This window comes from Candidatus Pelagibacter sp. RS40, from assembly GCF_002101295.1.
GTDB lineage: Bacteria > Pseudomonadota > Alphaproteobacteria > Pelagibacterales > Pelagibacteraceae > Pelagibacter.
In genome coordinates this window covers 1,073,357-1,188,699 of record NZ_CP020778.1, presented here as the reverse complement: position 1 = coordinate 1,188,699, position 115,343 = coordinate 1,073,357, and the positions used below count along the sequence as shown (strand labels likewise).

The window sequence follows — 115,343 nt, the reverse complement described above, 5'->3', positions numbered from 1 at the left end:
GCTTTCATAAGAGCATCTTGTTGTTTTGAATTTAATGCATCAAAACTTTTCTTTGACATCAAAATTGGTTCATACATAAACCATAGACCAAATTTTCCTGGAGGTGTTGCACATGAGACCTGTTCATAAATTTTGTAACTTACAAAACTTCCTGAACTAGTGTTAGCACCAGTTAGTACACCGGTTTGAAGACCTGTGTAAATTTCTGATGATGGCATACTCTGAATACCTGCTCCTGCTGCTTCTAACATTTGGTTAAATGCTTTTCCTGCAGCTCTCATTACTTGTCCTTTTGCATCACTTGGATTTTTTATACATTTAGTTTTAGATGCAAATCCACCACCTAACCATGCATCTGAAAGAACCACTACTCCAGCATCATTGATTATTTTTTTAATTTCGGTCATCATTGGACCTTTATTAAATCTTAATGCGTGGTCGTGATTTTTTACTGTTCCCGGCATAAGTGTTGCATCAAATTCTGGATGGAATTTAGAAGCATATGCTAAAGGGAAAGCTGAAATATCTAACTGACCAGTTGTCATGGGTTTCCATTGTTCTTTTGGTTTATAAAGTGATTTAGCAGGATAAATTCTTATATCTAAATCAACATTAGCTTTTTTAACCTCATCTGCAATAATTTGAACCATTTCATGTCTTGGATCGTATGAACCATCTGCTCTTTGTGTGCCAGGCCATTGGTGGCTAGCTTTAAGAGTTACTGCTAAAGCAGATCCGATTAAAGAAAAAGTTAAAATTACTGAAGTGAAAATTAAAGATAATTTTCTTAACATGTTATTTTCTCCTCATTAGTTTAAAAATGTAATTAAATTGAACTTCTTAATAAGAGTCAATATAACCATATGTCATTATATTTATTATGGATGGTCCATTAAAAAATTTATTAGTTGTTGATTTAACAAGGGTTTTGGTAGGTCCTTACTGTACAATGATTTTATCTGATCTTGGAGCGAGAGTTATTAAAATTGAAGCTCCTGAAATTGGAGATGACTCGAGAGGATTTGGTCCTTTCATTGATGATTACTCTGCATATTTTATGTCCTTGAATAGAGGAAAAGAAAGTATCGCTCTTAATTTAAAAAATGAAGACGATAAAAAAATTTTTGAAAAAATTTTGGCAAAAGCAGACATATTAGTTGAAAATTTTAAACCAGGCACTTTAGAAAAATGGGGTTTTGGTTGGAATGAAGTAAGTAAAAAATATCCTAAATTAATTTATGCATCAGCTTCAGGTTTTGGTCAAACAGGTCCGCTTAAAGAATTGCCAGCATATGACATGGTTGTTCAAGGTATGGGTGGATTAATGAGTGTTACTGGACATCCAAATTCAGAACCAACAAGAGTTGGGACGTCAATTGGGGATATTACAGCTGGTTTATTTACGGCAATTGGTATTAATGCAGCTTTGTATGATAGACAAAAAACAGGTAAAGGTGCTTTCATTGATGTATCAATGCTAGATTGTCAAATAGCAATTTTAGAAAATGCTATTGCTAGATATCTTTCAAAAAATGAAATCCCAGAACCAATGGGTTCGAGACATCCATCCATTGCTCCTTTTGAAGCTTTTAAAACAAAGGACAGTTTTTTGATTATTGCAGCTGGTAACGACAAATTATTTAAAAGCTTATGTGAAGTTCTTGAAATACCTAACATTGCAACTGATGAAATGTATAAAACAAACTCTTTAAGATCTCAAAATATTGATAAACTAAAATTTATTATTGAGGATAAACTTCAGCATAAAAATACGGATGAATGGATTAAAGTTATGGAAAACTTAAAAATACCGTGCGGTCCAATTTTTAATATTAAACAAGCTGTAGAAAATCCACAAATTAAAGAGAGAAATATGATTGTAAAATCTTTTCATAAGAAAATTGGAGAGTTTAAATCTGCGGGAAACCCTATAAAAATGTCTACATACAAAGATGAAAAAATAAGAGGAGATATTCCAGATCTTGATGAGCACCGCGATAAAATACTTAAAGAATTTAGTTAACTAATATATAAGCTTTATAATTATGATAGATAAAAGAAAATTTTATATTAACGGTCAATGGGTTTCACCAACTAAACCAAATGATTATGAGGTAATTAATCCTTCAACAGAGGAAGCGTTTGCAACTATATCATTAGGATCAACAGAGGATACTAATGCTGCAGTCTCGGCAGCCAAAAAAGCTTTGATTAGCTGGAGCGAAAGTTCAAAGGATGAAAGATTAAATTTATTAGAAAAATTACTTTCTATTTATAAAAAAAGATATGGAGAGATGGCTGATGCTATATCTATGGAAATGGGGGCCCCAATGGATTGGGCAACAGACGTTCAAACATCAAGTGGACAATCTCATCTTGAAGATTTTATAAAAAGATTAAAAGAATTTAAGTTTGATGAGCAATTTGAACCAAAGTCTAATAATCATATTTGTTATGAACCAATTGGAGTTTGTGGATTAATTACTCCATGGAACTGGCCAATCAATCAAATAGCTTTAAAAGTTGTTCCAGCCTTTGCAACAGGTTGTACAATGATTCATAAACCTTCAGAAATAGCCCCAATGTCAGCAATGTTGTTTGCGGAAATGATTGATGAAGCAGGCTTTCCAGCGGGTGTATTTAATCTTGTTAATGGGGATGGCGCTGGTGTTGGAACGGATATTTCATCACATCCTGATATTGATTTAGTATCTTTCACAGGATCAACAAGGGCAGGTAAATTAATTTTAAAAAATGGAGCTGATACAATCAAAAGAGTGTGCCTAGAATTAGGTGGAAAAGGTGGAAATATTGTTTTTGCAGACTCCTACCCTAACGCTGTGAGAGATGGTATCAGAAACGTAATGAGTAACTCAGGTCAGTCATGTGATGCACCTACAAGAATGCTCGTTGAAAAATCAATATATGAAAGAGCAGTTAAAGAGGCTGTCGAAGAAGCAAATTTGATAAAGGTCGACCATGCTTCAAAAAAAGGAGATCATATAGGTCCTGTTGTATCTAAAATTCAATACAATAAAATAATAAACCTCATTCAAAGTGGAATTGACGAAGGAGCAACTCTTGCAGCAGGTGGACCGGAATTACCTAACGGAATGAACAAAGGCTATTTTATTAAACCAACTATTTTTACCGATGTAACAAATGATATGCGTATTGCAAAAGAAGAAATATTTGGTCCGGTTTTATCTATAATACCTTTTGAGACGGAAGAAGAAGCAATTCAAATTGTAAATGAAACTGAGTATGGATTAGGTAATTATTTACAAACTGAGGATAAAGAAAAAGCAAAAAGAGTTGCCAAGAAGCTTAAGGCTGGAACAATTTATGTAAATGGAAACGGTGCAGACCCTGGTGCTCCATTTGGAGGATATAGACAATCTGGAAATGGACGTGAAGGTGGTGTTTGGGGATTACATGAATTTCTAGAAGTTAAAGCTGTAACTGGTTGGCCAAAATAATATGATTGGCTATGTTATGGTTGGCACAAACAATTTAGATCAGTCTATTAAGTTTTATGATGAATTGTTGGAAGTTTTAGATTTAGAGAGAACTGAAAAAGATGAAGTGTGCGCTGGATATTCTCAAAAAAATAGCAACGGAAAAATAGAATTTTACGTCACAAAACCTTTTAACAAAGAAAAAGCAACAGTTGGTAATGGATCTCAAATTTCATTTCAAACAAGTTCAAGAGAATTGGTTGATAAGTTTCATGATGTTGGGATTAAGTTGGGAGGTGCTAGCGAAGGATCTGGTGGTGAGAGACCCGAAGGCTCTGGAGTTTACTATTCTTACATTCGTGACTTAGATGGAAATAAAATCTGCGCTTTTACAAATAATCAATAATAAATGTCATACAATCTTGTAGAGAAAAAATTAAAAGCTAATGGTGTAGTTATTTTAGATGGTGGAAATGGAGGAGAGTTAGAAAGTTCAGGCGCAAAGATGGATAAAGATCTGTGGGCTGGAAAATGTGCAATAGATGACCCAGATAAAATGCTTCAAGTACATGAAAATTATATTAATGCTGGTGCAGATATCATTACTTCAAATACCTACGCTATTACACCGATATCAATGAAAGAGTACGGATATGATCAATTTACGAAAGCTTGGAATGATGAAAGTGTAAAATTAGCTTTAAAGGCTGCTAACCATTCTAAAAGGGAAATAGCTGTTGCAGGATCAGTTTCAACTTCAGGCAGTTGGGATAAACTATCAGAAGAGGATATTAAACCTGGTTTTAATGAACATTTAAAAATTTTAAAAGAAGCAGGTGTAGACCTAATCATTTTAGAAGCCATGACGTCAAAGGATAGAACTGTTGAAAATATTATTGAGTGCTCAAAAAATGTTAAATTACCTATCTGGCTATCTATTTCTTGTGCAATAAATGAAGACGAAAATATATTAATGCACGGCTATCAAGAAAGTATAACTAATTCAAAAGCAAAATTTTACGATACTTTAGAAAATTCCCTATCTAAATTTAGTAAAATGCATGAAGGACCAATTTTAGTTGCACATTCAGATATCAAAGTTACAGGTGAAGCGGTTAAAATTTTAAAAAGAGTTCACAAAGGGATTGTAGGTGCATATCCAAATAATGGTTACTTTGAAAAACCTCATTGGAAATTAATTAATGATATATCCCCGTCTAAATATTTAGAGGAAGCGAAAAATTGGATATCTAATGGAGCTCAGATTATAGGTGGATGTTGTGGAGTTGGTCCCGATAAAATAAGTGCAATCTCAGTTTTAAAATAAAATTTAAAAAATGAAAAAAGATAAAAAAATAATTAGTGAATTAAATCCTACGCTTAAAATTATAAGAGATAATAAACCAAAATGGTATTTACCAGAAACAAGAAGAGAGGGTTATAGAAATTTACATAAAATTAACAGATATGGTCTACTTCTAAGATCTGATCATGTATTAAAATTAAACCAAAAATATAATGACAAGATAGAAAAAATTCCATCAGTAAATAAAATGATAAATCATAAATATTTTTGCTCATTGTTGGTAGGCAAAGATCAAGACATTCTATATGAAAAATATGCAGATGATTTTAACGAAAATACCCCACAAACAATAATGTCTATCACAAAAATGTTTATTAATTTATTTATTGGAGAACTTGTTGAAAAAAAAATTATTGAATTAAATAAAAAAGTTTCAGAATATTTACCTAATATTGGCTCTGGGTATGCATCTGCAACGATTCAAGATGTTTTAGATATGAATATTCAAAATGCTTATAGCGAAGATTATACAGATCCATATACCTCTTCATTTTTACATGAACCAGTTTGTGGTTGGAGACTACCCGATGATTTAAATTATAAAGTAAGCCAGGAAGAATTTTTAAATTCTATTAAATCTTTGACGGATCAAGATTTAAAAAATACTTCAGATTTATCTCATTACAAATCAGCAAATACAGATGTAATGGGTTTATTAGTTGAAAAAGTAAGTGGAAAAAAACTTAAAGAATGGTTGCTGGAGGCTGTAGAAGCAGCAGGTTTTGAAGATGCCATGTATATGGGGACAGATAGATTTAGCATGCCTTGGATTTCGGGAGGCGGATGTTTAATCTCTAGAGATTTTTTGAGATATGGTCTTCTTTTTTCAAGAAAAGGGCATGGGGTATTGAATAGAAAAATCGGTTCTGAATTTTTCTTAGATGAAACATTAAAAAATAAAGGGACTAAATATATGGAATTATCAAAAAATAAATTTTTAGAGTACTCAAATTCAACAATGAAATGTGGTAATTGGATTGGCCATTCAGGTCTTGGAGGTCAATTTTTGGCAATAAATTTAAATAATGGAGTTGTTGCAAGCTATTTCTCTGTAATTGAAACAGATTCTGGAACTGATGAAAATTATAAGAAAGATATGATTAATATGATGGATGAAATAGTTAATAATAATTTTTAATTAATAATTTTTGTTTATTTTTTCTGCAATTAATATTTTTCTTTGCATTTCTCTTAAAACAGGTTTTTCTATAAGTTTGCCATCAATTACAACCAAGCCTGTATTTGACTCGTTAAATTGATCTACAATTTTTTTTGCATGACTAATTTCTTCTTTTGAAGGTGTAAAAACCTCATTTAAAATTCCTATCTGTTTAGGATGGATAGAGCCTTTGCCTGTAAAACCAAGATTTTTTGCAAGCTCTGCCTCTTTTTTCATTCCATCCATATTTTCTAAATCTAAGTATGGAACATCTATTACATCAACCCCAATACTTGCGCCTGCATGAACTAATTTTGATCTTGCGTATACTAAATTTTCCCATTTATGCTCACATCTAAGCTCAGCTGCCATATCAACACCTCCAAAATACAATGCCACCGTTCTTTTGCTTGCATGGGCAATGTCATAAATACATTCTAAAGCCTCGTTCGTTTCCATTATTACATGAAGGTCTGTATCTAAATTACAATCTGTAAGCAGATCATCGATAAATTTTATTTCATCTGGTGTTTTTACTTTGGGAAGCATTATTGCACCGATGTTTATTTTACTTGAGGCAAAGGCCTCTAAATCTAATAATCCATGTTTTGTTCTTTGACAATTAACTCTTACAACCAGTTCTACATCTTCTTTAATCTTGAGCATTTTTAAAGCGTTAAGTGTGTTATTTCTTGCATCATTCTTATCCTTAAGCGCTATACCATCCTCTAATTCTATACAAACCATGTCGGCCCCAGACTCGATTGCTTTTGGAAACATCTCTGGTTTTAAACCTGGTGTAAATATAAAGCTTCTTCGTACTCTTAGTTTATTTGAACTCATTTAAATTTATAATGGTATAATCTTGTTTATTAATATTTAAAGCTATCATAGTAACTAAATTGACTTCAATAAAAAAATTTAATTTTAAATTTTAAAAAATTTCGAAGTATTGATTAATTTACTCAGATATAGATTGTATAAGTCTTTTTAAATGCTTGTCGTTAACTCCACAACAGCCCCCAACAATTTGAATTTGATCATCTATTAATTCTAAAATTGAGTTTGAAAATTCTTCCTCTGTCATAGTTATTATTGCTTTATGTGTATTAGTGTCAAATTTATGTATTTCAGGATAAAACATGATTGGTCCTTTCCAATTATTCTTCAATATTTTTAAACCACCAATGCTATCTTGAAACCAAGTGTGCATTATTCCATAAACATCACCTCCTAAATTCGTAAGTGATTTTATTATATCATCTAGTAAAATTATTTTATCTTCAGGTAAGTATTTAGGTTGGTCTTTATACTTATTCTCATCATAAATCAGTGATTTTTCTTTCTCTGCTCTAAAATTTCTTCCAATAACGGAATTGTCAAATTTACTATCGCAACAACTCAATCCAACCCATACTGGTAAACCAGTTTCGAGAGCTGCACTTAATAAAATTTTAGAGTGGTCTACATCCAAAAGCATTTCTAGAACCAATAAATCTGCTCCAGATTCTTTTAAAATTTTTGCAGCTTCTTTGTAATTTTCTTCCTCTTTTTTAAAGGTTGGTACAAATTCTGGATTTGGAACAAACTCATTTTCCTTTAGAGGAAAAAAGTTTGATAGGCTACCCGCTACTGCAATTTTATTTTCTTTTCCAGTATTTGATATCGCTTTTCTAGAAAGTTTAACTGAGTCTGAGATAAATTTATGTACTTGATCACCTTTGTTTAAACTTTCCAAATTATGTCTGTTAGTTGCAAATGTATTTGCGGTAATAATATCACAACCAGCATTAATAAAATTTTCATGAACTTTAATTACAATATCTGGTGATGTTAAAGTTGCTAATGCAGAAAATGCAGGGCTCATGTCACCGCCAAGTTTTGCTATTTCAGAACCGTTCCCTCCATCTAAAAATATTTTATTTTTTGATTTTAGCTTTTCTTTGAAAAGCATTTACTATGATTCTTTTGGGGCTAACACTACTGCAAGCACACCCCCCAACACAATCATGGAGCTACCAACAATTTCTCGCCATCCAAACGGTTCATCTGTTAAAATACCAGCAGAAACAACCCCAACAACAATTTCACTCAAATATAGTATTGCACAAAGTCCAGCACCTAGAACTGATGGTGACCACATTATTATTACGCCTGTAGGAATAAAATAAAATACTGAAATAAGAACCAAAAAAGTAAACATAGAGAGAAAAGCCTCTGCAGGTGGTACAGGTCCTAGATAATCTTTTAAAATATAACCAGCGAAAATATTAAATATTGTTCCATAAAAGAAAAAAGAAAATATTACAGGAAATACTCCATCTGTTTTAGTAATTTCCAAACGTATAAGCCCACCACCAAAAAGAACACCTCCTACTAAGGCCAACCAGTCTCCAGCATTTTGGGGTAGTGGTACAATATTAGATTTACTAAAAACAATCCATAAACCACCAAGAGCAAGACCCAATGTTAAAACTCTTTCTAAGCCAGGTCTTTTCTTTAAAAAAATTATTTCAAAAATTGTTGTCCAAACTGGTATCATGTAAAACATGATTAATGCACGCACAACATCTGTTAATAAAAAACTTAAGGCATAACATATAAAACCACTTCCTGTTAAAAGACCAACAAATGGTATTTCTAATCCTGATGAACGACCTTTAAATTTTCTCCACAAAGAAATTGGAGTTAGTAATAATATACCTATAATCATTTGAGAAATAGTTCCCCACCCCCCAGTTAAGCCACCATTTTCTAAATATCTTTGAGGAAGCCAATAAACTCCCCATGATCCAGCTGCTATTGCTAACATAAAAGCTATTTTAAAATGATGTCGATGTCTTACCATTAGTTTAATTTTGGTTTGTAATTTGAATTATTATAAATTTCCTCAAAGATTTTTGCAAAAGCAAATAGTTTTAAGTCGTCTTTATTTTTACCAATAATCTGCATTCCCATTGGTAAACCATTTTCATTAAAACCAACAGGAATAGTTATAGTTGGTAGCTCCAAGAGGCTTGATATAATAAAAACTTCTAGCCATCTATGATATGTATCGAGACTGGTCTCGTTAATTTTACTTGGAAATTGAATACTTTTATCAAAGGGAAACAATTGAGCAGAAGGTAAAGCTAAAAAATCAAATTTATCAAAAATTTTATTAACTTGCTCATTACATCTTTTTTTTTGTTCAAAAGCTAATTTTAAGTTATCAGATTGAATATCTTTACCTTTGTTGTATTCCCAAATTGCTTGAAATGTCATGGAATTTATATCTTTAATACCCATACTTAATGTATCTTGATAAATACTTTTAGATCTAAAGGTGGTCCAGCTGTTCCATAAAGCATCAGTATCTAAGCTTGGCTTTAAATATTCAATTTCAAGATTATTTTTTTCTAAATCTTTTAATTTTTTTTCACATATATCTAAAATGGATTTTTCAATATTATATTTACCATTCATATTAGATAGCCAAACAATCTTTAAATTTGAAAATTCTTTCTCTGAAAACTTTGCATTTCTAAATGAACTATCTAAATCAAACGAAATTTTATCTATTGGATGCCTTCCGGTAATAGCATCAATTAAAAATGTCATATCATTTGGTGTTTTTGCAAAACATCCTGGTGTTGTTAAAATAGGTATATCAAAATTTTGATATGTTCGATCAGCAGCAATCAAACCAGGAGTTGGTCTATATCCATAAATATTTGCATATGCAGCTGGACCTCTACAAGATCCCATTTGATCAGTACCGTCCGCAAATGGAAGTAGCCCAGCTGCAACCGCTGAACTTGCACCACCACTCGATCCTGCTGCAGACTTTTCAAAGTTATAAACATTAGATGTAGGTCCAAAAAGACGGTTAGTAGTATGTCCGCCAACACCTAATTCTGCGGTATTTGTTTTACCAATTATGATTGCTCCATTATCTATTAGTTTGTCTACAAATAGTGAATTTTTCTTAGGGCTATTATTTTTTGATCCTGCATAACCATATGTAGTTTTTAAACCAACAACATCAGAAAGATCTTTGATCGCTATAGGCAAACCATTTAAAATTTTTTTGCTATTTTGTAAATTATCTTTCTGTTCTGCTTCCTTAATTAATAATTCTCTATCTTTTTGTAAAACTATAGCATTAATATCTTTATTAAATTTTTCTATTCTTTCTAAGTAGTAAACTAAGACTTCTTTAATTGAGATTTGTCGGTTATTTATATTTTTTTGAATTTCTTCAACTGATAGATTATCAAGCATTAAAGCTTAACGAGCTTTTTTTATACTTTGTAAAACCATTTCTTTCATTTCTTCAAAAGAGACTTTCTTTGGGTTTTGGCCATACGCTTGATCTTTCATTGCTTTCTCTGCAATTCTTGCTGCACTGTCCTCGGGAACATTTAATTCACTTAAGCTTTTAGGGATTTTAACTCTATCTAACAAATCTTCCATATTTTTAATGAATGCATCAACTGAATGATCTTTATATTGCATTGCTTCAGACATTCTTTGAACTTTTTCCTCCATACCAGGTAAATTGAAACGTAAAACTACGGGTAAAACTATTGCATTAGTTAAACCATGGTGCGTATTGTACTCAGCACCAACCACGTGAGATATAGAATGTACATTACCTAATCCTTTTAAAAATGATATTCCTGCTAAACAAGATCCAACATGCATTCCACCTCTTGCTAAAATACTATCTGGTTGTTCTACGGCAGTTACTAGTGATTTGGATATCAATGATAGACCTTCTAATGCTGCTCCATCACACAGAGGATTAAATCCTGGAACGCAGTATCCTTCAATTGCATGAATTAATGCATCTACACCTGTCCATGCTGTTAGATTAGCGGGTAGTCCTATTGTTAATTCTGGATCAATTAATGCTAATGAAGGTCTCACATCAGGGTGCCACATGCAAAATTTCATTCCCTCTTTTAAATACGTTACCATAGCTGTAATTTCTGTTTCTGCTCCTGTTCCTGCTGTTGTAGGAATAGTTATAATTTTTGGAAATGGGTTATCTTTACTTATTATTGGAGGAGTTAACTCAAACTCAAAATTTCTGAGTGGAACATCATTATTTGCTGTTAAACAAATTAATTTACCTCCATCCATAGCACTTCCACCACCTATAGCTATGATTGCATCATGATTTCCATCTTTAAATTTTTTGCAACCAACTGAAACTTCATCCTCTCTTGGATTAGGGGATATATCGAAAAATAAATCAGATTTTACATTAGAATCAGACAAATAACTTTGTAAATTCGAAATAAATGGCAACTTTGGACTTCCCTTGTCAGTTACTATCAAGGGATTTTTTATATTTAAGTTATTACAAATTGTTCCAATTTCTTTTAAACGTCCGGCTCCGTACGCAATATTGGTTGGGAAAGTCCAATCTTGATTTGATAAGATATCAGATTCATTTAGTTTAAAGTTACTCATTTTATTTGTAAGGTTTATACAATTTTTTAAAAGATTTTAACAATGAAATTATCATCTGAAAAAGTAGATGTGAAGAAAACCTATCTTGCTGTGACTACGATGCTCATGGCTATACTTTGTATAGATTTTTACATGGTTGTGATAAAATTTCTTGGTGATGAATATTCTGTTATTCAACTAGCAGTTTTTAGAAATGCAGCGGGAATTATTCCTTTAATTCTTCTAATAATATTCACGAAAGAATATTTTTCAATTTTTCGAAAAATTGACAAAAAATTTTTAATTTTAAGCTTTTTTAGAGGTTTAGCATTTTTATCAATGAATATATTTGTATTTATTTCTGTAATAAATTTAGAGTTTGCAACAGCAATGACTTTGACATTTTCATCACCATTTTTTATTGTAATTTTATCTATATTTTTTTTAAAAGATAAAGTTGGTAAATATAGATGGTCTGCAATTTTTTTAGGTTTCTTTGGTGTTGTTCTAATTATGAAACCAACCAGTGAGATATTTAGTTTTTATTCAATATTTCCAATTATGACTGCATTTGCATGGGCGATCAGTGTTATAATACTTAAATTTATTCCCGAAGGTCATTCAACTGCAAAAATACAATTATACTCATTAATTTTTAACGTACTGGGTGGACTAGTATTATTTTTTATAACCAGCGGCCATGTTGAAATCAAAAATGTTCAAGACTTTTTTTTAATGACACTAACTGGTATTCTTGGTGGTACAGCTGCTATTTTATTTATTTATTCTTATAGATTAATCTCCGCAAGTAAGATGGCATCATTTGAGTATTTAGGAATACCCTCATCATTTGTATTAGGGTGGATTTTTTTTAATGAAGCGCCTTGGGCTCAACTTTTTCCTGGAGTTATATTAATAATATTAGCAGGTATGATAATTATTTGGAGAGACAAGGTTAATGAGAAAAGTATAAAAGGCAATAAACAGATTAACTAGCAGATCTCATTGATTTCATCACAATAGAACGGTCAATTTCACCTAGCAAGTCTCCAGTTTCAGAGCAAATAACTGGAAATTTTTTATCGGTATCAACAAGTTTATCTATCAAAGTTTCAATTTTAGAATTATCAGGAATGCAGTCTGCTTTAGATGAATAAAGTTTTTTAGTATCATCGCAACAATCTTTTCTCATTACTTTTCCTGCACTTAAAACTTTATACTTTGGAACATCTTCACAAAAATCTTTAACGTATTGGTCTATAGGATTTGCAACTATTTCCTCGGGTGTTCCAACTTGTGAAACTTCTCCGTCTTTCATTATTGCGATATGATCTCCCATTTTAATTGCCTCTAAAAAATCGTGTGTAATAAAAACCATAGTTTTTTGTAGTTTGTCTTGAATTTTAAGTAGTTCATCCTGCATCTCTCTTCTTATTAGTGGATCTAAAGCTGAAAATGGTTCGTCAAAAATTAGAATTTCAGGATCTACAGCAAGTGCTCTAGCCAAACCCACTCTTTGTTGCATTCCACCAGATAACTCTCTTGGGTAGTTATTGTGCCAACCTTCTAATCCTACCATTTTCAATACTTCCATTGACTTATCTAATCTGTCTTGTTTTTTACTTCCTCTAATTTCCAAACCATATCCAATATTTTCAATAACTGTTCGGTGCGGGAATAATCCAAAATGTTGGAATACCATACTCATTTTATTTCTTCTAAGATCTAAAAGTTCACTATTACTCATTTTTGTTACATCGGTATCATCCATTTTAACAGTTCCAGACGTGGGTTCTATTAATCTTGAGATACATCTAACTAAAGTAGATTTTCCACTTCCTGAAAGGCCCATGACAACAAAAGTCTCACCTTTAACAATTGAAAAACTTACATCTTTAACAGCAACAACATGTCCTGTTTTTTCTTGAACCTCTTTTATAGATAGGTTTTTGTCTAAATTTTTGATTATTCTTTTTTCATCTGGTCCGAATAATTTCCAGATATTTGAGCAAGTGATTTTTTGTTCAACAGCCATTTAATTACTAATTGTGAAATAGACAATATTTTACTTTAAAAGTAAAATTATTTATTTAAATTAAATATTTTATGTCTTCTGAACAAACTGTAATTGTTGATAAATCAGGCAGCTCCAAAAGTGTTATCACCTATGTTGCAATAATATTGGTATTTTTAGTTGCGCTATTTTTATCCAGTCAAAGTGAAGGTCCTTCCAAACTTCCTAAAGTTGTAACTGATGAATTTACTTTTACTGCTTGGGTAAATGATGGTGAAGACTATTTAAAAAAAAATTATAGATGGATGACAAAAATTATAGCTGGATACATTAAGTCTGGTTATTACTTTTTAGAGGATTTTTTAATAGATTCTCCATGGCTTTTAGTAGCTTCAATAATATTTTTACCATGTCTGATAGCAGGTGGCTTAAGGTTAGGATTATATTCATTGTTTGTAATTTACTTTTGGGGAGCTGTTGGAATGTGGGATGAGTCACTTCAGACTGTAGCTCTGATGGGCTTATCCGTTTTACTCTGTGTTTTCTTTGGTGTCATTCTTGGTGTTTTATGTTCGCAAAGTGATCGCTTTGATGGTTTTATGAAACCAATACTAGACACGATGCAAGTAATGCCTGCTTTTGTCTATTTATTTCCTGCGTTGTTCTTTTTTGGAATTGGAGGTGCTCCTGCAATTTTAGCAACAATGATTTATGCTATGCCACCTGTAATAAGATTAACGAATTCTGGTATAAGACAAGTTTCAAAAGATACAATAGAGTCCGCAACATCATTTGGATCAAGTAAATTGCAACTACTATTTAAAATAAAAATCCCGTTATCTTTACCAAGTATAATGATGGGAATTAACCAGGTAATTATGATGGCATTAGCTTTAGTTGTTTTAGCTTGCTTTATTGGTGCAGAAGGTATTGGTGGTCAAGTATGGTTAGCTATTAGAAACCTCGATGTTGGTTGGGCAATGGAAGGTGGTTTGTGCATATTATTTATGGCTATAATGTTTGATAGATTTAGTATGTCTTTAACAAAACAAAAAGATATTCTGCCATCAGATGTACAGCCTTTTTATCTTCTACCTCAAAGTTGGGAAAAGTTTCAAGTTGCAAGATTAATTGAAAAACCTATTTTATATTTACATTTTGCAATAAATTTAATCTGTAAGAGTGTTACTAATTTAATAGCTACCTTTGTTAAATATATCTTTTCAATTTTTAATAAAGAGAATGCTGAAGATTTAAGAGAATTTTTAAGCAGAAGATATTATGTCATACCATCTTTTATAGTCTTTATAATTATTTCGTTGGTTGACAGTTATCTAATTTCAATTGGAACTTTCCCAGAAGAATGGAAATTATCAATCAGGCAGCCTATTGCAGATGGAGTTAAGTCATTAACTATAAATCCAGGCTTTATAGCATTTACAAAAGGCTTAAGAGCTTTTGTATATCTTAATTTGTTAAGACCACTTGATACATTCTTAACACATATACCATGGTGGTATACTATGAGTGTATTTGTTGCAATTGGCTATTTTACAGTTAATTTAAGATTTGCAATCATAACTGCTTTGCTTCTTCTATTTATTGGTGCTTGTGGAATTTGGCCACAATCAATGATAACTCTTTCATCAGTTTTAGTTTCTGTTGTCTTATGTTTTGCAATTGGTGTTCCACTTGGAATTATCGCATCTTATAACCAAAGGTTTAAGGAAGTTTTAAATGTTGTGCTAGACGCAATGCAAACACTTCCTTATTTTTGTTATCTGATACCAGTTTTAATGTTTTTTGGTGGAGGAATAGTTTCAGCTGTACTTGCAACTGTTATTTATTCAATTCCTCCAATAATAAGGCTAACTGCACTTGGTTTAACACAAGTATCAGGTACATACTCTGAGGTATCAAGATCTTTTGGAGGAACGCTTCTTCAAACTTTACAAAAAATTAAATTTCCGCTAGCCGTTCCAAGCTTGGTTATTGGATTTAATCAAACAGTTGTAATGGCATTTGCAATGCAAATTGTAACTCCTTTAATTGGTGGTAAGGGATTAGGTTTAGAAGTATTCAATGGATTAGCTAGGTCTGATACTGGAAGAGGATTAGCTGCAGGGATCGGTATAGTTCTTCTTGCTATAATTATTGATCGTATAACTTTAGCTTGGACTAAAAAACAAAGACAAGCACTCGGATTAGAAGCAAATTAGGATGACCAAAGATAAAGGTCTGCCTTTAACAAGTAACCATTGGGGTACTTATAGAGCTAAAGTTAAAAATGGTAAAGTTGAGGAACTTGTTGGTTGGGAGCATGATAAAGATCCATCACCTATCGCACAAGGAATAGTTGATGTTTTAGACGGACCAACACGTATCGATAAGCCAATGGTTAGAAAAAGTTGGCTTGAAAGAGGTCCAGGGGCAAACAATAATTTAAGAGGTGTTGAACCATTTATTGCAGTTAGTTGGGATAAAGCAGAGGAACTTGTAGCAAACGAAATTAATAGAGTAAAAGAAAAACATGGAAACTCCTCAATATTTGGCGGTTCATATGGTTGGGCCAGTGCAGGCAGATTTCATCATGCCCAAAGCCAATTACATAGATTTTTAAATTGTGTTGGTGGATATACTAGATCAAAATTTACATATAGTTTTGCTGCTGCAGAAGCAATGGTTCCACATATTCTTGGGAGTTATCGTGCTTATCTTGATACATGTACTAGTTGGGAGTCTATAAAAAAAAATACAGAAATTTTTATATGTTTTGGGGGAGTTCCAATAAAAAATGGACAAATCTCACAAGGTGGAACAGGTCATCACTATCAAAAAGAAAATTTGATTGAGTCTGCAAAATCAGGCATAGAGTTTATAAATATTAGTCCACTTAAATCTGATTTAATCAACGAGGTAAATGGTGAATGGATTGCAGCAAGACCAAATACAGATACTGCTTTAATGTTAGGACTGGCACACACAATTTACTCAGAAGGACTTTGCGATACTGATTTTTTAAATAAATATACGGAGGGCTTTGATAAATTTTTACCCTACCTTTTAGGAAAAAATGACGGTATTGAAAAAAGTGCCGAATGGGCTTCAGCAATTTGTAATATTTCAGTATCTAAAATTAAAGAGATAGCTACTAAAATTTCAAAAAAAAGAAGTATGATTTCAGTGAGCTGGTCTTTAACTAGACAAGATCACGGTGAACAACCTTTTTGGATGGCTATTATGCTTGCCTCTATGATTGGTCAAATAGGATTACCAGGAGGTGGGTTTGGTTTTGGTTATAGTGCTACAAATTTTATTGGTGGTCAATTCAAAGTTTTACCAGGAGCAGCATTTCCACAAGCAGAAAATGAAATAGAAAATTTTATACCAGTTGCAAGAATTAGTGATCTTTTGCTTAATCCAGGAAAAAAATTTGATTTTAATGGAAAGTCATATGTGTATCCTGATACCAAGATAGTTTACTGGGCAGGTGGAAATCCATTTCATCATCATCAAGATTTAAATAGACTAATAAAAGCTTGGGAAAAACCAGATACGATAATTTCAAACGAATGGTGTTGGAATACACTTGCAAAAAGATCTGATATTGTTTTACCTTGCACTACTCCGTTAGAGAGGACTGACATTATGATGACGCCTAGAGATCCATTTGTTGTATCTATGGATAAAATAATTGAACCATATGGGCAATCTAAAAATGATTTTGAAATATTTGCAAATATTGCAAAAAAAATGGGTATTGAGGAAAAATTTACTGAAGGAAAAAGCCAAGATGATTGGCAAGAATGGATTTATAAACAAACATTTGATAGGGCGGCAGCAGCAAATATTGAAATACCTAAATATGAAAAATTTAGAGAGCAAAAATGGTTTAAAATTAATGATCCAACAGAACCAACAATAATGTTGAAAGATTTCAGAGAAGATCCTAAAAAAAATCCACTTGATACACCTAGTGGTAAAATTGAAATATTTTCAAAAACCGTGGCTGATTTTAATTATGATGATTGTCCAGGACATCCTGTATGGTTTGAGCCTTGTGAATGGCTGGGCAAAGTAAATAAAAAATATCCTCTTCACTTAATATCAAATCAACCGAAAAATAAACTACACAGCCAAATGGATCACGGAAAATATAGTAAGTCATTCAAAATAAATGAAAGAGAGCCTCTGGAAATTAATCCTTTGGATGCAAACAAACGTAATTTAAAAAATGGAGATGTAGTTAGAATGTTTAATGAGAGAGGATCTTGCTTAGCTGGAATAAAAATCACTGATGATGTAATGCAAGGAGTGGTACAAATGAGTACTGGTGCATGGTATGATCCAGAAAATCCTAGCCAATATGGAAGTATGTGTAAGCACGGTAACCCAAATGTGTTAACGCCAGATAAAGGTACATCAAAACTTGGACAAGGTCCTATTGCACATTCTTGTCTTATTGAGATAGAAAAATATAACGATAAAGTCCCAAAATTAACTGCCTTTGATCCACCTACAATTATAAGATCTAACGCAAAAACAAATTAGAGAGATTAAATTGGGAAATCTACAAGAAGAATCTGATCTTAACAAAACTATTAAAATTAGTGCAAGAAGATTTGAAGAATCTCCTTACATTGAAAGAACAGATAGTCCTAAGATGGTTCGTGGAGTTTATGCAGGAAGATATTTTCCAATATCAATAGGAGAAGATGCGATTGAAAAATATTGGCTCCTAAGACAGAAAGCATTAATTTTTGATGTTCCAGAAAAACCAGTAGAGATATCAGGTAAGGATGCAATTCCTTTTTTAGAAAAAATATTAACAAGAAAAATTTCATCTATTAAAGAAGGTAGAGGTTATTACTCATTAGCCTGTACCCCGCAAGGTGGAATTTTTATGGATGGAGTTATTTTCAAATTTAGTGATAATAAATTTTGGTATGTACAAGCTGACGGTCCATTTGAAGATTGGTTATTAGCACACAGTGAAAATTTTGATGTGAAAATATCAGATCCAAAGTCAAGAGTTCTACAAATTCAAGGTCCTGCATCTATTGATATTATGAAAAAAGCATCAAAAGGAGGTATTGATGAAAGCATGCCTTATTTTAGATCAGGTTTTTTTAATCTTGGAGGGCAAGATCTATATGTTTCAAGAACTGGATTTACCAACGAACTAGGGTTTGAAATTTATTCTGATGGTTATAAAACAGATCACTTAGCTCTTTGGGATCATCTTATTGAATGTGGAAAACCTTATGGGATGGAGCTATCGTCCTCTCGTGCAATGACTATAAGAAGAATTGAAGGAGGAATATTTGGAAATTTAACTGATATAGATACATCAATGACACCCTTTGAAGCTGGTTTAGGTTTTTTTGTAAATATGGATAAAGGTGATTTTATTGGAAGAGAAGCGTTATCCAAAAAAAATAAAGGTACATGTTTATTTGGAGTTACTTGTGCAACTGATACTCCTACCTCAGGAAGTAAAGTTATGGAAGGTGATAATATTATAGGTCATATAACTGCGGGTGTCCCCTCACCTACGTTAAAACTTGGAATTGGATATGTAAGATTTTACGAACCTAAAGAATGGCCTGGTAAAAAGTTAAAGTTAAAATTACCTAATGGTAAAATTCATGACTGTAATGTAGTTAAATTACCATTTTTTGATCATGATAAAAAAATAGTTAAAGGCCTGGATAGATCTATTCCGAAGAGAACCTAAATTTAATAATAATTTAGTTATTGAAACAATTGACCACGCTTTTTATGCCTAAAATTACCAAATAATATAACATTATAACTTATTAATGGTTCAATTTTATAAGTTTACATAACTATAATTTTTGAACTAAAATATAACTTTAATTAATTAAATAGAGGAGAAATAATGAAATTATCTAAAACAATTTCAGCCTTGATATTATCTTTTGTTCTTTTAGTTGGAGGTTTAACTCAAGCTAATGCTAAAAGATTGACTGCAGCTGTCGCTGACTGGACAGGTGGAGAGATTACATGTCAAGTTGCTGTAAGTATGTTAGAGGAAGAGCTAGGATACAAAGTCAAAAGAGTTGTATTCCCATCTGGAACAGGTTTATGGGAAGCAATTGCTGCTGGAGAAATTGACTTTGCATGCGAAAGTTGGCCAAGTTATGCTGAGGCTGACACAGTAATGATGAAAGGACCACTTATTTATGATGGTCAAACAATGTTTAATTACGAAGGTGATGGAAGTGTAAAACTTTTAGGTACAACAGGAATAATTGGACTTTCTGATTACTACATCCCGAGATATGCAGCTGAAAGTCTGGGAATTAAAACTTGGAAAGATTTAAATAAACATAAAGATAAATTTGCAACAATCGAAACTGGTGGCAAAGGAAGACTAATTGGTTGTCCTGTAGCTGGTTGGAACTGTCATGACCAAAAAAGATTAGATCTTTTAGGAATTGATTTCCAAGCTGATGAGCTTGGAACAGAAGCTGCTGCGATTGCAGAAGCAGTTGCTGCTTATGAAAGAAAAGAACCATTCTTATTATATCTTTGGGAGCCACATTGGTTTTTTGGAGCATACGACATGGTAGGTGTTCAACTTCCTGCTCATAAAACTTGTGACTCTTTTACAGAGGCGAACAACTGGAAAGATTGTGGAACTGCAGCATGGCCTGCAACTGGTTGGGCTAAAGACTACACGTTCAACTACGGTAACCCTGCTACATTTGCAAAACCAGAACACGCTAAAGCTGCTGAGTTCTTCACTAAAATGAAGTTCGATAATGCAGATCAAGCTGTAATGTTAGTTGAAGTAAAACAAAAGAACAGAGATCTTAAAGAAGTAGTTAAAGAATGGAAAGACGCTAATCCAGGTAAATGGAAAAACTGGATACCAAAATAATTCTTTAATAATTATTAAAAGTTAAATTAAAGGGCTTTGATTAATTTCAAGGCCCTTTTTTTTATTCTTGATTATTTGGGTCTTGCTCGTTTGCTAGAGTTTCTTCTTCTTGCATTTCCTCTAAAGAAGCATCACCACTCTCTTCATTTGTATCGATAGGATCTGAAGTTGGTGCTTCAGTTGAATTTTGTAATTCTTCTAAATCATCTTTTGATACTTGAATTTTTTCTGGAATTTTTCTAGCTCTTTTAGAAGGTAATATTGGAACACCGCTTTTAGATATTTCGCCTTTATATAAATTTTCAAAATCATCACCTATGTCTTCATCTTCTTCTCCTGTATCATCAACTTGTTCTACATGTTTTCTTAATTTATATACTGCAGCTTCAGTTAAATCTGGAACTTTGATTGTTTCTTCGGCAATCTCTCTTAAGGCGATAACTGTATTCTTATCATTGTCTCTTTCTAAAGTAGGTTCTATCCCAGAATTTAGTTGAGTAGCTCTCTCTTTTGCTACTAGCACTAACTCATATGGACTTTCTACTTTATCTATACAATCTTCTACTGTAACTCTAGCCATGGCCGGTTATTTATACCTGGGTCTATAAAAAATCAAGCTATTTTTAGATATATTCAGGATTGAGTTTTTTTCTTACAAAAAAAAGCAAAACTATTGATGAAAATATATAGATTGAGGAAACAATTGCAATTTTCTCAATCGTAAAACCAAAATCAATTAATACACCAAATAATGCTGTTCCAAATGCTGTTGAAAAAACCATCAATGCTGTGGTTAAAGCCTTTATAGAGCCAATGTGTTTTACACCATATAACTCAGCCCATGTGGATGAGCCTAAAACGTTAGCTAATCCATTTGAAATACCAATTAAACCTAAAAATACAAATGCAGTAAATGGAATATCAAAAAAAATAATAACAAATGTTGAAAGTAGCAAAGGTATATTCATAAAAATTAATAATTTTCTGCTAGTAAACTTATCAATTAGGATACCTGATATTAATAATGTAATTACTGACAGTAATGAATAAACCATAAAAGATTGAGCAATAACGTATTCTCCCCATTCCTTGGAAGATGTAATAAATGATTGATAAACAAAAACACCAGTGGCAATCCATGGCATGGCAAGTAAGTTTGAACTTATAATATAAAATCTATAATCCTTAATAACCTCAATTCTTGCCCATTGTTTAATGTCTTTATTCTTAACTTCGTTATTTTCAGCATTTTCTCTTGAATCTAAATTTAGTTCTTTAATTAAAAAGTAAGATGCAATTGGAAGAAAAACTAAAACCAACAATGAAATAAATATCCAAATATTTTGCCAGTTATATAAGGTTAAAAGATATATTATTGTTACAGGTAAAATAAATTCAGCAACTGATAAACCAAACCATCCTATGCTTAAAGCTTTACCTCTAGATTTAGTAAAATATCTTGAGATTGTTGTTGATGCCGTATGTGACATCATCCCTTGACCTGAAAATCGCATTAAAAATATAGCAATGAATAAAAATGCAATTGATGAAATTTTTGAAAAGAAAAAACATGAAAACGATAGAAGAACTGTTACATAAATTGCAAATCTAAATACATTAATATCGTCAATTTTTTTTCCTACCCAAATGAATAAAAAACTACTTAATAATGTTGCGGTTGCATAAATTGATCCAAATTGTCCGTGGGAAATATTTAGATCATCTCTTACACTCGGATTAAATAAACCAATAAAAAAACTCTGTCCAAAACTTGAAAAAAATGTAAAAATAAATCCAAATATAATTACTTTTAAACTTAAGCTTTTAAACATAGAAAATTATGACGTGTAATGTTGCTTTTATTGGTCTGGGTGTCATGGGTTATCCGATGGCAGGTTATATATCAAAAGGTGGTTATAATGTAACTGTTTTTAATAGAACAAAATCAAAAGCAGAAAAATGGATTAAAGATTACAAGGGTAAAATAGCTGAAACACCAGCTGAAGCTGCAAAGGATGCGGAATTTATTTTTACCTGTGTTGGAAATGATAATGATTTAAGAGAAGTGACCTTTGGTGAGAACGGTGCTTTTAAAACTATAAAAGAAGGATCTGTTTATATTGATAACACAACTGCCTCTGCAACAATTGCAAGAGAAATTTATGATTATGCCAAAAAAAATAATTTTGGTGCATTAGATGCGCCTGTGTCAGGAGGTCAGGCTGGTGCAGAGAATGGTGCACTCACTGTTATGATTGGTGGTGATCAATCTGATTTTGAAAAAGCTGAAGACAAAATTGATTGTTACAGTAAAAAAATGAAGTTACTTGGAAAAGCTGGATCTGGTCAACTTGCTAAGATGGTTAATCAAATTTGTATAGCAGGTTTAGTTCAAGGATTGTCTGAAGGTATAAATTTTGGAATGAAAGCTGGTTTAAATATGGAAGATGTAATTGAAGTTATTTCAAAAGGAGCAGCTCAATCGTGGCAAATGGAGAATAGATATAAAACTATGATTGATGATAAATTTGACTTTGGTTTTGCTGTTGATTGGATGAGAAAAGATTTAAAAATTGCAATGGAAGAAGCTAAAAATAATGGTTCTTTATTACCTGTTACAGAGCTAGTAGATAAATATTATGGCGATGTTCAAGAAATGGGTGGAAATCGTTGGGATACTTCTAGCTTAATAAAAAGATTTAGAAAATAAAGTATGCAACCAGCATACTATGAAGACTTAGCAGAAATACAAAATAAGTACTGGTCTATGCTTGAAGATGCAGTAACCAATAGAGGTTCACCTTTTAGAATTCCAGTTTTTATGTGCTCACACAAAGACGATATTGAGGGAAGAATAGTTGTTTTAAGGAAGTCTGACAGAGAAAACAATTTATTGCAATTTCATACTGATTTAAGGTCTCCAAAAGTAAATATACTTAAAAACAATAATAAAGCTTCGTTACTTTTCTATGATAAAGAAGAAAAAATACAATTAAGAGTAAAAGTTGAATGTGAAATAAATAATCAAAATTCAGTGACAGAGGCATCTTGGAAAAAAACCCAACACATTAGTAGAAGATGTTATTTAACTGATAGTCCTCCTGGAACTGTATCCGAAAAACCTACTTCAGGAATGATTTCTAAGTTAGAAGATTTTGATTATACAATGGAACAAAGTGAAGATGGTTATAAAAATTTTACTGTTATCAAATGTTATATAAAATCAATAGAATGGCTATATCTTGCAGCAAAAGGTCATAGAAGAGCTAAATTTGATTTCAAAACAAATAAAAATTCTTGGTTAGTTCCTTAAAAAATCGATTTAGAATATCTCTTCCAATTATCCTGATATCTTTCTGCGTTTTTTGTAATTAATTTTGCTTCTTCTGATGAAACTTGTCTTACGACTTTTCCAGGTGATCCCATTACTAAAGAGTTGTCTGGAATTTCTTTATTTTCAGTTATCAACGCTTTGGATCCTATGATGCAGTTTTTTCCAATTTTTGCATTGTTAAGAACAACAGCACCAATCCCAATTAAACTATTATCATCTATTGTACATCCATGAAGCATAACTAAATGACCAATAGTTACATTTTTTCCAATTTTAAGTGGATAACCTGGGTCAGTATGTAGAACACTTCCGTCTTGAACATTAGATCCCTCTCCTATCAAGATATTTTCTATATCTCCTCTTAAAGTTGCATTGAACCATACACTGCTATTTTTTTCTAAAGTAACATCTCCAATAACCACTGCATTAGGTGCAACCCAATTTTCGCCAGAGTTTTTCGGTTTTTTATCTTCCAAATCGTAAAACATAATTTATATAATATTATATGTCTCTTACAAAAACTCCAATATGTGATTTTGGAAAAAAAGCTGACGACTTTCGTCTAAAATCAACTGAAAACAAAATTGTTTCTTTAAATGAAATAAAAGGTGAAAAAGGTGCTCTCATTATGTTTATTTGTAATCATTGTCCGTATGTAAAGGCAGTCATCAAAGATATTGCTGAAGATTGCAAAAAACTTGAAAATTTTGGAATTAAATCGGTTGCAATATGCTCCAATGATCAAATCAATTATCCAGAGGATTCATTTGAAAATATGATTATATTTAGAAAAAAGCATAATTTTAGTTTTCCATATTTAATCGATGATACGCAAAATGTTGCAAAAAAATATGAAGCTGTGTGTACTCCTGATTTTTTTGGTTATAACGAAAATTTAGAACTTCAATACAGAGGAAGAATAAGAGAATTAAAAGAACTCAAACCTGTAAGAAATGGAGAGAGTGATTTGTATATAGCAATGAAACAAATATCTGAAACAGGCAATGGTCCGAAAGATCAAATACCCAGCATGGGTTGTAATATTAAGTGGTTGAATAATTAATGCATTTAATAATAACGAGAACTTTTCCACCTGATGTTGGTGGAATGCAAAATTTAATGTGGGGTTTAGCTAGATCTTTATCTAAATTTTTTCTGATAAAAGTTTTTGCAGATCATACAAATGGTTTTGAAAAATTTGACAATTCAGTTTCTTTTTCAATTGAAAGAGTGAGTGGTGTTAAGTTATTTAGAAAATATAGAAAATCGTATTTAATAAATGAATATTTAAAACAAAATAATAATGTCCAATGTCTAATTGCAGATCATTGGAAGAGTTTGGAACTAATTCAAACCAATAAAAAAAAGATATGTTTAATACATTCTAAAGAAATTAATCATCCAAAAGACTCAAGATTAAATACAAAAGTATTAAAAGTATTAAATAATGTGGATCATGTAATAGCAAATTCTCATTTTACAAAAGATCTCGCTATCAATCTTGGTATTGAAGAACACAGAATTTTAGTAATTAATCCAGGTGTTGATCCTGTAAAGGAAATACCAAGTAAAGATTTAAAAAAAGCTGATGAAATATTTAAGGGTAAAAAACAAAGACTTATTACTGTTTCAAGATATGATAAACGAAAAAATCACGAAAAAGTAATAATGGCTATCAGAAATCTAAAAGAAGTTTATCCAGATATTGTCTACATATGTATAGGTTATGGTGATGAAGAAGAAAATTTAAAAAAACTTGTAATTGAGCTAAAATTGGAGGATCAAGTAAAATTTTTAAAAGATATTCCTAGTAATTTTAAAAATGCATTAATTTCAAAATCTAATGTATTTATAATGCCATCTATTATTTACAAAAAATCAGTTGAGGGATTTGGTATAGCCTATGTAGAAGCAGCTCAATATGGAATTCCTTCAATTGGAGGAAAAGATGGTGGTGCTTCAGATGCAATTATACATGAAAAAACTGGTTTAATATGTGATGGTAATAATTTGGATGATATTTATTCAAGTATAGATCAAATATTTAAAGAAAATAAATATTTTGAATATGGAAAAGCAGCTTATGAAAATTCTAAAAATTTTCATTGGGATAAGATTATTGAAAGCTATAAACGAATCTTATAAATTTAAAGTATGATAGATAAATTTAACGGAATATTTTACCTAGTTGTATTCGTTGTTCATTTTCTTGGTTACGCTTTTTACGCATATAAATGCATCTTTGCTACTCAATCTTTCTTAGATCAATACGCAATGGATAAAACTGGAGCTATCATGACAAGATTTTTTGGATCATTCTTTCTTGGATCAGTTTTAATGGCTATTTATATTATGTTTATAAGATCTGGAGGTGTTGAAAATACCTGGGGATTTTTTAATTTGATATTTGTACAAAATTTAATGGCATTCTTAATTGGTATTTATGCAATTAAGATAAGTAAATTAGGTCATACAGATAAAACTTCAATTGAAGGTGTAATTGCACCTGGAGTATTAACTATTTTAAGTGCTATTCTTTGTTATGGTTTAGCGGATAAGATTTACACTTAATTTTTTAGGCTAACAACTCCATCATTCTTTCAAATACCTTATCAGCAGATAATTTATTTAAATCATCAACCTGAATTGCTCTAAATTTCTCTCTTTCTATACTTACAAGTTTTGCAGATTTGTGAGGACCAAATAATGCAAGTCCTTTAACACCTAAGTGGGCAGATATATGAGCAGGGCCAGTATCATTAGCAATTACAAATTTACTATCTTTTATTAAAGATGCTAATTGAGAAATATTTAGAGATTTTCCATTATCCAAAATACATTCAGCGTTTATATTTGAAGCTTCTTTTATTTCTTCTGGTCCGGGTGCAACTATTATCTTGTATTCATCTTTAAATTCATTCTTAATTTTGTTTGAAAGTTCATTATAGTACGGCCACCTTTTTATGGTTAAGTGTGGTGAACAAAATGGGAAAAGTAAAATATATTTATTTAAATTGTATTCATTTTTCAGGTTTGCAATATCAGAACAGGCCCATGAAAAATCAGGGTAAAGAGTGTGCTTTGAAACTAAATTACAAGTTTTAATTTGATGATCAAATCGATCTAAAACCGAAAGCTTATCAAATTCTTGTTTTGTTTTTCCCTCTGGCAAAGTTGTTAAAGATGACGACCAAATATCTTTTTTTGAATTTTTAAAAAGGATATTTTTATAAAAGGATGTCCTGTTTGAGTTTTGCAAATCATATATTTTTAAAAAGTTATACTTTTTTAAATCTCTCATTAATGAATATAGGTAAAAAGGATTAAATCTTGATAATCGCTTATCTAAAATTGGCTCTTTAATATATGGATTTTTTCTAAATAGGTCTAAATAAGGTTTTGTTGTCAAAATAAATATATCATCATCTTTATGATTTTCAGAAATATCTTGAATTACACCACTTGCTTGAGCTATATCGCCTAAAGAGCCATGTTTAATAATTAATATATTGGACATATTTGTAACAACTTAACACAGTATAAAAAATTATGAATAAAATACTAGTTGAAGTCTCTGTTGGTGAACTTTTAGATAAAATTTCGATTTTAGAAATTAAAAAAGAAAAAATTAAAGATTCTGAAAAGCTTAAGTTTATAAATGATGAATATAATGTGCTGAAAGATCAATTTAACAAATATGTTAAATCTGATGAAAAGATTGACAAATTGTTTAAATCTCTAAAAGAAATTAATAGTAAACTCTGGGTAATAGAGGATGATAAAAGATTATGTGAAAAAAATTCAGATTTTGGTGAAGAATTTATTAAATTATCAAGAGATGTTCATTTTTTAAATGATGAAAGAGCAAAGATAAAATTAGAAATGAACAATCATACAGGCTCAAAAATTAAAGAAATTAAAGAATATACAAGTTACTAATCTTTTAGTGAGTGATAAGTCATCAATCAAATATATAATAACGTTATCTATTCCTATTTTTTTTGCAAATCTTGCAATTCCACTTGTTGGTATTGTTGATACAGCATTAATGGGAAATTCAGGTAACAAAAGTTTCTTAGCTGCAACAAGTGTAGCTACGAGTTTTTTTTCATTAATTTTTTGGAGTTTTGGTTTTTTAAGAATGGGAACAGTTGGGATTGTAAGTCAATCATATGGAAAAGAAGATTATAAAAGTATTTTAAATTTAATTTTTAGAAATTTATTTTTTGTAATTTTAATATCATTGTTCTTAATAATTTTTAAAGAACAGATTTTTAGTTTATGTTTATTTTTTTTTGATTTATCTAAAGAAACTGAAAGAAACTTTAAGGTTTATTTTAATATTAGAATTTATTCATCAATATTTGAATTAACTATTTATATTATAATTGGTTTATTTATAGGATTACAAAAAACCAAAATATCAAGTTTTGCAATTGGGAGTTTATCAATTTTAAATATTTTAATAAGTACAATATTGGTATTAGAATATGATTTAAATATTAAAGGTGTTGCGTATGGAACTCTATTAGCTACTTTTTTAACCTCCCTTATATTTTTAACTTACAGTTTTCATTTCTTAAAAAGATACACTGAAATTAATTTAAATATTAAAGAAATTTTAAATATTTCTAAAATTAAAATTTTAATTGAAATAAACTTAAATATATTTCTAAGAACAATTTTATTAACTTTTTCTTTCTTTTGGTTTACATACCTAAGTAGTAAAATTGGAGAAGAGTATATAGCTGCTAACACAATTTTAATTAACCTTATATTTCTCTCCGCATTTATCTTAGACTCATATGCTTTTTCAACAGAAGGTATAATTGGATTTTCAGTTGGTAAAAAAAATAAAAAGTTATTTTCAAATACAGTCAAAAACTCATTTATATTGAGCTCATTTACTGGAGCAGTAATTTCTTTTGTTTATTTTTTTGTAAATAACGCATTCATTAATTTTATGACTGATATAGAAAGTGTTAGAAATATTAGTTATCAATTTTCAATTTGGCTGATTTTATTACCTTTTATATCCTCGTTTTGTTATCAATTTGATGGGATCTTTATTGGTGCCTCACAAACTAAAGAGCTTAGAGATGCAATGTTTATTTCAGTGATATTGTATTTATTATCATCTTATTTTTTAGTCCAAAATTTTGGAAATCTGGGTTTGTGGATTTCTTTTACAATATTTTTATTTTTAAGAGCTCTTACTTTAGGATTTTATTTCAAACGTATATATTTAAAATTCTAAGTTTGAAAACCATATTTTTTTTCAAGAAACTTTATTAAATTATGAACGCAAAAGGTCATAAATAAATATATACCTCCAGCAACTATAAATACCTCGATTGGTTTAAAAGTTGTTGAAATAATATATTTTGCAACACCTGTAAGATCCATCAATGTTACTGTACTTGCAAGGGATGTTCCTTTAAGCATTAATATTATTTCATTTCCATAAGCTGGTAATGATTGTTTAATCGCTATAGGTATTTGTATTTTATAAAAAATTACTTTGTTTGGTATACCAAGACTTTTTCCAGCTTCTATTAATCCAGGTTTTATTGTTTGAAAAGCTGATCTTAATATTTCTGATGTGTATGCACCTGTATTTAGTGCAAAGGCAATTATTGCACACCAATATGGTTCTTTAAGTATCACCCATAAAAAAGTAGATCTTAAGTATTCGATTTGTCCAAGTCCAAAATAAATAATAAATATTTGAACCAATAATGGTGTACCTCTAAAAACGTATGAGTATCCATATGCAAATTTATTTATAATTGGATTTTTGTTCATCCTTAAAATTGCAAAAAGCAAACCAATAAACAATCCAAAAAATAAGGATAATGACAAAAGCTTCAGAGTAATTACAGTTGCACTTAATAACTTTGGAAAGCTACCAATCATCAATTCAAAATCCATTTAAAATCCCCTACTATATCTAACTTCAAGTTTATTAATTAATTTCATACTTAAATAAGTAAGTAATAAATATAAAACTGCAGCAAATGAATAAAAGAACAAAGGATCTCTAGTTGATCCAGCAGCGATATAAGATTGCCTCATAATTTCAACTAAACCTGTTACTGAAATTAAAGAGGTATCTTTTAATGTAATTTGCCAAACATTACTTAGATTTGGAATTGCAAGTCTTAACATTTGAGGAAGGATAATTTTATAAAACTGAATATGTTTTTTTATCCCCAAAACTTTTGAAGCTTCAAACTGTCCTTTATCTATTGATTGTATGGCTCCTCTAAATACTTCAGTTGAATATGCGCCTGAAATAATACCTATTGCAAATGAACCTGTAATAAATGCATTAATTTCAATATATTCGTAATAACCAAACATAGAAGCAACAAACATTATTGCTCCACTTCCACCGAAAAAGAAAAGATAAATTACCAATAATTCTGGAACACCTCTAATAACTGTAGTGTAAAAATTACCAATTAAATTTAATGATTTGTGTTTTGATAATTTTAAAGGGGTAAAAATAAGTGCAAAGAAAAATCCAATTAACATAGCTGTTATTGAAACAGCTAAAGTCATTAGGGTTGCATAAAATAACTCATCACCCCAACCAGTTTTGCCAAATGCGAGAAGTTCCATAGATTTTGGCGACTATAATATATAGTCGCCAAATCTGAAATATTTACATAGAAGCGTCGAAACCAAAGTGTTTAATAGCAAGTTTGCTAATAATTCCTTGTTTTCTTGCTTTATCAATCGCTTTGTTGAAATCTTTTAGAAGTTTAGCATCTCTTTTTCCGATAGCATCATCTCCGCCTTGTCTAATTCCAACACCTACTCCATTTCCAAATGCACCGCCTGAAAAAGTAGGTCCAACTAGAACAACAGGTTTGCCAGATTTATCAGCGTAATCAGTAAAAGCAACAGCAGCTGCTAATGCAGCATCACATCTTCCTGATGCTAGATCTAGATTGACTTCGTCTTGTGTTTTGTAAGTTCTTACATTTACAGTTCCTACATCACCTGAATCTAAAAAGTTTTGGTGAATTGTAGCTGTTTGTACACAAACTGTTTTACCAGCTAATGCACCTGTAATTGTTTTAAGAGCTTTTTTAACATCAGATCCACCTAAAGATAAATTTATACCTTCTGGCGTATCCATTCCTTCAAGATCAGATCCTTTCATTACTGCTAAAGAAGCAACTTCATCAGCATAACCTTGCGAAAAAGTAATTGTTTTTTGTCTTTCTGCAGTAATCGACATACCAGCCATGATCGCATCAAATTTTCTCATTAATAGAGCTGGAATCATTCCATCCCAATCCTGTTCAACGATCGTACATTCGGCTTTCATGATTTTGCATAATTCATTTGCAAGCTCAACTTCAAAACCAATAAGGTTTCCAGAAGCATCTTTAGAATTCCAAGGAGGGTAAGCTCCCTCTGTTCCAATTTTAATAGAGTCTGCATTTGAAGAGATAGTTAAGAAAAAGGAAATTAAAATTCCTAATCCTAATGTTTTAAATTTATTCATTTTTCCTCCAAAATAATAAAATTTATTATTTCACAATTATTGATATTTAAAAAGAAAAATTAATGATTTATTGATGACGAAAAGTTCCAAGCACAATCAAAACTTGGGATATAAACTCTTGAAAGTTGTGTATTTCCAAAATTCTCATTAAAAACATTTAACCAACTATCAACTTGTTTTGGTTTTTTATCTTGGCTTCCAACCTGCGCTGTAATAACTCCTTTAGGTTTTAATATTCTCACTAAAGATTCCATATTTTTTGCTGCAAGATCTATACAAAATTGATCATCATTTAAATCAACAAATATTTGATCGTAAGTATCATCTTTAACAGATTTTATACTTTCAAAAGCATCTCCCCATACACACTTTACTGAATTTTTTTCAGTAGCCTTTTCACCTATTTTACTTAAATGTTTATCGCATACATCAACTACCTCAGGATCTAATTCAAACCAATCTATAAAACCAAAGTTTTGTGAAATACATTCTCTTGCAACTCCACCATCTCCTCCACCAATAATTGCAGCTTTTTCTTTTTTAGAGTTCAATTTAAGGCCAGAGTTAACAAATGTTGAGCTGTAAAGATGCTCATCACTTTCAGCTACTTGTATTTCGTTATCAATAAAGAGTGCTTTTCCAAATTGTTCCAAATCAAGAATTTCAATATATTGACCAACTTTAGATTTAAAATTTTCTAAAACTTTATTAACTACATATGCTTTGTTTAAACCAGGTGAGCTATAGTTATCGTGATAAAGATCAATTGTATCTCTATTGAATTCTTTTTTAATTATATTCGTGTGTTGAATTTCTTCTTTAATGATTTTCAATGCAACAGAGGGTGAAACTTTTCCACAAGTAAAGAAATCAAAACTAATTATACCTTTTTCTGGAAAAGTGTGAAAACTTATATGGCTTTCGGCGAGAAGTGCTACAAGTGTAAAGCCTTGAGGTTCAAATTTATATTTTGAAATTTCTAAAACTGTTACTTTTGCAACCTTTGCTATTTTATAAACTAATTTTTCAAAAAAAGCAGGTTCGTACTCTTTATTTGTACCAATTATATCTAAAGTAATGTGTTCTCCTACTTTAGTCATAAATTATCCTCTCTTATAATTTTTAGCCTTTGCCAACACTTTATTCATTTCGACATTTGAAAGAATCTTTGGCTTACCAATCTTGAGTGCCGTTATATACTGCAAAGAGAGATTTTCAACCTCTTCAGCTAATTCAAAAGCTTTGGATAAATTATCATCATATGCAATTTGACCGTGATTTGAAATCAAACATGCTTTTCTATTTTTTAATGCTTTTAAAATATTTACTGAAAGCTTTCTGGTACCATAGGTTGCATAGTTTGCACATTTGATGTCATTTCCACCTGCTAAAGCTACCATATAATGAAAAGCTGGAATTGATTTTTTATGAACTGATAATGCAGTGGCATTAGTTGAATGTGAATGCACTATTGCATTAGCTTCCTCTTTTTTTAAATAAATATCTTGATGAAATTTCCACTCAGAAGATGGTATTCCTAATTTTTTATCAAATTTTCCATTTAAACTTACATAAACAATATCTTTGTTTTTAAGAGATGAATATTTCTTTCCAGAAGGTGTAATAAAAAAACCTTTTTTAAACCTTACTGAGATATTACCAGATCTGAGAGCTGATAATTTTCTGCTATTTAACAACTTTGAAAATTTAATGATTTCTGACTTTAACTTGTTCATTTAAATAATCTTTTAAGTCCATCTTCAGATGCTTCACATATTCCTCGCTCTGTAATTAAAGCAGTAACATATTTTGCTGGTGTTACATCGAAAGCTAAATTTAATGCTTTACTTTTTTTAGGATAAATTTGAATTCCATCGACTTTTTTATCTCCTATAATTCCATCTATATGTGAAAGCTCGTTAGGATCTCTCTCTTCAATTGGAATATCCTCAGAATTTTTTAAATTCCAATCAATTGTTGAGCTAGGTAATGCAACGTAGAAAGGGACATTATTATCTTTTGCTGCAAGTGCTTTAAGGTAGGTTCCGATTTTATTACAGACATCTCCATTGGATAATGTTCTATCAGTGCCAACAATACACATATCGACCTGTCCTCTTTGCATTAAAATTCCTCCAGTATTATCTGCAATAATTGTGTTTGGTATTTCTTCCTCATTAAGTTCGTATGAGGTTAAATTTGCACCTTGATTTCTGGGTCTCGTCTCATCTACCCAAATATGAATTGGAATACCTTTTTTATGTGCATGGTATATTGGAGATGTAGCCGTACCCCAATTAATCGTTGCTAACCACCCGGCATTACAATGTGTTAGTATATTTATAGTGCTTTTTTTTTTATTATAAATTTCCTCTATTAACTTGAGACCATTTTTTCCTATCTCCTCACAAAATGTTTCATCTTCACCACAAATTAACTCGGCTTCTTTTAAAGCAACATCAAATAGATTTTCAGATTTAATCATAGAGATTTTGTTGTTCATTCTATGAACGGCCCATTGAAGATTAATTGCAGTAGGTCTTGCTTTAACTAAATCTTCAGCACTTTTTTTTATAAAATTTAAATCATTATTTTCTTTAATAGCTAAAACAATACCAAATGCTGCTGTGGCTCCAATTAACGGAGCCCCTCTTACCTCCATAACTTTTATTGCATTAATCGCATCATCAACAGTCTCTAAATTTTTAATAATAAATTCATGAGGTAATTTTGTCTGATCAATTATTTTGACATTTTTTGAATTTTGATCAAACCAGATAGTTTTATAATTCTTTCCCTCAATTCTCATTATTTAATACTCTTCCAGCGATATACTTCAGTTTTTTAATTGTTTTTTGGGATCTCTTTTCAGGAGCGGTAATAATTGCAACATCTAAACAATTATTAGTTGGATCATTTGGATCAATGTGATTTTCAAAATTTTTGATCAAATTTTTAATCATATTTTTGGCTTTTGCAGCATTATCTAAAAGAACTTTAATTACCTGTTGGACATCGACATTTTCATGATCTGGATGCCAACAATCATAATCTGTTACCATTGACACAGAGGCATATCTTATTTCAGCTTCTCTTGCGAGTTTTGCTTCGGGCATGTTTGTCATTCCAATCACATCAGCTTTCCATGATCTATATAAGTTAGACTCTGCTAATGTGGAAAATTGTGGGCCCTCCATTACTACATAAATTCCACCTCTTTGATAATTAATATTTTCTGATTTAATTGCTTCCTCACATGCATTCATTAAACCATTTGAAGTTGGATGGGCCATTGATACGTGGGCTACTATTTCATCATCAAAAAAAGTTTTATTTCTTGCAAATGTTCTGTCTATAAATTGATCAACTATTACAAATTTACCTGGAGAATGATCTTCTTTCAAAGATCCTACTGCAGAAATGGATACAATATCTGTAACACCAAGTTGTTTTAATGCATCTATATTGGCTCTAAAATTTATTTTTGATGGGGATATAAAGTGACCTCTTCCGTGACGAGGTAAAAAATATACCTCATTGTTATTATATTTTGTTTTTAAAATTTGATCTGACGGCTTTCCCCAAGCTGTGTCTATACTCAACATTTCCCTATTCTTAAATTCTTCTACGTCATAGAGACCACTTCCACCGATTATAGCTAATTTATTATTTGCCATATTTAAAAAATTAATTATTTAATAGTTATAATTAAGTAATATGGATTTAAAAGAATATATTAGGTCAATACCTGACTATCCTAAAAAAGGCATTTTATTTAGAGACATTACAACTCTGATTAAAAATGAAAAAGCATTTGAAGAGACTGTAAACCAAATAATTGAAAGATCGAAAAAATATAAAGTTGATAAGATAGCTGCTATTGAATCAAGAGGATTTGTTTTTGCTTCTGCAGTTTCATATCTTTTAAAGAAACCATTCATCATGTTACGTAAAAAAAATAAATTACCTGCTGATGTATATTCTGTTAATTTTGAACTTGAATATGGAACAGCAACAATTGAAGTGCATAAAGACTCAATTAATGAAAAAGATAATGTCCTAATAATTGATGATTTAATTGCTACAGGAGGTACTGCAGAAGCTGCAGCAAAGTTAGTTGAAATCTCAAAAGGAAAAGTTGCTGCATTCATCTTTGTAATTAATTTATTTGATCTTGGTGGATGTGAAAAATTAATCAAAAAAAATTATAAAGTTGAAAATTTAATTGAATTTCCTGGTCATTGAATGGTAGCGGGAAGTGGGATCGAACCACTGACCTCGGGCTTATGAGTCCCGCGCTCTAACCAACTGAGCTACCCCGCCATAAATTAAATGTTCTTATACAAATTAAAAAATTATCTTGCAAGTTTTATGAAGATATCACCCATTCCTGATTTTAATTGATCCAATGGAGTGTTATTTCTGAACTCACAAAACTTACCAGTTACTTGGTGTGTATTAATATAATCTAAATCGGTAGATAAGCACGGCCTACTTTCATGTAAGTAACCAATTACTAATTTATTATCTAAGACACTTACTTGTGACTTATCAAGATTATCACCATTACAAAAATAATTCTTATTTACTTGAATAGGAAAATCTTTCTTTCCACACGGATTATCAATTGTTAATACATAAAATTCTTTTTCAATATCCGTAAATTTATATTTCATTTTCTGAGTTTTTGAATATTTCATCAAATCACAGCTACATGGAATACAACATCTATAATATGCTCCACATATTTTCTTTTCCGTCACATTTTCTTTTACGAATACAAATTCAGGTGTCGATTTAGGGCTTATTAATGACCCTGATACTGCACAATATAATTTATTATATTCTACAAAATCCTTGTAAGTAATATCTTTATCTAAAATATATTTAAAAAATTTTGGTCCAGCAGCATTTCTATTTTTGTCAGGAAATATTTTATTCCAATCATTTAATATATCTTGATAGTAGTTTTTTTCTGCTGCATTTAGATTGTTTATTGAAAATAATATCAAAATAAAAAAAGCAAAAAATTTAAAACTATTACTTATTTTCATCTAAATTTGGTCTTAGAAACCCATGTTAGACCAATTTATTTGGTCTTGTTTTTTGCTTTTAAATTTTGAAATTTCCTCTTTAGAAGGTTTTCTAAAAGCAAAAATCAACAATCCTGCTAACAATCCAAAAATTATTGTAAGTGAACACATGGTCATAAGATTTATATAAAAGCGTATTATTATTATTCAATAATTATAGATGGGTACTATTGTCGTACTAATTTTGTTTAACCTCGTAAGTTTTATTCAAATCTTCAATATTTAAAGTACTTTTTGATCCATTAGTCCATTTAATCTCAACTTTAATGTCTTTTTCATTCTCTCTAATTCCATAATGAGCTACTGGTTCCATCTGACAAAGATATCCTGATCCAGCATCAATAGTTTTTGAATGAATTCTTTTATTGCTTTTTAACGTAACTGTTGATCCTCTAGCAGGTGCTCCATATTTATTTAAAGGTTTTATTCTTAAATAATTAAAATCATTAATATCAGCTTTATAAAATGTAATTGGCTGCAACCCTGTTTCACCATGAGATACTAATAATTCTAAAATTCCGTCCCCATCAATATCTGCAACAGCAGCACCAGTTCCCAATCCTAAAGTTTCTAAACCGTTTTTAATTTTAATTTCTTTAAATTTACCATCCTCTAATATCTTAAATAATTTATTTGGCTCTCCAATATTGTTCATAAATATTTCATCATAACCATCATTATCAAAATCTGCTGATATGACAGTTCTTATTTTCGTTGGATTGCTATATGGAGGTTGCGCGATGTCTTTAAACTTGTCACCATCAAGAACATAGGCTCTATGATTTCCATCCCAATTAGATGTCAAAATATCCAGTCTTCCTCTGTAAAGAATATCACTTAAAGCAGTTCCTCTTCCGTTTTCATATCTATCTTCTACCTTGTAATCTTTTGCTACATCAGTAAATGATCCATTAACATTATAATATAAAAAATTATCACCTCTCTCGTTTGCTGCAAAAATATCTGATTGATCCGATAATATATGTCCCGACACTATTGCTCTTCCACCAGTTATTTTATTAAGTCCTAGTTTTGCTGCCTGGTCATTTATTTTGTTGTTAACTTTTTCATAAAACCTTGTGGGGCCTCCATAATTTGCAACATATATACCATATTGACCATTACCCTTTCTATCAACACAAACGACTGATCTTCCAGCTGTTAAATTTAAATCAGCTTTATTTTTTTTTATTTCAAATAAATCTATAAATTTATCTTTATTTAAATCTAAAAGTCTGTCAGAGTAAATTTTATCTCCGCTATAAGTATCAGTATTTAAAAAATAAATTTCTTCATAACCATCTTTGTCAATATCACACGCTGCAACACCAATTGTTCTTCTGCTCGGATCTGTGAATATATCTTCATTTATGATATTAACTATTTTTCCATCTTTATATGTGAGTGCTAAATTTTTAAATCCAAAACCTGTAACAACGAAATCAAATTTATTATCTTTATTTACATCTGTAACTGACACACCGTAACTAAGTCTAAATTCATTGTCTTGAATTTGATCTGTAATATCCAAAAAAAAATCTTTAGTTTGTCCTTTGATAGGAATAATAATTAATAAAATAATTAAAAAATATCTCATATTTGATAATTATAATATCTTTATGAATTTAAAACTGTTTATTTACAATTTGTATATTTAGACGTTTATTTCGATTTAGGATATTATTAACAAGAATTTATCTTAAATTCCTTTTATATTTCCTGGAAATATATTAATTAATATACATATTATTTGAATGAAAATTTTGATTACAGGTAGTGTAGGGTTTATTGGTTTTTCAATTGCACATGGTCTTCTAAAAGCTGGACATACAATTCTTGGTTATGATTCTATTAATAACTATTATGATGTTAAATTGAAACATGAACGAAATAAGATACTAAAAAAATTCAAAAAATATAATTTTGTTAAGGGAGAATTAGAAAACTATAAAAAAGTGAATAATACGGTCATAAATTTTAAACCTGAAATTATACTTCATTTAGCGGCACAAGCAGGAGTTAGGTATAGTTTAATAGCACCAAAAAAATATCTGTCCTCAAATATTAGTGGAACTTTCAATATAATTGAAGCAGCAAGAAATACCAGGGTTAAACACTTACTTATAGCATCAAGTTCATCTGTCTATGGATTAAGTAAAAAAAAAAAATTTAAAGAAATAGATAAAGTAGATGATCAAATAAGTATTTATGCAGCAACAAAAAAATCTACAGAAAGTATAGCTCACGCTTATTCATCCCTTTGGAAAATTCCTATTACAATGTTAAGATTCTTTACAGTATATGGGCCTTGGGGAAGACCTGACATGGCATATTTTAAATTTACACAATCCATCATTAATCAAAAAAAAATAGATGTATATAATAATGGACTTATGTTCAGAGATTTTACTTACATAGATGATGTTGTAAAATCAATTACACTCTTATTAAATAAGTTGCCCAACAATAAAATAAAGAAAAAAATTAAGAATGATTCTATTTCGACTGTTGCTCCTTTTAGAATTGTTAATATTGGTAATCAAAATAAAATTCTTCTTAAAGATTTTATAAATGCTATAGAGAAAGTTCTGAATCTGAAAGCAAAAAAAAATTTTTTACCTATACAAAAAGGTGATGTAAAGGAAACACTTTCAGATAGCAGCCTTCTGTATGAAATTACAAAATATAAACCTAAGATAAATTATGTTGAAGGAATAACTCGTTTCATTAAATGGTATAAAGATTATTACCAAAAATAAATTTATAGTTAATAAGAATTTCAATGCTTTTTTAAGATAATAATTATTTGAATTCTATTCAATAGAATGTATATCTTCCCTTTTGTGAGAATAGAGGAAGAACTAAAACTAGATTATTCAGATGTGCTATTTAGACCGAAAAGAAGCACTCTTCAAAGCCGTAAAGATGTAAATCTTAAAAGAACATATAGATTTAAATACTCAAACAACGAATGGTCTGGGATCCCAATTATTGCTGCTAATATGGATGGTGTTGGTGAATTAGGTATTGCTGAAAAGTTATCAGAGTTTCAAATGATAACTTGCCTCACAAAACAACATGATATTAAAAAAATTAAAGCTTTCAAAAAAATTAAATCAATTCATCCAAATATTGCACTTTCAATTGGTATTAAGAAAGACGATTTTGATAACTTAGACAAAATTTTAAAAGAATATAGTTTTATAAAATTTATTTGTATTGATGTTGCAAATGGATATTCAGAACATTTCTCAAAATTTTTAAAATCAGTTAGAGATAAATATCCAACAAAAACAATTATTGCTGGAAATGTCGTTACAGCTGATATGACACAAGAATTAATATTGTCAGGAGCTGATATAGTTAAAGTTGGAATTGGACCAGGCTCAGTTTGCACAACAAGATTACAAACAGGTGTTGGATACCCTCAACTTAGTGCAGTAATTGAATGTGCTGATGCAGCGCATGGTTTAGGCGCACATATAATTGCTGATGGGGGATGCACCTGTCCAGGAGATGTTGCAAAAGGATTTGGTGGCGGAGCTGACTTTGTAATGTTGGGTGGAATGCTTGCAGGTCACGATGAGGGAAAAGGTAAGTTAGTTAAATCAAATGGATCAAAATATATAGAATTTTATGGCTCGAGTTCTGAAACAGCAAACAAAAAACATTATGGCGGTTTATCAGACTATAGAAGTAGTGAAGGAAGAACTGTAAGAGTAAAATATAGAGGAAAAATAACTGACACAATTAAAGATATATTAGGTGGTGTTAGAAGTAGTTGTACTTATGTCGGTGCCCCCTCTTTAAAACAACTTAGTAAATGTACAACATTTGTAAGAGTTACAAAACAATTTAACGATACTTTTGTTAAATAATTAATTCCTAAAATTTTTTTGATTAAGGGGTTCTTGTAAAATATCTGCTTTATATTTTTTTTTTTCAATTTCTATATAAATATTTTTATCCTTAAGTGTTTCTTTCGTATTTCCAGAGTTTACATATCCAAATGATAAATTTTTATTATAACAAAATGAATAATTTCCTGACGTTGTTCTACCAATAATTTTATCATCTAAATAAATTGGTTCATCATGAAGTAATAAAGGGTGTCCTGGTTGGTTATCTTTTAAAGTAAACATCATCATACGTTTATCTAAAGGTTTATCTTTTATTTTAGACAATGCTTTCTTTCCAATAAAATCTATATTTTTCTTGTAGCTAATCAAAAAACTTAGTCCTGCTTGATATTGATTTTCCTCAGGTGATATATCATGACCCCAATGTAAAAATCCTGTTTCCATGCGCATTGTATCTAATGCATGCATGCCACATAAAGATAAATTAAATTCTTTTCCATTATCAGTAATTAAATTGAAAATTTTCTTTGAATTATTTATATCCATATAAAGTTCAAAACCATATTCACCAACATAAGATAATCTTTGTGCAAAAATATCTATATTATCTATTTGTATTTTTTTAAAAGATGCAAAGTTAATAACATCTCTTGATATATTATCTTTAGTCAGTTTTTTAAGGAGATCCTCACTTTTTGGACCAAATAAACCTAGACATGCTATTTCATCTGTAACATCTTTAAAATCTATATCTTGAGATAAATGTTTTAAAATATGAAATTTATCTCTTTCTCTATTAGCTGCAGAAGTAATTATTCTAAAATATTCTTTATCAAAACAAACAACGGTAAGATCAGTTTCAATACCACCATCTTCATTTAGCATTTGTGTATATGTAGTTTTGCCAGGTTCATTTTTAATGTTGGCGGTACAAAGTTTTTGAAGTTCAAAATGAACATTTTTACCTTTTAAGTCATATTTTGAAAATGCAGTTAGATCAAACAAACCAACGTTTTCTCTTGTATTTTTAGTCTCATACTCAACAGCAGGATACCAGTTTTGATAATTATAAGAGTATTCATATTCTGGTTTCTGTCCATTAAGTGCATACCACATCGGTCTTTCATAGCCTCCTGTTACACCAAAGCATGCACCTGCTTTTTTCATTTCATCATGATATGGGGTTAATTTTTGATCTCTAGAAGTTTTGTGTTGTTTAAATGGCCAATGCATTCCATATAAATCTCCAAGTGTTTCTGTAATTCTCTCTTTAATAAATCCTAACCCTGAATGAAATTTTTGAAATCTTTTTATATCATATGAAAATATATCTTCATTGATATGGCCGTTGATTAACCATTCTGCTGTTACTTTTCCAACACCTCCCCCACTCCCAATTCCAATACTATTTAAACCACAGCATACAAAAAAATTTTTAATTTCAGGAACTTCACCTAAAAGGGTATTTGTATCTGGTGTAAAAGACTCTGGGCCTGAAAAAAACTTTCTAATTCCAGCTGTTTCTAAAACTGGAAATCTTTTAATTGCAGAATTTAAATATGGTTCAAAATGTTCAAAATTTTCTTGAAATTCACCGAAAGAGAATTCCTCAGGAACTACATTTGTCTTATTCCATGCAGGTATTGAATTTCCCTCAAAAATTCCAACTAATATTTTACCTGCATCTTCTTTAATGTAAGTCCTATTATCAAAATCTCTTATCACCGGTAAATTGCTTGAAAGATTTTTTATAGGTTCAGTGATAATATAAAAATGTTCTGCTGGATAAAGAGGGATGCTAACTCCAGCCTTTTCTCCAATTTGTCTAGACCACATACCTGATGCAAGAACTATGTATTCACAATCAATAATTTGATCATTTACTCTAACACCAGAAATTCTACCCTTCTTAGTTAAGATTTCTTTTACAGGTGATTTTTCATAAATTTTAGCACCTTCCATTTTTGCTGCTTTGGCCAGCATATGTGTTACGCCTGATGGATCCGCTGCACCATCTCCAGGCATCAAAATTCCACCTAAAACTTCATCAGTATTTACAATTGGATACTTTTTTTTTATTTGATCTTTATCTAAAATTCGTACATCAACATCATAAAGTTGTGCTGTTGTTGCTTGTCTTTGTAACTCCTGCCACCTACCTTTGTTTTCTGCAATTGAAAGTGCACCATTTAATCTTAAACCTGGTGAGTGATCTACCTTTTTTTCTAGCTCTTTATATAAATCCAGTGTGTATTTTCTAATCTTAGTGATAGCTGCTGAGGGACCTAATTGACTTACTAATCCCGCAGCATGCCAAGTAGTTCCAGATGTTAATTGATCTCTCTCTAGTAAAATTACATCTTTCCAACCAAATTTTGCTAAATGATATAAGCAGGATGTTCCGACAACACCACCACCTATAACAACTACTTTACAACTTTTTGGAAGATTTTTAATCATTTTTAAATTAATTATAATTATAAATGTATAAATCAAGCAACAATATTTTAGTAACAGGTGGAGCTGGATATATCGGAAGCCACATTGTTGAAAAATTAGTTAAAACTAAAAATAGAGTAATAATCTTAGATAATTTAGTAACTGGATATAAAAAATTAATTAATAAAAAAGCTAAATTCATCAAGGCTGATATCAAAAATAAGAAAGATCTAACAAGAATTATAAAAAATAACAAAATTGAATCAATTATTCACCTTGCGGCCTACTTAAATGTAAGTGAAGCAGAAAAGAATAAAAAAAAATATTATAATAATAATGTTATTGGTACAAAAAATCTTATTGAAGCTTGTGGGAATTCATCAGTTAAAAACATAATTTTTTCATCATCATGTGCAGTATATGGTAATGTTAAAGGTGCAGTAGATGAAAATAAAAAACCTAATCCGGGTGGATACTATGGTTATACTAAATTTAAAGGGGAAGAATTAATTAAAAAGTATAAAAAAAAATATAATTATAATTTTGGTATTTTAAGATATTTTAATGTTGCGGGAGCTAGCCTATCTGGAAAAATTGGTGAAATCGAGACTTCGCATGGACACTTAATAAAAAATTTAGCAATTGAGTCTTTAAAGAATAAACCAAAAATTAATATCTTTGGTAATGATTATTTAACAAAAGATGGCACTTGCATTAGAGATTATATACATGTTTCTGATTTAGCTGATATTCATATTAAAGGATTAAAGTATTTAAAAGATAACCAAAAATCATTTATTTTAAACTGTGGGTATGGAAAAGGATATTCTGTTCAACAGATAGTCAATATTTTTAAGAAAATAAAAAAAGGTATTGAGGTTAAGTATCAAAAAAGAAGACCTGGTGATATTGCTCAAGTATTTGCAAATACCTCAAAATTTAAAAAGATTATAATTTGGAGGCCAAAGTATAATGATATTAAATTAATAATACAAAGTGCAATTAAATGGGAAAAAAAATTAAAAACTAATTTTTATCTAAATTTTTAACATATTCTAAGTCTGAAGCTATCATCATTTTTACTAATTTGGAAAAATTAGTTTTAGGTTTCCATTTCAGTTCTCTCTTTGCTTTTTGATAATTTCCCTTAAGAATATTTACCTCAGTAGGTCTAAAAAATTTTTTATCTATAACTATTATAGCTTTATTATTCTCGGTGTTTATTAATTTTTCGTTTAAACCTTTTCCAACCCACTTTGTTTTAAGTTTTAATGCTTTAATCGACTCATTAATAAACTGTTTAATTGAATGATTTTTTCCTGTCGCAATTACATAATCATCTGGCTTTTTTGATTGAAGCATTTTCCACATAGCCTCAACATAATCATCAGCATAGCCCCAATCTCTTTTTGCATAAAGATTTCCTATTTTTAAATTTTTTTGTTTTTTTAACACAATTTTTGATAAGCCAAGAGTAATTTTTCTAGTGATAAATTCTTCTCCGCGAAGTGGGGACTCGTGGTTAAAAAGAATGCCACTTACTGCGTGAAGATTATATGCTTCTCTATAATTTTGAACAGAATAATGAGCAAAAGTCTTTGAAGTGGCATATGGACTTCTTGGGTGAAACAAAGTTTTTTCATCTTGTTTAATACTTTTGCTTTCACCAAACATTTCAGATGTAGACGCTTGATAAAATTTTATTTTATTTTTCTTGTTTCTTATAATTTCTAAAAGATTTAGAGTACCAATAGAATTTACTAAAGAGGTTTCTATTGGGTTTTGAAAAGAACTATAAACAAAAGATTGAGCTGCTAAATTATAAACTTCATCTACTTTGTATTTATCAAATATTCTTATAAGATTATTTATTTCTTTTATATCTGTATCTTCAATAATTACTTTATCATTTATATTTAATTTCTCTAACCTCCAATTAAAACTTCTAGCAGATCTTCTCTCTAAACCAATAACCTTATAATTTTTTTTTAAAAGAAACCTTGCTAGGTAGGCACCATCTTGTCCAGTAATTCCAGTAATTAAAGCAGTTTTTTTTGTCATCAATTATATTTAAGATGTATCTTATGCAAAATTATTTCAAAACTTATAATGTTATTTTTGTATTCAAAATTCATTTTATTTAATAAATAATTAACATTTTAAGGCTTAGTAAATCTATTTAAATTTGAACCCTTTTTAGACATTTCATTTTCAATCCAATTATAAGTTTTTGTTAGTCCATCTTTTAAATTCATTTTATAACTCCAATTAAGGACTTTTTTTATCAATTCATTATTGCTAGATCTTCCTCTAACACCTTTGGGTTTATCTAATTGATAATTTTTATTTAAAGTTTTTACTTTCGAAATATCTTCAATCATTTCAATCATTTGATTTATTGAAACTTGTTCATCGCTTCCTATATTTAAAGGTCCTGAGTAATTTGACTCAAATAATCTTAAAGTTCCTTCAACACATTCGTCAACGTACAAAAAAGTTCTTGTTTGTTTACCATCCCCCCAAACATCTATCGTATCTTTATTTTCTTTCTTGGCTTGAATAATTTTTCTACAAAGAGCAGCTGGTGCTTTTTCTCTACCACCATCGTATGTTCCAAAAGGTCCATAGATATTATGATAGCGTGCTACTCTTACCTCAAGACCATAATCTTCCATAAAGTGCCTGCACATTCTTTCACTAAATAATTTTTCCCATCCGTAACCATCTTCTGGATTTGCTGGGTAAGCATCTTCCTCCTTTAAACCATCAATAAAAACATCTTCTTGTTTCTTTGTATTATAAGCACAAGCACTAGATGAAAAAAAATATTTATGAACTTTACTCTCGTTGCAAGCTATCAAAAGGTTTGTATTTATTAAAACGGACTGCATACATTCAGCTTTATTATTTTCAATAAAACCCATCCCTCCCATATTACATGCCATATTAAAAACGAAATCAATATTTTTAGTTACCTCTCTGCAATTAGATATATCTTTCATATCCATTGCATAATGATTTTTAGCTTCTGAAAAATCTTGGAACCAAAATTCTTTTGGTTTTATATCAGTGGCAACTATAGAATTACCATCTTTTAACAATCGATTTACTAAATGGCCTCCAATAAAGCCGCCGGCACCAACAATTAGTATTTTTTTATTTTTAATCATAAATTAACAAGAAATTGCTGTATCATTAAAATATTTAACAATAATAATACTTACAAAAAATTTTGTTTATATAATAAAAAAATCATTTTAAATATTTGAAAATTGAAGTTCTATTTTTAACATCATAACTTGTTTCGCTTAAAAAAACCATATTCATTCTCTTATCATAAAAATTTATAATTTTTTGATTTTCGTTAAATAAACTATAGTTATTTATCTTGTCAGTTTTATTAAATCCATCAAATCCTATAAGAAAAATTTTTTTTGCATTTATTTCTTTGGCTGCAGCTAAAGATATAGCTAAAGGTGAATTATTAATTTTTTTTGAAAGTAGATTTTTTTTTAATTTAAAAAAGTTTTGATTTTTTTTTGGTAGTAAAGTTTTATCATCTATCAAATTATTAATAATGAATTTATTTTTGTTTAAATAATTCTTATTAATTTTCAATATTTCATTTCCTGTTATGCATGTAACAGATCTTGCAGATAAATTTTTGAATAACTCTGTATTTCTTGAGCTAGAAAAAATTACAAAAAGATTTTTCTTTTCTTTTAGAAATTCTTGAAGATAATTTATTTTTTTTTTAACTGTAATTCCTCCACCAATAATTAAAACTTCTTTTTTTTTAAAATTTAATTTTTTGATAATATTAATTTTTTTTTCCTTTTTTTTAAAAAGATATGATACAATGTCTGTCATATCATATCTTTTAGATTTTATTAATTGCATTGCTTCTGATTGAGGAGAATTTGTAGAACCTGATATCATATAGGGCAAAGTAGCCCCCCATTTTTCCTCATTTCTAATCTCCTCAAACTTATCAACCACATTGCCAATATTTTTGAAGTTTTTAATTTTAATTTTATTCAACCTAATTCCTAAATAAGATAACAGCAATTCAGTTTTTAAGTTTCCAGCCCCTCTTCCCATACCTGTAAAAGTACAGTCTACAAAATCTACTTTATGATCAATTGCCTCAATTGAATTTGAAAGTGCTAGCTCTAAATTATTATGACTATGAAATCCAATTTTTAAATTTTTATCTATTAATTTAATTTTCTTTATAATATTACCTACGTCTCCAGGAATTAATGTTCCGTAAGAGTCAACTAAATACAAAATATCGTAATACTTATTTAATTTAATAACATTTGAAATTATTTTTTTATCTTTAAGAGTTAAATGGACGTACATTAAATTAACCGCTACTGTAAAACCCAGTTTTTTTGTAATCTCTAAGTATTTTTTAATCTTTGACAAGTTTCTTGGGTTAACTGCAAATCTGACTAAATCTACACATGATCTGCAATCTTTTAAATTCAATTCTAATTCTTTTGGTGTTTTCCAATCTTTCAAATCAATCATAATTGAAATCTTTGTTCTATTGCCAATTTTCTTTTTTATGTTTTGTAGTTTTGTTTTTGTAAGAAAATAATATTCACCAAAATAAGATTTTTTTTTTCTATTGCCTCTATAACCTACTTCAACAATATTTATTGGAAGATGTTTGGCTAAATCTAAATAATTATTGACCAAATCATCACTAAAATCCCAACCGGTGTAATATCCTCCATCTCTAAGAGTGCAATCTAGAATTTTCATTTTAATATAATTAATATAAACACAAACATATTATAGTTTTAATTGTAAATTATAAATTAAATAATTTTGACTTTGTAAGCTTTATTTAACTCTTAATCAATTTGATATAGAAAAAATTATAAAACTCCAGAATAAAAATTTCGTGTGTTTTTATTTTGTAATTAAATAAATAGAAGAAGGAAAAAAACCTCTACTTTCATTTATTTCTATACCATTGTAATCTTTTTGGGGTTCATACATTGGAAATATTTCCTTTAGTTCATTTGGATTTTCATAATGTAGATGGCTCATGCAAAACAAAATTTCAATTTTTGAATTGTTAACTAATAATGCTTGTAACATTTGGGTTTCTAACCATTGAAACATTGTATTGTTAGCATCCCTCTGGAAATTATAAGGAAAAAAAATATCATGAATATGAATTATTACACCTGGTTTTAATTTTGGAATTACCTCAAGGTATATTTTAGATACATCGCTTCCAATTTTTAAAGAATGCGTGGAGTCTATAAATAAAAAATCTCCATAAGATAAATCATCAAATATTTTTTCGTCACATTGCTGTAATTTTTTATTTATTAAATGTATATTGGTATTGTTCTTTAAAAATTTTGATGGGTAAGGTTCAATACAAGTAATATTTTTTGCACCAGTTTTCAACATAATAAAAGTAGAAACTCCAGACCCAATTTCAACAATTTTTTTAGGAGAATAATATTTTATAACTCCATAAAGTGCTTGCGCCTCGATAGTTCCATATCCTGGTCCTGCATTTAATTTGATTGCTTCATTATATAAATTACCTTTTTTATACTCTTCTTTAAAAGGCTGTACAATTTTTTTCATATTCGCTAGCTGTTGTTCCAGATTGATTGAAATTCCATCTAAATTTGATTTCTTTTGCCAACTCCTATCTTTATTCAGCTCTAAGATATTTGATACAGGTACATAATAATGGTCTGGCAAAATTATCAATTTAAACCTTAAACCAATTTTAAATATTTTTAATAATAATTTTTTTAATATTTCTTTAATATCTTTTTTAAACATCTTTAAATAAATCTAAAATATTATTAATTATTAAACTTTATATATGAATTTAATATCAAAAAAATTATTAATCTGATTCAAATTCTTTTGTAAAGTCTATTTTAAAGTTTAGTTTTTTTTGAAAAAAACAAAATTACTTATTTTTAATTAATAATTATATTTAAATTTTTGTTTTTTTACGCTCTATGATTGATTATTGTTTAATTATTATTATTTTTAATATGTTTCATCAAAAAAATTAATTTAAAGGCCTTAGTGTATCTTGGTAAAAATACAAACGGGTTAAATATTATTCTAATCAACCAACCTATATAAATTTTATCAAAAAATAACGGTATTCTGGCTTGTTGCCCTGTAAAAAAGGCTATTGCTGCTCCACTACATATAATTGATGGTTTATAATTTAAATTTGTTTTTAAATAACTACCTAATAACTCCTGTGTCCCACCTCCTAAATTTATGATTATGTACTTTGGTTTTCTTTTATTTATAATGTTTAAGAGAACTTTGTCTTCAATAAGATCAGATTGATAAATAGGCGCAATATAATGAAAGAAATTTTTTATGCCAATAGATTTAAGATATTTATTATTGATTATTTTATCTTTATTTGAAGGGTCAATTGACAAAATCATATTTGATGTATTTTTTTGCGATAATAAAAATTCTTTTAAGAATTTTAATCCTGAATACTTTTTAACTTTTATCTTTTTTAAAAAATTTAATAATATACAAAAAAAACCACTATCAAATAAAGCTATATCGGCGTGTTTAAGCGCATTATGATATTTTATATTATTATCAATTTCTTTTAATGCAGGTGCAGCTGGCAAAACTAGCAACCCACCTTTATCAATTAAAAGTTTTATTGATTTAAAATCACCATCAATAAATCTAATTCCAAAAAAAACATATTCTTTCATTTAATTTTCAGTAAAAAAAAGATCTATATTTTTTGAGTTTGGATCATTTTTTTGATCTAATTTGTGCGGTAAGTTTAAGTTATTACCGATCTTAATTGGATTTCGCGCAAACGTTAATTCAATTGCGGTAGGAATATCTCGTTTATCTGGTTTAGAATAATTATTTGCATGAATATGAACTAAATCTAAGTCTATTTCTTCAATAAAATTTGAGATTTTTTCAAGATGTAAATCAACATCATGAAACTCTATGGCTATACCAACTATTAATTTTGAATTTTTAACTAAATCATCGAGAATTCTATATTCTGATCCCTCTATATCAATTTTTAAAAAAAAATTTGAATTTACTTTTGAAAGCACAAGGATTTGATCAAATGTGATTGTCTCATAGTTTAAACCGCCACCTACACCTATTTTTTTTTGTACAAGTAAATTTTCTTTTTTATTGAAAAATTTTTTAAAATTATAAAAATTAAATATAGCGCCTAAAAAATTTTTAAATTCAAATTTGAAAAAATTAAATATAATTTTTTTCAAAAAAAATTTATTTGTCGTAGTAGGGTCAAAAGCAATTATTGGACAATTATTTTTTTTTTTGAAATCATTTTCAAAAGAGAAATCATCAGATATACCAAATGATAAAAGTAATTTAGTTTTTTCTATAGACTCTTTATAAATAAGATATCCTCCATCATTATCTTTTCCTAACCTAACAAGAGCATAATTTGCACTAGGTTTAAAATTTTTAGGTAACATATTTACAATTATTTAGACTGTAAGATAAATTATTATATGTAGAAATTTTTTTTTGTTTTTTACACAAACTTTTACTTTTAACTATTTCTCTATTAATTAAAATGAATTCTTTAGCGTCAATTTTGATTAATCGACCAAGATAATATTCAGCAAACATTGGTATTATTGTTATTGTAGAAATCATTATCAATTTAATTAAAAATTATTTACGAAAATATAATATAATTTAAATTTATGAAAAATACTAATTTTTTAAATTATACAAAATTACAATACAAAAGATTTACGAATAATATAATATCTTTTTTTTCAGTTTTTTCTTTTCAAACATTAATCCAGATTGTTTATCCTCCTGCAATGTTATTTACATGGGGAGTAGAAAATTTTGGTGTTTGGTTATTTTTGTCATCTATTCCAACTACTTTGTCTATTTTTAATATCAATGTTTCGTTTGCATCACGTACAGAGATGTCAGTGAATTTCGAAAAAAAAAAATATATAGAAGTTAACAAAATTTTTTGTAACTCATTTTTTTTAGTTTTATTCAACATGATTATTTTTACACTTTTAAGTTTAGGTATTTTTTTTATTCAAGACTCTAATATCGAAATATTTAGTAATATAGATATTAATAATTTAGATTCTATTTTATTATTAATTATACTTGCATTTTATTTTACAATTTTAGACAACTTTTTTTTTATCGGTGTAACTTATACTGGTAATGTTGCAATATATAATTATATCACTTTGTCCTATGAGGTAATGATTAAAATATTAATACCTTTAAGTGGAATATTTTTTAGTGAACTAATTTATCCAGCAATTATTTTATTAATTATAAATTTTCTTAAAAATTTAACTTTATTTTTTATTTACCGAAATAATAAAAAAAAATTATCACTTATTTTTTCCAATTATGATTTTAAATATATCAAATTTTTATTCAGACTATCCCTAAGTTTCTATTTTCAAAATGTATCAAATATTATAAAAAATAATGGTATTCTAATCCTTAGTGGTTTTTATTTTGGTCCGTCAATAGTAGGTTTAATATCAACTACAAAAACATTATTTTATTATTTGCCTAATAGGTTTTTAGATATATTTAACAGTTCTCTTTATTATGAATATTCAAAATCTTTTGGACAAAAAAAATTTAATCATTTGATATTAATTTTTAAAACCCAAATAAAATTTACTTTATTAATTCTCTTATTTTATATTTTATGTTCTTTAATATTTGGTAAGGAAATATATGGCTTTTGGTTAAATTATGAATACGACTTAACTTTTATGTTATTATTTTTAATTGTAATGGAGTCATTTTTCTTTAATCTATATAATTCTATAGAGGTTTTAATTAAAGCTGTGAATAAATTTTTTAAAACAACTATGATTAGTTTACTTTTTTCTCTAACGACTCTTTTTGCTACTTATATTTTATTTAATATGGATTATTCATTTTATTTTTATTTTTATATTAATCTCATGAGTAGCTTATTTATTTTTGTTTTTGTTTGTTATTTTACTTACCAATATTACAAAAAAATAAAAATAGTTTAGATGATTTTGTTAAAAAAAATCTTTATATTGTGTAAAAGCAAATTATGGATTTATGGTTTAGTAAATGGTGTTGCAGCAAATATTGAACTTTTAAAATTATTTGAATCCATAAAAAAAATTAAAACACTTATAGATGTGGGATCAAATAAAGGTCAATTTATGCTTTTATTGGAAAAATTATTCCCAAATATTAGTATATTTTCATTTGAACCTATTAAAGAAGAAATACAAAAACAAAAAAAATTATTCAGCTTTAAAAAAAAAATTATTTTTTATAATTTTGCAATTGGGAAAAAAAATAGCAAAAAAAATTTTTTTATCACAAAAAGAAAAGATAGTTCATCCTTCTATAAATTTAATAAACCAAATTCTCCAAATCATGATTATAAAATTATAGAACGAAGAGAAATACAAATTTTCAAATTAGATGCTATTTTATCTAACAAAAATTTAGAAAAGCCAATTATACTAAAATTAGATGTTCAGGGATATGAGTTGGAGGTTTTAAAAGGATCATTAAAAATACTTAAAAGAATAAACTATCTTTTAATAGAAGTTTCCAAAAGCAAAATTTATAAAAATCAAGCTACAGAAAAACAAATTATCAATTATTTAAAAAAGAGGAATTTTTTTCCACTCAAATCAACTAAAAATACAAAGATTAATAAAACTAATTTTTTACAGAGAGATATATTGTTTAAAAGAAAAGATAAACTTTAATATGTGCGGTTTAGCTGGTATTATAGGTGAATATAGTTCTGCTGAGAGAGATCTAATGCTCAAATCAATGGAGCATAGAGGTCCCGACAGTCAAAATCTTTTTGTACATAAAAATTTCTGTTTTATGCATGCTTTACTAAAAATAATGGATTTATCTGATAAATCCAAACAACCTATGACAGATGATAACACAGGAAATGTTATAATTTTTAATGGCTCTATTTATAATTACAAAGATCTAAAAAAAGAATTTTTTTCAAATGAAGATTTGAAAAGTAATACTGATACAGAAATTATTTTAAAACTTTACTCAAAGTTTGGTCTAAATTTTACTGATTACATTAAGGGCATGTTTGCAATTGCAATATATGATAAAAATAAAAATAGAATCCTAATTGTTAGAGATAGAGTTGGAATTAAACCATTATTTTATTTTGCCAACTCAAATGTATTTATATTTGCCTCTGAAATCAAAACTTTATTAAAGAACATTCATGTTAAAAAATCTATTGTTTTAGATGAGCATGAAGTAGTAAATTTTATTGCACATCGTCAATTGATTGGATTTAGCAATACTCTAATAAGAAATATTAAAATTCTAGAACCTGGTAATCTTGTAGTTTATGATTTAAATAATAGAAGCTTTAAAATACACAAATACATAAACGAAAAAAAAAATTTATTTAAAAAAAATGATGATGAATTCGAAAAAATCTTTGATAAGTCGGTCAAATATCACACTATAACGGAACATAAAAAAGTTGCCTGTTTATTATCAGGAGGTTTAGATTCTTCATTATTAAGCATTATCCTTAAGAACAATTTAAAAGATAAAGAAATACATACATTTTCATCTATATTAAATAAGCCAAATGTTGAAAATGAAAATATTAAAAAAATAGTTAAAGATTACAAGTTTAAACAGCATTATGTATTTGAAGATGAATTGAATTTTTTTAGTCATCATCAAAAAACAATATACGATCTAGATCAGCCTACACCAGACGCTTCTAGTACTATGCACAATTTTTTATGTAAGAAAGTTTCAGAGGATGGATTCAAAGTTCTGTTTACTGGAAATGGAGGTGATGAAAACTTTTTAGGATACTCTTTGCATGTATATGGTTATTTAGCTGATTTGTTGACTAGGTTTAACTTCATTAAGTTTTTTAAAGAAATAAATAAATTTAAAAAATTCAATCCAACAACAAATTTTTTTTTGCGATCAATTAAAGAAATAATCAATATTAAATTATTGAATAAAAATAAACAATTTCAATTAAAAAAGCGAATTAAACACCTTAATATTGATTGTGATTATAAGGATTTTAATTTCTACAAAAAAATTGATAATAATATTTTGGAAAATATTATCCTAAATTTTAAGTCTCATTGGGGAATGCAATCCTTTTTAGATTATGAAGATAAAAATTCTATGGCATATGGAATTGAATGCAGAGTTCCTTTTTTATATGATGACATAAATCTTTTTGCATCTGAATTATTAAGAGAAAGACATTTTAAAAACGGAACTAAATCTCTATTAAGAAATCATTCTATGATGGCTTTATACTTAAAAAATAAACCTAAATTCGCATTTGCTTCAAACCTATATGGATATATAGATAAAGATTTAAATAAAATGAAAGAGATGATATTTTATGACTTTAAAAATATACCTCTAATTAATAATGAAAAATTAATAAATCTTACAAATAATAAAAAAAATTATGATATTTTTTTTAGAACTTATAGTTATGGTCTTTGGTACAAGAACATGTTTAATAATAATTAATGAAAAAAAGAAAATATCTGCTGAATTCGGCAGGAAAATTTCACCATTTTGAAATAGGAAAAGAATTATATAAAAAAAATCAATTATCAAAAATTATTTCTGGATATCCGTGGTTTAAATTAAAAAAAGAAGGAATTCCAAAAAGATTTGTGGTAGCGCATGGTTTAACAAGAGTTTTAAGAGAACCTATAGCTAAACTCAAATCATTTAAACAAATTGATCATTTCTTAAATATAAATGCACATAAACAAATTGACAAAATTACCTCAAAAATAATCGACAAAGACTATGAAATAGATGTTTTAATTGCCCAATCTAAATGTGGACTTGAATCTGGAAAAAATATTAAAAGCAAAGGCAAGTTTTATGTCTGTGACAGACTTTCAACTCACATAGATTTTCAGAATAATATTTTACAAGAAGAGTATAAAAGTCTTAATTTAGAATATACACCAATAAAGAAATGGTATTTAGATAGAGAAAGAGAAGAGTACGAAGAAGCAGATATGATATTGGTTCCATCTAATTTTAATAAATCAACCTTTGGAGACAAGTTAAATGATAAAGTTAAAGTTATAGAATTTGGTGTTAACAATAAAATTTTTTTTAGAAATGAAAATATAAAAAAAAGTAATACATACTTTGACATATTATTTTTAGCTTCTAAATCTGTAAGAAAAGGTTTGCATTATCTTATTGAAGCTTTTAAAAAATTTAAACATCCTAACAAAAGACTGCATGTTGTTGGGTCAAAAACTTCAGATAATCATTTTTATGAAAAAAAATTACAACAAGAAAATATTATTACTTATGGGCATGTAAATCATTTAAAATTAAATGATCTTATAAATACCTGTCATGCATATGTCCTGCCAAGTATAGAAGAAGGATTTGCTTATACAATATTAGAGGTAGCAGCTGCTGGATGTCCTGTTATAGTAACTGAAAATACTGGAGCTGGTGATTTTGTTAGAAGATCTAATTGTGGATTTGTTGTCCCTATAAGAAGTATTAATTCAATTGTTGATAAATTAACTCTATTAGCAGATAACAAAATTTTGCTAAAAGAACTTTCCTTAAATGCACAAAATTATTCAAAAGAAAATAATTGGGAGAAATATCTTAAAAAATTGGAGTCTTTAATAAATGAAAAATTAATGATTAACTAATGAGATATTTAAAAATATTTGATTGGAAACAAAAACATAATAATATATGAAATATTTATAACAGTTCAATCTTATGAAAAATAAATACTTGTTTATGAAAAAATCATTGAGAACTATGTAATATGTTAAAAAAAAATTTAAATAATACATATTTAGTTAAAGATACAATATATTCCAAAGGTAGTTCGCACGAAGGATATAGTTTTGTTAAATTTTTTTTAAAAAAAAGAAATAATATTAATAGTTTTTTAGATATAGGGTGTGGTAATGGAATATTACAAAAACTTATTAGCAAAAATATTAATTATTTAGGTGTTGACGCCAATGTTGGTATTTATAAAAAAAAAAAATCAAAAAATGTAAAATATTTTAAAGATGCACAAAAAACAGAAGAATATCTCAATAATTTAAAGGCAAAATATGATTGTGTGGCTTTAATGGATGTATTAGAGCACACTGATAGTTTTTTGAAATTATTTAAAATAGCTTTATATAAATCTTCAAAATATGTTTTAGTTGGATTGCCAAATGAGGACTATTTAATTGCTCGCTTAAAATTTTTGTTTGGAAAAGGAATTTTAACCCATGGATTAGAGATGATTAATACAAAACCTGGACACAAACACCAGTGGTTTATTCAATATAAAGTCGCTCTACCCATAATTGAAAATTTTGCAAATAAAAACAAATTTCAACTTTCAGAAAAATTATTTTATATCAATCAACCAAGTAATTTTTTCAAAAGGATTCTATATAAATTAGCAATTTTTTTTATTCCAAAAACAATAATGATGAATAACTTTTGTTTAATTTTCAAGAAAAATTAGTATCTTCTTTGTCTAAAAATTGATCAATACATCTTAAACCAAGCATCATTAAAGTCATTGTTGGATTTGCTCCTCCTCCTGATGGAAACACAGATGTAGATAAAATTTTTAAATTATCAATTGAAAAAACATTCAAATCTTTATCTACAACACCCTCTTCTTTTGTATTGGCCATACGTGTTGATCCACTCGGATGATGAATACCATCAGCATTTTTAATGAATTCTTTAATATCAGATTTTGATTTCATCTTAAAAATTCCATATTCATTTAAATCTGAATTATTCCAAAAATCTTTTAGATAGTCTGCGGCTTTAAAAATATTTTCAGCATCTTTTTCACTTGCCGACCATTCAATAATAGCAATTGGTTGACCAAATAAATCTTTTTCAGTGCGGGATAGAAAAATTTTATTTAAACTTAAAGACTCTTGCTCCATGATTATATATGTTTCAAGTGCAGGGTTTTGAGGAAATAAAAGTCTCTTATTCATTAATCGCCATCTAAGAGCTTTAAATATCCAATTCAAAGATCTGATTATTCCAAAAAAATCTTTTAAAGTTGGAACTTTTTTTCTTTGAATTGATCTAAAAAAATTTCTTAGATTTTCATAACCTCCATCCATGTCCTCAAAAACAACTCTAGCAAAAAAAGGTGGTACGAAATCTCTAATTTTGGTATTTTCTGACATTTGGAACATAATATTTTTCATATTTCTATTTTTTTCAAAGTGATAGCCAAAAATTTTATTTAATTTATCAATATTTTTAGGAATTATATCTGATACGGGTATTGAAATATGATCGCAAAAAAATTTTCCTAGAGATGGTGAAAATTTTGATACACAAAAGTCGTTTTGTTTATCGAGAAGTAACATTAACCTTGTGCTTTCAATTGCACCAGCTGAAATTAAGAAATTTTTAGCTTTAATATTTATACTTGAACCATCTTGGCTCTCAGCAACTATATTATCCAAAGAATTAAGTTTTTTATCAAACTTAGTAACAGTGGAGTTTAGCCAAATTTGAAGATTCTGATTTTCATGAATTGTCGATTTAAAAATATTATATACATTTCTATTTTTAAAAGATGGAAGTTTTGCGTATTTCAAAATAAAGTCATCATTAATATTATTTAAATTATCTTTAAATAAATATGAGCCACTATTTAAATCAAAATATTTTTCAACTTTAATTAAATATTTGTTTATCTCATCAAAGGTTACTGGCCATTTTCCATTTTTAAAATCTTTAATAGAAAAAGGTAACATAGCAGCACCCCATCTTGATGATGTTCCACCTATGCATCTAAACCGTCCAATATTTGAGCTATGATAAATATTTTTTGTATAGATAGTTTTATTAAGTTCATGAGTTTCACTATCTTGAGTCATGTCGCCAGATTCTAATATTAAAACTTTGATACCTTTTTCTGCAAGCAAAGATCCAACAAATAACCCTACGGTTCCAGCACCTATTATACATAAATCAGTTGACTTAATTAATTTTCCTTTGCCAATTAAATTGTTAATCATTTATTTTTAATAAATTTGTGATTTCATATAAATTTTTTTTTTTCGTAGTGCTAAAAATAATTGCACCCTCAGGATTACGGTTAATTACATCTTTAAAAACATTTTTTAATGGTATCTTTGGCTTTCTCTTTCTTAAGGATGAAATATAACCATAAGTTATTTGAAATGGGAGATTATGATTTGAAATAAAATTTGCTTCTTGTAAATCAATACTATCTAGTGTTTGTATTATGTTATGTAATTTTATTTCAGAGTCTAAAAATTTTTTTATTCTCGATGAATTTATAGAGGCTATTCCAAAATGTTTTATCTTGCCGCTTTTAATTAAATTCTCAAAAAAATTTTTCCATTCATCAACCTTTAAAAGATTTATTATTGGTTCATGAATTAATAATATATCAATGTTATCAATTTTCATTTTTTTTAAACTTGTATCAATAGATTTTTTTGCAAAATTAATTGAAAAATCAATATTAGGTTTTGATAATTGTGGGATTATTTTACCAATAGATTTTCTAAATACCATTTCAAGAAAATTATGACTTAGCTTACTTGGTGGATATAGACATACTTTTGTAGTTATAGTTAAACTTTTATTTTTTTTTAATATCTCGCCTAGATTTTCTTCAGCGAGACCAAAACCATAATATGGTGATGTATCAAAGTGAGTAAAACCCAAATCTACTGCACTTTCTAATAATTCTAACCTTTTCTTTTTATTAAATATATTTAATAAGCTTCCTGTTCCAAATATTAATTTAGAACATTCAAAATTTGTATTAGGTATAATAATTTTTTTCATTAAATATTTTTTTTTACGAACAAATTAAAAATGTATCTAGCAAAAATTATGTATAATAAAGTTTGTGGAATAGATCTTAATATCAATGTAAATACATTTGATATGTCAGAAGTTGCCAGCATATTTAATATTCCAAAACTGGTAGTGTAGAAAAATATTAATATATAAGGACTAAATTTTTTTTCACTAGGAAAATAAAAAGAATCAAAAATAATAAAAGAAGGAATAAATATAAAAATTAAAATTAAATAAACATATATATCAAAAATTATATATAGATGAATAAGAACAGATCCTATACTCTTAACACCATACATATTATCTATAATACCGTAAATATAACTAGCTGTAGAGTATTTCAAATAATCACTTTTATTAAAATCTTGTAAAAAAATATTAATGATAGGCTGAGGCGCTATTGATATAATCTGATTAATCTGAAATTGTTTCACCAAATCAATTTGAAATTTAGATAAATTATTCTTAGCAAATATTAGGTTATCATTTACTAACAGGATGTTAATTCTGTTAAATAAACCATGTTTATAATATTCCTCATAAAAAAAAGTTTTTTCTGAAAATTTATTATTATTATTTTTAAAATTATTTTCACTATTAAAAAAAGAATAAATATTTTCTATTGGTGTATTAGTTTTTGCTGAAGATCTTTCATTAACAAAATTTTTTGAAAAATTTTCTAGAAAATTTATTGAAGGAAATAAAAAAATTATAATTATGAAAAATTTTAAAATATTTTTTTTCAATAACTCGCTTTTTTCATCAAAAATAAATATCAGAAAAGAAAACATTATACTCATTGTTAATATATCAAATAGAATGGATCTTACGTTTGTTGATATTGAGATAATACCCATTGCAATAATATAGATGATAAATGAAGTGCTTTGAGATTTATGTATTTTTTTTTTATATAGATATTTTGAAAAAAAAATAACAATTGGAAGATAAATAATAAACTTAAAACCATATATAATATCACCTAACAATGGTGGGCCTGACGAATTTATTTGAAACTCTATTGGTGTATTAAAATCATAAAAAAATAATTTTGATAAAACTGCTATAAAAGATAAAAAATATAAAAATTTTAAATCATGCAGATCATCTAACTTAAATTTTATTAATAATTTACGAAATTTTAATTGTAAAATTTTAGAAATTTTTAGTTTTGTATAAGTAAAATGACTTATAATTACTACGAAATTAAACATTACTAGATTTCCAATAGTTTGGATGGGCTCTCTTAAATGCTCTGTTATAATAGATAGCTCGTATGTTTTTAGATATAATGATCCTCCTAAATTAATAAAATGAGAAAAAAAAATTAATAATAACGATATTGGGTATTTAAAAAAAAAATTATCATTTAGACAATAATTAGTTGTCAATATCATTGAAAAAAAAACAAGAAACACACATATAAAATCTGTTAAATTTACTGAAATATAGGATTGATAAATAAAAGTAACAAACGTTAGAAAAAAAATTATTTTTCTTAATTTTTTAAGATTTACTGTTTGCAAAATGAGTTTTTAAAATTAAATTAATTTTTTATTATTATATGATTAATCGTAGTATGAAAGTATTATTTATTGGTCCAAAATCTGGAAATAGTTATTTACAGTATTTGGCATTAAAAAAGATTAATAAAAAAACTTTTTTGATAGATGATAGAAATATTCTGTCTTATAAAAAAATTACTGAAAAAATATTTTGGCATATTTCTCCATCTATATTTGAAAACTTAATATTTAAAAGAATTATCTCAAAAATTAATACAAAGTATCATTTAATAATAATCAAACCGGGTCACCTAGTTGGAAAAAAACTAATACAGGAACTTAAAAAAAAGACAGAAAAAATAATTTGTATGTGCAATGATAATCCATTTGTATCAAGAGATAAAAATAAGTGGAAATTATTTCATAAAGCAGCACCTTATTATGATCTTATAGCATATCAAGATGTATCAAGGATACATCTTGCAAAAAAAAAAGGTCTAAAAAATAGTTTTCTCAATTTACCTAGTTTTGATAAAAAAACTCATAAAAATTTTCAAATTTCTAAATTCGAAAAAGTTAAATTTAGAAATAATGTGATATTTATTGGAACCTGGTCACCTCAGAAAGGTTTATTTTTATATAAACTAAAAAAACTAGGCCTTGATTTCAAGATTTATGGCGCTCACTGGAATAAAGATAAAAATTATAATTCACTAAAGAATATTATAAAATTAGGTAATGTAAAAAATCCAGATTATTCAAAATTAATTCAAAGCTCTAAAATTGCACTATGTCTTTTTTCAGAGCAAAATTTAGATACTATAACTGCTAGATCTGTTGAAATACCTGCTATAGGTACTTTAATTTGCTCTTTAAGAACCAAGTCAATGTCAAAGATTTTAACCGAAAATAAAGAGGCAATTTATTTTAGATCTCCAGAGGAATGTTTCAAAAAATGCTGTTATTACCTTAATAATCCAATAAAAGCAAAAGATATAGCTAAAAGAGGTAAAATAAAAGTAACAAAAATTTTAAAACTCAATCACGAAAATTTAATGAAACAAGTCATTAAAAGAGTTTTAAATTAGTTTATCTTTATTTATTATTTTTTTATATAATTTGAAAATATTTAAATAGTAATCTTTTTCTCTAAATTTTTTAGATTGTTGAATTGAAATTTTTTTATTCATTTCAAAAAACTTTTTGTTAGAAAAGAGTTTATAAATATGACTTATAATAATTTTTTCATCTTTAAGATTAAAATAATTTTTTTTATGAATAATCTCTTTTAATGATCCATTTTTACTTGTAACAACTGGCAATCCACATTTCATTGCTTCTATACAAGGTAGACCGTATCCCTCATATAAAGATGGAAATAATAATAAATCACAAGATTTATACAATTCTGACATATCTATACGTGATTTAGGGTTTAATTGATGTATCTTACTGTGGCAAATTTCATGAGTTAGGTCTTTAAAATTGCCAATTTTTATTAATATAATATTTTCATTTAAGTTTAATATTTTCTTAAATATCTTTAATGAGAATTCAAAATTTTTATAAAAAACACGATCAAATACAATTATCTTCTTTGGTTTGGGTGGAAGGTTGTATTTTTTAAAAATTTTTAATTTATTAATTCTCTTTAAGTTAAAAATAGATTCTTCAACTGGTGGATATATTACAGATATCTTTTTTGGATCTATTTTTTTATATCTAATTAAATCATTTTTACTTTGTTGGCTTATTGAAATAATATGATCATATTTATTAATAAATGATAATGAAAATTTTAATAAAAAATTATTTATTTTTAATTTTTTTTCAAAAAGAATTGGAATTAAATCGTTAAAAGTAATTATTTTAAATTTTGCATTTAAAAAATAAAATAAATGACAATAACCGTGATCAATTATATGAGCTATATCAGCATGTCTAATCCTAATTACCTGGAGTGGATAGGAAATAAATCTTTCAAATCTCATTTGATTAATATTGTTAAATAAAAAAAAATTAAATTTAATTTTAGGAATAAAAAATGAAGTTTTTACATTTTTAAATTTTTTAAGACCATTAAAAATTAAGTATCCTAGAATATCCATGCTTTTACGATTATCTTTTTTAAAACTGAAAAAAAATCTTACTTTCATTTTATTTTTTCAAACTTTATTGGCAAATTTTTTAAGATAATCGGAAAAAATATTAATATTATTTTCTAAATTAAATTCTTTATTAAAACATTTTATTGAGTTTTCTGAATACCTTTCTAAAGTTTTTTTATTAAATTTAAAATATTGATTTAAGATCCCTGAAAAACTTAAAGAATTATTTTTAGATATAAGACCACATTTATATTTCTTAATTTTATCGTAGATATTGACCTTATTAGTAGTCAAGACTGGCTTTCCCATACTAAGCGATTCAACGAGAGAAACTCCAAAATTCTCACCATTTGAACATAAAACCATTCCCTGTGATAAATATAATGCTCCCCATTTTGTCTCATCTTTAATGGCATTTGACCAATAAATTTGATCATCTATATCTAATTTTTTACTTAATTGCTTTAACTTACTTTTATAATCATTATCAGGACCTGCTAATAACAATCTAATTTTAATATTTTGTTTTTTTAAAATCCTTAAGGCTTTAAGAAGTTTGTCACATCCTTTTTTTTCATGAAATCTACCTAAAAAAATTAGAAAATATTTATTTTTTAAATTTGGAAACTTTTTATAAAATAATTTTTTAACATTAGTTATATTAAATTTTGGCCTCAATATGCCGTAAGAAACATTTTTTTTTCTAATCTTACTCGTATTTACATATGTATTTGATAAAAGTTTTTTTTCATTTTCTGAAGTTAGCAGTAATGAATTAGATTTAATAAGATTTTTATTTTCAATTAAATACCAATAAAATTTTTTTTTGATTTTTTTTAAAAAATTAATACTAAAAAAAGGGTCTAATTGTCCATGAGCAAAAACAAAATATTTATTTTTTAAAAGAAATCTTGCTATTAATGTATAAAAAGTCCACAGACCGTGGATAATAAACATGTCATATTTTTTTTTATTTCTAACTAACCAAAATATCAATTTAATATTAAAGCCATATTTTAAAAAGGATGGGCCAACATTAAAAATTTTAATTAATTTATGATTATTTTTATAAATATTCTTTCGATCGCTTGTTAAAATATTAACAATGAAACCTTTTTTAGTGAGTGCTAAAGAATTATCAATTATTGCATTTTGAGGGCCTCCAAAATTTGGGTCTAATGTATGAATAATCCTTAAAATTTTAATTTTTTTCATAACTTAGGTAATTTTTAAAACAAAAAATTGACCAATCTTTAATCGGTTTAGAATATTTTAAGTGGTAATTAGAATTAGTATATTGGTTTAAAAGTTTTTTATGTGGTATTGAAAAACCTGTTTTTTTTCGCTTATATATCTCTGTGGGAAGTTTTTCTGAATAGCAATTAAAAAGATCTTTTTTTTCAACTTTTATATTTGACTTAATTAGAGGTATGATTTTTTTGAAAAAAATCCAATCCACAAATGGTGTTCTCATCTCAATCGAATTTGACATAGATGTCCAGTCCATATCTTTAAGTAATTTGGCACATAGATAATATTTAATCTCTAAATAAATAATTGAAACTCTCATATTCTCAAATCCTTTCACGTCATCTTCAATTGAATTAAATATATTCAATTGATTTATATTAAGTTGATTTTGATTTGAGAGTAAAATTTCTTGAATTTCTTCAGGCAAAAACAAGGATCTTTGAAGTAAAAAAGCTTTATCTACACTTTTACCATACTTAAACAAACCTGCAATTTTTGTATTTAGTTTGTTGTTTTTTAAAAATTTTTCAAATTTACTTAAATAAAAATTTTCGAGATCTATATTGCTGGGTAGCATGTTCATTATCTTTGTGATTTTTGGAATTCTATTAAAACTAGGATAACCAGAAAATAATTCATCTCCTCCAACGCCTGTTAATAATACTTTGTTTTTACTTTTTTTGGCAGCATAAGATGCTGAAAAACTATTAAAACCATCATTTGTTGGGGAGTCCATTTTTTTGAAAAATTTTTTTAATAAATCATCAGACTCATTTAATGAGATTTTTTCGACATTATGTTTAATATTATTATTTCTGGACGATAAGCTAGCTAAGTAGGTTTCGTCATTATTATCATAACCAAAATCAACAGTTAAAGATGTAAGATTTTCCTTAAAAGTATTATTTGTTGATGCAAGAATAGCGTTTGAGTCTATACCTGCTGATAATAAGATTTGAACCGGTACATCAGATATTTGATGTGCTTTAACCGTGTCATCAATTATCTCTTTTAAATACTCTTGAGATTCTAATTTGTTTTTAAAAGTAAAATTTTCAGATTTTAGTATAGTTTCTTTAATATTTGCATAATTAAAATTTTGAATACTTCCGTTAATATTTATAATTTTATAACTGCCTTTTTCTAATGACATTATATCTTTGTATATTGTTGATGGTTCCAAAATATTTCCCCATAAATAATAATTAAATACACTTTCATTATTTTTTGTTTTACTTATCTCTTTGATTGAAAGTAGACTTTTAATTTGTGAGGCAAAATAAAAAATACCTCCAATATTACTATAATATAGAGGTTTAATTCCAAATGGATCTCTGGCTAAAAACAGAATATTTTTTTTTTTATCCCATAAAGCAAAGGCAAACATTCCTCTTAATTTATCTAGACATTTTGTTCCCCACATTTTGTATGTCTCGACTAATACTTCTGTATCGGAATTACTTTTAAATGACACATTCATTTTAATAAGTTCATTTTTTAATTCTTTATAATTATAAATCTCACCATTAAATGTTAAAATATAATCCTCATCTTTAGATATAAAAGGTTGTTTTGCGTCTTTTGATAAATCAATAATTGATAAACGCGTATGTCCAAAAATTATTTTTTTATTATTTGACTCGAAAATACCATTATCATCTGGTCCCCTATCAGATTGAATATCATTTATTTTTTTAATTATGGGTTGGCCATTAAAATATTTATTAGAGTAATTAAATATTCCAGAGATTCCACACATTAAGAGCTATTTATCACTTTTTAGAATAGTCTCATAATTATCTTTTGGAATAAAATCTAGAAGTCCGGTGTTAGATAAATTAATTAATTTTATACCATTTTTTTCACAAAGCTCATTTATCCTGTGAAATTGTCTAATTCCTCTTGAACTACTATTCATAGCTCTAGCCCAATGCCAAGAATTAGATTTTTCATAATCTGGATCTTTTCCATTAAAATGACTTTCCTTATCATTCATTAGATTCAAAATTCCATTAAGCTCAACTCCCATAATATAAATTTTTTTTGAACCAAGATATATTGCAAGGCTTAAACCTTGCTCAACAACTGCTGTAGAAGAAAATAAAGAAGCTATATTATTATTGAAATTATTAAAAAATAAAGAGATTGATTTGCTCTTGATCCAAAAAATATTTTTATATTTTTGGTATTTTTTAAACTTATCTAAACTAAACCATTTTGCATTTAATAATAAATTGACTTCAGGATTTTTAGATAAAATAATTTCTATGTAATCTATTGGCCACTCACCGGTTTCCATTTTTGAATCTAAGATTAGATGAAATTTTGGTTTTATTTTATCATAATCTTCATGCATAAAAGATCTATTTACCATTATGACAATTTCATTACTTAACTTTTTTAAATCAAAGTTATTTAAAGATGGAGCATTGCCTAATAAAAAAATCCTTTTATCTTTATAATTATTTCTTAAAATTTCATTTCTTCTTAAAAAATTATATTTTCCAAAAATTTTTAATCCATAGAAAGAGATAAATTCATAAAAATTAATTAAATCTAATACTAAAGCATCTGCAATTTCAAAAGGGTTATATTTTAATTTTTTAAAAAATGCTTTCATAAATTTTTTCAGCTATTTTAAAATCTTCTGGCCAATCAATATCAAAAGATTTTATTTTTTCTATATTCATTAAAATAGGTTTTTTTCCAATTCTATCTTTGTATTTGAGATAATTATTTCTCGAAGTAATAAAAACTGTATTATTTACAAAATATAATTTTTTTAAAGTTTGTGTTCTTGGCCATTTCTCTTTTTTCTTATTAAAATTTATTGGTTTATATTTATCATATATAAATTCTTGAGCTTGGGAAACTCCCATCAGTGAATCTTTTTTGGTAATATTTTTAAAATACAATTTAATAGCTTTTTCATAATCTTTATTATTAAAAAAAGGAGATGTAACATGTGTCCACAATATATGTTCTGTTTGTATAACTTTTGGTACATATTTTATTAAATCATCAGTAGAAGTTGAACTCCGGCATAAATTTTCGGGTCTTTTATCAATAATTATTTTAGAGTATTTCCTTTTATCTAGAAAGTTTAAAATTTTATTATCATTTGTTGATACTACAATTTTATTAATTTGATTGATTAAAATAAGTTGCTCAATTTTTATTTGAAATAACCCAAATTTTTTATCACAAAATGGTTTGATATTTTTATTTTTGACTCTAACACTTGAGCTTTTGCATGGTAAAAAAATATCAATATTTTTATTCATATCTATTTATATTCATAAAGCTGCTATTAATAAATCAAGTACTTTTAATTTATCTCATAGTTTTACTTTTTTTAATCTATTTCTTTCTAAACAACCAACTCAATTTAAAAATATTAATATCAACCAATAATCTAAACCATAAAGTTTGATAATAATAAAAAACTAAACCTTGCCAACCAGTAACAATTCCAAGTTTAAATATCAGAGAATATAAAAAAAATAATAATGGTCGTACAAAAATTGGAAATTTATAATAAATTTTTTCTTTGAGATGTTTACTTTTTCTTACATTATTTAATTTTTTTTCAAATTTAGATTTGTTTTTGTTTTTTTTATTATATAGAAAACTTATAGCTTCTCTCTTAGCATAATTTCTGTGTTTTAACTTCCACCACTTCAGATCATTTAAATTTTCATCTATTAAATTTTGATTTAAATGAAATACTTTACCTTTAACAATAATTTGCTCATCCATCCAAACATTCTCACATTTGCCTTTTTTATTTTTCCAAATTCTAAGTGTCTTATGCGGTGAAGTCCCACCATAATAAATTTCTTTATTTAAAAATTTAATTACTCTATTAAATGAAATACCATCATAATTAGAATTCAAAGTATTGATATGTGTTTTAACTTCTTTCTTTAATTCTTTTGTTAAATATTCATCGGCATCTATTCTTAAGATCCAACTTGTTTGAAATTTTATTTTTTTTAATGCCCAGTTTATTTGCTTAGCTTGATTAATAAACTTATGCTTATAAATTTTAACTTTAAATTTTTTTGCAATCTCTAGTGTTTGATCTGTTGAAAAACTATCAATTATTATAATATTTTTAACAAATTTTTTAATTGATAAAATACATCTCTTTATGTGTTTTTCTTCATTATAGGTAAGAATAATTGCCGTTATATTTGCTAACATTATGTATTTCGAAAAATTATTATGATTTAGTAAAGATATTTTTTATTTTAGTGTCTAAATCTAATTCATTCTCAATATTTTTAATACTTTTTGAAATATCTTTAATTTTCTTTTCTTTAAATGGATTTTTTACGAGATTAGTTTTTCCTAATGAGTTTGTTAACTCAGAAATCTTTTCAGATATTTTGCTTTTCTCGTTTTCTATATCTGTTAATTGTTCTTTCATAATATCATATTTTTTTTGGGAGTTTGATAAGTTGTGACTTAATCTTAAATTTTCCTCTTGAAAGAACATAACTTTTTCTTTTAGATTATTTAATTCCTCAATATTATAATTTGAATTATCTTGCTTACCGCTTGCTCGCAATTTAATTAACTCCTCATGCATTTTTTTATTATTTTTAATTAATTTTCTCTCACTATCTCTTAGTGAAGATAGTTCATACTGCAAGTTTGTATTCATTTCGTTTAGTATTTTTTGTTTTTCCTCAGATTTTTCATCTGACATTTTTTTAATTGAATTATTCTCTAATTCTAAAGATCTATTATTTTTAATAAGATTTTTCTCTTTTTCAATTAAGTTTGAAATCTCATTCTTTAATTTATAATTATTTTCTATTAAATTTTGTTTACTACTTTCAATTGAATTATTAATTTTTTCTAAGCTGGTTTTCTCATCTATTAATTTGATTTTATTTTTTTCTAATTCTGTAATTTGTTCATGATATTGGTCATTAATTTCTATTAAAAGCTTCTTATTTTTATTTAACAAGGAAACTTCACGTTGAAGTTTATTATTGTTGCTCAATAACAACTTTTCATTTTTTTGAATAAGTTCTAATTCTTCTTTCAACTGTTTAGTTTGTTCAGATAAAAAGTTTTTTGATTCAGTTAAAACTAATAATTTTTCCTCAAATTTACTATTTGAATTTAAATAGTTACTTTCATTTTCAATTAAAACATTTATTTTATCTTTTAAAACTTCATTATTTTTTTCCAAAGAATTATAAGTCTGTTTAAGTGAATTAATAGATTTGTTTAAATGTAAATTCTCATTTTCTAGTGCTCTATTTTTATTAATTAAGATTAATTCCTTATCTGATTGATTTTTTAGATCTTTTTGAAAATTAACAAATTTAAAATTGAGTATTTTTTCATTATTTATTAAATCTGCAATTTGATCTTTAAGTTTTTTATTATTTTTTAAATTTTGTAAATCTTTTTGTCTTAATTCCTTTATAATTTTTCTTAACTTATTATTTTCAACTTGCTGATCAAAAATAACTTTGATTGTACTTTTTCTAAATTTTCTACCTAATAATTTATATAACTCGTTGACAATTTCATTATTTTCGAATTTTTTTGATTGTTTTTTTAAATCTATATTTTTTTTATTTAAATCTTTGTTAAAATTATTTGATTTTAAATTTTTTGTTGAAATTATTTCAGATTTTTTATCAACAGGGTTATTTAAAATAAGAGGTTCAATTATTGATTTTTTTTTAACCTCGACGGCTTTGATAGTTTTAAATTTTTTTCTCTCAAGTATATTGTTGCTAGCTTCTAAAATTTCAGTAATTGAATATATTTTCATTACAATTTTGATAATTATTTATTTTAATTAAATTGTCTACCTTCAATAAGCTTCAAAATGACTCAGTTTTTTAGATTTACTGAAAAATTTAATCGCCTTTATATTTAAAAACGACATAGAAAGTCTTTAAAATTATATAAAGATCAAGAAATATAGTCCAATTATTCAAATACCATAAATCGTGTTCCATTCTTTTTTTCATGGTATCTGGGTTTGGTGTTGCGCCTCTTAATCCATTTACCTGTGCCCAGCCTGTTAAACCTGGATTACATTTATGCCTTTTTAAAAAATTTTTAAATATACTCGAATACTTTATATCATGTTCAACCATATGAGGTCTTGGACCTACAATTGACATTTCACCTTTTAAAACATTTAGTAATTGTGGAACTTCATCAATGCTAAATTGTCTGATGAATGTTCCACACTTTAATTTTCTTTTATCATCACTTGTTACTTGAACAGTTTTATCAAATGATCCTTTTTTTAAAGATCTTAGTTTAAAGATTTTAAATCTTCTACCATCCCAACCTGTCCTATTTTGAGTGAATAAAATTGGAAACCCATCCTCTAAAAATATTAAAAGAGCTGAAAAAATTAATATTGGAGAAGCTATTATGAGAAATACAATAGATAATATTTTATCTAAAAGTATTTTTAAGAATAGGTTAACTCCATAGAAACGGGACATTTCATAATGTTTATACTCAAATTTAGAATTTAGTAGCTCTTGCGAGTCTAGATTTGATGTGACATCTAAGTTGACAATTAGAATATCTACAGAAAATTTAATTATATCCTCTAAAAGTTTATTAATATTTTGGGTTTTTGATTTTAAAATCCATATTTGTCCTAATTCGTGATATTCGAGTATAGATCTAATATCCTCACTGTTTTTAAATATTGGTATACGAATTTCATTTTTTAATAATTTTAAATTGATTTTTTCATGATCAGAAACAATACAGCATTTATAAATATTAATTGGATCCCTTTTTTGTTTCATAAAATTTTTTATGTCATTAAATGACCCAACAAGCATAATATTTTTTTGAATAACATCGTTATTTACCATGTATTTATATAAATAATTAAATATTTGCTTTGTTAAAAATAAATTAAACAAAAGAAAAATGATTGAATAAATATAATTCAAATTGATATCAAAATTTTGTTTTTTGACGAAATATAAGAAAAAAATAAATATCTTACATATAATTATTCCACCAACATCTTGTCTTAAATATGAGATAAAATTGAATTTGTAACTTTTTCTTTTTTTTAGAAATAAGGACAACAAACAGTAAAATATGCTGAGAATAATCGAAAAATAGAAATATCGAGATTTAAGATAAATTTCAATATTGGTTATATCGTAAATTGTGTTCTCTTCTAAAATTGAAAATATATAGTAACTAAGAATTACAATAATCGACTTAAATATAAAGGTAAAATAAATGTAAGCAGAATCATCATTCTGTAAAACTTTTTCAAGTTTAAACATAAGATTATTCTTTAGGTTTATAATAGCTAGAATAATTATAATAATTAGGTGAATAGTTATAATAGTACGAATAATAACTATCTTTTGAAGTATCTAGATCATTTATAATTATACCATGTATTTTACTACCAACGTTTTGTATTTTTTTGATGGACGACATAAATGTAACTGTTCTTGTTGATTCCGATCTGATTAAAAAAAGATTATAATCAGATGCTTGTGCTAATATTAATGTATCTGAAACAGGTTGAACTGGTGGAGAGTCTATAATGACATAGTCGTAATCCATTTTAAGAATATCAAAAAATTTTTTAATTTGTTCTTTATTTACAATGTCAGACATATCAAACCTTTTTTCTCCTGATGTTATAATATCTAAATCAGTACCAGGCACTTTGAAAATTGTATCTTTTAATTGAGAAGATCCGGTGATTATTTCGCCTAAACCAAATATTTCTTTATCAAATTGATAGAAGCTATTTAAAACTGAAGGTCTTCTGATATCAGCTTCAATAAATAATACTTTGTTTGTTTTTTCAAGAGATAGGGCAAGGTTGAAGGCATAAGTTGTTTTTCCCTCAGATGGATTACTAGATGTGACCATGAAACTTGAATTTTTTTTAAACTTTGACTCAATAATTGCTCTAGATGATCTAATACACTCTGAAAAATTTGACTCGCTATCCTCTAGAAACATTTGCAGTATATGAAACCCTCTTTTTAATTTCGAAACCTTTGGAAGAATACCTACTTGGGGTGTATCTATTGAATCTATAGCCTCTGGACTTTTAACAACTGAGGTATTCATTTCTTTATAAAATACGAGACTATAAAAAGCCATAAACGACAATAATAAACTAATAAAAAAATTTTGCTTAGGTTTAGGAGAGTATGGACTTAAAGGTAAGTTAGGTGTCTCAATAATTTTTAATTTTGATACTTGGAGATTTTGCGCTTCATTAGTCTCTTTTACTCTTTGTAAAAATGACTCATATAATTTTTTACTGCTTTCAACTTCTCTTGCAAATTTCATCATACCTGACTCTTTTTCTTCAATATCTCTTAGTTCATTTGTTGCTTCTTTTAATTCGTCTTCAGACATTTTTATAAAGTTCTCCATATTACCTAACTCAAAAGCTTTTTGCTGAATACTAATATTTATTTTTTCTTTTAACTGATCTTTTAATTTTTGATGATATTCATTAGCTTTAACTAATTTTGGATGTTTATCAGTATAGATAAGTGATAATGATTGTATTTGATTTTCATTTGCTGATAAACTTTCTTGGATAACAGAAATGTCTTTTGCACTTCTTAATTCTTCAATTGCTAGCAAATCATCAATATTTCCGTCTGCAACTTTTATCGATAAAAGATCATTTTGAAGTTTTTGAGAATTTTTTTTTGCTTCTAATATTCTATTTGAAATTGATTCAATTTCTTTAATTTTCAAGCCTTTTACATCACCTGTATCAATAAGTTGATTTTCTTTTTTATAATCTGCAAGTTTTTTTTCTGCGCTGTCCATTTCTTTGACTAAATCTCTGAGTCTATCAGAAATTTTTTTATTAGCGTAATTTGTTATTTGTATTTTGCTATCTACTTCATATCTCTGATAAGATTCGATGATACTTTTCAGCGCTAACTGTGAAATTTTAGGATTACTTGAAACAAATGAGAGTTGTAAAACATCGCTTCTCGGAACATTTGTGACAGTAAAATTTTGGGTGAGGGTTGATTTTAAATATTCCTTATCAATTATAATTTTTTTTTTTAATATTCTTTTAAAAAAAGATTCTTCTGTCTGGGCATATAAATCTTTAAATTGTAACCTATTTTTTTTATCTGCAACTATATATTCAAGAACCTCGTCACTTTTTAAAATTGCAATTTGATTATTTATTCGGCTGGCTTGATTATCTAGTGCATAGACCTCTTCTATATTTACAATATTATTTTCTTCAGGTGAGATAACTATTGTAGCCTCACTCACATATTTCTTCTCTAAATTTAATGATATAATGAAGACTAAGATAGAAATTAATAAAGTTAGAAATAATAAGTTTTTAAGATTTTTTTTAATAACTAAAATAACAAAACGTAAGTCACCTATGTCAAGGAAATTTAGAATTGAGTTTAATTTATTAATCATTAAATTTAAAAATTGATTTATATAAAATGTATATATTAAATTTTTAAATAAAATAAATTAACAAAAAATCACAATTTTATGGGATTTTTTAAACTTTTGTCATCTAAAATTATATAAATAAAATATAATTGAGGAAATTTTATAAAAAAAATATAAAAAACAATACTGTATGTTATCAAAATTTTTAAGGTTATTTTTTTTTTCTGTTTTATTATCAAGTTGTACTGCACAAAATATAATTGAAACATCTATTTCTACCGGCATAAATAAGGACCCAAGATCCAAGCAAGCATCTAATAAAAGTTATGGAAATTATAGCATTCAAGATGTGGAGATCAATTTCATTAGAGTAAACAAACTTACAGATAACGAAATAAATTATTATAATGATAAAAAATTAGATATATTGGATCATACAGTTAAAACTCACAAAGATGTTTATAACTATAATTACGAATACGTATTAGGCCCATCAGATATTATAAATATTAATTTAACTGATTCCGACGATATTGATGACTCATACAAAATAGATGAAAATGGCATGATTGACTTGCCTGTAGCAGGAAAAGTGAAAATAAGTGACTTAAAAATAACAGAGGCTCATAATATTTTAAGGTCTGTAATTCGAGAATTTTATAAAAATCCAGATTTGCAAATAACAGTTGAAGAATTTAACAGTAGTAAGGTCTATGTGGTAGGAGCTGTTAAAACTCAAATAACAATTAATTTAAATCAAGAACCTATTAAACTTATAGACGCAGCGATAAAAGCTGGTTTCGACAAAGTCTCAGGGACAAAAGGATTTTTAAGGAGAGATAATAATGTTTATAAAATTAATTTAGAAAATGCATATCAAAGTATTGATGATAAGGAAAATTTTTACTTAAAAAAGAACGATGTGATTTTTATTGATACAAATTCAGATGCAATACACGTATTTGGAGAAGTTATAAAACCTGGTGTTTACTATCCAAATTTAGATTACTCGTTAACAGAGCTTATTTCAACTAGCGGTTTAAATCAATTAACTGCTAATGCTGAAAAGGTTTATGTAATTAGGGAAAATTACGAAAAATTTCTAAAAATTGACGTTTTTATTTTAGATATTTCTAGTCCCATAAATTTTATAGCTGGGAGAAAATTTAAGCTGCAGCCAAAAGATATTGTTTACATCCCTCCAACAAAAATTGTCAAATGGAATAGAGTTATAAGCTTACTGCTTCCTCAGACAGATCTATTTAACTCATACAATCCTATTATTCAAGATGGTGTTAAGGGTGGTGCTAATGCTAACCAGACTGGTGATACGGGTTAAAAAAAAGATTTTTATTTATTGTAAGTAAAAAAAAACTGGTAATCAATATTTGATTTATAGGAACGTGTAATGAAAAATCAAATACTAAAATAATTATTGTAAAAGTTATTAACATGAAAAAATTGAAGTTATAATTTATTTTTTTAAAAAAAATTTTGATAAAAGATAAAATGAATATCAAAAATCCTATTATCCCTAGCTCTCCTATAAATTCAATTAGACTAGAGTGAGCGTGATTTGCAAAGAGATTGGACATTTGCAAAAATTTTAATTTAAATAAATATTCAAAACCACCTAGACCATATCCAAAAAATAAGAAATTTTTTATTTCAAAGAGTCCAAATTTTATTATCTCTAATCTGGAAAATTTATTCGTATCACCTAAGCTGAAGTCTTCTGTTAAAAATGCGAAACGTTGAACAAGTTTAGTGCTTCCAAAAAAATAGCTCATAAATAATATATCGAATAAAATAATAAATAATAAAATATATCCAAAGGCTATATTTTTATTTTCCGAGTAAAATTGATTATTTAAAAAATATAAAACAACAGTAATTAACATGAGAAAATTACCTAGTTTTGAGAAAGAAGTGATTATTGCAATTGCAATAAAAACAGTGAATATTCTTATATAAATTTTAGAAAAAAAAAGATCTTCACCTAATTTATATTTTTTATCTATAATTTTCATATACTCTAATGAACTAATAAAACAAATCATCATAAAAACAGAAAAAACTGTTCTATTTACGAAAAATCCAGTAGCTGAATCTTTGTAGGGATTTTTTAATAAGAATAATTCTGGATTGCCATTTAAGTAAATTAATACTGCAAAAATAGAGTGAAAAGTACCTAAAAGAGACAAAAAAAAATAAAATCTTACTATATGAATTCTTTTATAAAATATCATTTTAAATATTAACAGTGAAATAAAAATTGATATAAAATTTAAAAATTGAAAAAAAGTATTAGAAGGCGAGAAACTAATTGCTGAGTTTAATTTATAATCAAGTAAATTAAGATATAAATATTTTTCTATCGAGAAAAATTTTAATATTGATGGGGGAAACTGTATAATTTGAAATACTATATATAATAAAAAAATTATAAATAAAAAAATAGATTTTTTATTATCTGAAAGAAAAAATCTTAAATGCGTACAATAATTTTTATTATTTAAACAGTATAGGAATAGTGCACCCCACAATATAAAATTAATTTGTATCAAAATATTTGAATTCCCACCATTTAAAAAACTTATAGTTGTTAGTAAAATAAAATATAAATATTGATATTTTTTATTTTGAGAAAAATACATATTTAATTTGGAGAAACATTTTTGTCGAAGACGTCTTCAAAATCTTCGGATGTCACTGCTTCATTATTTTCAATTTTTGTTTTAATAGTTTCTGTCACAGTATTTGTATTTTGATTTTGTTCTATAATTTCTACTGCCTTTTCTGGGTTTTCTTGAACTATCTCGACTATAACCTCCGTTATTTTTTTCTTACTTTCTTCATTTTTGTTTGCACTATCAATTAGTTTATTCGATAAAGTGCCCTTGCTGTTTTCTACTATCTCTTTTACTTTTTCTATATCACTTTCGTCGTTTGCTTCCTCAACTGCGTTCTCCATAATTTTGTTAATACTTTCATCTACAACACTAGAAGTTACAGATAATATCTCGATTTTTTCCTCATAATTATCTTTCTTTGTTAAATTTTCTACTACACTCAAAGAAAGTTTAGAATCTGTTTCTTCTGATGCCTCATTTAAAGTTTCTAAAACTTTGGCAGCTGTATCATTGTCTGCTTTGGTAACAATATCTGCGACGACATCGGTCAGATCATCCTCTATAGATAGTATTTCTCCCTCATTTAAATTTTCCTGTTGATTTTTTGCTGCATCAATTGCTTGTTCAATTACTTTTTCTTTAATTCCAGTATTTAGTGTTTCTATTTTAGATGGCTCCGTGTCAACAATTGCTTTTAATACTTTTGCAGATAATGATTGTTTTTCCTCAGTCGATGTTTTACTTACCTCTTCAACTACTTTATTCGCAATTTCATCACTAGCAACTGAAACTACTTTTGCAATTAATTCACTATCTTCTTTTGTACTTTTAGCTGACTGAATGGCCTTTTCTGTAAGTTTATCTATACTTTCCTTATTTGATTCTGCAAGCTGATTGATTTTATTAGCATCTTTTTCAGATATACCCGACATAACTTTTAATGAAAGTGAAGTTTCTGTCTCTGTATTGTTAACTTCCTCAATAATTTTAGATGCAGTTGCAACATCTGTTTTTACAATAATATCTGCTACTACATCTGAAAGATTATCTTCTTCATTTAACCCACCCTCTTCTTGATTTTTGGCTGCATCTAGAGTTTGTTTAATAATTGTTGTTTTAATCTCTTCGTTTATAATCTCAATCTTTGCTGGTTGAGTATCAACTATCGCTTTTAATACTTTTGCAGATAATGATTGTTTTTCCTCAGTCGATGTTTTACTTACCTCTTCAACTACCTTATTGGCTAATTCATCACTAGCAACCGCAACAACTTTAGCAATTAGTATACTATCTTCATTTGTATTTTTTGCTTTTTGAACTGCTGTAACTGTTAGTTTTTCAACTTGACCTTTGTTCGTCTCAGATAAATTAGTTAATTTTTCTGCATTTTTATCTGTTATACTTGCAATTACTTTCAATGATAAATTAGTCTCAGTTTCAATGTTTGAGACTTCTTCAATTAATTTTGATGCTGTATCATTATCAGTGTTTACAATAATTGATGCCACTGCATCTGTTAAATCATCTTCAATAGCTATGTTGGTTTCTGTTTCTTGTTGTGTTTTTACGGCTTCAATGGTTTGTTTAATAACTATATCTTTTATTTCGTCATTTATAATATCAATTTTACTTGGTTGAGACTCAACGATAGCTTTAAGAACTTTTGCCGACAAATCTTGTTTTTCTGTAGTATTATTTTTACTTACTTCCTCAACAACTTTGTTTGCAATTTCATCACTAGCAACAGCTACAACTTTTGCAATTAATTCACTATCTTCTTTTGTACTTTTTGCAGATTGGACTGCTTTCTCAGCTAATTTATCTATACTTTCTTTATTAATCTCAGCTAAATTATTAATTTTATCAGAGTTCTTTTCTGATATTCCAGACATTACCTTCAGAGACAAGTTTGTTTCAGTTTCAATGTTTGAAACTTCTTCAATCAATTTAGATGCTGTGTCATTATCAGTACTTACAATAATTGATGCCACCGCGTCTGTTAAATCATCTTCTATAGCAATATTTGTTTCAGTCTCTTGTTGAGTTTTTACAGCTTCAACAGTTTGTTTAATCACCACCTCTTTAATTTCGTCATTTATAATTTCAATTTTATTAGGCTGTGTTTCTACAATTGCCTTAAGAACCTTCGCAGACAAATCTTGTTTTTCTGTAGTATTATTTTTACTTACTTCCTCAACAACTTTGTTTGCTAACTCGTCACTTGCTACTGATACAACTTTTGCAATTAAATTCGCATCCTCGTTTGAAGTGGATGCTTTTTCAACTGCTGAAACAGCCAATTTATCAATTTGATCTTTATTTGTTTCAGATAAGGTCTGAAGTTTCTCTGGAGCTTTTTCTGAGAAATCTGCCATTACTTTCAATGATAATTTAGATTCTTCGTTTGTATTTTTTTCTGTAATATTATTTATAACTGAATTAATTGTTGCTTCATCTGACTTTGCCATCACTTTACTTAATACCTCTGCAGACTTATCTGTTTCTTTTGCTACAATTGTCTCAAATATTTTTTCTTTAATTAAACCAGCGCCTTCCGAAGTAGACGTCGTTAAAAATTCATTGTCTTTATCTGATAAATTTCCAACCACACCCTCAACTAAAGTATCTTTTGTCTCAATTATTTTTTCAATTGTCTCACCAATATTTTGATCATCAGATTGATCAATTACATCAGATAAAAAAGTAGTATTTTCATCATTACTATTTTCAACAATAAAATCTATTTTTTGTTTTTTTTCCTCTTTTATGATTTCTTTCGCAGCTTCAACGTCGCTTGCATCTACTACCCCATCATTATTTGCATCTTGAAGATTTCCTTTAGCAAGTTTTTCCTCCAGTTGTTGGGTTAACTCATTTTCATCTATTTTTGAAACTTTAACTAATGTCTCATTTACCGATTTGAATTCTTGTTTCTCTTCGTCAGATTGCTCACGTTGTGAAATTTCTCTTGTCTCTGTTACCTCAATAACTTGATCTGTAGACGTTAAACTAGTTGATTGACCCTCAGATGAAATTTCAATTTGTCCTACACTTCCAAAACTGTCTTCTGCAAGAGCAACTTCGGAGTTACCATTTGGTTTAATACTTGCATTAAATCTTGTACCTCTGATACCTAGTGACATATTTGATAAATCTATCAACATTTCACCATTGGCATTTTTAGCAATAGCACCTGTTTCGATAATTATTTTACCTTTTCCAACTTTCGCTTGGAATTTTTGTTTTGCTCCCGATTTCTCAAACTCTCTTACATTAAGTGATGTTAATTCTTTCATAACTATTGTTGTATTATCATCAAACTGAATTGTTGCGGATGAACTTTCTCCAATTAAAATTTCATCTTTAAGATATATTTCATCATATACATCCAAAATTCTTTCATCTCCCTCTTCTGTGATTGCAATAACTTCACCATTAATTTCAGTGATTGAGCCAATTTTAGTACCTTCTGAAAAAGCTATATTGGTAAAAAAAATATAAAGAAAAAATATTTTGAAAAAAAAATTTGTATAATTTAAAGTAATCTTTTTATGGCTAATATTCATAGTTTTAAGTATTTAAAATACTCACTAATTATATTAATTTTATATAATATTATTTCATTATTAGTCCTTTTTTTGCCCTTTAAAAGCTTGAAATACAGCCTTTGGAATATGATGCCTTATGATTATAAATACTTAGTAAATTATCCAAATGATCTAAAAAACTTATCTCTTTTAAATTCAACAAATAGAGATTTTATAAAAGAAGGTTTAAATAAAAACTCGTCTAGGAATGCATTAAATATAAACTATTGGAATTATAACTTAATAATTGACAGCTATTCTAAAGAAAAAAATAAAGATTTTGAAAAATCTTTTATTAATTTATTTTTTTTAACAAAAAATAATCAATCAAAAAATCTGGATTTAAAAAAATATTTCATATCAAATTACAATCTATTTAGTGAAAAAAGTAAAAAAATTATTTTAGATAATTATTAAATTATTCTTTTTTTTCCTCTTTTGGTGGAGGAGGTCTTTTCTTTTTCTTCTCAATTTCATTTGGATTATCAAAATTAATTGCCATGCAAGTAATATCATCTCTTAATTTTGGTATACCCCAATTTAAAGTTGATGTTACTTTTTCAACTAGATCTTTGGGGGTTATAGTTTCCATTCCTTTTACAACATTTTCAACTCCTTCAGCTCCAAATTCTTCACCATTTGGAAGATATCCCTCGGTTACTCCATCTGTATAAACAACAAAAGTTTTATCTTTAATATTTATTGTATTAGATTTAACCATAGACTCTGCAAAATATTTCATTATTCCTATTGGAGGTAGATCAGATTGGATAAATTCAAATTTTTTTGATTTATCAAATAACATTATGCTTTCATGACCTGCATTGATAAATGTCAAATCTCCTGTTTTTGGGTTAAATTTTCCAAACACTGCTGTTACAAACATTCCTTTAAATTTTGCCTCAATAATTTCGTTATTTACACCAAATACAACTCTTTCAAGCGGAAATTTTAAATTTGAGAGTGTTCTAAAAATAGAGGAAGCTTTTGCCATGTACATACCAGCCTTAACTCCTTTTCCTGAAACATCTGCTAATGTAAAATAATATTCTTCCGGTCCAACTTTCATTACATCAAAATAATCGCCAGATACATCTCGCGCTGGAATATTTTTTGCATAAACAAAGTTTTCAAAAGCTGAGATATCTGGGAATAAACTTTTTTGGACACCTCCAGCAAGTTCTCTTTCTTTTAAAAGTTTTGCCTCTTTTTGAAGATTTTGAAGAGCAATTTTATTTTCCTCTAAAAACCTAAAATAAAGACCAGTTAAAAATGTTATTGAGATCATTATCATTGGATAGCTGACATCAATTAGCTCTGATCTAAATCTATAAATAGATAATCCAATAACAAAAATAATTATTAATCCTACAAAAATTATACTTAAGCTGTATTTTGGCTTAATTCTTTGTGAAATTATAAATGCAGCAATAGAAATTATTATTGAAAGTAATAATTCAAAAACAAATATTCCATCATTTCTTTTTAAAAAACTGTTATTCAATAAATTATCAATTACATTTGCATGTACCTGCACTCCTGGAACAGTTTCACCTGTTGGAATTTTTACTGTATCGAAAAGACCTTTTGCTGAAGCACCAATTAATACATATTTATCTTTAAAAAAATTCTCATCAAAATTTTTATCAAACACTTTTTCTGCAGAAATGTAGTTATTGTTAATTGATCTATTATATTTAACCCAAATTAGTGAATTTTTATCTGTTTTAAAATCATATGGTCTAATTGTTATATTCTTAATTCCGTTCTCATTAAGATTTGTGATGATAGTCTTTTTTTTCTCACCTACTCTTATCATTTCTAATCCAAAAGTAGGGAATAATTTATTATTGAAAACCATAATTAAAGGAAGCGATCTTACAACTGCATCACTTTGGGTTATGTAATTAATAGAACCTAATCCTTTAGAATTTTTTTCTAATATTTGAATTGAACCTAGGGAATATTTGTAGTTGTAGACAAAATTTTTTACATTTCCTCCTTTTGCAAAAATTCTTGCTTTTCCTTTACGATCATAAGTACCTTTTGTGGGAACTAAGCTTCCAAACACTGCTAATACTGATTTTGTTTCTTTCAAAGTTTTTTGAAATTTTTTATCGTGGCCTTCAATAGAATTTAAAATATTTTTGGCATACTTATCCTCAATTGAGTAAGTTTTAATAATTTCTTCTGGAGACTGTTTATCCTTTTCAGAAAAAAATATATCGAAACCAACTGATTTTGGATTATCTCGGTTTATATTTTCTAGTATTTCTGAAAATATATTTCTGCCCCAAGGAAATTGACCAAATTTTGCAAGACTTGGTTCATCTATATCTACAATAACTATATTATCTCTTCTCTCATCAAATTTAAAAATTTTTTGATAAGAATCGAAGCTTATATTTGAAATTGATTTTACAAATTCAGGATTTTGTAATCTTACAAAAATTAAGATTAATAAAATAACTGAAAATGAAATATAATTTTTATATTTCTCAACAAATGGATGATGAATTAGTTTATTTAAAGCTTCTTTAAATTTCTCAAAAGCTAATTGAAATTTATTTGCTTTTTTTTTCTCTTTTTCTTCTATATTTTTTTCTTCACTCACTTATAAACAATAGCATCTGATGAGAGATTAAAAAATTATTAATATTCGATAATTATAAAAATAACCCAGTATGAACTATGAGTTAAAAGCAAACTATGTGATCAATGTTTATTGGTCTTTTGATACCAAATTTTTCATCTACTTCATGCTGGTGGATATGATGTGAATGAACGAAAACAGGAATCAGTAAATTGGAATTGGTTTTCAAAGTATAAATAAAGTTTGTTCCTCTAAATTTTCTATCGACAACCTCTAATTTTAAGTTGCTTTGATCATCATGTTCTAAATCTTCTGGTTGTAATAACAATTGAACATCAGATCCATTGGGATAATGTTTTATAAAATTACCCTTTATTGTTCCAAGATCTTTATTTTCTAAACTATTTTCACCTGTAACTTTAGCTGGAATTAATATTCCTCTATTTAAAAAGTTTACTACCTCAATTGAATTTGGAAAGTGGTATACATTGTAAGGATCATCATACTGCTTTAGCTGACCATTTAAAATAATCCCACATTTATTTCCTAAATAAAAAGCCTCATAAGAGTCATGTGTAACAATAATAGTTGTTATTTTTGAATTATTTAATATTTGCTTTAATTCCACTTGTATTTCCTCTTTAAAACTTTGATCAACGTTAGATAAAGGTTCATCTAACAACAATAAATCTGGTTGTGAAATTAAAGATCTAGCTAGAGATGCTCTTTGAGCTTCACCAGCGCTTATTTCATGAGGGTATTTATTTAATATATTTTTAAGATTTAAAAATTTGATTACATCCTTTTGGTTTATTTTTTTCTTTTTTCCTATTTTTCGATTTGATCCTAGCTCAATATTTTTCTCAACATTAAAATGTGGAAATAAAGAATTTTCTTGGAATGATAAAGCTATGTTACGGTACTCAGGTTCTATATGTTTGTCTTTTGATGATAGAATTTTATTTTTTAATTTGATCTGTCCTGATTTAATTTTTTCAAGGCCAGCTATTGTTCGCAATATTGTAGTTTTACCTATTCCTGAAGGACCAAGAAGACAAATAATATCACCTTCGTTTTCTATTGATAGATTTACATTATTAACTTTATTTTTTCCTCCGGCTGTAAAAGATACATTTTCAATTTCAAAAAAATTTTCAGGCATCAGTCTTTCAGTATATATCTAGATGTAATCAAAATAAAAGTACTTGCAATTAAAATTAGAAATAAAGATGGCACAGCTGCTGCTTCTAATAAGTCTTGAGAAGCATATATATAAGCGGTGGTAGCAAAAGTTTCAAAATTAAAAGGTCTTAATATTAAGGTAATAGGTAATTCTTTAATTATCTCGATAGATATAAGTATACCAATTAAAAATATGGAGTTTCTTAAATATGGCACATGAATACCTAAAAATGTTTTTATTTTTGAATAACCTAGTAAATAAGAACTTTCATCAATAGATCTATTAATTCTCTCATACCCAGATTTTAAACCATTATATGCTAAAGAATAAAATCTAATAAAGTATACAATTACCAAACCTATTATAGACCCAATGAATATTTTTTTTATTGAGCTTAATTCATAATATTTAATTATGTTGTTATCAAACCAAGCAACAAAAGTTATGAAGGCTACAGCTAAAATTACACCTGGAATTGCATAACCAGTAATTGAAAACATTGTGAGAAAATTTAGAAATTTACTTCTGGTTACTCTATTTCCATAATTTGCAATAAATGAAAATATGATAAGCACTAAACTGGATAAAAATACGAGATAAATTGTATTTAATGAAAGTTGTAAAATGTTTAAATCTAACAAATTTTTAGGAAAAATAATTGTCCAGTAAAGCATTTGCAAAACTGGAAATAAAAAACTTATAAAAAAAACTATAAAACAAACCGAGAAAGCAAAAATAAATTTTGAACCTTTGAGATTAAGTTTTTTCTTTTGTTTTACTCCACCTCTTGATGGAGAGTGGTACTGTGCCTTCCTTCTTGATATATGTTCAATGAAAAATAATCCTAAAATAAATAGTAATAGAAAAAATGACAATTGATTTGCAAAAGCTAAATCATCAAATGATATCCATGAATCATAAATTCCAGTTGTTAGGGTAGAAATTCCAAAGAAGGATACCGCTCCAAATTCAGATAGAGTTTCCATAGCAACCAAAGCTAGTCCAGCAACTATTGCTGGTCTTGCTGAAGGTAGTATTATTGAGAAAAAAACTTTTGATCTCGAAAAACCAAGATTTTGTCCCAATTCTAAAAGGTTTTGAGATTGATAGTGAAAGGATGCTCTTGTTAAAACATAGACATAACCAAATAAAGAGAAGGATATTGATAAAATAGCACCAAGCATACCATCAAATTTTGGAATTAATTTATTATATTCTCCTGGTCCTAGAATAGATTTTATTATCGAATATAAAGTTCCAAAGTTTTCAAAAAAAGCTGTTAATGAGTAAGCATATATATAAGCTGGAACTGCAAAAGATAATATTAGAGCCCATTTAAAAAATTTAACACCAGGAAAATTATAAAAGGAGACTATATATGCACACCCAACTCCTATTATTAGTGTAAATATTAAAACACCAAATAAAAGTATAAATGAATTGATTATATATTCGTATAAAAAAGTACTTTTAAGTATTTCAAAGTAATTTGAAGTATCTTCAAAAAAACTTGAGAAAACAGTTAATATTGGAATAGATACAACTATTGAAACTAATAGAGATGAAATGTACCAAGTGTTTATTCTCATATTATAATCCGCCTTATAATCATGAAAACTAAATGTGTCCATGCGAAAGGAGAAACCTTAGCATGGACACATATCTAGAAAATCAAAAATTAAATACTTTTAGGATGTGCGGAACCTCCTTGTTTTTAATTTCTGTTAGTTTTCTATTATTTATTCTTTTACTGATTTTTTTACACTCCATAGAACATGCAGGACATCCTGTAGAAGATTTATTATAATCAATATTAGACATAAATTTTTTGTTCATGTTTTTCTTATTTCCATCCAGCTGCAAGCATAACCTCTAAAGCGTCGGCTTGTTTAGCTCCATAAGTTTTGACTGAAGTTTTATTATCTTGTTTAAAACTCATATCTTTTCCTGGAACTAATTCATTTGCTGAAACCCCTGAAATCATTGGATACTCAAAAGTATTATTAACAATATGGTTTTGTGCTTCAGCAGTTAATAAAAACTCAACAAGTTTTACAGCATTAGATTTATTTGGAGCATGCTTCAACATTCCAGCTCCACTAATATTCATATGTGTTCCTCTATCTTGTTGATTAGGAAAAAAAGGCATTACTTTTTTTGCTGCTTCTTGTTGCTCAGCACCCTTTTTACCAGATAGCATTAATGCATGATAATAAGTGTTAGCTACAGCAATATCTGCTTCTCCTGCTGCTACTGCCATAATTTGAGCTCTATCATTTCCTTTAGGTGTTCTTGCCATGTTAGCAACAACTAGTTTAGCCCAATTAGCTGTACTATTTTTTCCATTATTTTTTACTAAAGATGCAACTAAAGATTGGTTATAAATATTATTTGATTTTCTTATAACTAGTCTACCTTTCCATTTTGGATCAGCTAGACCTTCATACGTCATACCATTTAACTCATTTGCACTTACTCTTTCTGGTGAATAATAAATTATCCTTGCTCTTTTAGCTATGCCAGTCCACTGAGCACTTCTAAACTGACTTGGTACGACATTTTTTATTGCCTTTGACCACCCAGCCTTTTGAAGCATTCCCTTAGCTTGAAATGCACCTAATCTTCCAGCGTCAGCAGTGATGTATAAATCTCCTACACAATCAGCTCCCTCTTCCATTATTCTTTTTTGAAGAGCTTTATCTTTTCCTGATACAACATTAACTTTAATTCCAGTTTTAGACGTAAACTTCTCATAAAGTTGAATGTCTGAGTCGTAATGTCTTGCACTAAAAACGTTAACCTCCGCAGAAAATGCGAAAGATGAAATGAATGCAAAAAGTATTCCGATTATTGTTATTTTTCTCATTTTTCTCCCTTTTCCCGCACTGTTTATAATGAAATTAGTAACTATTCGCAATGATAATGATTATCAATTGCAATATTGACGCATTTTAACTTAAAATTTCCACTCTGAGATCTTGCTGTACAGAAAGTTCCTAAATGTGGACACCCTTGCTACATTTTTAAGAGATTGAGGATATACAAAATGTGCTTCGGTTATTGGTCCCTCTACTTTTGGTAATACTTTAATTAGGTTTGAGGACTGAAACACTAAGTAATCTGGTAAAGCTGCTAAACCTACTCCGCTCTCAACTGCCAACAGTAAGCCCATAACGCTATTTACCTTCATTACTGATTTTCTTTTTTTATTATCTTTCATGCCAATTTTTAATGCCCAATCGGGGTTATAAACTGGTGAGGGAGCTCCTTTTCCAAATGAAATAAATTTATGTTTATTTAAATCATTAATAGTTTTTGGAATTCCATACTTCTCCAAATATCTATTTGATCCATATATATGATAGTTAATATCTATCAATTTCTTCTGAATATAATTCAATTGCTTGGGCCTTCTCATAAAAATTCCAATATCTGCTTGTCTAGTACTTAGATCTAACTCTTTATCATCAAATATGAGCTCAATTTCTATTTCAGGATTTAGTTGCATAAACTCTTGAATTCTTGGAGTAAGCCAGTGTGTACCAAAGCTTCTAACTGTTGTGATTGTTAATTTTCCTGATGTTTTGTGTTTTTGGTCCCCTAATGAAGTTTCAACTTCTTTTAATTTGCTAATAACCTCATGGGCGGTTTTATAAACATATTCACCGTTTTCAGTTAAAGTTAAGCCTCTTGCGTGTCTTTCGAACAATTTTACCTTCAAATCCTCCTCTAAAGATTGAATTTGTCTACTTATTGCAGATTGGCTTAAATTTAATATCACTGTTGCACTAGTAAAACTTCCAGCTTCTGCAACTGCATGAAAAATTTTTAATTTATCCCAATCCATAACTATTTTTCTAAATTAATTATATATCTTCCTGATGTTTCGCCTTTTAACATTTTTGGATAAACATCAATTAGTTCTTCTAAACTAATTTCCTTAATAGATTTACCCAACAATTCAAAATCAATCAATTTTGATGCTTCATTCCACAGGAATTGTCTTCTTTGAATTGAAGCATTTACAGAATTAATACCCCATAATTTTACACCACGAATTATAAAAGGCATAACAGTAGTATTTAATTTTATATCAGCAGCGTTTCCACAAGCTGCAACAATTCCACTGTCTTTTGTTGTTGCTAAAATATTTTCTAAAACTTTACCACCTACTGTATCGACGGCTCCATCCCACAATCCTTTATCTAAAGGTCTTGCATCTTTTGTTAATTCGCTAGTATTTATAATGTTTTTTGCTCCTATAGATTTAAGATAATCTTTATTACTTTCTTTTCCAGTAACAGCTGTCACATTGCAACCAAGTTTATTTAAAATCATTACAGCCATACTTCCTACTCCCCCTGAAGCACCACTTACAATTACCTCTTCTACTTTTTTTCCAAGTAGAAGTTCCTCTCTTGTTGTCTTAGCTGTAAATGAACATTGAAGTGCTGTAAAACCTGCTGTTCCCATAGTCATTGATTGTTTTAAACTTAAGTCCTTTGGTTTCTTAACTAAAAAGTCACCATTTACTTTTGCGTATTGAGAATAGCCGCCAAAATAAATTTCTCCTACTCTCCAACCAGTTAAGATTATTTCATCACCTTGTTTAAATTTCTCATGTTTGCTTTCTTCAACAACACCTGAAAAATCAATACCTGGAATATGTGGAAACTCTTTAACTAATCTTGCTCCATTTTTTAGAATTAGAGCATCTTTATAATTCAAACCTGAATAATGAACTTTAACAGTAACATCGCCATGTTTGAGAAAGCTTTTATCGACTGATTTAATTTCTCTTGTAAAATTTTCTCCGTCTTGGTTAAGCACCAAAGCTTTGAAATTTTCTGACATGTAATTAATAAATATTATTTTGCGATAAACCGCAAATATCTATTCTGATAACTTAAATCGTCCTTGAATTGACCTAAATAAAAATTTGTAACTGTTGTTGCCTGCTCTTTTTTAATTCCTCTCATAGTCATACACTGGTGAGTTGAATCAATAGTAACTGCAACACCTTTTGCATCTAAAGACTCCATTAAAGTATTTGCAATTTGGACTGTAAGTCTTTCTTGTGTTTGTAATCTTTTAGAAAATACCTCAACTACTCTTGCAATTTTACTCAATCCTACAACTCTTTGATTTGGAATATATGCAACATGAGCAATTCCGATAATTGGTGCCATATGATGTTCACAGTGGCTTTGAACTGAAATGTTTTTTTGAACAACCATATCACTGTAACCTTCTACATCTCCAAACGTTTTATCAAGAACAGCTTTTGGATCTTCGTGGTAACCTTTAAAATATTCTTTAAAAGCCTTCATAACTCTTTTTGGAGTTTCTAATAAACCTTCCCTAGATGGATCTTCACCAATCCATTTCAAAATTTTAATAAAAGCTTCCTGAGCCTCTTTATCAGAAATTTCTTCTTTGTTTTTATCGTTTTCGTTTTTTACTAATTTCATGAACGGTTTTTATATATATATTTACTTAATTTTAAAATATTTAATATATTAGTGAATGTGCTAGATAATGCACTTTATATGTTTAAAAAAAGAGAAAATGTCGCTGAAATAGAGGAAGGTAAGTTACTTTCACCAAAATTCGACAATGATGGATTGATTCCTGTAATTACCACATGTTCAAAAACTAAAGAAATCTTAATGCATGGTTACATGAATGTTGAAGCGTTTAAATTAACAATTGAAACAAAAGAGGCTCACTATTTTAGTAGATCCAGAAAACAAATTTGGCACAAAGGTAAAACTAGCGGTTTTGTTCAAAAAGTTAAGGAAATAAGAATTGATGATGACCAGGATGCTGTTTGGATAACAGTTGATATTGGTAATGGGGCAAGTTGCCATGTTGGTTATAGATCCTGTTTTTATCGGTCTGTTCCAATGGGAAAAATTGATAACGCAAGAAATATAGAAATGAAGTTTGAAGAAGATAAAAAAAAATTTGATCCAGAAGTGATTTACAAAGGCCAACCTAATCCAACTAAAATATAATTAAGTGGAAATTCAATACAAAAATCTTAAAATTTTTGGACCTGCGGTGTTAAAGGTTAGAATACCAGATGAAATTACAAAAAAATTAAATGATTATATTGATGAAGTTGTGAAAGATGAGGAAAAAAGCAAAAATTTAAATTTAGGTGAGTCTCTTGCAGGCGATGTAACACAAGAATTTTTTTTAGAAAATGAGTTTGCTAAATCATGTGGATGGTTAGATTTTATAGCAAATTCTACAAAAATATTTATCGAACTTAATGAAGGAAAAAAAATAAAAAGTTTTAATTTAATTAGATCATGGGTGGTAAGGCAATTTCAAAACGAGTATAATCCTGTTCATTGGCACAGCGGTCATATTTCTGGTGCAGGCTTTTTAAAACTACCCCAGACATTTGGTAAACATACACAAGATAAACAAAATAAACAGTATCATGGTGGCAAATTAGAATTAATTCATGGCACAAAACAGTTTTTATCAGAAAGTGTTTTTAAAATTACACCTGAGGTTGGAGATTTTTATTTATTCCCTCATTATATGATGCACACTGTTTATCCATTTAAAAATACTAAAGAGGAAAGAAGGTCAATTTCATTTAATGCTAGAGTTGATGAAGAAGCATTTAACGTTTATTAAAAGATAAAAGTAATAACATTATGAAATTAATTAATCCGTTTGGTCCAAAAATTGCTGTTCTTAAAATACCAAAAAATCTTATTAAAAAAATAAATGATGAATTTGAACAGATTTTATTAAGTAAAAAATTAGTTAAAAAAAGAGATTATTCAGAAAAACTTGTCGGACAAGTTAGTCAAGAGATAGAATTATCAAATAAGTTTATAGAAAAAAATTTAAAGAAATATGTAAAAAAAACTATTAACCAGTACTTATTAAAAAGTTTAAATAAAAAAACAAATAAAATTAAAATTAAAAACCTTTGGATTGTAAGGCAATTTAAAAATGACTATAACCCCATCCATTTTCATAATGGTGATATTTCAGGGGTTGGATATTTAAAAATCCCAAAAAATTTAACAAAAGGAGATAAAAAAATAAAAACTCACGGCACGATCGATTTTATCTATGGTTCAAAATCCTTCCTAAATAATAGTATTTATAATCATATTCCTAAAGAAGGAGATCTCTTATTATTTCCAAATTATTTGATGCATACAGCATATCCATTTAAAATAGATGGTGAAAGAAGGTCATTTTCTTTTAATTTAGAAATAGACAAGAAAGTATCGAGTATATTTAATGACTAAAGTTCAAAAAAATGTTTTAGGTGAAAACTTAGAAAACTGTTCAAATAATCCTTTGACAGGCTGGTATAGAGATGGATGTTGTAATACAGATGAAAATGATCACGGCATACATACTGTATGTGCTAAAGTGAATAATGAATTCTTAGAATGGTGTAAAGAGGCAGGAAACGATTTAATCACTCCGCATCCAGAATTTGGATTTCCAGGATTGAAAGATGGCGATAGTTGGTGTGTGTGTGCTGGTTGGTATGCAAAAGCTGTTGAGGCCGGAAAAGGATGTCCAATATTTTTAAAAAAAACTCATGAGAAAACTTTAAAACTTATACCAATTGAAGTTTTAAAAAAATTTGCAATAGACTTATCTTAATTACATATTTCCATACTTAGGTCCACCGCCACCCTCAGGGGTAACCCAAGTAATATTCTGTGAAGGCTCTTTGATATCACAAGTTTTACAATGAATACAATTCTGTGCGTTAATAACAAATTTATTAATATTATTTTCTTGCTGAACTTCATAAACACCCGCAGGACAGTATCTTTGTGCTGGCTCATCAAATTTCTCTAACGTATAACTTATAGGTAAATTTGGATCTTTTAACTTTAAGTGTACCGGTTGATTATCTGCATGATTTGTACCTGTTAGATAAACTGAACTTGTTTTATCAAATGTTATTACATTATCAGGTTTAGGATACTCGATTTTTGGCATAGAATTTGCTGGTTTTAGAGTTTCGTGATCGGCATGCTTGTGTTTTAAAGTAAAAGGTAATTTTCCTCTAAATAATATCTGATCTATACCAGTAAATATTATTCCAAGAATTAGCCCCCAAGAAAAGCTTGGTTTAACATTTCTTGCTTCATGTAGTTCTTTGTAGACCCAACTATTTTTAAATTTTTCTTCGTATAAAGATAAAGTTTTCTTTAAATTAAAATGATCAACAATAGTTTCAGCCGCAATCATTCCACTTTTCATTGCAGTGTGTGAACCTTTGATTTTTGGCATATTTAATGTACCTGCATCACAGCCAACCAGAAGAGCACCAGGCATATACATCTTTGGCAAACTTTGAATTCCACCTTCAATCAAAGCTCTTGCGCCATATGAAATTCTTTTTCCACCTTCTATTATTTTTTTAATTGCTGGATGAGTTTTAAACCTTTGAAATTCATCAAAAGGTGAAAGGTGTGGATTTTTATAATCTAGACCAATCACATAACCTAAAAATATTTGTTTATTTTCAGCATGATACATAAAGCTTCCACCATACGTATTGTTGTCTAAAGGCCATCCTGCTGTATGCATAACCATGCCTTCTGTATGATTTTTTTCATCTATCTCCCAAATCTCTTTAAATCCAATACCATATTGTTGTGGGTCTTTTCCCTCATTAAGATTAAATTTTTTTATTAATTCTTTACCTAAATGTCCTCTACAACCTTCTGCAAAAACAGTTACTTTTGCATGTAATTCCATACCAGGTTCGTAACTGTCTTTCTTATTGCCCTCTTTATCTAAACCCATATCTTGGGTTGCAATACCTTTAACTGATCCATCTTCATTGTACAAAACTTCACTCGCGGGAAAACCAGGAAAAATTTCAACACCTAGTGCTTCTGCTTGTTCTCCCAACCATCTGCACAGATTTGCAAGACTTATGATATAATTTTTATGATTTTGTTGAACTTTAGGAAGTAACCAGGTTGGCCAACTTAAAGATTTTTTTTTTCCTAAAAATAAAAATTTTTCTTTAGTAACTTTTGTTTTAATTGGTGAGTTTAATTCTTTCCAATTTGGCAACAGCTCATCTAAGGCACGTGTTTCAAACACATTGCCTGATAAAATATGGGCACCAATTTCAGATGCTTTCTCGAGTAAGCAGACATTTATATCTGGATTTAACTGCTTTAACTTTATTGCAGTTGAAAGTCCTGATGGTCCGCCCCCTACGATTACCACATCGTATTCCATCACTTCTCTGGACATAATAATATTTTATTACAGTATTTGTTATTTTTGTATAGTGTTTAATTTGTTCAGTTCTGACAGAAACTGTGGAAGGGCCTCGAATAAATCTGCCTCTAATCCGTAATCTGCAACACTAAAAATTGGAGCTTCGCCATCTTTATTTATAGCGACAATTACTTTGCTCTCTTTCATTCCGGCTAGATGTTGAATAGCGCCAGATATACCAACTGCAATATATAAATCTGGTACAACTACTTTTCCAGTTTGTCCTACTTGATGGTCGTTAGTAATATAACCGGCATCAACTGCAGCACGTGATGCACCTATTGCAGCATTGAGTTTATCAGCAACTTGTTGAATAAGTTTGAAATTTTCTCCACTTTGCATACCTCTTCCACCTGATACTACCACTCTAGCTGTTCCTAATTCAGGTCGATCAGATTTAATCTCTTCTCTTTTTACGAATTGAGTTGTCTCTGTTTTATCAGCTGCATCAGCTTTTACTATTTCAGCGGAACCACCTGTTGAGGGTGCAGGATCAAAGGAAGTTGGTCTTATTGTTATGCATTTCTTTGGATCGTTGCTTTTAACGGTTGCAAAAGCATTTCCAGCATAAATTGGTCTTAGAAATGTATCTGACGATATGACTTTAATAATGTCGCTTACTTGTGATGTATCAAGCAAAGCTGCAACTCTTGGCATTAAATTTTTTCCAAAAGTATTTGCTGAACAAACTATATGTGAATAGCTATCAGCTTGTTTAATGATTGCAGATGTAAAATTTTCTGCAATATAATTTTCATAAATTTCATTATCAACTTGAATTACTTTTTTTACACTTGGAACTTGTGAAATAGACTTTGCAACTTCATCTGCATTATATCCAATCACCAAAACATGAAGATCTTGATCAATTTGTGAAGCTGCTGTTATAGCGTTGTAAGTAAAAGGTTTAACCTCTTTATTGTTATGTTCTGCAATTAATAAAACTGACATTATATTACTTTAGCCTCATTTTTTAATTTTTGTACTAATTCTTCGACATTTGCGACTTTAATGCCCGCTTTTCTTTTAGGAGGTTCCTCTACCTTAATTTGTTCAATTCTTGGACTTGTATCAATACCTAAATCTGATGCATTAATTTGCTCTATTGGTTTTTTCTTTGCTTTCATAATGTTTGGTAAAGATGCGTATCTAGGTTCATTTAATCTTAGATCACATGTTACAATAGCAGGCACATTTACTTCAATTGTTTCTAAACCTTCATCCACTTCTCTTGTAACTTCCAAAGATTTTTCTTTGACTTCAATTTTAGATGCAAACGTTGCTTGTGGCCAATTTAAAAGAGCAGCGAGCATTTGTCCTGTTTGATTACAATCATCATCGATTGCTTGTTTGCCCATAAAAACTAAATCAGGCTTTTCTTTTTCAACAACTTTCTGTAAAATTTTTGAAACTGCTAATGGTTCAATTATTCCATCAACTTTAACATGAATTCCTCTATCTGCTCCTACTGCTAAAGCTTTTCTAACTGTCTCTTGTGCTTTCTCCTCACCTACTGTTATTGCAACTATTTCTGTAGCTTTGCCAGCCTCTTTTATTTTAACAGCCTCTTCAACCGCATTATCATCAGGCGGATTAGTTGACATTTTTACGTTATCAGTAACGACACCACTACCATCTTCTTTAACTCTTATTTGAACGTTATAATCTATTACTCTTTTTACAGCGACTAATATTTTCATTATGCTCTTAATAAATTATTTTCAGGATCATAAGGACTTTCTTCAAGAACAGTTGCTTCATGCATTTTACCTAAAATATCTATTTTAAGTTTTTGTCCAACATTTCCAAGTTCTGGCTTCACCATCGCTAAAGCAATGGACTTATCCAATCTAAATCCAAAGTCACCACCAGTTGCTCTTCCTATAACACTCCCATTTTCATAAACAGGGTTATTGCCTAAAACATCTGCATCTGTTGTATTGTGAACTTCCATTGTTATCAATTTATTATTAAAACCTTTTTCTCTCCATTGGTTTAAAGCCTCTAAGCCTATAAACTTTCCTTTATTTGGATGAACAAAACGATCCAAACCACTTTCGTAAGGTGAATATTCAATAGACAGTTCTGTTCCAACCAATTTATAAGATTTTTCAACTCTTAAACTATTCATTGCTCTTATTCCGTATGGTTTGATACCTAGATCTTGTCCTGCCTCCATTAATTTATCAAAGATGTGATTTTGATACTCAATTGGATGATGTAGCTCCCAGCCAAGTTCACCTACAAAATTTACCCTCATTGCATTAACAGGCGCATAACCAATATCAACCATTTTTGCACTTAACCATTTAAAGTTTTCGTTTGAAAAGTCATCTGTAGAAACTCTTTGCATTAACTCTCTTGCTTTTGGACCAGAAACCACAAGAACCCCATTGCTGTTAGTTAAATTTTCAAACTGTACCGATCCATCTTTTGGCATCCATCTATGTATCCAGTCATGATCTAATCTTTGAAAAGCTCCAGCAGATACAAGATAAAAACTATCTTCAGCCTCTCTCATAATTGTAAACTCAGAGTGAACGCCGCCTTTAGTATTTAGAGCGTGACAAAGATTTATTCTTCCTATTTTTTTTGGAAGTTTATTTGCTACTAAATTGTCTAAAAATTCTTCAGCTCCAGGGCCTTTAATTCTACATTTTGCAAAGGCAGTCATGTCTAATAAACCAACATTTTGCTTTACATTTTTGCACTCTTTCTTAATTGCTTCAAACCACTTTGATCTTCTAAAAGACCAATCATCTTTTTGTTCCATGCCATCAGTTGCAAAAAAGTTTGGTCTTTCCCATCCAAATTTTTGACCAAATACTGCCCCTAAATTTTTCATTCTGTCGTAACACGGTGCTGTTCTTAAAGGTCTTGCTGCACCTCTTTCTTCATCAGGATAATGAATAATAAATACATTTCTATATGCTTCTTCATTTTTTTCTTTAAGATAGGATTTTGAACAATAATCCCCATATCTTCTTGGTTCTACTCCAAGCATATCAATAGTTGGTTCGCCGTCTACAATCCATTCTGCTAATTGCCAGCCAGCACCACCTGCTGCTGTTATTCCAAAACTATGACCTTCATTAATCCAGAAATTTTTTAATCCCCAGGCAGGTCCAACAATAGGGTTTCCATCTGGAGTATAACATATTGCGCCGTTGTAAACTTTTTTTACTCCAACTTCACCAAAAGCTGGGACTCTATGAATTGCACCTTCAATGTGTGGGGCTAGTCTATCTAAATCTTCTTGGAATAGTTCGTACTCAGAATCTTTTGAAGGTCCATCTACATAACAACATGGTGCACCATCTTCGTAAGGACCTAGAATTAATCCTCCTGCTTCTTCTCTCATATACCATCTGCTATCGCTATCTCTTAAAACTCCCATTTCTGGAAGTCCTTCTTTTTTTCTTTTTTGAATTTCAGGATGTGGTTCTGTAACAATGTATTGATGTTCAACTGGTATAACAGGAATATCTAAACCTACCATTTTTCCAGTTTGTCTTGCAAAATTTCCTGAGCAAGAAATAATATGTTCGCATTCAATAGTCCCTTTATCAGTTTCAACAACCCAGCCATCTTTAGTTTGTTTCATTCCAACAACACTTGTATTTCTATAAATTTCCGCACCTCTATTTCTTGCGCCTGTTGCTAAAGCTTGAGTTAGATCTGCTGGTTGAATGTATCCATCTTCTGGGTGTTGTATTGCTCCAACTAAATCTGAAGTGTTACACAAAGGCCAAATTTCTTTTACTTGATCTGGAGTTAAAAATTTTACATCGACACCGATTGTTTGAGCAACTCCTGCATATTGATGATACTCATCCATTCTATCTTTAGTGCTGGCTAATCTGATATTTGAAACAACGCTGAAACCAACATTCTTTCCTGTTTCTTCTTCTAATGTTTTATAAAGATTGACAGCATATTTATGTAATTGTCCTACTGAATAGCTCATGTTGAATAAAGGAAGAAGACCAGCTGCATGCCATGTTGAACCTGAGGTTAATTCTTTCCTCTCGATTAAGACTACGTCTGACCAACCTTTTTTTGCTAAATGATAAAGTGCACTTACTCCAACTACACCACCACCAACAATAACAACTTTTGCTTTTGATTTCATTTAGCGATTCCTACTAAATTTTCAAATTGAACGAAACAAAATTCTATTCATCATCATCTGCGTCACGCCATCCCAATATATACATCAAGTATGCGGCCACAGACACAGAAATCACTCCAACAACCATACCTATATTGATGCCGACCTCACTCCCAAAAAAGTACCAACCTAATTGAGTTGATGAAATTGGCGGAAAACACAAAACAAACATCACAATTGCGTATTTTATGTACATAGGAAGCTTTTTCATTTTATTAAATGGACGATCCTAAATTATAAGGTTGTGAAACAGCGGTAGTTAACCAACAATCTTTGGTAGGGCCATCGATGGTATTTTTTTCAACCTGCCATTTAAACTTAAAGTAGTTCTTATCTGAACCTAAAATGGTGACTTCAAATGTTGCTACCTCATCATTTTTAAATATTTCAACAACTTTATTTTCTTTATGGTTTAGCATCATTGAAAATGAATCTCCTTTTAGCATTGTTTTAAATCTTTCTATTGGACCTGTGTATCTCTGGTTATTTGGGTGAGCAAATTCCCAAGTTTGTAAAATTCCTCTATCTTTATAAGGACTATCATTCTTCATTAGGGCGTTAAGCTGAATTTTAACAACTTCTTTAGGTGAAATATTTATATTTGGTTTTAATACATCGCTATGTGAATTACTTAAAATAATAAAGTTAAAAAAAATAAAAAATAAAAATATTTTTAAATAATTTTTGTTCATTAAATTTTTCTAAATAATCTTTCATATTCTACTTTGATACATTTGTTAGAGATATAATAAATTTTATTTTCAGAAATTAATTTTGCCGCACTTTCATTATGAATCCCTAATTGGCACCAAAATACATTTGCACCAATCTTTATTGACTGTTTTGCAATTTCAATTGTTTCCTCACTTGGTCTAAAAACATTTACTATTCCAACATGATCATCAATTTCCTCTAAATTATTGTAAACTTTTTCACCATTAATGATTTTATTATCTGTATGTGGATTTATTGGAAAAACTTTATAACCTGTATTTCTTAAAAACTTCATAATTCTATTAGAAGCTTTGTTAATATCTGCACTTACTCCAACTATTGCAATAGTTCTATAACTTACAAATAATTCTTTTATTTTATCATCTACTAGACTGTTATTCATTAAGCTTGCTATTTTAATTTTTAAGTACTGGAAATACAGGATTAGATTTTAAAAAAATCTTTTGATAATCTTGTTTAATACATCTATTTGAAACGAATTTTATATTTGCTTCGTTAATTATTTTCTCCGCATCATCACTGTGAATTCCATACTGAAGCCAAAAAACTTTTACTTTTTTTTTGATTGCTTCTTTTGCGATGTTTAGTGCCTCCTTAGATGGTCTAAAGACATCAAGAATATCAATTTCTTCTTCAATGTCATCTAAACTTCCTATGACAGTTTCACCATTAATAGTTTCACCAATTGCAAAAGGATTAATTGGATAAACTTTATAACCGAAATCTTGCATATATTTCATTACAACATTTGCAGGTTTTCTTTTTAAATTATTTTTGTCTTCCCCTTTTTTCTCTGAACTCACCCCAATCATCGCAATAGTTTTTGAATTTTTCAAAACTTCTTTTATTTGAGTTTCGTTCATTGTTTTATTTATTTTTCCATTTAGGTTTTCTTTTTTCTAAGAATGCAGATATTCCCTCTTTTGCATCTTGTGCCATCATATTTAATGTCATCATTTTACTTGTAAATTGATAAGCTTTTTTTAATGGCATCTCTAATTGTTTATAAAACGCTTTTTTTCCAATTTTAATCGTTAGATTTGATTTTGACGCAATTACATTTGCTAATTTTAAAACTTCTTTGTTTAATTTATTATTTGGGAAATGATCATTTATTAATCCAATTTCCTTTGCAAAATTTGCCTTGATAGGCTCTCCTGTTAAGAGCATCTTCATCATATGTTTTCTATTAATTTTTCTACTAACGGCCACCATTGGAGTGCTGCAAAACAAACCGATGTTAACTCCAGGTGTTGCAAATACAGCTGAATTTGAACTGTATGCAAGATCACAGCTTGCAACCAACTGACAACCAGCTGCATAAGCGGCTCCATGCACCTTTGCTATCACTGGTTTGTTGCCTTCAACTATCTGTAACATTAACTTTGAACATAAATTAAAAAGTTTTTGATGATTAGATCTGTTCTTATGACCCCTTACTTCTTTTAAGTTATGACCTGCACTAAATCCATTTCCAGCACCTTCAAGAATAATTACTTTTGTATTCTTATCCTTATCTAATTTCTTAAATGCTTTAATCAAATCCCCTAAGGTCTTATATGAAAGAGAATTATAAGTTTTAGGATCATTAATAATTACGCTTTTAATGCCATTATTTAAACTTTTGATAATTACATTCATTATTTTAAACTATTTAAGTTCTCCATCTTCTCTCATCTTAGCTCTAATTTTGGTTGCAGAGATTTTTTGTATCTCTTCTGAAAGTTCAATCTCCTCAATCTTATAACCTACTCCTCTGCCATAACAAATGTTTGTAATATTTGGGACAAGCATTATTTTAAATCTTCCTTCAAATTCTGGTTTAAGTCTTTCCTCAATCTTTTTTTTCACAGTTTCAAAATCAAACGGATTATCATCAACTCCTTGAACATCTCTAATTTGGATACAAACTTGACCTGTTTTTTTTATAATTTCTTTGAACAAAGTATAATGTCCATCATGAAAAGGTTGCCACCTTCCTAGCATTTGTGCTGTTGGCTTTTTGTTATCCCACTGGTAAGTCATTTTTTTATCTCCTCTACTATTTTAGGTGCCCATTTTTTTGCATCTTGAGTTGTAACATGAAAATCAAAATTTTTAGGTTTTACAAACATTTGATTTGTATCTTCAAATCTACCTTTTTGAATTGTATCTACCCATACTCTAAAGTCTGCTGGAAACAAATTTCTAGCCTCAGGTGTTGGTGCAACAAAATCAGCTATTACGAAATTACCTTTTGACTTAAGTTTTAATGCAAATTCAGCCATTCTTTTTGCTTGTCTAACTCTTCCTTCCTCAGAAAAATCCCAATCATCAGCAGCTTTTCTTACTTCATCAGCATTAAGTCTTTTTGCATTTAATAAAGGAGCCATCTCATTCGCAAGAGTTGTTTTGCCTGCTCCCGGCAGACCCATGACTAATATAATTTTCATTTAATTTTTTTTGATTATTAAATATCTTCTAACGGATGATGGGACATTAATTCAAGTCCATTCTCTCCAACTAAATATTGCTGCTCAAGTTTAACGCCCTCTTTGCCACCAACTTTTCCTATGTAACTTTCAACAGTAATGGTCATATTTTTAAGAAATCTACCACTTTTATCTCCACCATCAGTTGGATACCTTATTGAAGGCCATTCATCACACAATCCTATTCCATGAACCATAACTGAATATCTATTGCCGTAATATTCCTCAGGTAATTTCCATGATTTTTCTGTAAACTCTTCAAAAGACATATCCGCTTTTATTAAATTAGAATTATGATTAATTTGTTCTAAAGACATAGAATAAAGCTCTTTTTGATTATTATTAAAATCATTTCCACATACAAATGTTCTAGATATATCTGCGCAATATCCATAAGGACCAACCATATCTGTGTCAAAAGAAACAATCTCTCCTTGTTGAATTATTTTATTGCTGCTTTCTTGCATCCACGGATTGGTTCTTTCGCCAGATGATAAAATTCTACACTCAATCCACTCACCACAATTTTCTATGTTTGTTTTATGAAGTATTGACCATAACTCGTCCTCAGTCATACCTGCTTTAAGCTCTTCTCTCATTTTACTTACACCAATTTCTGCAACTTCTATTGCTGCTCTCATACATTTTAATTCCTCAGATGATTTAATAACTCTTGCTTGCTCCAATATTGATTTTGCATCTACTACTTCTATGCCACATTTATTTAATTCAGTAACCGCTGGGCCATTTAAAACGTCGATTGCGATTTTTTTTGATTTAAAAAACTTATTTGAAAGATCTTTAATCTCTGTGATCCATTTTTTTAATTGTAAACTAGCTTGATCTCCATGGGCGAAATAATCCCAAGTTATTGCAGGTCTAATTTCATCAATTAAATTTAAATGCTCGGATAATTTTTCACAATTAAAATATTCATAGAGTATTGTTGGTCCATCCACTGGAATAAAACAATATCTAGAAAGATTGTGCATGTTGAAAACACTCATATTTACCGTATCTAATGCATAACGGACATTGACCGGATCAAATAAAATGCATGCTTCTAAATTATTTTTTATTAATTCTTTCTTAACTCTATCAAGTCGATAACTTCTTAATTTTTCAAAGTTAATTTCATCTTCTCTAATCCTTTTTTTAGAAAGAAAGTTTGTAAAAGTTTTATATTCTGGATTTATTTTTCTACTAAATTTCATTGAGCTATATTTGTTGCGACCCATTTGTGGAAATGATGTGTCGGGTTATCCATCGCAGGAGAAAAATTTCCTCCATTATAAACATTGGACTTTCTACCTATTTGCATCCCTTGTATAATATCAACGTCCTCTTTTTGTATATCTTCCCAAAGTTTAAAGTTTTGTTTTCTCAAAGATTTAAACTTTTTCGAATTTGCTGCATTATCACCTACATAATATATTTCCATATGCTCCAAAGTTAAATCGTTACTTTTTGGCTCTAACCAATATGCATAAAAATGATCTTTATGAATGCCAAGCATAACATTTGGGAATAATGCAACGTATTCTGCTATATTTTCCTTATTTTTTGGCCAATTTGGAAAACATGGAAATTTCTCTTTTCCTTTAAGTCTTGGATTATAAACAACAGTTCCTTGACCTGCAAAACGATTAGGTAGCCCTTGTATGTGGTAATGATCCTCAATTTTAGAATAAGAATTTAAACCAGGGTGAACCCAAGGAAGATGATAACTTTCACAGTAATTTTCAATTGCAAACTTCCAATTACACTTAGCTTCTAATTTAAAATATCCATAATCATTTGAATGTTTGATCATATCTCTATCAGAATTTTTCCAAAATTTACTCCATCGATCACTTAAAGGTTTTATGTATTTATCAAAAGGCATTTCATTATTGCTAATATTAACCATAATTAAATCTAACCAAATATAAGATCTTATTTCTTTTAGATTGCTCTTTGATTTATTAAATTGCGGATGAGTGTGTTTATTCATACCACCAATGTGAGGTGTTGCTATAAGCTCCCCATCAAAATTATATGACCATGAATGATAAGGGCATCTAATAACATTTTTAATTTTACCTTCTTTATGAACAAGTTTTACTCCTCTATGACTACAGATATTATGAAAAACTTTTATTTTATTTTGTTTATTTCTAATTATTAATAAGGGTAGATCTAACAAATCATAAGGTTTGGCGTCACCTATGTTTGGAAGTGAACTTGCAACACCAATCGCAACCCATTTATCTTCAAAAAGTTTTTTTCTCTCTATTAAGGTATAATCTTTATTTGTGTAACACTCATTAGGCAAACCATGAGCTTTTGAAATAGGTTTAGTTACAACATCTAATTTTTTTTTGTCTATAATATTGTATAATTCAGACATAATTAAATGACTTCATAAAGCCCTAACCATGCATTAACATCTTTGCTTGCAATATAATTAGATTTAAAGAATTCGATCTCACGCCATTTATTATTATTGTTTAACTCATTTATTTTTTTATCAAATCCGTATTCTTCGTGAATACCCTCATTTATTGTGAAACAAATGTACCCTCCTGGTTTTGTAATTCTTATAAATTCATCCAGTGCGGGAGGTTTTACATGACCAAAAGTAAAAGTGCCAACGCATAGAACTGCATCGTATGTATTATCTTCCTCTTCTATTTTTTTATTTAAGTCTACTTGATCTAATTTTTTATACAGATTAACTGGGACTAAATCTAATAATTTTCTTGAAAGGTCTGCACCATAAAAATTTGTAAAACCATATTTTTTAAGTTCAACGCCAACCAAACCAGTACCGCAACCTGCATCATAAATTTTAGCATCTTTATTTTTTTCATACTTAATAAAAACTTCAGAGGTTTCTTTGGGTCCAGTATAGTTCCAATCAACCATGTCTTGATCGTATTTATTATTCTTACCCCACTCATCATAGTACTCCATGACTTCATCTGTTTTTTTTAATTTATAAATCGGTACTTTGTTACCAACGTCTTTTTGTGCCATTAGCTTCTCATTTTCTGTCCGCTTGGATCATAAAGAGGCTCTTTAATTATCGAACAATTAAATAAATCTCCATTGATCTCAACTTGGATCTTATTTTCCGATTTAATTTTATTTTGATCAATAAAAGTAAAAGCAACACTTTTATTTACAAAGTGTGCAAACCCACCTGATGTTACATAACCTATACTTTGATCTCCATTCATCACGGCTTCATTGTTTGTTACATCAATATCATTTGTTTCAACAATTAATGGAGTAAGTTTATTAGAACTGTTTTCTGATTTTGCTTTTCCTTTTCCAATAAAATCTTTATCCCAATTTATAAACATATCTAAACCTGTTTCTTTTGCTGTAAAATCAGGCCTATAATCTAAAGTCCATGCTCCCCAATTTTTCTCCAATCTCATTGACATTAGAGCTCTTCCTCCAAAGGGTTTAATATTAAACTCTTTTCCAGCTTCCATTAATTCTTCATAAAGTTTTATTTGATAGTGTGGCGCGACATAAATTTCGTAACCAAGTTCACCTGTAAATGAAATTCGGTTTATTATTGCAGGTACGCCACCAACAAACATTCTTCGAGAGTCTCTGAATTTGAATTTTTCATTGGATACATCGTCTCTTACTATTTTTTCCAATACTTTTCTTGAATTTGGACCAGCTATAGATATGCCGTGGAATTCATCAGATCTATTTTTGTAAATAACATCAAATTTATCCAAGTGACTTTCAAACCAACGTCTATGCATTTCTTGGGCTGCACCAGATCCAAAAACCATAAATTCATTTTCATCAAAACAGGCAACTGTTAAATCTCCACATAATTTTCCTCTATAAGACAACATTGGAGACAAGGATATTCTCCCAGGTTTTGGAAGTTTACCTGCCATTACGTGATCTAAAAATTTTCTTGCATCAGTTCCTTTAAATTCATGTTTTGAAAAATTAGCTACTTCTATTAAGCCTACATTCTCTCTTACATTAATAACTTCTCTCGAAACATAATCATGTGACCTAGATCTTTTTATAGTTGGTTCCTCGTGCGCATCTTCTTTACTATTAGCAAACCACAAAACATTTTCTAAACCAAAACTATCTCCCATAACTGCACCCTGATTTACAAATCTATCATAGAGAGCTGTGGTTTTTTGCTTTCTACCTTTAGGTAAGGTTTCATTTGGAAATGTCATTATGAATCTTCTCTCATAATTTTCAGATGATTTTATTGTTCCATATTGTGGTGATGCGTAATCTCCAAATCTTGCAACATCCATTGCCCAAACATCTATCGATGGTTCTCCATCAATTATCCATTCAGCAATACATTTTCCAACTCCTCCTCCTTGACAAAATCCAGCCATAACACCTACAGCTACCCAGTAATTTTTCATTCCTGGCACAGGACCAATTAGTGGAGATCCATCTGGTCCAAAAGTAAATGGTCCATTAACAATATTTTTTATTCCTGCTTTCTCTAATGCAGGCATTCTTTCAAAACCTATTGCCAATCTATCTTCAATGTTATCTAACTTTGGTTCTAATAACTCATGACCAAAATTCATTGGCGTTCCTTCAACTTTCCAAGGAGTTGATTTAGGTTCATATGTTCCAAGAAGCATTCCTTTTGCTTCTTGTCTAAAATAAATATTCCCTTCAAAGTCAGTACCTATTGGTAGTCTTTGATCACCCATTGCCTCTATTTCTGGAATTGCCTCAGTAATCAAATAATGATGTTCCATTGGTTGAACTGGTAGATTTATTCCAGCAAGTTGACCGACTTCTCTTGCCCATAATCCTCCAGCGTTAATTACTATTTCAGCATTGATATTGCCTTTCTCGGTTATTACATCCCAAGTTCCATCTTCTTTTTGTTTTGTATCTTTAACCACAGTGTGGGTGAAATATTTTCCTCCATGAACTTTTGCTGCTTTTGCAAAAGCGTAAGTTACTCCCGATGGATCAACTTCTCCATCAATTGGATCCCACAATGCTAAAAGATATCTAGAGGGGTCAATTAAAGGGTGTTTTTTTTTAACTTCCTCAAGAGATATAAATTCCTGATCTAAGCCCATATATCTTGCTTTCGATCTCTCTCTTTTTAAGTAATCGGCCCAAACTTCATTTGATGCTAGATAAAATCCTCCACTAGGTTTGAAACCTACTGAATGACCAGATTCCTTCTCAATATCTTTATAAAGCCCAATTGTATAAGCCATCATTCTTGAAATATTTGGATCTGAGGAAATTACATGCACATTTCCTGCTGCATGCCAGGAAGAACCAGATGTAAGTTCATTTCTCTCAAGAAGAATGCAATCCTTAAGACCAAATTTAGATAAATGATAAAGAATTGAGCAGCCAACAACGCCACCACCAATGATAACTACTTTTGCGTGATTTTGCATTTTAGTATTTTATTTCTTTATTTACATCCTTCAATGACTTGTCTGTCCCATGGTGAAAGTGCTTACTCATATCTGGCATGTATTTCATCGCTATTGGTTTTTTACCAACAGCAACAGCCATTTCTCTCACATGATGAGCTTCAGCACCACAACAGATACCTATTAAATTAATTTTTTCTTTTAGACATTCTTTTGCAAATTCAGCCATTTCAAATCTGTTACAAAATAAATTGTCTAAAGCTACAGGAAAAGCATTTCCTCCCGGAATGCAATCACATCCATGGTCTGTTTGATTTAAAAATCCTGGTTCTTCCTCTGTTGTCCTATAAGGAACGGGTAATCCTGCAACATGGCATGAAACTTTTTTTCTAACTTCTTTTAAAAGTTTCATTGTCATTTTTGGACCTCTGTAACAATTTAAACCCACAACATCTGCTCCAAGATCCTCGACTATTTTACATGCGTCCTCAGCGGTATGACCATCTCTTGTTAAATCACCACGAGGTATTGCATAATTGGCAACTGCTATCAAACCTTCATCTTTAATTGCTTTTAAAGCTATTTTCATTTCATCTACCCAATTGATTGTTTCTGCAACTACAAAATCAACTCCTGCTTCTTTTGCCCAAAGCACTTGTTCCTCGTACATTCTTTGACATTCTTTAAAAGAATTTTTATCTTTTGGATCAAAAATATTTGTATTAGCTACATCGCCACAAACCATTAAGTCCAAATCTTTAAATTCATTTGCAGCATCCTTTGCTATTTGAAGAGCATTTTTTTGCATTGGTTCAAGTAAATGTTCTTTTCCTATAATTCTAAGTTTTTCTCTATGTCCATAATAAGTGAATGCTTGAACAACATCTGAGCCAGCTCTTATAAATTCTCTATGCAATTGTGTAACTACATCTGGATGCTCTAATACTACTTCAGGTACAAAAGGTCCGGCAGAAAGGTATCCTCTTCTTTCCATTGCAAATAAATATCCTTCTGCAAAGATAACTGGACCAGCATCTAATCTTGATATTAAATCTTTTTTCATTTTCCTCCCTTTGTTTTATTTTTTTAAATTTGAGGAAAAAATTTTAATAGCTGTCTCTTATTATTGATTGTTGAAAAACTGTTTTACAATTCAGATTGAAAAAAAATCCTAAAAAAAAATTTTTACTAATTAATTTCATTATCAATAATATTATTTAAAAAAATCAATGTGATAAAGACATTTTTACTACAACTTTTAGTTGAAAGAAGTTTGCAATTTGATTGTGTATATGATCTCATTTAGAATAATTAATTAATTAGGAGAGTAAAATGAATATTAAAAAAGTACTTCTCACAATCGCTGTTATTTTCGGAGTGTCAAGTTTTGGAAATGTTGCAAATGCGAAATGTGGGGACATAACTGTCGCTAACATGAACTGGGCTTCAGCAAACTTTATGGCTGAAGTTGATAAAATCATATTAGAAGAGGGATATGGATGTAACGTGGAATTAGTGCCAGGTGCAACTATGCCAACATTCACATCTATGCAAGAAAAAGGTGAGCCAGATGTTGCTCCAGAATTTTGGGCTAACGCTGCTATCATCGCTTTGAATAAAGCTGTTGACGAAGGAAAAATGCACTCACTTAATAAAGCGCCAATTACTGGTTTGGGTGAAGGATGGTGGGTATTACCTCACACACTTAAAAAACATCCAGAGCTAACAACTGCTGAAGCAATTTTAGCAAGACCAGATCTGTTTCCTCATCCAGAAGATCCATCAAAAGGTGGTTTTCATATTTGTCCTCCAGGTTGGAACTGTGAGCTAAGTAATAGAAATCTTTACAAAGCTTTTGACATGGAAGCAAAAGGTTGGGCTATTGTTGAAACAGGTTCTGCTGCAGGATTAGATGGTTCAATTGCTAAAGCTGCAGAGCGAGGTGAAAACTGGTTTGGTTACTATTGGTCACCAACAGCTATCATTGGTAAATATGATATGAGAGCTGTAGATATGGGAGCCTGGGGTGGAAAAGATAACTGGGATAAATGTATAGTTTTACCAGAACAAGAATGTGGAGACCCTAAAGCAACTTCATGGACAAAATCTGAAGTTTACACAATCGTAACTGACAATTTCAAAAATACAGCTGGAAGTGCTGGTATGGAATACTTTAAGAAGAGAACATACCCAGGTCCAGTTATGAACGGTATGTTAGTTTGGATGGGTGAAAACCAAGCAGAAGGTGCTGATGCTGCAATTGAATTCTTAAAAACACAAGAAGATGTGTGGACTAAGTGGGTTTCAAGTTCAGCTGCTAAAAAAATAAAAAAAGCACTTTAATTTAATTAAATTTTGAACCCGTTGAAAAACGGGTTCAAATCCAATAAAACATCATCATGGATTTCTTTAGCAAAATTCCAGTAATGGATAGAACCGCATTACGAGAGTTAAAGAAAGGGATAGATTTAAGTTTTAAAGATTTTTCAAGAGCATATGGAGACGGCATAGAATCTTTTTTTGATCCATTACTTTATTTTTTAATTTGGTTAGAAAAATTATTAGTTAATAGTCCTTGGCCAATTGTAATTGGTGTTTTTGCTTTATTGGCATGGTTTGGATCTAGAAGTATCAAACTTGTAATTGGTACAGTAGTTTGTTTTATTGTAATTGGGTATTTTGGCATGTGGAAGAATTGTATGGCTACAGTAGCTATAATATCAGTTTCCACGCTTGTATGTATAGTTGTAGGAATTCCTATTGGAGTGCTTATGTCTAAGTCAAGTAGAGCTGAGAAAGCTGTATTGCCAGTTCTAGATATGATGCAAACGATTCCGAGTTTTGTATATTTAATTCCAATAATAATGTTGCTTGGAATTGGTAAAGTGCCAGGTCTATTGGCTGTATGTATTTATGCTCTACCTCCAATTGTAAGATTAACCAATCTTGGTATCAGAGAGGTTGATAAAGAAACTTTAGAAGCTAGTGAGGCATTTGGTGCAACTCCATTACAGAAATTGAAATCTGTTCAGATACCCCTATCACTTCCAACAATTTTCGCAGGTGTAAATCAAACGATCATGATGGCTTTGGCTATGGTTGTGATAGCATCAATGATTGGGGTTAAAGGTCTAGGGGTCCCTATTTTACAGGCTATTTCAAACCAGTATTTGGCTCTTGGAATGATGAATGGTTTAGCAATTGTTGCTCTAGCAATTATTTTCGACAGAGTTACACAGCAGTACGGGAAGCGGATCCAAAAACACAGAGGTCAAAAAAAATAATAAGCCCAGTTTGGATATCGATTTTTCTAGACTCATATTTCAAAATAAATAAAGATCCAAAAAATAATGAAATTTTCTTTAGAAATTGGACCACAATCTACTCTTGAAAACTTGCCACCAGTTAAAGATGTTTACATAACTATGTTGCCAGGAGGTGACTATAAAGAAACTGCCGCAAAGTCAGGAGAGCTAGTTGAAAAAGGTTTTAATCCTGTTCCACATTTTCCAGCAAGATCAATCAATGATGATAATGAATTAAAAGATTATGTAACAAGATGCAAGGATTTAGGAGTTAAACAAGCTTTAGTGATCGGTGGAGGTAGAGAGCCAATAGGAAAATTTGATAGCTCATATCAAATGCTGGAAACAGGATTTTTTGATGGAATTAAAATAGGAATAGCGGGACATCCTGAGGGTAGTCCTGATATATCCGATACAGATTTAGAAAAAGCAATGATAGATAAGAAGCCTTATGCTGATTATATAGTCACCCAATGGTTATTAGATAGTCAGCCTATTATTGATTTCATTTCTAAACAATCAGTACCAGTACATGTAGGAATTACTGGGCCAATGAAAATATCTAGCTTAATAAAATTTGCTAATATTGTAGGGGCAAAAAATTCCATAAACTTTCTTAAATCTAATTTTAGTAAGGCGTTAGATTTATTAAAACCTAAAGACCCTAATGATTTAATTGGGAAAGTTAAATCGCATACTGATTATTTTCACATTTATACATTCGGCGGCTTGAAGGAAACAAACAAGTGGTTGAAGGAGAATAACTATGTCTAATGAGTTTGACTATAGTAAAGTAAGACACGTAACATCGGTAGATCAGTCTGATAGAAACGTACCTTACAATTTAAGACAAAGCGGTCCAACAAAAGTTGAAATGCTAATTTCAACAAGGGTAAGAAAATCACCATACTGGCACTTATCAATGAAAGCTGGATGTTGGAGAGCAACAGTTTACAATCGAATATACCATCCAAGAGGATATGTTAAACCTGAAGATGGTGGTGCGATGGTAGAGTACGATGCAATTGTTAATCACGTTACAATGTGGAACGTTGCAGTTGAAAGACAAATAAGAGTAAAGGGTCCTGATGCAGAAAAATTTGTGGACTATGTAATCACTAGAGATGCAACTAAAATTTCACCTATGAGAGCAAGATATGTAATTCTTTGTAATGCATACGGTGGAGTATTAAATGATCCAATTCTACTTAGGATTTCTAAAGATGAGTTTTGGTTTAGTTTGTCTGATAGTGATATTGGTCTTTACCTTCAGGGAGTAAATGCGGATGAAAGATTTAATGTAAACATTGATGAAATTGATGTGAGCCCTGTTCAAATACAAGGTCCTAAATCAAAAGCATTAATGAAAGATTTATGTGGCGATCACGTAGATTTTGACAACATGCCTTTTTATGGTCTTGCAGAAGCTAAAGTTGGTGGAAGAAGTGTAGTAATATCTCAATCTGGATTTTCAGGAGAAGCTGGATATGAAATATACTTAAGAGAGTCTACTTTATATGCTGAAGACATGTGGAATGCTGTTCTAGAAGCGGGTAAGAAACATAGTTTGATGGTCATTGCTCCAGCGCACCATAGAAGAATTCAAGCAGGAATTCTTTCTTGGGGCCAAGACATGGACAACCAACATAATCCATTTCAATGTAACTTGGGTTATCAAGTTTCTTTATCAGGAAAAGGTGAATGGGATAAAAAAGGAGATTATGTAGGTAAAAAAGCTTTGGAAAAAATGAAAGCTGATCTTAAAGCAGGTCACAAACCTTATAAACTTCAATTAGTTGGATTGGAACTTGGAGGAAAACCAATTGAAGAATATGCTCCAGATTTTTGGTTAGTTTCTGGTGAAAACGGTGGAGAGCCAATAGGTTTTATTACATCTCCATGGTATCACCCAGAAAAGAAACAAAATATTGCAATGGGCTATGTTCCTTTTGACGGAACGTTAAATGCAAATGGCTTCCCTAAAGGTAAAGTTGGCTCAAAATACAAAGTGCATTTGCCTGAAAAATACTCTGATACTCCAGGACAACCTGTCGATGCAGTTGTGGTGGATATTCCATTTAAAGAGTCTTACAACGCAAATACTAGAGAAGTTGTAAAAGGATAAAATTTATTTTAGGGGGAATTTTTAAATTCCCCCTGAATTATGGCTAAAACTTTCTTAATTGTTATTTGCATATTTATAGCCATTGGATTAATACTTTTTCCATTAATAGTTTCTTATAAAGCACAAAAAAAAGATCAAAAAAAATAATGTTTGCTCAATTTTTAGATATAGTTTTCAGATCATTAAAATTAGATAGAAATTTATATAAGGATCAAAGATATTTTGGTGAAGCTGCAATTTATTTTGCAGGTTTAATTATGATCTTAGATGGTGTTGCTGGGGCTTTTGCAGCAAATACAATCGTTAAAACTTCAATTGGAATCTCAGGGCTTACTGCTATTTTAACTTGGTTAGTATGGTCGATATTCATTTACGTTATAGGAGTTAAAATTTTTTCAGATAAAGAGAGCAAAATACCTTTTAAGAAAGTTTTAATTGCTGTTGGATATGCTCATGCGCCAGGTTTACTTAGATTTTTTGCAGTCACGCCTGATCTTGTTATTTCAATTATATTTTTAACTCAGTTTTGGATTTTTGCTTCTTTAATAATATCAACAAAACAAATATTAAATATCAAATCTAGTTTTAAAGCTTTTGGAATCATATTTTTGTCTTTTTTAATTATTGCATTCTTGTCAGTTTCATTCGTAATGAGCAGAATGAACGCTCTTCCGATAAGCAATATAAGCTAAATTGGAAAAATAGTCTTTGAAGTTCTACAAGATTTACAGACTTTAAATCCAGTTAATATCAAATTTTGAGAAACGCTTTCATCTTCTTTTTTACACTCGTCACATTTATTATTGAAATCTCTTAAGTCTTCCTCTTTAATGTTTTCAAAAGGATCTTTCTTAGTCATTATCTGTTAAACCTGCTCCTGCTGCAGATTGCTTTAATTCATCCGTTTCTTCAACGAAAGTATCTTCTGACAATTTATAAAGTTCAGACCATTCTTCTTCACTGAATAAATTATTATTTTCCATAAACTTTAGTTCGGTTTTTTCACCTTTCTCAACAATGTCACCACTTAAATAATTCGAGTAAACTGCTTGATTGAAGTTGAATAGAAATTCTTTGTTATCTATTTTCAAAAATATTCTTTTACCTATAATTTCAGATGTACGGCTTACAAATGGAATAAATAGTAAAGGAAAACCAAGGTTGTTAATTTGAATATTATTTGCATCTTTTAAGTGGATTGATTGGTCAAAAAAATTTAATCCCATTGTAATTGGGCAATATAAACTTTTTGAATTATTAATAGTTGAAATAGTAGAAATTTTTTCAAAATCTTGATTTCTTAAAACTTTGAAATATTGATTAATATTTTTAAATCCAGGAAGTCCAAACATTTCTAGCAAACGAATATTTTTTCCAACTTCCTCCGCTACACCCCAAGAAAATCCTATTCCTCGCGTAGCTCTTTTAACTGCTGTTTCTATTTCGCTAAAACTTCTCATGAATTTAATGAGTTATATACCCAGTGACTATCAAATGATTTCAATTCATTTGGTAATGGCGCACCTTGGAACATACAAATTCTGAGCCATTTATCTGAGCGTGGGTCGAACTTTAGTGCTCCAAAGAATGATAATTTTAGTCTTAACATATCAATAGGCATCAAATTTGAACCTATGGTGTTATCTTGAATTTCTGCGTAAGGAAATTTTTCCGTAATAAATGCCCTTCTGACTACATGACGATATTCATTATGATCCATTAAAAATTTGCCAATAGTTAAACTATTTTTTGATATAAATAAGATTTCATATAATTTTTTTATATCCCTTGCTATAGCAAGCGGTTGTTCTAAATCTGATCCGTGATCTTTATATCTATCAGCTAATCTAGGCTCCTCTTTATTTTTAGAAATAAACCAAAAATTTTGATTATTCTCATTTTTTGAAAAATCAATTTTTAGAATATCTGGGTAATTTTTTTCAATAATACTCCTTAATTCCTCAACAGTTCTGTCTATTGGAATATTAAAACTTAACTCTTCATCAGCACTCATGTTTTTTAATAGTGGATTAACAATATTGTCATAGGGTTCCATCATCATAGATACAATATATTCAATACATTCATCATTTAAATTATCCTCAATCCATGTGTAAATTTCATTAAACAAGAAAGGTTTATTTTCTAATGAACCCATATTTAAAAAATCTATAAATTTTTCTAGGTCATTTAATAGACTTTTAATTTTATTATTTTGATATTCACTTTCTGTGTGCCAGCTAGTTACATTTTTAAGAGATTTAATTAAACAATCTTTAAAAATATTAAAATCTTTATTTGAAACCTTTTCTATTTGTCTTATTTTTTTTAAAGCAGTTTCTCTTGCAAAGATCCAATTATTCAAAAGTTCTGGGTGATTTACAATAAATGGAGCCATGCCTAACCCTGTTGAATTGCCAATGCCTAGATTTCTGCAAATATTTGGGTCTAATTGAACTGCTAAGCCTGGATTTTTATTTTTTGCAATATGATTAACTTGATCAAAAGTAAATTGCCTTACTAAATAAACCAGCATCATTTCCAATCTAAATGGACCTAAAATTTCATCACGGTTTTTTATTCTAAATCTGTCTGCTAAACCAAATTTTCCTGATCCATAAACTGCAGTGGTTCTATATAAATAACCAACTTTAGATAAATTATTCACATCAGGTTGTTGACCATTTGACAAACAATCTACAACATAATTAAAAAGTCTTAATGATTTATTAGCCCTTGAAAGTGTTAATTCTTTGTAAGATAATCTTCCAACTTCCTGTTTTGGAACTTCATTAGCTAATCGATCTATATCCTGATCTGTAGGTATACCATCGTGCAATGTAAATGCAGCATCCCACTTTGTGGCAATTACCCTATCTGATCTTTCCTCATCTTTAATTTCATTTGCAAAACAAATTAAGGAGTAAGTTCTATTATTTTTTGAAAAAGAATATACTGCTCTTCCATATCCGTTTTGGTTTAGATTAAATAAATCTCTTCTATATTCCCAATCTTTAAATTCATTTAAAAAAGATCGTAAGAATGAAAGTTTTGATTGATGAAATGATCCAAGTTTGGATAATTTCATTAAAATTTTTGGGTCTCTTAAACTTACTTCCATTAGTTAATATTTTTATAAAAATTGAACCAATTATTTCCTAAAATATTATTAATTTCTTCGTCATTAAATCCAATTTTATTTAAACCTTTTTCAATATTATTAAAACCTCTAGCATCTATAAACCAATCTGGTTGATCTGGGAAACCAGGTTTATCTTTGCTCCCTTCACCATAATTTTTTGCCTTAGCCCAAGTTCCATTTCTCATCCATTCGACTATGCTGTCTGGCTGATTTAGACATAAATCAGATCCTATGCCTACATTCTTTGATCCCATTATATCAACTGTTCTAGCCACCATCTCACAAAAGCTATCGAGTTTACAATTAGTACTATCTTTTAAATGATGCGCATACAAAGATAGTCCAAGAATACCCCCACTCTCTGCCAGTTTCTTTAAAACTGTATTAGATTTATTTCTTTTTGCTTCATGCCAAAAAGAAGGATTAGCATGTGTTATCGCTATTGGTTTTTCACTTAAATCAATTGCATCAAGTGTACTTTGCTCAGCAGAATGTGACATATCAATAACTATCCCTACTCTATTCATTTCTTTGATTACTTCTCTTCCAAAGTTTGTAACCCCACTATCATTTTTTTCGTAACAACCAGTGGCCAGCAATGATTGGTTATTGTATGTAAGTTGCATAAATCTACATCCAAATTGATGAACTTTTTCAACTAAATTAATGTCATCTTCTATTGGTGAGCAATTTTGAAAACCAAAAAATACTGCTGTTTTATTTTCTTTTTGAGCTTTAGTTATATCTTCATATGACTTTCCTAAAAATATTAAGTCATTATTTTTATTAAATAACTCATCCCATTCTTTAACTCGATTTAAAAATTCGTCGTAGTCTTCATGGTAAACTACTGTAACATGAATAGCATCTAATCCTGCCTCTCTATTAATTTCAAATATTTCTCTAGACCAATTGCAGTATTGTAAATTGTCAATTCGATAATTCATATGAGTTGATTAAACTTATTACAGTATTTAAACGCTTGTTGATATGTAAATTGAAGACACACATAAATCTATTGAAATTTTGGGGTATTTTGTAATAAATGTAAAAAGTTAAGCAATATAATCTTTAAATGAAAAACAGAAAAAATAACCAGAAAGTTGCTATTGTTATGGGTAGTCAATCAGACTATTCAACTATGCAATTTTGTGAAAAAGTTCTAAAAGTTTTAAAAATAAAATTTGAAACCAAAATTGTATCTGCTCATAGAACACCCGATAGAATGTACCAATTTGCAAGAATGGCAGAAAAAAATGGAATTTCTGTAATTGTTGCAGGAGCTGGTGGATCTGCTCATTTACCTGGAATGATAGCTGCGTTGACAAGCATACCAGTAATTGGAGTACCAATAGAAAGTAAAAAACTTAAAGGTTTGGATAGCTTGTTGTCAATTGCTCAAATGCCCAAAGGTATTCCGGTTGGAACTGTAGCAATTGGTAAAGATGGTGCTATTAATGCTGGTCTATTTGCAGCTTCAATTCTTGCTAGCTCAAATATTCAAATAAAAAAAAATCTTAATAATTGGCGCACAAAGCAATCGAAGTCTGTAACGAAAAAACCTAAATAAATGTCAGATATTACTTTAGGTATAATAGGCGGAGGTCAACTCGGATCCTTATTATCTGTAGCTGCAAATAAATTAAATATTAATACTGTAATCTTTAGTGATGATAAAAATTCTCCAGCAAAAAATTTTACAAAAAATTTTATTTCTGGAAATTATGATGATGAAAAATTGATTAAAGAGTTTTTAAGTAAAGTAAATGTGATTACTTATGAGTTTGAAAATATTCCTTACAAAATATTGAAGAAGTTAAATGAAATTAAACCAGTATTACCAAAACCAGAAATAAATAAATTAATTCAAAATAGA

111 protein-coding genes and 1 tRNA gene (2 of these 112 running past the window's edge) are annotated in these 115,343 nt (G+C 28.7%); 40 read left to right on the top strand and 72 right to left on the bottom strand.

Going from position 1 to position 115,343, the window contains the following annotated elements:
- Positions 1 to 794: the 5' portion of a TRAP transporter substrate-binding protein DctP gene (gene dctP / locus B8063_RS06050; protein WP_075521190.1), read on the bottom strand. 217 nt of this gene lie to the left of the window's left edge; only the first 794 of its 1,011 coding nucleotides appear in the window; it begins with the start codon at positions 792 to 794; its stop codon lies off the left edge, out of view.
- 86 nt (positions 795 to 880) lie between these two features.
- Here dctP and B8063_RS06045 point away from each other — a divergent pair, with 86 nt between their 5' ends.
- Genes B8063_RS06045 through B8063_RS06025 form a run of 5 tightly spaced genes read left to right on the top strand, consistent with a single transcriptional unit; the run spans position 881 to position 5,962 of the window.
- On the top strand, positions 881 to 2,023 hold the full coding sequence (locus tag B8063_RS06045) for a CaiB/BaiF CoA transferase family protein (RefSeq protein WP_085070463.1): 1,143 nt from the start codon (positions 881 to 883) through the stop codon (positions 2,021 to 2,023).
- Between the two features lie 22 nt (positions 2,024 to 2,045).
- Positions 2,046 to 3,479 (top strand): aldehyde dehydrogenase family protein, encoded by a 1,434-nt coding sequence (locus tag B8063_RS06040; protein ID WP_085070461.1) that lies wholly within the window; start codon positions 2,046 to 2,048, stop codon positions 3,477 to 3,479.
- A 1-nt stretch (position 3,480) separates the two neighbouring features.
- Complete coding sequence (locus tag B8063_RS06035; RefSeq protein ID WP_085070459.1) at positions 3,481 to 3,864, top strand: VOC family protein; 384 nt, start codon at positions 3,481 to 3,483, stop codon at positions 3,862 to 3,864.
- 3 nt (positions 3,865 to 3,867) lie between these two features.
- Positions 3,868 to 4,785 carry a homocysteine S-methyltransferase family protein gene (locus tag B8063_RS06030; protein ID WP_085070457.1) on the top strand — a complete coding sequence of 306 codons (918 nt, stop codon included), beginning with the start codon at positions 3,868 to 3,870 and terminating at the stop codon, positions 4,783 to 4,785.
- A gap of 10 nt (positions 4,786 to 4,795) precedes the next feature.
- On the top strand, positions 4,796 to 5,962 hold the full coding sequence (locus B8063_RS06025; protein WP_085070455.1) for a serine hydrolase domain-containing protein: 1,167 nt from the start codon (positions 4,796 to 4,798) through the stop codon (positions 5,960 to 5,962).
- Here the strand turns inward: B8063_RS06025 and B8063_RS06020 are convergent, their stop codons facing one another.
- From B8063_RS06020 to B8063_RS06000, 5 genes are all read right to left on the bottom strand, one after another.
- The gene (locus B8063_RS06020) at positions 5,963 to 6,826 is read right to left on the bottom strand and encodes an HpcH/HpaI aldolase/citrate lyase family protein (protein WP_085070453.1); all 864 of its coding nucleotides are present in this window, start codon (positions 6,824 to 6,826) and stop codon (positions 5,963 to 5,965) included.
- A 118-nt stretch (positions 6,827 to 6,944) separates the two neighbouring features.
- Positions 6,945 to 7,937 carry a homocysteine S-methyltransferase family protein gene (locus B8063_RS06015; protein ID WP_085070450.1) on the bottom strand — a complete coding sequence of 331 codons (993 nt, stop codon included), beginning with the start codon at positions 7,935 to 7,937 and terminating at the stop codon, positions 6,945 to 6,947.
- A gap of 3 nt (positions 7,938 to 7,940) precedes the next feature.
- The gene (locus tag B8063_RS06010; protein WP_198150957.1) at positions 7,941 to 8,795 is read right to left on the bottom strand and encodes a DMT family transporter; all 855 of its coding nucleotides are present in this window, start codon (positions 8,793 to 8,795) and stop codon (positions 7,941 to 7,943) included.
- Between the two features lie 35 nt (positions 8,796 to 8,830).
- Positions 8,831 to 10,246 (bottom strand): amidase family protein, encoded by a 1,416-nt coding sequence (locus tag B8063_RS06005; RefSeq protein WP_085070445.1) that lies wholly within the window; start codon positions 10,244 to 10,246, stop codon positions 8,831 to 8,833.
- A 6-nt stretch (positions 10,247 to 10,252) separates the two neighbouring features.
- A complete protein-coding gene (locus B8063_RS06000) occupies positions 10,253 to 11,443 on the bottom strand; it encodes an iron-containing alcohol dehydrogenase (protein WP_085070443.1) in 1,191 nt (396 codons plus the stop codon).
- A gap of 42 nt (positions 11,444 to 11,485) precedes the next feature.
- Between B8063_RS06000 and B8063_RS05995 the strand changes: the two genes are divergently transcribed.
- Positions 11,486 to 12,418 carry a DMT family transporter gene (locus tag B8063_RS05995; protein ID WP_085070441.1) on the top strand — a complete coding sequence of 311 codons (933 nt, stop codon included), beginning with the start codon at positions 11,486 to 11,488 and terminating at the stop codon, positions 12,416 to 12,418.
- Here B8063_RS05995 and B8063_RS05990 read toward each other — a convergent pair.
- A complete protein-coding gene (locus B8063_RS05990; RefSeq protein WP_085070439.1) occupies positions 12,411 to 13,457 on the bottom strand; it encodes a quaternary amine ABC transporter ATP-binding protein in 1,047 nt (348 codons plus the stop codon). The genes B8063_RS05995 and B8063_RS05990 overlap by 8 nt on opposite strands.
- A gap of 71 nt (positions 13,458 to 13,528) precedes the next feature.
- Here B8063_RS05990 and B8063_RS05985 point away from each other — a divergent pair, with 71 nt between their 5' ends.
- The 4 genes from B8063_RS05985 to B8063_RS05970 all read left to right on the top strand — a co-directional run bounded on the left by B8063_RS05985 (position 13,529) and on the right by B8063_RS05970 (position 20,343).
- Positions 13,529 to 15,655, top strand: a complete 2,127-nt coding sequence (locus B8063_RS05985) for an ABC transporter permease (RefSeq protein WP_085070437.1) — start codon at positions 13,529 to 13,531, stop codon at positions 15,653 to 15,655.
- A gap of 1 nt (position 15,656) precedes the next feature.
- Complete coding sequence (locus B8063_RS05980) at positions 15,657 to 17,987, top strand: molybdopterin guanine dinucleotide-containing S/N-oxide reductase (protein ID WP_085070434.1); 2,331 nt, start codon at positions 15,657 to 15,659, stop codon at positions 17,985 to 17,987.
- Positions 17,988 to 17,997: 10 nt separating this feature from the next.
- On the top strand, positions 17,998 to 19,173 hold the full coding sequence (locus tag B8063_RS05975; protein WP_085070432.1) for an aminomethyltransferase family protein: 1,176 nt from the start codon (positions 17,998 to 18,000) through the stop codon (positions 19,171 to 19,173).
- A gap of 165 nt (positions 19,174 to 19,338) precedes the next feature.
- A complete protein-coding gene (locus B8063_RS05970; protein WP_085070430.1) occupies positions 19,339 to 20,343 on the top strand; it encodes a glycine betaine ABC transporter substrate-binding protein in 1,005 nt (334 codons plus the stop codon).
- A 61-nt stretch (positions 20,344 to 20,404) separates the two neighbouring features.
- Here the strand turns inward: B8063_RS05970 and rpoZ are convergent, their stop codons facing one another.
- Both rpoZ and B8063_RS05960 read right to left on the bottom strand, forming a co-directional pair.
- Entirely contained in the window at positions 20,405 to 20,923 is a 519-nt protein-coding gene (gene rpoZ, locus B8063_RS07330) for a DNA-directed RNA polymerase subunit omega (protein WP_085070428.1), read from the bottom strand.
- A 43-nt stretch (positions 20,924 to 20,966) separates the two neighbouring features.
- Positions 20,967 to 22,175 (bottom strand): MFS transporter, encoded by a 1,209-nt coding sequence (locus tag B8063_RS05960; RefSeq protein ID WP_085070424.1) that lies wholly within the window; start codon positions 22,173 to 22,175, stop codon positions 20,967 to 20,969.
- A gap of 8 nt (positions 22,176 to 22,183) precedes the next feature.
- On the opposite strand from B8063_RS05960, the gene B8063_RS05955 reads away from it, so the two are divergent.
- Positions 22,184 to 23,053, top strand: a complete 870-nt coding sequence (locus tag B8063_RS05955; RefSeq protein ID WP_085070422.1) for an NAD(P)-dependent oxidoreductase — start codon at positions 22,184 to 22,186, stop codon at positions 23,051 to 23,053.
- A gap of 3 nt (positions 23,054 to 23,056) precedes the next feature.
- Positions 23,057 to 23,656, top strand: a complete 600-nt coding sequence (locus tag B8063_RS05950; RefSeq protein ID WP_085070420.1) for a pyridoxamine 5'-phosphate oxidase family protein — start codon at positions 23,057 to 23,059, stop codon at positions 23,654 to 23,656.
- On the opposite strand, the gene B8063_RS05945 is transcribed toward B8063_RS05950, so the two are convergent.
- Complete coding sequence (locus B8063_RS05945; RefSeq protein WP_085070418.1) at positions 23,653 to 24,165, bottom strand: gamma carbonic anhydrase family protein; 513 nt, start codon at positions 24,163 to 24,165, stop codon at positions 23,653 to 23,655. The genes B8063_RS05950 and B8063_RS05945 overlap by 4 nt on opposite strands.
- A 17-nt stretch (positions 24,166 to 24,182) precedes the next feature.
- Here B8063_RS05945 and B8063_RS05940 point away from each other — a divergent pair, with 17 nt between their 5' ends.
- From B8063_RS05940 to B8063_RS05930, 3 genes are read left to right on the top strand one after another with little or no spacing between them, the layout of a single operon-like run.
- On the top strand, positions 24,183 to 24,740 hold the full coding sequence (locus B8063_RS05940; protein WP_085070416.1) for a thioredoxin family protein: 558 nt from the start codon (positions 24,183 to 24,185) through the stop codon (positions 24,738 to 24,740).
- Complete coding sequence (locus B8063_RS05935; RefSeq protein WP_085070414.1) at positions 24,740 to 25,822, top strand: glycosyltransferase family 4 protein; 1,083 nt, start codon at positions 24,740 to 24,742, stop codon at positions 25,820 to 25,822. Before B8063_RS05940 ends, B8063_RS05935 begins: the two co-directional genes overlap by 1 nt.
- 9 nt (positions 25,823 to 25,831) lie before the next feature.
- Positions 25,832 to 26,248: a hypothetical protein gene (locus B8063_RS05930; RefSeq protein ID WP_085070412.1), complete on the top strand. Its 417-nt coding sequence runs from the start codon at positions 25,832 to 25,834 to the stop codon at positions 26,246 to 26,248.
- A gap of 4 nt (positions 26,249 to 26,252) precedes the next feature.
- On the opposite strand, the gene B8063_RS05925 is transcribed toward B8063_RS05930, so the two are convergent.
- Complete coding sequence (locus B8063_RS05925) at positions 26,253 to 27,194, bottom strand: glycosyltransferase family 9 protein (RefSeq protein WP_085070409.1); 942 nt, start codon at positions 27,192 to 27,194, stop codon at positions 26,253 to 26,255.
- Positions 27,195 to 27,226: 32 nt separating this feature from the next.
- Between B8063_RS05925 and B8063_RS05920 the strand changes: the two genes are divergently transcribed.
- Both B8063_RS05920 and B8063_RS05915 read left to right on the top strand, forming a co-directional pair.
- On the top strand, positions 27,227 to 27,616 hold the full coding sequence (locus B8063_RS05920) for a DUF6165 family protein (RefSeq protein ID WP_085070407.1): 390 nt from the start codon (positions 27,227 to 27,229) through the stop codon (positions 27,614 to 27,616).
- Between the two features lie 7 nt (positions 27,617 to 27,623).
- A complete protein-coding gene (locus B8063_RS05915; RefSeq protein WP_085070405.1) occupies positions 27,624 to 28,934 on the top strand; it encodes an MATE family efflux transporter in 1,311 nt (436 codons plus the stop codon).
- Here the strand turns inward: B8063_RS05915 and B8063_RS05910 are convergent.
- From B8063_RS05910 to B8063_RS05880, 7 genes are read right to left on the bottom strand one after another with little or no spacing between them, the layout of a single operon-like run.
- Positions 28,931 to 29,608 (bottom strand): ABC transporter permease, encoded by a 678-nt coding sequence (locus B8063_RS05910; RefSeq protein WP_075521931.1) that lies wholly within the window; start codon positions 29,606 to 29,608, stop codon positions 28,931 to 28,933. The genes B8063_RS05915 and B8063_RS05910 overlap by 4 nt on opposite strands.
- The gene (locus B8063_RS05905) at positions 29,609 to 30,301 is read right to left on the bottom strand and encodes an ABC transporter permease (protein WP_085070403.1); all 693 of its coding nucleotides are present in this window, start codon (positions 30,299 to 30,301) and stop codon (positions 29,609 to 29,611) included.
- A gap of 43 nt (positions 30,302 to 30,344) precedes the next feature.
- Positions 30,345 to 31,196, bottom strand: a complete 852-nt coding sequence (locus B8063_RS05900; RefSeq protein WP_085070401.1) for a transporter substrate-binding domain-containing protein — start codon at positions 31,194 to 31,196, stop codon at positions 30,345 to 30,347.
- Positions 31,197 to 31,255: 59 nt separating this feature from the next.
- Positions 31,256 to 32,296, bottom strand: a complete 1,041-nt coding sequence (speD, locus tag B8063_RS05895; protein WP_085070399.1) for an adenosylmethionine decarboxylase — start codon at positions 32,294 to 32,296, stop codon at positions 31,256 to 31,258.
- A 3-nt stretch (positions 32,297 to 32,299) separates the two neighbouring features.
- Complete coding sequence (locus tag B8063_RS05890) at positions 32,300 to 32,932, bottom strand: class II aldolase/adducin family protein (protein WP_085070397.1); 633 nt, start codon at positions 32,930 to 32,932, stop codon at positions 32,300 to 32,302.
- Positions 32,929 to 34,005: an S-methyl-5-thioribose-1-phosphate isomerase gene (gene mtnA / locus B8063_RS05885; RefSeq protein ID WP_085070395.1), complete on the bottom strand. Its 1,077-nt coding sequence runs from the start codon at positions 34,003 to 34,005 to the stop codon at positions 32,929 to 32,931. Before mtnA ends, B8063_RS05890 begins: the two co-directional genes overlap by 4 nt.
- Complete coding sequence (locus B8063_RS05880; protein ID WP_085070393.1) at positions 33,995 to 34,873, bottom strand: S-methyl-5'-thioadenosine phosphorylase; 879 nt, start codon at positions 34,871 to 34,873, stop codon at positions 33,995 to 33,997. Before B8063_RS05880 ends, mtnA begins: the two co-directional genes overlap by 11 nt.
- A 40-nt stretch (positions 34,874 to 34,913) precedes the next feature.
- Between B8063_RS05880 and B8063_RS05875 the strand changes: the two genes are divergently transcribed.
- A complete protein-coding gene (locus B8063_RS05875) occupies positions 34,914 to 35,441 on the top strand; it encodes an adenine phosphoribosyltransferase (protein WP_085070391.1) in 528 nt (175 codons plus the stop codon).
- Position 35,442: 1 nt separating this feature from the next.
- On the opposite strand, the gene B8063_RS05870 is transcribed toward B8063_RS05875, so the two are convergent.
- From B8063_RS05870 to B8063_RS05860, 4 genes are all read right to left on the bottom strand, one after another.
- Positions 35,443 to 35,519, bottom strand: a tRNA-Met gene (locus B8063_RS05870).
- A 32-nt stretch (positions 35,520 to 35,551) separates the two neighbouring features.
- Entirely contained in the window at positions 35,552 to 36,250 is a 699-nt protein-coding gene (locus B8063_RS05865) for a hypothetical protein (RefSeq protein WP_232311386.1), read from the bottom strand.
- Positions 36,251 to 36,262: 12 nt separating this feature from the next.
- On the bottom strand, positions 36,263 to 36,400 hold the full coding sequence (locus B8063_RS07185) for a hypothetical protein (protein WP_157101723.1): 138 nt from the start codon (positions 36,398 to 36,400) through the stop codon (positions 36,263 to 36,265).
- A 67-nt stretch (positions 36,401 to 36,467) separates the two neighbouring features.
- Positions 36,468 to 37,886 (bottom strand): CRTAC1 family protein, encoded by a 1,419-nt coding sequence (locus B8063_RS05860; protein ID WP_085070389.1) that lies wholly within the window; start codon positions 37,884 to 37,886, stop codon positions 36,468 to 36,470.
- Positions 37,887 to 38,043: 157 nt separating this feature from the next.
- On the opposite strand from B8063_RS05860, the gene B8063_RS05855 reads away from it, so the two are divergent.
- Both B8063_RS05855 and B8063_RS05850 read left to right on the top strand, forming a co-directional pair.
- On the top strand, positions 38,044 to 39,048 hold the full coding sequence (locus tag B8063_RS05855; RefSeq protein ID WP_085070387.1) for an NAD-dependent epimerase/dehydratase family protein: 1,005 nt from the start codon (positions 38,044 to 38,046) through the stop codon (positions 39,046 to 39,048).
- An 84-nt stretch (positions 39,049 to 39,132) separates the two neighbouring features.
- Positions 39,133 to 40,167, top strand: a complete 1,035-nt coding sequence (locus B8063_RS05850) for a GMP reductase (RefSeq protein WP_085070901.1) — start codon at positions 39,133 to 39,135, stop codon at positions 40,165 to 40,167.
- Here B8063_RS05850 and B8063_RS05845 read toward each other — a convergent pair whose 3' ends face one another.
- A complete protein-coding gene (locus B8063_RS05845) occupies positions 40,168 to 42,609 on the bottom strand; it encodes a GcvT family protein (protein WP_085070385.1) in 2,442 nt (813 codons plus the stop codon).
- Between the two features lie 23 nt (positions 42,610 to 42,632).
- Here B8063_RS05845 and galE point away from each other — a divergent pair, with 23 nt between their 5' ends.
- Entirely contained in the window at positions 42,633 to 43,637 is a 1,005-nt protein-coding gene (gene galE / locus B8063_RS05840; RefSeq protein WP_085070383.1) for a UDP-glucose 4-epimerase GalE, read from the top strand.
- On the opposite strand, the gene gmd is transcribed toward galE, so the two are convergent.
- The 7 genes from gmd to B8063_RS05805 form a co-directional block, all read right to left on the bottom strand.
- Entirely contained in the window at positions 43,615 to 44,649 is a 1,035-nt protein-coding gene (gmd, locus tag B8063_RS05835; RefSeq protein ID WP_085070381.1) for a GDP-mannose 4,6-dehydratase, read from the bottom strand. The genes galE and gmd overlap by 23 nt on opposite strands.
- Before the next feature lie 98 nt (positions 44,650 to 44,747).
- Positions 44,748 to 45,758, bottom strand: a complete 1,011-nt coding sequence (locus tag B8063_RS05830) for an NAD-dependent epimerase/dehydratase family protein (RefSeq protein ID WP_085070379.1) — start codon at positions 45,756 to 45,758, stop codon at positions 44,748 to 44,750.
- 82 nt (positions 45,759 to 45,840) lie between these two features.
- The gene (locus B8063_RS05825) at positions 45,841 to 47,361 is read right to left on the bottom strand and encodes a hypothetical protein (RefSeq protein WP_085070377.1); all 1,521 of its coding nucleotides are present in this window, start codon (positions 47,359 to 47,361) and stop codon (positions 45,841 to 45,843) included.
- A gap of 150 nt (positions 47,362 to 47,511) precedes the next feature.
- Complete coding sequence (locus tag B8063_RS05820) at positions 47,512 to 48,411, bottom strand: class I SAM-dependent methyltransferase (protein ID WP_085070375.1); 900 nt, start codon at positions 48,409 to 48,411, stop codon at positions 47,512 to 47,514.
- Positions 48,412 to 48,611: 200 nt separating this feature from the next.
- Complete coding sequence (locus B8063_RS05815; protein WP_085070373.1) at positions 48,612 to 49,334, bottom strand: WecB/TagA/CpsF family glycosyltransferase; 723 nt, start codon at positions 49,332 to 49,334, stop codon at positions 48,612 to 48,614.
- Positions 49,335 to 50,093, bottom strand: a complete 759-nt coding sequence (locus B8063_RS05810) for an FkbM family methyltransferase (RefSeq protein WP_085070371.1) — start codon at positions 50,091 to 50,093, stop codon at positions 49,335 to 49,337. It abuts the gene before it with no gap.
- On the bottom strand, positions 50,083 to 50,277 hold the full coding sequence (locus B8063_RS05805; protein ID WP_085070369.1) for a hypothetical protein: 195 nt from the start codon (positions 50,275 to 50,277) through the stop codon (positions 50,083 to 50,085). The genes B8063_RS05810 and B8063_RS05805 overlap by 11 nt, the downstream gene beginning before the upstream one ends.
- Before the next feature lie 50 nt (positions 50,278 to 50,327).
- Between B8063_RS05805 and B8063_RS05800 the strand changes: the two genes are divergently transcribed.
- The 5 genes from B8063_RS05800 to B8063_RS05780 all read left to right on the top strand — a co-directional run bounded on the left by B8063_RS05800 (position 50,328) and on the right by B8063_RS05780 (position 56,170).
- Positions 50,328 to 51,659, top strand: a complete 1,332-nt coding sequence (locus tag B8063_RS05800) for a hypothetical protein (RefSeq protein ID WP_085070367.1) — start codon at positions 50,328 to 50,330, stop codon at positions 51,657 to 51,659.
- A complete protein-coding gene (locus B8063_RS05795; protein WP_085070365.1) occupies positions 51,660 to 52,379 on the top strand; it encodes an FkbM family methyltransferase in 720 nt (239 codons plus the stop codon). It begins immediately after the preceding gene.
- A gap of 1 nt (position 52,380) precedes the next feature.
- The gene (asnB, locus tag B8063_RS05790; RefSeq protein WP_085070363.1) at positions 52,381 to 54,174 is read left to right on the top strand and encodes an asparagine synthase (glutamine-hydrolyzing); all 1,794 of its coding nucleotides are present in this window, start codon (positions 52,381 to 52,383) and stop codon (positions 54,172 to 54,174) included.
- Positions 54,174 to 55,343 (top strand): glycosyltransferase family 4 protein, encoded by a 1,170-nt coding sequence (locus tag B8063_RS05785; protein ID WP_085070361.1) that lies wholly within the window; start codon positions 54,174 to 54,176, stop codon positions 55,341 to 55,343. The genes asnB (B8063_RS05790) and B8063_RS05785 overlap by 1 nt, the downstream gene beginning before the upstream one ends.
- 122 nt (positions 55,344 to 55,465) lie before the next feature.
- Positions 55,466 to 56,170 carry a methyltransferase domain-containing protein gene (locus B8063_RS05780; RefSeq protein WP_085070359.1) on the top strand — a complete coding sequence of 235 codons (705 nt, stop codon included), beginning with the start codon at positions 55,466 to 55,468 and terminating at the stop codon, positions 56,168 to 56,170.
- Here B8063_RS05780 and B8063_RS05775 read toward each other — a convergent pair.
- The 3 genes from B8063_RS05775 to B8063_RS05765 are packed head-to-tail and all read right to left on the bottom strand — an operon-like array spanning position 56,157 to position 59,738.
- Positions 56,157 to 57,704 (bottom strand): GMC oxidoreductase, encoded by a 1,548-nt coding sequence (locus B8063_RS05775; RefSeq protein WP_085070357.1) that lies wholly within the window; start codon positions 57,702 to 57,704, stop codon positions 56,157 to 56,159. The two genes, B8063_RS05780 and B8063_RS05775, sit on opposite strands and share 14 nt — an antisense overlap.
- The gene (locus B8063_RS05770; RefSeq protein WP_085070355.1) at positions 57,697 to 58,506 is read right to left on the bottom strand and encodes an aldo/keto reductase; all 810 of its coding nucleotides are present in this window, start codon (positions 58,504 to 58,506) and stop codon (positions 57,697 to 57,699) included. The genes B8063_RS05775 and B8063_RS05770 overlap by 8 nt, the downstream gene beginning before the upstream one ends.
- Positions 58,506 to 59,738: a hypothetical protein gene (locus B8063_RS05765; protein WP_157101722.1), complete on the bottom strand. Its 1,233-nt coding sequence runs from the start codon at positions 59,736 to 59,738 to the stop codon at positions 58,506 to 58,508. The genes B8063_RS05770 and B8063_RS05765 overlap by 1 nt, the downstream gene beginning before the upstream one ends.
- 365 nt (positions 59,739 to 60,103) lie before the next feature.
- On the opposite strand from B8063_RS05765, the gene B8063_RS05760 reads away from it, so the two are divergent.
- The gene (locus tag B8063_RS05760) at positions 60,104 to 61,117 is read left to right on the top strand and encodes a glycosyltransferase family protein (RefSeq protein WP_198150955.1); all 1,014 of its coding nucleotides are present in this window, start codon (positions 60,104 to 60,106) and stop codon (positions 61,115 to 61,117) included.
- On the opposite strand, the gene B8063_RS05755 is transcribed toward B8063_RS05760, so the two are convergent.
- The 9 genes from B8063_RS05755 to B8063_RS05715 all read right to left on the bottom strand — a co-directional run bounded on the left by B8063_RS05755 (position 61,109) and on the right by B8063_RS05715 (position 72,844).
- Positions 61,109 to 62,185, bottom strand: a complete 1,077-nt coding sequence (locus tag B8063_RS05755; protein WP_085070349.1) for a glycosyltransferase — start codon at positions 62,183 to 62,185, stop codon at positions 61,109 to 61,111. The genes B8063_RS05760 and B8063_RS05755 overlap by 9 nt on opposite strands.
- A 9-nt stretch (positions 62,186 to 62,194) precedes the next feature.
- Positions 62,195 to 63,352 (bottom strand): glycosyltransferase, encoded by a 1,158-nt coding sequence (locus B8063_RS05750; RefSeq protein ID WP_085070347.1) that lies wholly within the window; start codon positions 63,350 to 63,352, stop codon positions 62,195 to 62,197.
- The gene (gene asnB, locus B8063_RS05745) at positions 63,339 to 65,147 is read right to left on the bottom strand and encodes an asparagine synthase (glutamine-hydrolyzing) (RefSeq protein WP_085070345.1); all 1,809 of its coding nucleotides are present in this window, start codon (positions 65,145 to 65,147) and stop codon (positions 63,339 to 63,341) included. The genes B8063_RS05750 and asnB (B8063_RS05745) overlap by 14 nt, the downstream gene beginning before the upstream one ends.
- 6 nt (positions 65,148 to 65,153) lie before the next feature.
- Positions 65,154 to 66,008 (bottom strand): 6-hydroxymethylpterin diphosphokinase MptE-like protein, encoded by an 855-nt coding sequence (locus B8063_RS05740; RefSeq protein ID WP_085070344.1) that lies wholly within the window; start codon positions 66,006 to 66,008, stop codon positions 65,154 to 65,156.
- Positions 65,992 to 66,672, bottom strand: a complete 681-nt coding sequence (locus B8063_RS05735; RefSeq protein WP_085070342.1) for an acylneuraminate cytidylyltransferase family protein — start codon at positions 66,670 to 66,672, stop codon at positions 65,992 to 65,994. The genes B8063_RS05740 and B8063_RS05735 overlap by 17 nt, the downstream gene beginning before the upstream one ends.
- A 76-nt stretch (positions 66,673 to 66,748) precedes the next feature.
- The gene (locus B8063_RS05730; protein ID WP_085070340.1) at positions 66,749 to 67,594 is read right to left on the bottom strand and encodes a glycosyltransferase family 2 protein; all 846 of its coding nucleotides are present in this window, start codon (positions 67,592 to 67,594) and stop codon (positions 66,749 to 66,751) included.
- Positions 67,595 to 67,613: 19 nt separating this feature from the next.
- Positions 67,614 to 69,188: a hypothetical protein gene (locus tag B8063_RS05725; RefSeq protein WP_085070338.1), complete on the bottom strand. Its 1,575-nt coding sequence runs from the start codon at positions 69,186 to 69,188 to the stop codon at positions 67,614 to 67,616.
- A gap of 88 nt (positions 69,189 to 69,276) precedes the next feature.
- Positions 69,277 to 70,692, bottom strand: a complete 1,416-nt coding sequence (locus tag B8063_RS05720; RefSeq protein ID WP_085070336.1) for an exopolysaccharide biosynthesis polyprenyl glycosylphosphotransferase — start codon at positions 70,690 to 70,692, stop codon at positions 69,277 to 69,279.
- A 4-nt stretch (positions 70,693 to 70,696) separates the two neighbouring features.
- Entirely contained in the window at positions 70,697 to 72,844 is a 2,148-nt protein-coding gene (locus B8063_RS05715; RefSeq protein WP_085070334.1) for a GumC family protein, read from the bottom strand.
- A gap of 169 nt (positions 72,845 to 73,013) precedes the next feature.
- On the opposite strand from B8063_RS05715, the gene B8063_RS05710 reads away from it, so the two are divergent.
- A complete protein-coding gene (locus tag B8063_RS05710; protein ID WP_085070332.1) occupies positions 73,014 to 74,162 on the top strand; it encodes a polysaccharide biosynthesis/export family protein in 1,149 nt (382 codons plus the stop codon).
- Here the strand turns inward: B8063_RS05710 and B8063_RS05705 are convergent.
- Both B8063_RS05705 and B8063_RS05700 read right to left on the bottom strand, forming a co-directional pair.
- Positions 74,137 to 75,072, bottom strand: a complete 936-nt coding sequence (locus B8063_RS05705; RefSeq protein ID WP_198150954.1) for an O-antigen ligase family protein — start codon at positions 75,070 to 75,072, stop codon at positions 74,137 to 74,139. The genes B8063_RS05710 and B8063_RS05705 overlap by 26 nt on opposite strands.
- 410 nt (positions 75,073 to 75,482) lie before the next feature.
- Entirely contained in the window at positions 75,483 to 79,022 is a 3,540-nt protein-coding gene (locus tag B8063_RS05700; RefSeq protein ID WP_085070328.1) for a FecR domain-containing protein, read from the bottom strand.
- An 87-nt stretch (positions 79,023 to 79,109) separates the two neighbouring features.
- On the opposite strand from B8063_RS05700, the gene B8063_RS05695 reads away from it, so the two are divergent.
- Positions 79,110 to 79,460 carry a hypothetical protein gene (locus tag B8063_RS05695; RefSeq protein ID WP_157101721.1) on the top strand — a complete coding sequence of 117 codons (351 nt, stop codon included), beginning with the start codon at positions 79,110 to 79,112 and terminating at the stop codon, positions 79,458 to 79,460.
- A 1-nt stretch (position 79,461) separates the two neighbouring features.
- On the opposite strand, the gene B8063_RS05690 is transcribed toward B8063_RS05695, so the two are convergent.
- The 8 genes from B8063_RS05690 to folE all read right to left on the bottom strand — a co-directional run bounded on the left by B8063_RS05690 (position 79,462) and on the right by folE (position 88,290).
- On the bottom strand, positions 79,462 to 81,657 hold the full coding sequence (locus B8063_RS05690; protein ID WP_085070324.1) for a CHASE2 domain-containing protein: 2,196 nt from the start codon (positions 81,655 to 81,657) through the stop codon (positions 79,462 to 79,464).
- Between the two features lie 82 nt (positions 81,658 to 81,739).
- Positions 81,740 to 82,798, bottom strand: coding sequence for an ABC transporter ATP-binding protein (locus B8063_RS05685; protein ID WP_085070322.1), 1,059 nt, complete (start codon positions 82,796 to 82,798; stop codon positions 81,740 to 81,742).
- A complete protein-coding gene (locus tag B8063_RS05680; RefSeq protein WP_085070320.1) occupies positions 82,798 to 84,408 on the bottom strand; it encodes an ABC transporter permease in 1,611 nt (536 codons plus the stop codon). The genes B8063_RS05685 and B8063_RS05680 overlap by 1 nt, the downstream gene beginning before the upstream one ends.
- A gap of 82 nt (positions 84,409 to 84,490) precedes the next feature.
- A complete protein-coding gene (locus B8063_RS07180; protein ID WP_157101720.1) occupies positions 84,491 to 84,655 on the bottom strand; it encodes a hypothetical protein in 165 nt (54 codons plus the stop codon).
- A gap of 7 nt (positions 84,656 to 84,662) precedes the next feature.
- The gene (locus tag B8063_RS05675) at positions 84,663 to 85,685 is read right to left on the bottom strand and encodes an extracellular solute-binding protein (RefSeq protein ID WP_085070318.1); all 1,023 of its coding nucleotides are present in this window, start codon (positions 85,683 to 85,685) and stop codon (positions 84,663 to 84,665) included.
- A 90-nt stretch (positions 85,686 to 85,775) separates the two neighbouring features.
- Positions 85,776 to 86,666, bottom strand: coding sequence for a LysR family transcriptional regulator (locus B8063_RS05670; RefSeq protein WP_075521098.1), 891 nt, complete (start codon positions 86,664 to 86,666; stop codon positions 85,776 to 85,778).
- 2 nt (positions 86,667 to 86,668) lie between these two features.
- Positions 86,669 to 87,673, bottom strand: coding sequence for an oxidoreductase (locus tag B8063_RS05665; protein WP_085070315.1), 1,005 nt, complete (start codon positions 87,671 to 87,673; stop codon positions 86,669 to 86,671).
- Positions 87,674 to 87,687: 14 nt separating this feature from the next.
- Positions 87,688 to 88,290, bottom strand: a complete 603-nt coding sequence (folE, locus tag B8063_RS05660) for a GTP cyclohydrolase I FolE (RefSeq protein WP_085070313.1) — start codon at positions 88,288 to 88,290, stop codon at positions 87,688 to 87,690.
- Positions 88,291 to 88,368: 78 nt separating this feature from the next.
- Between folE and hisI the strand changes: the two genes are divergently transcribed.
- Genes hisI through B8063_RS05640 form a run of 4 tightly spaced genes read left to right on the top strand, consistent with a single transcriptional unit; the run spans position 88,369 to position 90,469 of the window.
- The gene (hisI, locus tag B8063_RS05655; RefSeq protein ID WP_085070311.1) at positions 88,369 to 88,836 is read left to right on the top strand and encodes a phosphoribosyl-AMP cyclohydrolase; all 468 of its coding nucleotides are present in this window, start codon (positions 88,369 to 88,371) and stop codon (positions 88,834 to 88,836) included.
- Positions 88,837 to 88,840: 4 nt separating this feature from the next.
- Positions 88,841 to 89,473, top strand: coding sequence for a putative 2OG-Fe(II) oxygenase (locus B8063_RS05650; protein WP_085070309.1), 633 nt, complete (start codon positions 88,841 to 88,843; stop codon positions 89,471 to 89,473).
- Positions 89,474 to 89,493: 20 nt separating this feature from the next.
- Positions 89,494 to 90,102, top strand: a complete 609-nt coding sequence (locus B8063_RS05645) for a putative 2OG-Fe(II) oxygenase (RefSeq protein ID WP_085070307.1) — start codon at positions 89,494 to 89,496, stop codon at positions 90,100 to 90,102.
- A complete protein-coding gene (locus tag B8063_RS05640; RefSeq protein WP_085070305.1) occupies positions 90,095 to 90,469 on the top strand; it encodes a DUF2237 family protein in 375 nt (124 codons plus the stop codon). The genes B8063_RS05645 and B8063_RS05640 overlap by 8 nt, the downstream gene beginning before the upstream one ends.
- Here the strand turns inward: B8063_RS05640 and B8063_RS05635 are convergent, their stop codons facing one another.
- From B8063_RS05635 to B8063_RS05560, 16 genes are read right to left on the bottom strand one after another with little or no spacing between them, the layout of a single operon-like run.
- A complete protein-coding gene (locus B8063_RS05635; protein WP_085070302.1) occupies positions 90,470 to 92,089 on the bottom strand; it encodes an electron transfer flavoprotein-ubiquinone oxidoreductase in 1,620 nt (539 codons plus the stop codon).
- Between the two features lie 24 nt (positions 92,090 to 92,113).
- Positions 92,114 to 93,067, bottom strand: coding sequence for an electron transfer flavoprotein subunit alpha/FixB family protein (locus B8063_RS05630; protein WP_085070300.1), 954 nt, complete (start codon positions 93,065 to 93,067; stop codon positions 92,114 to 92,116).
- A complete protein-coding gene (locus B8063_RS05625) occupies positions 93,067 to 93,816 on the bottom strand; it encodes an electron transfer flavoprotein subunit beta/FixA family protein (RefSeq protein WP_075521106.1) in 750 nt (249 codons plus the stop codon). Before B8063_RS05625 ends, B8063_RS05630 begins: the two co-directional genes overlap by 1 nt.
- Positions 93,816 to 96,248 carry a GcvT family protein gene (locus tag B8063_RS05620; protein ID WP_085070298.1) on the bottom strand — a complete coding sequence of 811 codons (2,433 nt, stop codon included), beginning with the start codon at positions 96,246 to 96,248 and terminating at the stop codon, positions 93,816 to 93,818. Before B8063_RS05620 ends, B8063_RS05625 begins: the two co-directional genes overlap by 1 nt.
- 43 nt (positions 96,249 to 96,291) lie before the next feature.
- Entirely contained in the window at positions 96,292 to 96,483 is a 192-nt protein-coding gene (locus B8063_RS05615; protein ID WP_232311385.1) for a hypothetical protein, read from the bottom strand.
- Between the two features lie 19 nt (positions 96,484 to 96,502).
- Positions 96,503 to 96,979, bottom strand: a complete 477-nt coding sequence (locus B8063_RS05610; RefSeq protein ID WP_085070296.1) for a DUF4864 domain-containing protein — start codon at positions 96,977 to 96,979, stop codon at positions 96,503 to 96,505.
- Positions 96,979 to 97,404: a CoA-binding protein gene (locus B8063_RS05605; protein WP_085070292.1), complete on the bottom strand. Its 426-nt coding sequence runs from the start codon at positions 97,402 to 97,404 to the stop codon at positions 96,979 to 96,981. Before B8063_RS05605 ends, B8063_RS05610 begins: the two co-directional genes overlap by 1 nt.
- A gap of 13 nt (positions 97,405 to 97,417) precedes the next feature.
- Positions 97,418 to 97,885: a CoA-binding protein gene (locus B8063_RS05600; RefSeq protein WP_075521111.1), complete on the bottom strand. Its 468-nt coding sequence runs from the start codon at positions 97,883 to 97,885 to the stop codon at positions 97,418 to 97,420.
- Positions 97,886 to 97,889: 4 nt separating this feature from the next.
- Positions 97,890 to 98,663 (bottom strand): enoyl-CoA hydratase, encoded by a 774-nt coding sequence (locus B8063_RS05595; protein ID WP_085070290.1) that lies wholly within the window; start codon positions 98,661 to 98,663, stop codon positions 97,890 to 97,892.
- 9 nt (positions 98,664 to 98,672) lie between these two features.
- Positions 98,673 to 99,047 carry a cytidyltransferase gene (locus B8063_RS05590; protein WP_085070288.1) on the bottom strand — a complete coding sequence of 125 codons (375 nt, stop codon included), beginning with the start codon at positions 99,045 to 99,047 and terminating at the stop codon, positions 98,673 to 98,675.
- Complete coding sequence (locus tag B8063_RS05585) at positions 99,044 to 99,454, bottom strand: AAA family ATPase (protein WP_085070286.1); 411 nt, start codon at positions 99,452 to 99,454, stop codon at positions 99,044 to 99,046. Before B8063_RS05585 ends, B8063_RS05590 begins: the two co-directional genes overlap by 4 nt.
- 17 nt (positions 99,455 to 99,471) lie before the next feature.
- The gene (locus B8063_RS05580; RefSeq protein ID WP_085070284.1) at positions 99,472 to 100,707 is read right to left on the bottom strand and encodes a M24 family metallopeptidase; all 1,236 of its coding nucleotides are present in this window, start codon (positions 100,705 to 100,707) and stop codon (positions 99,472 to 99,474) included.
- Positions 100,704 to 101,882 (bottom strand): aromatic ring-hydroxylating oxygenase subunit alpha, encoded by a 1,179-nt coding sequence (locus B8063_RS05575; protein ID WP_085070282.1) that lies wholly within the window; start codon positions 101,880 to 101,882, stop codon positions 100,704 to 100,706. The genes B8063_RS05580 and B8063_RS05575 overlap by 4 nt, the downstream gene beginning before the upstream one ends.
- 2 nt (positions 101,883 to 101,884) lie before the next feature.
- Positions 101,885 to 102,511 (bottom strand): class I SAM-dependent DNA methyltransferase, encoded by a 627-nt coding sequence (locus tag B8063_RS05570; protein WP_085070280.1) that lies wholly within the window; start codon positions 102,509 to 102,511, stop codon positions 101,885 to 101,887.
- Positions 102,511 to 104,916, bottom strand: a complete 2,406-nt coding sequence (locus tag B8063_RS05565; protein ID WP_085070278.1) for a GcvT family protein — start codon at positions 104,914 to 104,916, stop codon at positions 102,511 to 102,513. Before B8063_RS05565 ends, B8063_RS05570 begins: the two co-directional genes overlap by 1 nt.
- Position 104,917: 1 nt before the next feature.
- Entirely contained in the window at positions 104,918 to 105,958 is a 1,041-nt protein-coding gene (locus B8063_RS05560) for a homocysteine S-methyltransferase family protein (protein ID WP_085070276.1), read from the bottom strand.
- Between the two features lie 269 nt (positions 105,959 to 106,227).
- Here B8063_RS05560 and B8063_RS05555 point away from each other — a divergent pair, with 269 nt between their 5' ends.
- From B8063_RS05555 to B8063_RS05535, 5 genes are all read left to right on the top strand, one after another.
- Positions 106,228 to 107,238 (top strand): glycine betaine ABC transporter substrate-binding protein, encoded by a 1,011-nt coding sequence (locus B8063_RS05555; protein ID WP_085070274.1) that lies wholly within the window; start codon positions 106,228 to 106,230, stop codon positions 107,236 to 107,238.
- Positions 107,239 to 107,294: 56 nt separating this feature from the next.
- The gene (locus B8063_RS05550; RefSeq protein WP_085070272.1) at positions 107,295 to 108,179 is read left to right on the top strand and encodes an ABC transporter permease; all 885 of its coding nucleotides are present in this window, start codon (positions 107,295 to 107,297) and stop codon (positions 108,177 to 108,179) included.
- 66 nt (positions 108,180 to 108,245) lie between these two features.
- A complete protein-coding gene (locus tag B8063_RS05545; protein ID WP_085070270.1) occupies positions 108,246 to 108,974 on the top strand; it encodes a methylenetetrahydrofolate reductase in 729 nt (242 codons plus the stop codon).
- On the top strand, positions 108,967 to 110,325 hold the full coding sequence (locus tag B8063_RS05540) for a glycine cleavage T C-terminal barrel domain-containing protein (protein ID WP_085070268.1): 1,359 nt from the start codon (positions 108,967 to 108,969) through the stop codon (positions 110,323 to 110,325). The genes B8063_RS05545 and B8063_RS05540 overlap by 8 nt, the downstream gene beginning before the upstream one ends.
- Positions 110,326 to 110,471: 146 nt before the next feature.
- A complete protein-coding gene (locus B8063_RS05535) occupies positions 110,472 to 111,017 on the top strand; it encodes a hypothetical protein (protein ID WP_075521123.1) in 546 nt (181 codons plus the stop codon).
- Here B8063_RS05535 and B8063_RS07230 read toward each other — a convergent pair.
- The 4 genes from B8063_RS07230 to B8063_RS05520 are packed head-to-tail and all read right to left on the bottom strand — an operon-like array spanning position 111,014 to position 114,414.
- Positions 111,014 to 111,184 carry a hypothetical protein gene (locus tag B8063_RS07230; protein ID WP_198150953.1) on the bottom strand — a complete coding sequence of 57 codons (171 nt, stop codon included), beginning with the start codon at positions 111,182 to 111,184 and terminating at the stop codon, positions 111,014 to 111,016. The genes B8063_RS05535 and B8063_RS07230 overlap by 4 nt on opposite strands.
- The gene (locus B8063_RS05530; protein ID WP_075521124.1) at positions 111,177 to 111,785 is read right to left on the bottom strand and encodes a DUF3726 domain-containing protein; all 609 of its coding nucleotides are present in this window, start codon (positions 111,783 to 111,785) and stop codon (positions 111,177 to 111,179) included. Before B8063_RS05530 ends, B8063_RS07230 begins: the two co-directional genes overlap by 8 nt.
- On the bottom strand, positions 111,782 to 113,446 hold the full coding sequence (locus tag B8063_RS05525) for a hypothetical protein (protein WP_085070266.1): 1,665 nt from the start codon (positions 113,444 to 113,446) through the stop codon (positions 111,782 to 111,784). The genes B8063_RS05530 and B8063_RS05525 overlap by 4 nt, the downstream gene beginning before the upstream one ends.
- The gene (locus B8063_RS05520) at positions 113,446 to 114,414 is read right to left on the bottom strand and encodes a membrane dipeptidase (RefSeq protein WP_085070264.1); all 969 of its coding nucleotides are present in this window, start codon (positions 114,412 to 114,414) and stop codon (positions 113,446 to 113,448) included. Before B8063_RS05520 ends, B8063_RS05525 begins: the two co-directional genes overlap by 1 nt.
- A gap of 128 nt (positions 114,415 to 114,542) precedes the next feature.
- On the opposite strand from B8063_RS05520, the gene purE reads away from it, so the two are divergent.
- Together purE and B8063_RS05510 are read left to right on the top strand one after the other, a co-directional pair.
- Entirely contained in the window at positions 114,543 to 115,037 is a 495-nt protein-coding gene (purE, locus tag B8063_RS05515; protein ID WP_075521127.1) for a 5-(carboxyamino)imidazole ribonucleotide mutase, read from the top strand.
- Positions 115,038 to 115,343 carry the 5' portion of a 5-(carboxyamino)imidazole ribonucleotide synthase gene (locus B8063_RS05510; RefSeq protein ID WP_085070262.1) on the top strand. Its footprint extends 744 nt past the window's final position, so only the first 306 of its 1,050 coding nucleotides appear in the window; it begins with the start codon at positions 115,038 to 115,040; the stop codon falls past the right edge of the window. It abuts the gene before it with no gap.

Coding starts and splice junctions, on each gene's coding strand:
- B8063_RS05565 (WP_085070278.1), bottom strand. CDS start 104,916: ATGCAAAATCACGCAAAAGTAGTTATCATTGGTGGTGGCGTTGTTGGC.
- B8063_RS05780 (WP_085070359.1), top strand. CDS start 55,466: ATGTTAAAAAAAAATTTAAATAATACATATTTAGTTAAAGATACAATA.
- B8063_RS05765 (WP_157101722.1), bottom strand. CDS start 59,738: ATGTTTAATTTCGTAGTAATTATAAGTCATTTTACTTATACAAAACTA.
- speD (WP_085070399.1), bottom strand. CDS start 32,296: ATGACTAAAGTAGGAGAACACATTACTTTAGATATAATTGGTACAAAT.
- B8063_RS05920 (WP_085070407.1), top strand. CDS start 27,227: ATGAATAAAATACTAGTTGAAGTCTCTGTTGGTGAACTTTTAGATAAA.
- B8063_RS05680 (WP_085070320.1), bottom strand. CDS start 84,408: ATGAGAATAAACACTTGGTACATTTCATCTCTATTAGTTTCAATAGTT.
- B8063_RS05810 (WP_085070371.1), bottom strand. CDS start 50,093: ATGTTACCTAAAAATTTTAAACCTAGTGCAAATTATGCTCTTGTTAGG.
- B8063_RS05665 (WP_085070315.1), bottom strand. CDS start 87,673: ATGTCAGAAAATTTCAAAGCTTTGGTGCTTAACCAAGACGGAGAAAAT.
- B8063_RS05535 (WP_075521123.1), top strand. CDS start 110,472: ATGTTTGCTCAATTTTTAGATATAGTTTTCAGATCATTAAAATTAGAT.
- B8063_RS05855 (WP_085070387.1), top strand. CDS start 38,044: ATGAAAATTTTGATTACAGGTAGTGTAGGGTTTATTGGTTTTTCAATT.
- B8063_RS05910 (WP_075521931.1), bottom strand. CDS start 29,608: ATGGATTTTGAATTGATGATTGGTAGCTTTCCAAAGTTATTAAGTGCA.
- B8063_RS05725 (WP_085070338.1), bottom strand. CDS start 69,188: ATGAAAATATATTCAATTACTGAAATTTTAGAAGCTAGCAACAATATA.
- B8063_RS05950 (WP_085070420.1), top strand. CDS start 23,057: ATGCAACCAGCATACTATGAAGACTTAGCAGAAATACAAAATAAGTAC.
- gmd (WP_085070381.1), bottom strand. CDS start 44,649: ATGACAAAAAAAACTGCTTTAATTACTGGAATTACTGGACAAGATGGT.
- B8063_RS05615 (WP_232311385.1), bottom strand. CDS start 96,483: ATGTACATAAAATACGCAATTGTGATGTTTGTTTTGTGTTTTCCGCCA.
- B8063_RS06005 (WP_085070445.1), bottom strand. CDS start 10,246: ATGCTTGATAATCTATCAGTTGAAGAAATTCAAAAAAATATAAATAAC.
- B8063_RS05845 (WP_085070385.1), bottom strand. CDS start 42,609: ATGATTAAAAATCTTCCAAAAAGTTGTAAAGTAGTTGTTATAGGTGGT.
- B8063_RS05930 (WP_085070412.1), top strand. CDS start 25,832: ATGATAGATAAATTTAACGGAATATTTTACCTAGTTGTATTCGTTGTT.
- B8063_RS05710 (WP_085070332.1), top strand. CDS start 73,014: ATGTTATCAAAATTTTTAAGGTTATTTTTTTTTTCTGTTTTATTATCA.
- B8063_RS05560 (WP_085070276.1), bottom strand. CDS start 105,958: ATGAAAAAAGATTTAATATCAAGATTAGATGCTGGTCCAGTTATCTTT.
- B8063_RS05645 (WP_085070307.1), top strand. CDS start 89,494: ATGAAATTAATTAATCCGTTTGGTCCAAAAATTGCTGTTCTTAAAATA.
- B8063_RS05995 (WP_085070441.1), top strand. CDS start 11,486: ATGAAATTATCATCTGAAAAAGTAGATGTGAAGAAAACCTATCTTGCT.
- B8063_RS05825 (WP_085070377.1), bottom strand. CDS start 47,361: ATGAAAATTCTAGATTGCACTCTTAGAGATGGAGGATATTACACCGGT.
- B8063_RS05890 (WP_085070397.1), bottom strand. CDS start 32,932: ATGAACAAGTTAAAGTCAGAAATCATTAAATTTTCAAAGTTGTTAAAT.
- B8063_RS05785 (WP_085070361.1), top strand. CDS start 54,174: ATGAAAAAAAGAAAATATCTGCTGAATTCGGCAGGAAAATTTCACCAT.
- B8063_RS06015 (WP_085070450.1), bottom strand. CDS start 7,937: ATGCTTTTCAAAGAAAAGCTAAAATCAAAAAATAAAATATTTTTAGAT.
- B8063_RS06020 (WP_085070453.1), bottom strand. CDS start 6,826: ATGAGTTCAAATAAACTAAGAGTACGAAGAAGCTTTATATTTACACCA.
- B8063_RS06045 (WP_085070463.1), top strand. CDS start 881: ATGGATGGTCCATTAAAAAATTTATTAGTTGTTGATTTAACAAGGGTT.
- B8063_RS06025 (WP_085070455.1), top strand. CDS start 4,796: ATGAAAAAAGATAAAAAAATAATTAGTGAATTAAATCCTACGCTTAAA.
- B8063_RS05805 (WP_085070369.1), bottom strand. CDS start 50,277: ATGATTTCTACAATAACAATAATACCAATGTTTGCTGAATATTATCTT.
- B8063_RS05770 (WP_085070355.1), bottom strand. CDS start 58,506: ATGAAAAAAATTATTATACCTAATACAAATTTTGAATGTTCTAAATTA.
- B8063_RS05875 (WP_085070391.1), top strand. CDS start 34,914: ATGGATTTAAAAGAATATATTAGGTCAATACCTGACTATCCTAAAAAA.
- B8063_RS05820 (WP_085070375.1), bottom strand. CDS start 48,411: ATGTTTAAAAAAGATATTAAAGAAATATTAAAAAAATTATTATTAAAA.
- B8063_RS05795 (WP_085070365.1), top strand. CDS start 51,660: ATGATTTTGTTAAAAAAAATCTTTATATTGTGTAAAAGCAAATTATGG.
- B8063_RS05620 (WP_085070298.1), bottom strand. CDS start 96,248: ATGAAATCAAAAGCAAAAGTTGTTATTGTTGGTGGTGGTGTAGTTGGA.
- B8063_RS05865 (WP_232311386.1), bottom strand. CDS start 36,250: ATGAAAATAAGTAATAGTTTTAAATTTTTTGCTTTTTTTATTTTGATA.
- B8063_RS05635 (WP_085070302.1), bottom strand. CDS start 92,089: ATGTCCAGAGAAGTGATGGAATACGATGTGGTAATCGTAGGGGGCGGA.
- B8063_RS05600 (WP_075521111.1), bottom strand. CDS start 97,885: ATGAACGAAACTCAAATAAAAGAAGTTTTGAAAAATTCAAAAACTATT.
- B8063_RS05755 (WP_085070349.1), bottom strand. CDS start 62,185: ATGAAAGTAAGATTTTTTTTCAGTTTTAAAAAAGATAATCGTAAAAGC.
- hisI (WP_085070311.1), top strand. CDS start 88,369: ATGTTTAAAAAAAGAGAAAATGTCGCTGAAATAGAGGAAGGTAAGTTA.
- B8063_RS05545 (WP_085070270.1), top strand. CDS start 108,246: ATGAAATTTTCTTTAGAAATTGGACCACAATCTACTCTTGAAAACTTG.
- B8063_RS05700 (WP_085070328.1), bottom strand. CDS start 79,022: ATGAATATTAGCCATAAAAAGATTACTTTAAATTATACAAATTTTTTT.
- B8063_RS05625 (WP_075521106.1), bottom strand. CDS start 93,816: ATGAAAATATTAGTCGCTGTAAAAAGAGTAATAGATTATAACGTTCAA.
- B8063_RS06010 (WP_198150957.1), bottom strand. CDS start 8,795: ATGTTAGCAATAGCAGCTGGATCATGGGGAGTTTATTGGCTTCCTCAA.
- B8063_RS05955 (WP_085070422.1), top strand. CDS start 22,184: ATGACGTGTAATGTTGCTTTTATTGGTCTGGGTGTCATGGGTTATCCG.
- B8063_RS05775 (WP_085070357.1), bottom strand. CDS start 57,704: ATGATTAACAATTTAATTGGCAAAGGAAAATTAATTAAGTCAACTGAT.
- B8063_RS05605 (WP_085070292.1), bottom strand. CDS start 97,404: ATGAATAACAGTCTAGTAGATGATAAAATAAAAGAATTATTTGTAAGT.
- B8063_RS05530 (WP_075521124.1), bottom strand. CDS start 111,785: ATGAGAAGTTTTAGCGAAATAGAAACAGCAGTTAAAAGAGCTACGCGA.
- B8063_RS05675 (WP_085070318.1), bottom strand. CDS start 85,685: ATGAGAAAAATAACAATAATCGGAATACTTTTTGCATTCATTTCATCT.
- B8063_RS05575 (WP_085070282.1), bottom strand. CDS start 101,882: ATGTCTGAATTATACAATATTATAGACAAAAAAAAATTAGATGTTGTA.
- B8063_RS07185 (WP_157101723.1), bottom strand. CDS start 36,400: ATGTGTTCACTTACAATAATTTTTGGATTGTTAGCAGGATTGTTGATT.
- B8063_RS05570 (WP_085070280.1), bottom strand. CDS start 102,511: ATGGCACAAAAAGACGTTGGTAACAAAGTACCGATTTATAAATTAAAA.
- B8063_RS05800 (WP_085070367.1), top strand. CDS start 50,328: ATGAAAAATACTAATTTTTTAAATTATACAAAATTACAATACAAAAGA.
- B8063_RS07230 (WP_198150953.1), bottom strand. CDS start 111,184: ATGACTAAGAAAGATCCTTTTGAAAACATTAAAGAGGAAGACTTAAGA.
- B8063_RS05735 (WP_085070342.1), bottom strand. CDS start 66,672: ATGAATAAAAATATTGATATTTTTTTACCATGCAAAAGCTCAAGTGTT.
- B8063_RS05705 (WP_198150954.1), bottom strand. CDS start 75,072: ATGATATTTTATAAAAGAATTCATATAGTAAGATTTTATTTTTTTTTG.
- B8063_RS05685 (WP_085070322.1), bottom strand. CDS start 82,798: ATGCCTGAAAATTTTTTTGAAATTGAAAATGTATCTTTTACAGCCGGA.
- B8063_RS05715 (WP_085070334.1), bottom strand. CDS start 72,844: ATGATTAATAAATTAAACTCAATTCTAAATTTCCTTGACATAGGTGAC.
- folE (WP_085070313.1), bottom strand. CDS start 88,290: ATGAAATTAGTAAAAAACGAAAACGATAAAAACAAAGAAGAAATTTCT.
- B8063_RS05730 (WP_085070340.1), bottom strand. CDS start 67,594: ATGTTAGCAAATATAACGGCAATTATTCTTACCTATAATGAAGAAAAA.
- B8063_RS05590 (WP_085070288.1), bottom strand. CDS start 99,047: ATGACTTACCAGTGGGATAACAAAAAGCCAACAGCACAAATGCTAGGA.
- B8063_RS05905 (WP_085070403.1), bottom strand. CDS start 30,301: ATGGAACTTCTCGCATTTGGCAAAACTGGTTGGGGTGATGAGTTATTT.
- B8063_RS05935 (WP_085070414.1), top strand. CDS start 24,740: ATGCATTTAATAATAACGAGAACTTTTCCACCTGATGTTGGTGGAATG.
- B8063_RS05525 (WP_085070266.1), bottom strand. CDS start 113,446: ATGGAAGTAAGTTTAAGAGACCCAAAAATTTTAATGAAATTATCCAAA.
- B8063_RS06040 (WP_085070461.1), top strand. CDS start 2,046: ATGATAGATAAAAGAAAATTTTATATTAACGGTCAATGGGTTTCACCA.
- B8063_RS05720 (WP_085070336.1), bottom strand. CDS start 70,692: ATGTTTAAACTTGAAAAAGTTTTACAGAATGATGATTCTGCTTACATT.
- B8063_RS05980 (WP_085070434.1), top strand. CDS start 15,657: ATGACCAAAGATAAAGGTCTGCCTTTAACAAGTAACCATTGGGGTACT.
- B8063_RS05760 (WP_198150955.1), top strand. CDS start 60,104: ATGAAAGTATTATTTATTGGTCCAAAATCTGGAAATAGTTATTTACAG.
- B8063_RS05985 (WP_085070437.1), top strand. CDS start 13,529: ATGTCTTCTGAACAAACTGTAATTGTTGATAAATCAGGCAGCTCCAAA.
- B8063_RS05830 (WP_085070379.1), bottom strand. CDS start 45,758: ATGATTAAAAATAAAAAAATACTAATTGTTGGTGCCGGCGGCTTTATT.
- B8063_RS05945 (WP_085070418.1), bottom strand. CDS start 24,165: ATGTTTTACGATTTGGAAGATAAAAAACCGAAAAACTCTGGCGAAAAT.
- B8063_RS06030 (WP_085070457.1), top strand. CDS start 3,868: ATGTCATACAATCTTGTAGAGAAAAAATTAAAAGCTAATGGTGTAGTT.
- B8063_RS06035 (WP_085070459.1), top strand. CDS start 3,481: ATGATTGGCTATGTTATGGTTGGCACAAACAATTTAGATCAGTCTATT.
- B8063_RS05670 (WP_075521098.1), bottom strand. CDS start 86,666: ATGGATTGGGATAAATTAAAAATTTTTCATGCAGTTGCAGAAGCTGGA.
- galE (WP_085070383.1), top strand. CDS start 42,633: ATGTATAAATCAAGCAACAATATTTTAGTAACAGGTGGAGCTGGATAT.
- B8063_RS05750 (WP_085070347.1), bottom strand. CDS start 63,352: ATGAAAAAAATTAAAATTTTAAGGATTATTCATACATTAGACCCAAAT.
- B8063_RS05970 (WP_085070430.1), top strand. CDS start 19,339: ATGAAATTATCTAAAACAATTTCAGCCTTGATATTATCTTTTGTTCTT.
- B8063_RS05815 (WP_085070373.1), bottom strand. CDS start 49,334: ATGAAAGAATATGTTTTTTTTGGAATTAGATTTATTGATGGTGATTTT.
- mtnA (WP_085070395.1), bottom strand. CDS start 34,005: ATGAGAATTGAGGGAAAGAATTATAAAACTATCTGGTTTGATCAAAAT.
- B8063_RS05630 (WP_085070300.1), bottom strand. CDS start 93,067: ATGTCAGTTTTATTAATTGCAGAACATAACAATAAAGAGGTTAAACCT.
- B8063_RS05640 (WP_085070305.1), top strand. CDS start 90,095: ATGACTAAAGTTCAAAAAAATGTTTTAGGTGAAAACTTAGAAAACTGT.
- asnB (WP_085070345.1), bottom strand. CDS start 65,147: ATGTGTGGAATCTCTGGAATATTTAATTACTCTAATAAATATTTTAAT.
- B8063_RS05990 (WP_085070439.1), bottom strand. CDS start 13,457: ATGGCTGTTGAACAAAAAATCACTTGCTCAAATATCTGGAAATTATTC.
- B8063_RS05925 (WP_085070409.1), bottom strand. CDS start 27,194: ATGTCCAATATATTAATTATTAAACATGGCTCTTTAGGCGATATAGCT.
- B8063_RS06000 (WP_085070443.1), bottom strand. CDS start 11,443: ATGAGTAACTTTAAACTAAATGAATCTGATATCTTATCAAATCAAGAT.
- B8063_RS05740 (WP_085070344.1), bottom strand. CDS start 66,008: ATGAAAGCATTTTTTAAAAAATTAAAATATAACCCTTTTGAAATTGCA.
- purE (WP_075521127.1), top strand. CDS start 114,543: ATGAAAAACAGAAAAAATAACCAGAAAGTTGCTATTGTTATGGGTAGT.
- asnB (WP_085070363.1), top strand. CDS start 52,381: ATGTGCGGTTTAGCTGGTATTATAGGTGAATATAGTTCTGCTGAGAGA.
- B8063_RS05610 (WP_085070296.1), bottom strand. CDS start 96,979: ATGAACAAAAATTATTTAAAAATATTTTTATTTTTTATTTTTTTTAAC.
- rpoZ (WP_085070428.1), bottom strand. CDS start 20,923: ATGGCTAGAGTTACAGTAGAAGATTGTATAGATAAAGTAGAAAGTCCA.
- B8063_RS05960 (WP_085070424.1), bottom strand. CDS start 22,175: ATGTTTAAAAGCTTAAGTTTAAAAGTAATTATATTTGGATTTATTTTT.
- B8063_RS05880 (WP_085070393.1), bottom strand. CDS start 34,873: ATGGCAAATAATAAATTAGCTATAATCGGTGGAAGTGGTCTCTATGAC.
- B8063_RS05860 (WP_085070389.1), bottom strand. CDS start 37,886: ATGAGATATTTTTTAATTATTTTATTAATTATTATTCCTATCAAAGGA.
- B8063_RS05540 (WP_085070268.1), top strand. CDS start 108,967: ATGTCTAATGAGTTTGACTATAGTAAAGTAAGACACGTAACATCGGTA.
- B8063_RS07180 (WP_157101720.1), bottom strand. CDS start 84,655: ATGAACAAAAAATTTATGTCTAATATTGATTATAATAAATCTTCTACA.
- B8063_RS05520 (WP_085070264.1), bottom strand. CDS start 114,414: ATGAATTATCGAATTGACAATTTACAATACTGCAATTGGTCTAGAGAA.
- B8063_RS05595 (WP_085070290.1), bottom strand. CDS start 98,663: ATGAATGTAATTATCAAAAGTTTAAATAATGGCATTAAAAGCGTAATT.
- B8063_RS05900 (WP_085070401.1), bottom strand. CDS start 31,196: ATGAATAAATTTAAAACATTAGGATTAGGAATTTTAATTTCCTTTTTC.
- B8063_RS05585 (WP_085070286.1), bottom strand. CDS start 99,454: ATGAAAATTATATTAGTCATGGGTCTGCCGGGAGCAGGCAAAACAACT.
- B8063_RS05940 (WP_085070416.1), top strand. CDS start 24,183: ATGTCTCTTACAAAAACTCCAATATGTGATTTTGGAAAAAAAGCTGAC.
- B8063_RS05555 (WP_085070274.1), top strand. CDS start 106,228: ATGAATATTAAAAAAGTACTTCTCACAATCGCTGTTATTTTCGGAGTG.
- B8063_RS05550 (WP_085070272.1), top strand. CDS start 107,295: ATGGATTTCTTTAGCAAAATTCCAGTAATGGATAGAACCGCATTACGA.
- B8063_RS05580 (WP_085070284.1), bottom strand. CDS start 100,707: ATGAAATTTAGTAGAAAAATAAATCCAGAATATAAAACTTTTACAAAC.